The organism is Streptomyces sp. NPDC025273 (assembly GCF_040638585.1).
GTDB classification, from domain to species: Bacteria; Actinomycetota; Actinomycetes; order Streptomycetales; family Streptomycetaceae; genus Streptomyces; species Streptomyces cinereorectus.
In genome coordinates this window covers 1-115,343 of the sequence record NZ_JBEZYP010000009.1, presented here as the reverse complement: position 1 = coordinate 115,343, position 115,343 = coordinate 1, and the positions used below count along the sequence as shown (strand labels likewise).

The 115,343-nt window shown below is 71.5% G+C and carries 95 protein-coding genes, 1 pseudogene and 1 riboswitch (1 of these 97 running past the window's edge); of the genes and pseudogenes, 72 read left to right on the top strand and 24 right to left on the bottom strand.

The window, feature by feature from the left end; genetic code table 11:
* On the bottom strand, nucleotides 1–490 hold the 5' portion of the coding sequence (locus AB0F38_RS17025; protein ID WP_361893204.1) for a peptidylprolyl isomerase. 293 nt of this gene lie to the left of the window's left edge; the window shows 490 of its 783 coding nt (coding positions 1–490); its start codon is at nucleotides 488–490; its stop codon lies beyond the left edge, outside the window.
* Nucleotides 491–639: 149 nt separating this feature from the next.
* Between AB0F38_RS17025 and AB0F38_RS17020 the strand changes: the two genes are divergently transcribed.
* The 4 genes from AB0F38_RS17020 (at nucleotide 640) to AB0F38_RS17005 (ending at nucleotide 5,219) form a co-directional block, all read left to right on the top strand.
* On the top strand, nucleotides 640–1,326 hold the full coding sequence (locus tag AB0F38_RS17020; RefSeq protein WP_361893201.1) for an MBL fold metallo-hydrolase: 687 nt from the start codon (nucleotides 640–642) through the stop codon (nucleotides 1,324–1,326).
* A 13-nt stretch (nucleotides 1,327–1,339) separates the two neighbouring features.
* Nucleotides 1,340–2,602 (top strand): histidine--tRNA ligase, encoded by a 1,263-nt coding sequence (hisS, locus tag AB0F38_RS17015; RefSeq protein WP_361893198.1) that lies wholly within the window; start codon nucleotides 1,340–1,342, stop codon nucleotides 2,600–2,602.
* A gap of 550 nt (nucleotides 2,603–3,152) precedes the next feature.
* On the top strand, nucleotides 3,153–3,788 hold the full coding sequence (locus AB0F38_RS17010; RefSeq protein WP_361893195.1) for a vitamin K epoxide reductase family protein: 636 nt from the start codon (nucleotides 3,153–3,155) through the stop codon (nucleotides 3,786–3,788).
* Nucleotides 3,789–3,848: 60 nt separating this feature from the next.
* Nucleotides 3,849–5,219 (top strand): replication-associated recombination protein A, encoded by a 1,371-nt coding sequence (locus tag AB0F38_RS17005; RefSeq protein WP_361893193.1) that lies wholly within the window; start codon nucleotides 3,849–3,851, stop codon nucleotides 5,217–5,219.
* 13 nt (nucleotides 5,220–5,232) lie between these two features.
* Here AB0F38_RS17005 and AB0F38_RS17000 read toward each other — a convergent pair whose 3' ends face one another.
* Nucleotides 5,233–5,943 (bottom strand): DUF2470 domain-containing protein, encoded by a 711-nt coding sequence (locus AB0F38_RS17000; protein ID WP_361893190.1) that lies wholly within the window; start codon nucleotides 5,941–5,943, stop codon nucleotides 5,233–5,235.
* 182 nt (nucleotides 5,944–6,125) lie between these two features.
* Here AB0F38_RS17000 and rpsD point away from each other — a divergent pair, with 182 nt between their 5' ends.
* From rpsD to nusB, 14 genes are all read left to right on the top strand, one after another.
* Nucleotides 6,126–6,740 carry a 30S ribosomal protein S4 gene (gene rpsD, locus AB0F38_RS16995; RefSeq protein WP_018524225.1) on the top strand — a complete coding sequence of 205 codons (615 nt, stop codon included), beginning with the start codon at nucleotides 6,126–6,128 and terminating at the stop codon, nucleotides 6,738–6,740.
* Between the two features lie 355 nt (nucleotides 6,741–7,095).
* Nucleotides 7,096–7,542, top strand: a complete 447-nt coding sequence (locus tag AB0F38_RS16990; RefSeq protein WP_361893187.1) for a DUF948 domain-containing protein — start codon at nucleotides 7,096–7,098, stop codon at nucleotides 7,540–7,542.
* A gap of 7 nt (nucleotides 7,543–7,549) precedes the next feature.
* Nucleotides 7,550–7,894, top strand: coding sequence for a hypothetical protein (locus AB0F38_RS16985; protein ID WP_361893184.1), 345 nt, complete (start codon nucleotides 7,550–7,552; stop codon nucleotides 7,892–7,894).
* A complete protein-coding gene (gene alaS, locus AB0F38_RS16980; RefSeq protein WP_361893182.1) occupies nucleotides 7,894–10,563 on the top strand; it encodes an alanine--tRNA ligase in 2,670 nt (889 codons plus the stop codon). The genes AB0F38_RS16985 and alaS overlap by 1 nt, the downstream gene beginning before the upstream one ends.
* 8 nt (nucleotides 10,564–10,571) lie before the next feature.
* On the top strand, nucleotides 10,572–11,045 hold the full coding sequence (gene ruvX, locus AB0F38_RS16975; RefSeq protein ID WP_361893621.1) for a Holliday junction resolvase RuvX: 474 nt from the start codon (nucleotides 10,572–10,574) through the stop codon (nucleotides 11,043–11,045).
* A 101-nt stretch (nucleotides 11,046–11,146) separates the two neighbouring features.
* Nucleotides 11,147–12,880: an endolytic transglycosylase MltG gene (gene mltG / locus AB0F38_RS16970; RefSeq protein WP_361893180.1), complete on the top strand. Its 1,734-nt coding sequence runs from the start codon at nucleotides 11,147–11,149 to the stop codon at nucleotides 12,878–12,880.
* The gene (locus tag AB0F38_RS16965; protein ID WP_361893177.1) at nucleotides 12,867–13,712 is read left to right on the top strand and encodes a shikimate dehydrogenase; all 846 of its coding nucleotides are present in this window, start codon (nucleotides 12,867–12,869) and stop codon (nucleotides 13,710–13,712) included. Before mltG ends, AB0F38_RS16965 begins: the two co-directional genes overlap by 14 nt.
* Before the next feature lie 1,218 nt (nucleotides 13,713–14,930).
* Nucleotides 14,931–16,115, top strand: coding sequence for a chorismate synthase (gene aroC / locus AB0F38_RS16960; RefSeq protein WP_361893174.1), 1,185 nt, complete (start codon nucleotides 14,931–14,933; stop codon nucleotides 16,113–16,115).
* Entirely contained in the window at nucleotides 16,112–17,758 is a 1,647-nt protein-coding gene (aroB, locus tag AB0F38_RS16955) for a 3-dehydroquinate synthase (protein WP_361893171.1), read from the top strand. Before aroC ends, aroB begins: the two co-directional genes overlap by 4 nt.
* Entirely contained in the window at nucleotides 17,755–18,198 is a 444-nt protein-coding gene (gene aroQ, locus AB0F38_RS16950; protein WP_361893168.1) for a type II 3-dehydroquinate dehydratase, read from the top strand. The genes aroB and aroQ overlap by 4 nt, the downstream gene beginning before the upstream one ends.
* A 115-nt stretch (nucleotides 18,199–18,313) precedes the next feature.
* Complete coding sequence (locus tag AB0F38_RS16945; protein WP_361893165.1) at nucleotides 18,314–19,135, top strand: Pro-rich N-terminal domain-containing protein; 822 nt, start codon at nucleotides 18,314–18,316, stop codon at nucleotides 19,133–19,135.
* A 70-nt stretch (nucleotides 19,136–19,205) separates the two neighbouring features.
* On the top strand, nucleotides 19,206–20,312 hold the full coding sequence (locus tag AB0F38_RS16940) for a M24 family metallopeptidase (RefSeq protein WP_361893162.1): 1,107 nt from the start codon (nucleotides 19,206–19,208) through the stop codon (nucleotides 20,310–20,312).
* A gap of 49 nt (nucleotides 20,313–20,361) precedes the next feature.
* Nucleotides 20,362–20,928: an elongation factor P gene (gene efp / locus AB0F38_RS16935; RefSeq protein WP_031097761.1), complete on the top strand. Its 567-nt coding sequence runs from the start codon at nucleotides 20,362–20,364 to the stop codon at nucleotides 20,926–20,928.
* A 2-nt stretch (nucleotides 20,929–20,930) separates the two neighbouring features.
* Nucleotides 20,931–21,362, top strand: a complete 432-nt coding sequence (nusB, locus tag AB0F38_RS16930) for a transcription antitermination factor NusB (RefSeq protein WP_056787023.1) — start codon at nucleotides 20,931–20,933, stop codon at nucleotides 21,360–21,362.
* 231 nt (nucleotides 21,363–21,593) lie between these two features.
* Here the strand turns inward: nusB and bldD are convergent, their stop codons facing one another.
* Entirely contained in the window at nucleotides 21,594–22,094 is a 501-nt protein-coding gene (gene bldD / locus AB0F38_RS16925) for a transcriptional regulator BldD (RefSeq protein WP_014157378.1), read from the bottom strand.
* 220 nt (nucleotides 22,095–22,314) lie between these two features.
* On the opposite strand from bldD, the gene pyrR reads away from it, so the two are divergent.
* From pyrR to AB0F38_RS16855, 14 genes are all read left to right on the top strand, one after another.
* Nucleotides 22,315–22,899 (top strand): bifunctional pyr operon transcriptional regulator/uracil phosphoribosyltransferase PyrR, encoded by a 585-nt coding sequence (gene pyrR / locus AB0F38_RS16920; protein WP_361893158.1) that lies wholly within the window; start codon nucleotides 22,315–22,317, stop codon nucleotides 22,897–22,899.
* Between the two features lie 92 nt (nucleotides 22,900–22,991).
* Nucleotides 22,992–24,005 (top strand): aspartate carbamoyltransferase catalytic subunit, encoded by a 1,014-nt coding sequence (locus AB0F38_RS16915; RefSeq protein WP_361893155.1) that lies wholly within the window; start codon nucleotides 22,992–22,994, stop codon nucleotides 24,003–24,005.
* Between the two features lie 2 nt (nucleotides 24,006–24,007).
* Nucleotides 24,008–25,294 carry a dihydroorotase gene (locus AB0F38_RS16910; RefSeq protein ID WP_361893152.1) on the top strand — a complete coding sequence of 429 codons (1,287 nt, stop codon included), beginning with the start codon at nucleotides 24,008–24,010 and terminating at the stop codon, nucleotides 25,292–25,294.
* Nucleotides 25,291–25,878 (top strand): hypothetical protein, encoded by a 588-nt coding sequence (locus AB0F38_RS16905; RefSeq protein ID WP_361893149.1) that lies wholly within the window; start codon nucleotides 25,291–25,293, stop codon nucleotides 25,876–25,878. The genes AB0F38_RS16910 and AB0F38_RS16905 overlap by 4 nt, the downstream gene beginning before the upstream one ends.
* On the top strand, nucleotides 25,875–27,017 hold the full coding sequence (gene carA, locus AB0F38_RS16900; RefSeq protein WP_361893146.1) for a glutamine-hydrolyzing carbamoyl-phosphate synthase small subunit: 1,143 nt from the start codon (nucleotides 25,875–25,877) through the stop codon (nucleotides 27,015–27,017). The genes AB0F38_RS16905 and carA overlap by 4 nt, the downstream gene beginning before the upstream one ends.
* Nucleotides 27,010–30,318, top strand: a complete 3,309-nt coding sequence (gene carB, locus AB0F38_RS16895) for a carbamoyl-phosphate synthase large subunit (RefSeq protein ID WP_361893143.1) — start codon at nucleotides 27,010–27,012, stop codon at nucleotides 30,316–30,318. Before carA ends, carB begins: the two co-directional genes overlap by 8 nt.
* Before the next feature lie 55 nt (nucleotides 30,319–30,373).
* Nucleotides 30,374–31,483 (top strand): quinone-dependent dihydroorotate dehydrogenase, encoded by a 1,110-nt coding sequence (locus tag AB0F38_RS16890; protein ID WP_361893140.1) that lies wholly within the window; start codon nucleotides 30,374–30,376, stop codon nucleotides 31,481–31,483.
* On the top strand, nucleotides 31,480–32,319 hold the full coding sequence (gene pyrF, locus AB0F38_RS16885) for an orotidine-5'-phosphate decarboxylase (protein WP_361893137.1): 840 nt from the start codon (nucleotides 31,480–31,482) through the stop codon (nucleotides 32,317–32,319). Before AB0F38_RS16890 ends, pyrF begins: the two co-directional genes overlap by 4 nt.
* A 242-nt stretch (nucleotides 32,320–32,561) precedes the next feature.
* Complete coding sequence (locus AB0F38_RS16880; RefSeq protein WP_018524251.1) at nucleotides 32,562–32,885, top strand: integration host factor; 324 nt, start codon at nucleotides 32,562–32,564, stop codon at nucleotides 32,883–32,885.
* A gap of 38 nt (nucleotides 32,886–32,923) precedes the next feature.
* The gene (gene gmk / locus AB0F38_RS16875; RefSeq protein ID WP_361893134.1) at nucleotides 32,924–33,541 is read left to right on the top strand and encodes a guanylate kinase; all 618 of its coding nucleotides are present in this window, start codon (nucleotides 32,924–32,926) and stop codon (nucleotides 33,539–33,541) included.
* Nucleotides 33,542–33,633: 92 nt separating this feature from the next.
* Nucleotides 33,634–33,906, top strand: a complete 273-nt coding sequence (rpoZ, locus tag AB0F38_RS16870) for a DNA-directed RNA polymerase subunit omega (protein WP_003970369.1) — start codon at nucleotides 33,634–33,636, stop codon at nucleotides 33,904–33,906.
* A 171-nt stretch (nucleotides 33,907–34,077) separates the two neighbouring features.
* Entirely contained in the window at nucleotides 34,078–35,280 is a 1,203-nt protein-coding gene (gene coaBC / locus AB0F38_RS16865; protein WP_361893131.1) for a bifunctional phosphopantothenoylcysteine decarboxylase/phosphopantothenate--cysteine ligase CoaBC, read from the top strand.
* Between the two features lie 241 nt (nucleotides 35,281–35,521).
* Nucleotides 35,522–36,730: a methionine adenosyltransferase gene (gene metK, locus AB0F38_RS16860; protein WP_361893128.1), complete on the top strand. Its 1,209-nt coding sequence runs from the start codon at nucleotides 35,522–35,524 to the stop codon at nucleotides 36,728–36,730.
* A 117-nt stretch (nucleotides 36,731–36,847) separates the two neighbouring features.
* Nucleotides 36,848–38,992 (top strand): primosomal protein N', encoded by a 2,145-nt coding sequence (locus AB0F38_RS16855; RefSeq protein WP_361893125.1) that lies wholly within the window; start codon nucleotides 36,848–36,850, stop codon nucleotides 38,990–38,992.
* Nucleotides 38,993–39,159: 167 nt separating this feature from the next.
* Here AB0F38_RS16855 and AB0F38_RS16850 read toward each other — a convergent pair whose 3' ends face one another.
* Nucleotides 39,160–39,690 carry a hypothetical protein gene (locus tag AB0F38_RS16850; protein WP_361893122.1) on the bottom strand — a complete coding sequence of 177 codons (531 nt, stop codon included), beginning with the start codon at nucleotides 39,688–39,690 and terminating at the stop codon, nucleotides 39,160–39,162.
* A 275-nt stretch (nucleotides 39,691–39,965) separates the two neighbouring features.
* Between AB0F38_RS16850 and fmt the strand changes: the two genes are divergently transcribed.
* Together fmt and AB0F38_RS16840 are read left to right on the top strand one after the other, a co-directional pair.
* Entirely contained in the window at nucleotides 39,966–40,898 is a 933-nt protein-coding gene (gene fmt / locus AB0F38_RS16845) for a methionyl-tRNA formyltransferase (protein ID WP_361893119.1), read from the top strand.
* 89 nt (nucleotides 40,899–40,987) lie between these two features.
* Nucleotides 40,988–42,421: a transcription antitermination factor NusB gene (locus AB0F38_RS16840; RefSeq protein WP_361893116.1), complete on the top strand. Its 1,434-nt coding sequence runs from the start codon at nucleotides 40,988–40,990 to the stop codon at nucleotides 42,419–42,421.
* A gap of 32 nt (nucleotides 42,422–42,453) precedes the next feature.
* Here the strand turns inward: AB0F38_RS16840 and AB0F38_RS16835 are convergent, their stop codons facing one another.
* Nucleotides 42,454–42,729, bottom strand: a complete 276-nt coding sequence (locus tag AB0F38_RS16835) for a hypothetical protein (RefSeq protein WP_361893113.1) — start codon at nucleotides 42,727–42,729, stop codon at nucleotides 42,454–42,456.
* A 227-nt stretch (nucleotides 42,730–42,956) separates the two neighbouring features.
* Between AB0F38_RS16835 and rpe the strand changes: the two genes are divergently transcribed.
* On the top strand, nucleotides 42,957–43,640 hold the full coding sequence (rpe, locus tag AB0F38_RS16830) for a ribulose-phosphate 3-epimerase (protein WP_361893110.1): 684 nt from the start codon (nucleotides 42,957–42,959) through the stop codon (nucleotides 43,638–43,640).
* Nucleotides 43,641–43,779: 139 nt separating this feature from the next.
* Nucleotides 43,780–44,766: a sugar-binding domain-containing protein gene (locus AB0F38_RS16825; protein WP_361893618.1), complete on the top strand. Its 987-nt coding sequence runs from the start codon at nucleotides 43,780–43,782 to the stop codon at nucleotides 44,764–44,766.
* A gap of 57 nt (nucleotides 44,767–44,823) precedes the next feature.
* On the opposite strand, the gene AB0F38_RS16820 is transcribed toward AB0F38_RS16825, so the two are convergent.
* A complete protein-coding gene (locus AB0F38_RS16820) occupies nucleotides 44,824–45,888 on the bottom strand; it encodes a terpene cyclase (RefSeq protein ID WP_361893107.1) in 1,065 nt (354 codons plus the stop codon).
* A gap of 298 nt (nucleotides 45,889–46,186) precedes the next feature.
* Here AB0F38_RS16820 and AB0F38_RS16815 point away from each other — a divergent pair, with 298 nt between their 5' ends.
* From AB0F38_RS16815 to AB0F38_RS16795, 5 genes are all read left to right on the top strand, one after another.
* The gene (locus AB0F38_RS16815; protein WP_361893104.1) at nucleotides 46,187–47,653 is read left to right on the top strand and encodes a GuaB1 family IMP dehydrogenase-related protein; all 1,467 of its coding nucleotides are present in this window, start codon (nucleotides 46,187–46,189) and stop codon (nucleotides 47,651–47,653) included.
* Nucleotides 47,654–47,847: 194 nt separating this feature from the next.
* Nucleotides 47,848–49,308: an aldehyde dehydrogenase family protein gene (locus AB0F38_RS16810; RefSeq protein ID WP_361893101.1), complete on the top strand. Its 1,461-nt coding sequence runs from the start codon at nucleotides 47,848–47,850 to the stop codon at nucleotides 49,306–49,308.
* Between the two features lie 110 nt (nucleotides 49,309–49,418).
* A complete protein-coding gene (locus AB0F38_RS16805; RefSeq protein WP_361893098.1) occupies nucleotides 49,419–49,874 on the top strand; it encodes an Lrp/AsnC family transcriptional regulator in 456 nt (151 codons plus the stop codon).
* 243 nt (nucleotides 49,875–50,117) lie between these two features.
* The gene (locus AB0F38_RS16800) at nucleotides 50,118–50,915 is read left to right on the top strand and encodes a carbon-nitrogen hydrolase family protein (RefSeq protein ID WP_361893096.1); all 798 of its coding nucleotides are present in this window, start codon (nucleotides 50,118–50,120) and stop codon (nucleotides 50,913–50,915) included.
* Nucleotides 50,916–50,962: 47 nt separating this feature from the next.
* Nucleotides 50,963–52,654, top strand: coding sequence for an NAD(P)/FAD-dependent oxidoreductase (locus AB0F38_RS16795; protein WP_361893093.1), 1,692 nt, complete (start codon nucleotides 50,963–50,965; stop codon nucleotides 52,652–52,654).
* 172 nt (nucleotides 52,655–52,826) lie between these two features.
* Here the strand turns inward: AB0F38_RS16795 and AB0F38_RS16790 are convergent, their stop codons facing one another.
* Nucleotides 52,827–54,221, bottom strand: a complete 1,395-nt coding sequence (locus tag AB0F38_RS16790) for a solute carrier family 23 protein (RefSeq protein ID WP_361893090.1) — start codon at nucleotides 54,219–54,221, stop codon at nucleotides 52,827–52,829.
* A gap of 199 nt (nucleotides 54,222–54,420) precedes the next feature.
* Entirely contained in the window at nucleotides 54,421–55,650 is a 1,230-nt protein-coding gene (locus tag AB0F38_RS16785; RefSeq protein WP_361893087.1) for an MFS transporter, read from the bottom strand.
* Nucleotides 55,651–55,791: 141 nt separating this feature from the next.
* Here AB0F38_RS16785 and AB0F38_RS16780 point away from each other — a divergent pair, with 141 nt between their 5' ends.
* The 11 genes from AB0F38_RS16780 (at nucleotide 55,792) to AB0F38_RS16730 (ending at nucleotide 66,081) form a co-directional block, all read left to right on the top strand.
* Entirely contained in the window at nucleotides 55,792–57,027 is a 1,236-nt protein-coding gene (locus AB0F38_RS16780) for an ROK family transcriptional regulator (RefSeq protein WP_361893084.1), read from the top strand.
* A gap of 172 nt (nucleotides 57,028–57,199) precedes the next feature.
* Nucleotides 57,200–57,330: riboswitch (FMN riboswitch) on the top strand.
* Nucleotides 57,331–57,490: 160 nt separating this feature from the next.
* On the top strand, nucleotides 57,491–58,591 hold the full coding sequence (gene ribD / locus AB0F38_RS16775) for a bifunctional diaminohydroxyphosphoribosylaminopyrimidine deaminase/5-amino-6-(5-phosphoribosylamino)uracil reductase RibD (RefSeq protein WP_361893081.1): 1,101 nt from the start codon (nucleotides 57,491–57,493) through the stop codon (nucleotides 58,589–58,591).
* Complete coding sequence (locus tag AB0F38_RS16770; protein WP_361893079.1) at nucleotides 58,592–59,212, top strand: riboflavin synthase; 621 nt, start codon at nucleotides 58,592–58,594, stop codon at nucleotides 59,210–59,212.
* Nucleotides 59,209–59,853, top strand: a complete 645-nt coding sequence (locus AB0F38_RS16765) for a nicotinamide mononucleotide transporter family protein (RefSeq protein ID WP_361893076.1) — start codon at nucleotides 59,209–59,211, stop codon at nucleotides 59,851–59,853. The genes AB0F38_RS16770 and AB0F38_RS16765 overlap by 4 nt, the downstream gene beginning before the upstream one ends.
* Nucleotides 59,850–61,139, top strand: a complete 1,290-nt coding sequence (locus AB0F38_RS16760) for a bifunctional 3,4-dihydroxy-2-butanone-4-phosphate synthase/GTP cyclohydrolase II (RefSeq protein WP_361893073.1) — start codon at nucleotides 59,850–59,852, stop codon at nucleotides 61,137–61,139. Before AB0F38_RS16765 ends, AB0F38_RS16760 begins: the two co-directional genes overlap by 4 nt.
* Before the next feature lie 65 nt (nucleotides 61,140–61,204).
* A complete protein-coding gene (ribH, locus tag AB0F38_RS16755; RefSeq protein WP_361893071.1) occupies nucleotides 61,205–61,690 on the top strand; it encodes a 6,7-dimethyl-8-ribityllumazine synthase in 486 nt (161 codons plus the stop codon).
* 35 nt (nucleotides 61,691–61,725) lie between these two features.
* On the top strand, nucleotides 61,726–61,998 hold the full coding sequence (locus tag AB0F38_RS16750) for a phosphoribosyl-ATP diphosphatase (RefSeq protein ID WP_031097852.1): 273 nt from the start codon (nucleotides 61,726–61,728) through the stop codon (nucleotides 61,996–61,998).
* 53 nt (nucleotides 61,999–62,051) lie between these two features.
* Entirely contained in the window at nucleotides 62,052–62,900 is an 849-nt protein-coding gene (gene hisG / locus AB0F38_RS16745) for an ATP phosphoribosyltransferase (protein ID WP_361893067.1), read from the top strand.
* Between the two features lie 58 nt (nucleotides 62,901–62,958).
* A complete protein-coding gene (locus AB0F38_RS16740) occupies nucleotides 62,959–63,438 on the top strand; it encodes a PH domain-containing protein (protein ID WP_361893064.1) in 480 nt (159 codons plus the stop codon).
* Nucleotides 63,439–63,622: 184 nt separating this feature from the next.
* Complete coding sequence (locus tag AB0F38_RS16735; RefSeq protein WP_361893061.1) at nucleotides 63,623–64,990, top strand: hemolysin family protein; 1,368 nt, start codon at nucleotides 63,623–63,625, stop codon at nucleotides 64,988–64,990.
* Nucleotides 64,987–66,081 (top strand): hemolysin family protein, encoded by a 1,095-nt coding sequence (locus AB0F38_RS16730; protein ID WP_361893058.1) that lies wholly within the window; start codon nucleotides 64,987–64,989, stop codon nucleotides 66,079–66,081. The genes AB0F38_RS16735 and AB0F38_RS16730 overlap by 4 nt, the downstream gene beginning before the upstream one ends.
* A 101-nt stretch (nucleotides 66,082–66,182) precedes the next feature.
* Here the strand turns inward: AB0F38_RS16730 and AB0F38_RS16725 are convergent, their stop codons facing one another.
* Nucleotides 66,183–68,081 (bottom strand): AAA family ATPase, encoded by a 1,899-nt coding sequence (locus AB0F38_RS16725; protein ID WP_361893055.1) that lies wholly within the window; start codon nucleotides 68,079–68,081, stop codon nucleotides 66,183–66,185.
* A 315-nt stretch (nucleotides 68,082–68,396) separates the two neighbouring features.
* Nucleotides 68,397–69,065: a hypothetical protein gene (locus tag AB0F38_RS16720; protein ID WP_361893052.1), complete on the bottom strand. Its 669-nt coding sequence runs from the start codon at nucleotides 69,063–69,065 to the stop codon at nucleotides 68,397–68,399.
* A 183-nt stretch (nucleotides 69,066–69,248) separates the two neighbouring features.
* Here AB0F38_RS16720 and AB0F38_RS16715 point away from each other — a divergent pair, with 183 nt between their 5' ends.
* Nucleotides 69,249–70,613, top strand: coding sequence for a peptidase C39 family protein (locus AB0F38_RS16715; RefSeq protein WP_361893049.1), 1,365 nt, complete (start codon nucleotides 69,249–69,251; stop codon nucleotides 70,611–70,613).
* A gap of 580 nt (nucleotides 70,614–71,193) precedes the next feature.
* Here AB0F38_RS16715 and AB0F38_RS16710 read toward each other — a convergent pair.
* A pseudogene (locus AB0F38_RS16710) lies at nucleotides 71,194–71,625 on the bottom strand (potassium-transporting ATPase subunit C); the annotation flags it as partial.
* A 709-nt stretch (nucleotides 71,626–72,334) separates the two neighbouring features.
* On the opposite strand from AB0F38_RS16710, the gene AB0F38_RS16705 reads away from it, so the two are divergent.
* Complete coding sequence (locus AB0F38_RS16705; protein ID WP_361893046.1) at nucleotides 72,335–73,507, top strand: acyl-CoA dehydrogenase family protein; 1,173 nt, start codon at nucleotides 72,335–72,337, stop codon at nucleotides 73,505–73,507.
* 400 nt (nucleotides 73,508–73,907) lie between these two features.
* Here AB0F38_RS16705 and AB0F38_RS16700 read toward each other — a convergent pair whose 3' ends face one another.
* Entirely contained in the window at nucleotides 73,908–74,291 is a 384-nt protein-coding gene (locus tag AB0F38_RS16700) for a hypothetical protein (protein WP_361893043.1), read from the bottom strand.
* A gap of 203 nt (nucleotides 74,292–74,494) precedes the next feature.
* On the opposite strand from AB0F38_RS16700, the gene AB0F38_RS16695 reads away from it, so the two are divergent.
* The 4 genes from AB0F38_RS16695 to fxsA all read left to right on the top strand — a co-directional run bounded on the left by AB0F38_RS16695 (nucleotide 74,495) and on the right by fxsA (nucleotide 78,622).
* Complete coding sequence (locus AB0F38_RS16695; protein WP_056787292.1) at nucleotides 74,495–74,935, top strand: Lrp/AsnC family transcriptional regulator; 441 nt, start codon at nucleotides 74,495–74,497, stop codon at nucleotides 74,933–74,935.
* Nucleotides 74,936–75,013: 78 nt separating this feature from the next.
* The gene (locus AB0F38_RS16690; RefSeq protein WP_361893039.1) at nucleotides 75,014–76,654 is read left to right on the top strand and encodes an amidohydrolase; all 1,641 of its coding nucleotides are present in this window, start codon (nucleotides 75,014–75,016) and stop codon (nucleotides 76,652–76,654) included.
* 536 nt (nucleotides 76,655–77,190) lie between these two features.
* Nucleotides 77,191–77,973, top strand: coding sequence for a polyprenol monophosphomannose synthase (locus tag AB0F38_RS16685; RefSeq protein ID WP_361893037.1), 783 nt, complete (start codon nucleotides 77,191–77,193; stop codon nucleotides 77,971–77,973).
* Nucleotides 77,974–78,019: 46 nt separating this feature from the next.
* Nucleotides 78,020–78,622, top strand: a complete 603-nt coding sequence (gene fxsA, locus AB0F38_RS16680; RefSeq protein WP_361893034.1) for an FxsA family membrane protein — start codon at nucleotides 78,020–78,022, stop codon at nucleotides 78,620–78,622.
* Between the two features lie 130 nt (nucleotides 78,623–78,752).
* On the opposite strand, the gene AB0F38_RS16675 is transcribed toward fxsA, so the two are convergent.
* The 4 genes from AB0F38_RS16675 to AB0F38_RS16660 all read right to left on the bottom strand — a co-directional run bounded on the left by AB0F38_RS16675 (nucleotide 78,753) and on the right by AB0F38_RS16660 (nucleotide 82,241).
* A complete protein-coding gene (locus AB0F38_RS16675; protein WP_014044757.1) occupies nucleotides 78,753–79,127 on the bottom strand; it encodes an RNA polymerase-binding protein RbpA in 375 nt (124 codons plus the stop codon).
* Between the two features lie 264 nt (nucleotides 79,128–79,391).
* Nucleotides 79,392–80,756 (bottom strand): MFS transporter, encoded by a 1,365-nt coding sequence (locus AB0F38_RS16670; RefSeq protein ID WP_361893031.1) that lies wholly within the window; start codon nucleotides 80,754–80,756, stop codon nucleotides 79,392–79,394.
* A gap of 46 nt (nucleotides 80,757–80,802) precedes the next feature.
* Nucleotides 80,803–81,576 carry a glycerophosphodiester phosphodiesterase family protein gene (locus AB0F38_RS16665; protein ID WP_361893028.1) on the bottom strand — a complete coding sequence of 258 codons (774 nt, stop codon included), beginning with the start codon at nucleotides 81,574–81,576 and terminating at the stop codon, nucleotides 80,803–80,805.
* Complete coding sequence (locus tag AB0F38_RS16660; RefSeq protein ID WP_361893025.1) at nucleotides 81,573–82,241, bottom strand: hypothetical protein; 669 nt, start codon at nucleotides 82,239–82,241, stop codon at nucleotides 81,573–81,575. The genes AB0F38_RS16665 and AB0F38_RS16660 overlap by 4 nt, the downstream gene beginning before the upstream one ends.
* Nucleotides 82,242–82,342: 101 nt before the next feature.
* Between AB0F38_RS16660 and AB0F38_RS16655 the strand changes: the two genes are divergently transcribed.
* Nucleotides 82,343–83,839, top strand: coding sequence for a PLP-dependent aminotransferase family protein (locus AB0F38_RS16655; RefSeq protein WP_361893022.1), 1,497 nt, complete (start codon nucleotides 82,343–82,345; stop codon nucleotides 83,837–83,839).
* Between the two features lie 12 nt (nucleotides 83,840–83,851).
* On the opposite strand, the gene AB0F38_RS16650 is transcribed toward AB0F38_RS16655, so the two are convergent.
* Nucleotides 83,852–85,444 carry a hypothetical protein gene (locus AB0F38_RS16650; RefSeq protein ID WP_361893019.1) on the bottom strand — a complete coding sequence of 531 codons (1,593 nt, stop codon included), beginning with the start codon at nucleotides 85,442–85,444 and terminating at the stop codon, nucleotides 83,852–83,854.
* A gap of 37 nt (nucleotides 85,445–85,481) precedes the next feature.
* Nucleotides 85,482–85,676, bottom strand: coding sequence for a hypothetical protein (locus AB0F38_RS16645; RefSeq protein ID WP_014044751.1), 195 nt, complete (start codon nucleotides 85,674–85,676; stop codon nucleotides 85,482–85,484).
* 315 nt (nucleotides 85,677–85,991) lie between these two features.
* Between AB0F38_RS16645 and AB0F38_RS16640 the strand changes: the two genes are divergently transcribed.
* The 6 genes from AB0F38_RS16640 to AB0F38_RS16615 all read left to right on the top strand — a co-directional run bounded on the left by AB0F38_RS16640 (nucleotide 85,992) and on the right by AB0F38_RS16615 (nucleotide 99,338).
* Nucleotides 85,992–86,384 carry an ankyrin repeat domain-containing protein gene (locus AB0F38_RS16640; protein ID WP_361893015.1) on the top strand — a complete coding sequence of 131 codons (393 nt, stop codon included), beginning with the start codon at nucleotides 85,992–85,994 and terminating at the stop codon, nucleotides 86,382–86,384.
* 237 nt (nucleotides 86,385–86,621) lie between these two features.
* Nucleotides 86,622–88,040, top strand: coding sequence for a HEAT repeat domain-containing protein (locus AB0F38_RS16635; protein WP_361893012.1), 1,419 nt, complete (start codon nucleotides 86,622–86,624; stop codon nucleotides 88,038–88,040).
* Nucleotides 88,041–88,279: 239 nt separating this feature from the next.
* The gene (locus AB0F38_RS16630) at nucleotides 88,280–91,891 is read left to right on the top strand and encodes a hydantoinase B/oxoprolinase family protein (RefSeq protein ID WP_361893010.1); all 3,612 of its coding nucleotides are present in this window, start codon (nucleotides 88,280–88,282) and stop codon (nucleotides 91,889–91,891) included.
* Nucleotides 91,892–91,948: 57 nt separating this feature from the next.
* Nucleotides 91,949–93,475 carry a hypothetical protein gene (locus AB0F38_RS16625; protein WP_361893008.1) on the top strand — a complete coding sequence of 509 codons (1,527 nt, stop codon included), beginning with the start codon at nucleotides 91,949–91,951 and terminating at the stop codon, nucleotides 93,473–93,475.
* Between the two features lie 165 nt (nucleotides 93,476–93,640).
* The gene (locus AB0F38_RS16620) at nucleotides 93,641–94,552 is read left to right on the top strand and encodes a hypothetical protein (RefSeq protein WP_361893006.1); all 912 of its coding nucleotides are present in this window, start codon (nucleotides 93,641–93,643) and stop codon (nucleotides 94,550–94,552) included.
* 76 nt (nucleotides 94,553–94,628) lie between these two features.
* Nucleotides 94,629–99,338 (top strand): hypothetical protein, encoded by a 4,710-nt coding sequence (locus AB0F38_RS16615; protein WP_361893003.1) that lies wholly within the window; start codon nucleotides 94,629–94,631, stop codon nucleotides 99,336–99,338.
* 245 nt (nucleotides 99,339–99,583) lie between these two features.
* On the opposite strand, the gene AB0F38_RS16610 is transcribed toward AB0F38_RS16615, so the two are convergent.
* Nucleotides 99,584–99,979 carry a hypothetical protein gene (locus tag AB0F38_RS16610; RefSeq protein ID WP_361893000.1) on the bottom strand — a complete coding sequence of 132 codons (396 nt, stop codon included), beginning with the start codon at nucleotides 99,977–99,979 and terminating at the stop codon, nucleotides 99,584–99,586.
* A gap of 543 nt (nucleotides 99,980–100,522) precedes the next feature.
* Between AB0F38_RS16610 and AB0F38_RS16605 the strand changes: the two genes are divergently transcribed.
* From AB0F38_RS16605 to AB0F38_RS16590, 4 genes are read left to right on the top strand one after another with little or no spacing between them, the layout of a single operon-like run.
* Nucleotides 100,523–103,345, top strand: a complete 2,823-nt coding sequence (locus AB0F38_RS16605; protein ID WP_361892997.1) for a nitrate- and nitrite sensing domain-containing protein — start codon at nucleotides 100,523–100,525, stop codon at nucleotides 103,343–103,345.
* Nucleotides 103,342–103,785, top strand: a complete 444-nt coding sequence (locus AB0F38_RS16600) for a roadblock/LC7 domain-containing protein (RefSeq protein WP_361892995.1) — start codon at nucleotides 103,342–103,344, stop codon at nucleotides 103,783–103,785. Before AB0F38_RS16605 ends, AB0F38_RS16600 begins: the two co-directional genes overlap by 4 nt.
* A gap of 9 nt (nucleotides 103,786–103,794) precedes the next feature.
* A complete protein-coding gene (locus AB0F38_RS16595; protein WP_361892992.1) occupies nucleotides 103,795–104,232 on the top strand; it encodes a DUF742 domain-containing protein in 438 nt (145 codons plus the stop codon).
* A complete protein-coding gene (locus AB0F38_RS16590; RefSeq protein ID WP_361892989.1) occupies nucleotides 104,213–104,818 on the top strand; it encodes an ATP/GTP-binding protein in 606 nt (201 codons plus the stop codon). The genes AB0F38_RS16595 and AB0F38_RS16590 overlap by 20 nt, the downstream gene beginning before the upstream one ends.
* A 137-nt stretch (nucleotides 104,819–104,955) precedes the next feature.
* Here AB0F38_RS16590 and AB0F38_RS16585 read toward each other — a convergent pair whose 3' ends face one another.
* Nucleotides 104,956–105,306 carry a DUF962 domain-containing protein gene (locus tag AB0F38_RS16585; protein ID WP_361892986.1) on the bottom strand — a complete coding sequence of 117 codons (351 nt, stop codon included), beginning with the start codon at nucleotides 105,304–105,306 and terminating at the stop codon, nucleotides 104,956–104,958.
* Between the two features lie 119 nt (nucleotides 105,307–105,425).
* Entirely contained in the window at nucleotides 105,426–106,232 is an 807-nt protein-coding gene (locus AB0F38_RS16580; RefSeq protein ID WP_361892983.1) for a M15 family metallopeptidase, read from the bottom strand.
* Nucleotides 106,233–106,292: 60 nt separating this feature from the next.
* On the opposite strand from AB0F38_RS16580, the gene AB0F38_RS16575 reads away from it, so the two are divergent.
* Entirely contained in the window at nucleotides 106,293–106,805 is a 513-nt protein-coding gene (locus AB0F38_RS16575) for an NUDIX domain-containing protein (protein ID WP_361892980.1), read from the top strand.
* Here AB0F38_RS16575 and AB0F38_RS16570 read toward each other — a convergent pair.
* The gene (locus AB0F38_RS16570; RefSeq protein WP_361892977.1) at nucleotides 106,796–109,159 is read right to left on the bottom strand and encodes a glycoside hydrolase family 31 protein; all 2,364 of its coding nucleotides are present in this window, start codon (nucleotides 109,157–109,159) and stop codon (nucleotides 106,796–106,798) included. The two genes, AB0F38_RS16575 and AB0F38_RS16570, sit on opposite strands and share 10 nt — an antisense overlap.
* A gap of 218 nt (nucleotides 109,160–109,377) precedes the next feature.
* Between AB0F38_RS16570 and AB0F38_RS16565 the strand changes: the two genes are divergently transcribed.
* A complete protein-coding gene (locus AB0F38_RS16565; protein ID WP_361892974.1) occupies nucleotides 109,378–111,354 on the top strand; it encodes an acetoacetate--CoA ligase in 1,977 nt (658 codons plus the stop codon).
* 76 nt (nucleotides 111,355–111,430) lie between these two features.
* Nucleotides 111,431–112,345 carry a hypothetical protein gene (locus tag AB0F38_RS16560; protein WP_361892972.1) on the top strand — a complete coding sequence of 305 codons (915 nt, stop codon included), beginning with the start codon at nucleotides 111,431–111,433 and terminating at the stop codon, nucleotides 112,343–112,345.
* An 84-nt stretch (nucleotides 112,346–112,429) separates the two neighbouring features.
* Here the strand turns inward: AB0F38_RS16560 and ptsP are convergent, their stop codons facing one another.
* Nucleotides 112,430–114,100 carry a phosphoenolpyruvate--protein phosphotransferase gene (ptsP, locus tag AB0F38_RS16555; protein ID WP_361892969.1) on the bottom strand — a complete coding sequence of 557 codons (1,671 nt, stop codon included), beginning with the start codon at nucleotides 114,098–114,100 and terminating at the stop codon, nucleotides 112,430–112,432.
* Nucleotides 114,101–114,184: 84 nt separating this feature from the next.
* Nucleotides 114,185–114,634: a PTS glucose transporter subunit IIA gene (locus AB0F38_RS16550; RefSeq protein ID WP_361892966.1), complete on the bottom strand. Its 450-nt coding sequence runs from the start codon at nucleotides 114,632–114,634 to the stop codon at nucleotides 114,185–114,187.
* Between the last annotated feature and the right edge of the window lie 709 nt (nucleotides 114,635–115,343).

The window sequence follows — 115,343 nt, the reverse complement described above, 5'->3', positions numbered from 1 at the left end:
GGATCGTGTAGCCGGGACCGCCCGTGCCGTCGCCCTTGGGGTCACCGCACTGCAGGACGAAGATCCCGTCCGTGGTCAGCCGGTGACACTTCGTACCGTCGAAGTACCCCTTGTCCGCGAGGGCCTTGAACGAGTTCGTGGTGTGCGGGGTCTTCGCCGCATCCATCGCGATCGCTATGTCGCCCTGGCTGGTCTTCATCGACATCGAGTACTTCGCCTTTTTGTCGATTTTCATCGCGGGCTCGGGCACCGCGCTTTCGCTCGCCGACGGGGAAGGGCTCGCGCTCGCCGAGGCGTCCGCCTTGCCCTTCGTGTCCTCACCGTCGAGGGAGACGTACGCGCCCGCACCGATGACCGCCACCACGGCCACCGAGGACGCGATGATCACCGTGAGACGCCTGGTCCTCCGGCGCGCCTCCTCCCGACGCTGCTGCTGCCGCTCGAACTTCTCCCGGGCGAGCTGCCGCCGCCGCTGATCGCTGCTGACCACCGGTTGGTCTCCTTGTACGTCGTGTGATCGGGCCTGGGTTGCCCCGTACGGTATATGGGTTAGCTGTGGAATGAGGAGCGCCGGTAGGCTCTGATCTGCCGCGACTGTCTCCGCGGCCCTCCCTCGTCGGACGAACACTAAGGACGATCGTGCTCATTGCCGGGTTCCCCGCCGGGGCCTGGGGGACCAATTGCTACCTGGTCGCCCCCGCCGCAGGCGAGGAGTGCGTGATCATCGACCCCGGCCACCAGGCCGCCCAGGGCGTCGAGGAAACGCTCAAGAAGCATCGGCTCAAGCCCGTCGCCGTCGTGCTCACCCACGGCCACATCGACCACGTCGCCTCGGTCGTCCCCGTATGCGGCGCCCATGACGTCCCTGCCTGGATCCACCCCGAGGACCGGTACATGATGAGCGATCCGGAGAAGTCCCTGGGCCGCTCCATCGGGATGCCGCTCATGGGGGAGCTCACCGTGGGCGAGCCGGACGACGTCAAGGAGCTGACCGACGGAGCCCTGCTGAAGCTGGCGGGCCTGGAGTTCGGCGTCTCGCACGCGCCCGGCCATACCAAGGGGTCGGTGACGTATCGGATGCCCGAGGCCGCGGATGTTCCGCCGGTTCTCTTCTCGGGCGACCTGCTCTTCGCCGGCTCCGTCGGACGCACCGACCTGCCGGGCGGCGACCACACCGAGCTGCTCGAGTCGCTGGCCCGTGTGTGCCTGCCGCTCGACGACTCGACCGTGGTGCTGTCCGGACACGGCCCCCAGACGACCATCGGCCGCGAGCGCGCCTCCAACCCGTATCTGCACGGCATGGACGCGCCCCGCCGAGGAATGTGACGAGAGAAATCCTTTGAGTACCTTCCAGGCCCCCAAGGGCACGTACGACCTGACCCCGCCGCGCTCCGCCAAGTTCCTCGCGGTCCGAGCGGCGATCTCCGCGCCCCTGAAGAACTCCGGCTACGGCTACATCGAGACCCCGGGCTTCGAGGACGTCGCCCTGTTCGCGCGCGGTGTCGGTGAGTCCACCGACATCGTGTCCAAGGAGATGTACGCCTTCGAGACCAAGGGCGGCGACAAGCTCGCGCTGCGCCCCGAGGGCACCGCCTCCGTACTGCGCGCGGCACTGGAGGCCAACCTGCACAAGGCGGGCAACCTCCCGGTCAAGCTCTGGTACTCCGGCTCGTACTACCGCTACGAGCGTCCCCAGGCCGGCCGTTACCGGCACTTCTCGCAGGTCGGCGCGGAGGCCATCGGCACCGAGGACCCGGCGCTGGACGCCGAGCTGATCATCCTGGCCGACCAGGCGTACCGCTCGCTCGGCCTCACACAGTTCCGGATCCTGCTGAACTCGCTGGGCGACAAGGAGTGCCGCCCCGTCTACCGGGAGGCGCTCCAGGCCTTCCTGCGCGACCTCGACCTGGACGAGGAGACCCGCCGTCGCATCGAGATCAACCCGCTCCGGGTGCTCGACGACAAGCGGCCCGACGTCCAGAAGCAGCTCGTCGGGGCGCCCATGCTGCGCGACTATCTCTGCGACGCCTGCAAGGCCTACCACGAGGAGGTCCGGAACCTGCTGACGGCGGCGGGCGTGGTGTACGAGGACGACGAGAAGCTGGTCCGCGGCCTCGACTACTACACGCGCACGACCTTCGAGTTCGTCCACGACGGTCTGGGCTCCCAGTCCGCGGTGGGCGGCGGCGGTCGCTACGACGGGCTGTCCGAGATGATCGGCGGCCCGGCGCTGCCGTCCGTCGGCTGGGCACTCGGCGTGGACCGTACGGTGCTCGCGCTGGAGGCGGAGGGCGTCGAGCTCGACATCCCCGCCACCACCAGCGTGTACGCGGTCCCGCTCGGCGAGGAGGCGCGCCGCGTGCTCTTCGGCCTGGTCACCGAGCTGCGCAGGGTGGGCGTCGCCACCGACTTCGCGTTCGGCGGCCGCGGTCTCAAGGGTGCGATGAAGAGCGCGAACCGCTCCGGCGCCCGCTTCACGATCGTGGCCGGCGAGCGTGACCTCGCCGAGGGCACGGTCCAGCTCAAGGACATGGAGTCCGGCGAGCAGCAGGCGGTCGCACTTGACGAGCTCGTGGCCGTGGTGCGGGCCAGGACGGCCTGATCCCGCAGTCGTTCCGCACGGTGCCCGCCCGGTCCGCCCGGGCGGGCACCGCGCGTTCCACGGCCGCAGTCCGCCCCCGCAGGCCGTGGAACGCGGCCGGCCGAGCGGCTCCCGCCGGCGCGTGAGCGACTCCCGTCAACGCGGCGTCAGTGGCTTCATCCTGTCGGACGACCCCGATACGGGAACGCCACCGGCGGCCCGCGTCGGCGGGGCCTGCCCGGGGACGCGGGCCCTGCCCTCGTCGCGGCCGGGGGCGCGCTGCGGATCTGCGCCGCGGTACTCCTCCGCCGCCTGTCCGGGCCCTGGTGTCCCGATCGCCTCCAGGGGCCGGAGCCGCAGGTCGCGGACCTCCGGCACGGCCGGAACGCCGCATCGCGCGCGCGGGAGGCGGGCTTTTGGCGCGGCTTCCCTCCCGGCTGCGTACGTCCCGCCGAGCCCCGCACTCCGGACCTCGCCTCCGCACACCTTTATGTCCATCGAACGGTTGACCGACCTACCGGTGCGGCAGAATGACCCTGCCCGGCTGGCTACTCAGTGATGGAACGGCGATATGACGACTGCAGCGGTAGATCACCCCACATCCGACCAGGACGAGGACGGCGGGAAGAGGACCATCGGCGGCAGTCGCGCGTTCGCACTGCTGCTGGTGATCACCGGAGCGGCCGGACTGCTCGCCGCCTGGGTGATCACGATCGACAAGTTCAAGCTGCTCGAGGACCCGGGCTTCACCCCGGGCTGCAGCCTGAACCCGGTGGTCGCGTGCGGCAACATCATGAAGAGCGAGCAGGCGTCCGCCTTCGGATTCCCCAACCCGATGCTCGGAATCGCCACCTACTCGGTGGTCATCGGCATCGGCATGGCGCTCCTCGCGGGCGCGCGCTTCCGCAGCTGGTACTGGCTCGGCCTCAACGCGGGCACGCTGTTCGGGGTCGGCTTCTGCACCTGGCTGCAGTACCAGTCGCTGTACAGCATCAACTCGCTCTGCCTGTGGTGCTGCCTGGCCTGGGTCGCCACGATCCTCATGTTCTGCTACGTCACCACGCACAACATCAAGCACCGCATCCTGCCCGCACCCGCCTGGCTGCGGAACGGACTCACCGAATTCCACTGGGTGCCGCCGGTGCTCTGGATCGGCATCATCGGCATGCTGATCCTGACCCGCTGGTGGGACTTCTGGACCAGCTGACCGGTCCCGGACCCCGGCGGTCCGGGCCGCGTTGTCAGTGGGGTGGCATAGGCTTCGAGAGTGGAGCCCGACCTCTTTACCGCAGCAGCCGAAGACCGCCAGGAGAAGGATCCGTCCAGCAGCCCCCTAGCTGTCCGGATGCGTCCTCGCACGCTGGACGAGGTCGTCGGCCAGCAGCATCTGCTGAAGCCGGGATCACCGCTGCGGCGGCTCGTAGGCGAGGGGAGCGGCGGTCCCGCGGGCCCCTCCTCGGTGATCCTCTGGGGTCCGCCCGGCACCGGGAAGACGACCCTGGCGTACGTGGTCAGCAAAGCCACCAACAAGCGCTTCGTCGAGCTCTCCGCGATCACCGCCGGCGTCAAGGAGGTCCGGGCCGTCATCGAGGGCGCGCGCCGTGCCACGGGCGGTTTCGGCAAGGAGACCGTCCTCTTCCTCGACGAGATCCACCGCTTCTCCAAGGCCCAGCAGGACTCCCTGCTCCCCGCCGTCGAGAACCGCTGGGTGACGCTGATCGCGGCCACCACGGAGAATCCGTACTTCTCGATCATCTCCCCCCTGCTGTCCCGCTCCCTCCTGCTCACCCTGGAGCCGCTCACCGACGAGGACCTGCGCGCACTGCTGCGCCGGGCCCTGACCGACGAGCGGGGACTGGGCGGCGCCGTGACCCTGGCCGAGGACGCCCAGGCGCATCTGCTGCGGATCGCGGGCGGCGACGCCCGGCGTGCGCTGACCGCGCTGGAGGCGGCGGCGGGCGCGGCACTGGCCAAGCACGATGCGGAGATCACGCTCACGACGCTCGAGGAGACCGTCGACCGCGCGGCCGTGAAGTACGACCGTGACGGCGACCAGCACTACGACGTGGCGAGCGCCCTGATCAAGTCGATCCGCGGGTCCGACGTGGACGCGGCCCTGCATTACCTGGCCCGGATGATCGAGGCGGGGGAGGACCCGCGCTTCATCGCCCGGCGGCTGATGATCTCGGCGAGCGAGGACATCGGACTCGCCGATCCGACGGCGTTGCCCACCGCAGTGGCGGCTGCCCAGGCCGTGGCGATGATCGGCTTCCCGGAGGCGGCCCTCACCCTCAGCCACGCCACGATCGCGCTGGCGCTCGCACCCAAGTCCAACGCGGCGACGCTGGCGATCTCCGCCGCGCAGGAAGACGTCCGCAGGGGCCTGGCAGGCCCGGTTCCGGCCCATCTGCGCGACGGCCACTACAAGGGCGCCGCCAAGCTGGGCCACGCCCAGGGCTACATCTACCCGCACGACGTGCCGGGCGGAATCGCCGCCCAGGAGTACGCTCCCGACGCCGTCCGCGGCAGGCGCTACTACGAACCCACGCGGTACGGCGCGGAAGCGCGCTACGCGGACGTGGCGGACCGGGTCCGTGAGCGACTCGGCCGCGGCGAACCGGGCGGTACGGCGCCGTAGTGACCGGCTGCGCTCAGCGGGACGCCGCTTCGAAGAGCGTGCGCACGGCACGCCGCAGCTCACCCATGTCGCTTACGGGACAGGGGATTTCGAAGCGGGCGTCGAAGCAGCCGCCGTCGCTCTCCACGAACCGGACCCGCAGGCCGAAGCGGTCGAGCGCGAGCGGGACGGCCGCGGGCCGGTGCGCGCCGCAGGTGCGCTCGGGCCGCTCGGACAGGTCACCGAGCAGGGCCGACAGGGTCCCCATCTCCTCGCTGTGGGCGGTGTGCAGGTGCTGCAGCAACTCCGCCTCATGGGTGACGAGCGGGTCGGCGGCGGCGTCCCGGAAGGCCTCCGGTCCGACCTCCTGCGCTCCCCACAGGTCGTCGACGGACGCCTCCGCGATCTCCAGCCCGAGCAGCATCCGGCCGGGCTCCGCCCGTCCGGGCACGGAAGTGAGCCGGCCGGCCACCCGAGCACGGCTGCGGATCCGGTGCGGAACGGAGACCGGAGCGACATCGGTGATGTGCAGCACAGCGGTCGGCTCGTCGCCCCGGGCGCGGGCCGCGGCCCGTACGACCGGGGAATCGGCGGGGAACCGGAGGAGCAGATCCCCCTCAGGACTCACGCTCAGGGTCTCGGGCATCAGCAGGCCGGGACGGGTGACGACCAGCCCCGGTACGAGCAGCGCGGCGGAGCAGGTACTCTGTACGAGAGTTCGTGTGCGCTCGGCTGCTGACGGCAACCGAGTGTTTTCAAGCCCGCTGGGACGCGGCTGACCACGATCAGATCGGCCTTCCGTCGTAGCAGCACCTTCTGGTGTGCTGCCGCTGTCTGTGCTGTCCGTGACGTGAGTGGTGTTCCCAGGGCGAGACATGCGATCTCCTTGAGTAAGGTAAGCCTAACTACAATGGAGGTCTGGAGAACGTGCCTAACCAGTCGCGTCCCAAGGTCAAGAAGTCGCGTGCCCTCGGCATCGCCCTGACGCCGAAGGCTGTCAAGTACTTCGAAGCTCGTCCGTACCCGCCGGGCGAGCACGGCCGTGGCCGCAAGCAGAACTCGGACTACAAGGTCCGTCTGCTGGAGAAGCAGCGTCTGCGTGCGCAGTACGACATCAGCGAGCGCCAGATGGCGCGTGCCTACGACCGCGCCAAGAAGGCCGAAGGCAAGACGGGCGAGGCGCTGGTCGTCGAGCTCGAGCGCCGTCTCGACGCCCTGGTCCTGCGTTCGGGCATCGCCCGCACCATCTACCAGGCCCGCCAGATGGTCGTCCACGGCCACATCGAGGTCAACGGTGGCAAGGTCGACAAGCCGTCCTTCCGCGTGCGCCCCGACGACGTCGTCCAGGTCCGCGAGCGCAGCCGCTCCAAGGTCCCCTTCCAGGTGGCCCGCGAGGGTGGTTACGACACCGACGGTGAGACCCCGCGCTACCTCCAGGTGAACCTGAAGGCCCTGGCCTTCCGCCTGGACCGTGACCCGAACCGCAAGGAAATTCCGGTCATCTGCGACGAGCAGCTCGTCGTCGAGTACTACGCCCGCTGATCCAGGCGTAGCTGCTGTCCGAGCTCGGGCCCGCCCCTCCGTTGTCCGGAGGCGGCGGGCCTTCGCGTGTCCGTGAGGGTTCCGGCTCGCCGGGTGCGGGGGAGAAGGGGTGCTGGGTGCTCGCGTGGAACACGCAGAGTGCCGGCACATGAGCTTTCCGTACGGTCACCCCCGTACCGGGTACTGCCCGCCCGCCCGTAATGCGGTACGGGGTCCGACGCCCGGCGCGATAGGGTCGAGGGACGAGGATCGGCTGTGGTGGCAGTGCGCACCGGCCGGTCCGAGACAGGCAGAGACCGAGCCCCGGCCGGGGCGAGCGACGAGCAGAGAGCGGTGCACTGTGTCCGGTGGAGAGGTGGCCGGAATCCTGGTGGCCGTCTTCTGGGCGATCCTGGTTTCCTTCCTCGCCGTGGTGCTGGTGAGGCTGGCCCAGACGCTCAGGGCGACCACCGCGCTGGTGGCGGACGTGACCGAGCAGGCCGTGCCGCTGCTCGCCGACGCCTCCGCGACCCTGCGCTCCGCGCAGACCCAGCTCGACAAGGTCGACGCCATCGCGAGTGACGTCCAGGAGGTCACCTCCAACGCCTCCGCGCTCTCGACCACCGTCGCGTCGACGTTCGGCGGGCCGCTGGTGAAGGTCGCGGCGTTCGGCTACGGGGTACGCCAGGCGCTCGGCCGCCGGACCGCCCCCGAACCGGAGCCGGCCCCCCGGACCTCCCGCCGGACCGTGATCGTCGGCCGTACCGTGCCGTCCGCCCGCAAGAAGCGGAACGGCCGAAGCTCCCGCGGACAGAAGGACTGACGCAAGGATGTTCCGCCGTACGTTCTGGTTCACCGCCGGCGCAGCCGCCGGTGTATGGGCCACCACCAAGGTCAACCGCAAGCTCAGGCAGCTGACCCCCGAGAGCCTCGCGGCACAGGCCGCGGACAAGGCGATCGAGGCGGGTCACAAGCTGAAGGACTTCGCCCTCGACGTGCGCGAGGGCATGGTCAGGCGCGAGGCGGAACTGGGCGGGGCCCTGGGCCTCCGGGCACCCGTCGACCCCGAGTTCCCGGTCACCGGACCCCTCGCCGTCGAGGCGGCAAGGACCGGCCGCACCCCCACCTACCGCACGCTCCCCTACACGTCGGACAACCGGAATGAGGACCACTGATGGAGTCGGCTGAGATTCGCCGCCGCTGGCTGAGCTTCTTCGAGGAGCGCGGTCACACCGTCGTGCCTTCGGCGTCGCTCATCGCGGACGACCCGACTCTGCTGCTGGTCCCCGCGGGCATGGTGCCCTTCAAGCCGTACTTCCTCGGCGAGGTCAAGCCGCCTTTCTCGCGGGCCACCAGTGTGCAGAAGTGCGTCCGTACGCCGGACATCGAAGAGGTCGGCAAGACCACCCGGCACGGCACGTTCTTCCAGATGTGCGGGAACTTCTCCTTCGGGGACTACTTCAAGGAAGATGCCATTAAGTACGCCTGGGAGCTGCTCACCAGCTCCGTGGCGGACGGTGGCTACGGCCTGGAGCCCGAGCGTCTGTGGATCACGGTCTACCTCGACGACGACGAGGCCGAGCAGATCTGGCGCGAGAAGATCGGCGTCCCGGCCGAGCGCATCCAGCGCCTGGGGATGGGCCCCAATTTCTGGTCCATGGGCGTACCCGGTCCCTGTGGCCCGTGCTCCGAGATCAACTACGACCGCGGCCCGGAGTTCGGCGTCGAGGGCGGCCCCGCCGTCAACGACGAGCGCTACGTGGAGATCTGGAACCTGGTCTTCATGCAGTACGAGCGGGGCGCCGGCGACGGCAAGGAGGACTTCCCGATCCTCGGGGACCTGCCGTCGAAGAACATCGACACGGGTCTCGGCCTCGAGCGCCTCGCCATGATCCTGCAGGGCGTGCAGAACATGTACGAGACGGACACCCTCCGCGTCGTCATGGACAAGGCCACCGAGCTCACCGGCGTGCGCTACGGCGCCGAGCAGGGCTCCGACGTCTCCCTGCGCGTCGTCGCCGACCACATCCGCACGTCCGTGATGCTCATCGGTGACGGCGTGACGCCCGGTAACGAGGGCCGCGGCTACGTCCTGCGCCGCATCATGCGCCGCGCCATCCGCAACATGCGGCTCATGGGCGCCACGGGTCCGGTGGTCAACGAGCTGGTGGACGTCGTGATCAACACGATGGGCGAGCAGTACCCGGAGCTCGTCACCGACCGCAAGCGCATCGAGACCGTGGCCCTCGCCGAGGAGGCCGCCTTCCTCAAGGCCCTCAAGGGCGGCACGAACATCCTCGAGACCGCCGTCACCGAGACCAAGGAGGCCGGCGGCAAGGTCCTGGCCGGCGACAAGGCGTTCCTGCTCCACGACACCTGGGGCTTCCCGATCGACCTCACCCTGGAGATGGCCGCCGAACAGGGCCTCTCGGTCGACGAAGAGGGCTTCCGCCGGCTGATGCAGGAGCAGCGGGCCAAGGCCAAGGCCGACGCCAAGGCCAAGAAGACCGGTCACGCCGACCTGTCCGCCTACCGCGAGGTCGCCGACAACTCCGGAACCACCGAGTTCACCGGCTACGCCTCCACCGAGGGCGAGTCGACGATCGTCGGCCTTCTGGTCGACGGTGTCCCCTCGCCGGCCGCCACCGAGGGCGACGAGGTCGAGGTCGTCCTGGACCGCACCCCGTTCTACGCCGAGGGCGGCGGCCAGCTCGCCGACCAGGGGCGCATCCGGCTCGACACCGGGGCCGTCATCCAGATCCGGGACGTGCAGCAGCCCGTCCCCGGCGTATCGGTCCACAAGGGCTCGGTCCAGGTCGGCGAGGTGACGGTCGGTGCCTCGGCCTACGCCGCCATCGACAACACCCGACGCCGTGCCATCGCCCGTGCCCACAGCGCCACGCACCTCACGCACCAGGCGCTGCGCGACGCGCTCGGCCCCACGGCCGCCCAGGCCGGTTCGGAGAACTCGCCCGGCCGCTTCCGCTTCGACTTCGGCTCGCCCGCCGCCGTACCCGGCACGGTCCTCACCGACGTCGAGCAGAAGATCAACGAGGTCCTCTCCCGGGAACTCGACGTCCAGGCCGAGGTCATGTCGATCGACGAGGCCAAGAAGCAGGGCGCCATCGCCGAGTTCGGCGAGAAGTACGGCGAGCGGGTCCGGGTGGTCACCATCGGTGACTTCTCCAAGGAGCTGTGCGGGGGCACGCACGTCGGCAACACCTCCCAGCTGGGCCTGGTGAAGCTGCTCGGTGAGTCGTCCATCGGTTCCGGTGTGCGCCGCATCGAGGCCCTGGTCGGCGTGGACGCGTACAACTTCCTCGCCAAGGAGCACACGGTCGTCGCCCAGCTCCAGGAGCTGGTCAAGGGACGCGCCGAGGAGCTCCCGGAGAAGATCGCGGGCATGCTGGGCAAGCTGAAGGACGCCGAGAAGGAGATCGAGAAGTTCCGCGCGGAAAAGGTCCTCCAGGCCGCCGCCGGGCTGGTCGACTCCGCCAAGGACGTACGGGGCGTCGCCCTGGTCACCGGACAGGTGCCGGACGGCACCTCGGCCGACGACCTGCGCAAGCTCGTCCTCGACGTGCGTGGACGCATCCAGGGCGGCCGGCCGGCCGTCGTGGCCCTGTTCACCACGGCCAACGGCCGCCCGCTGACGGTCATCGCCACCAACGAGGCCGCCCGCGAGCGCGGTCTCAAGGCCGGTGACCTGGTCCGCACCGCCGCCAAGACCCTCGGCGGCGGCGGTGGCGGCAAGCCGGACGTCGCCCAGGGCGGCGGCCAGAACCCGGACGCCATCGGCGACGCCGTCGCCGCTGTCGAACGCCTCGTCACCGAGACGGCGTGACGTCGCACATGACGCAGATGCGCCGTGGCCGTCGGCTCGCCGTCGACGTCGGGGACGCCCGCATCGGGGTCGCCTCGTGCGACCCCGACGGGATCCTGGCCACGCCGGTGGAGACCGTGCCGGGACGCGACGTCCCGGCCGCCCACCGGCGGCTCGGGCAGATCGTCGCGGAGTACGAGCCGATCGAGGTCGTCGTCGGCCTTCCCCGCTCCCTGGGCGGCGGTGAGGGCCCGGCGGCGGCAAAGGTGCGCGCCTTCGCACAGGTGCTCGCCCGTGGCATCGCACCGGTTCCCGTACGTCTTCTGGACGAGAGGATGACCACAGTGACGGCCACTCAGGGACTACGCGCTTCGGGCGTGAAGTCCAAGAAGGGCCGGTCTGTCATCGACCAGGCTGCCGCTGTGGTGATCCTCCAGAACGCTCTGGAGTCCGAACGGGCGTCAGGCACCGCCCCGGGCGAGGGCGTCGAAGTGGTTGTCTGATCGCGATACGGTAACGTTCCGCGCGATGCGCCGGTGATTCGAACAGACACCGCACAGCAAAGCGAAGAGACGGAGCGTCGTCTCGCGGCTCAAGGGGATCGATGACTGAGTATGGCCGGGGCCCCGGCTCCGAACCGTGGCATCCCGAGGACCCGTTGTACGGGGACCAGGGATGGGAAGGCCGGCAGGCCGCCCACGGCCAGGGCCAGTACGACGGCCAGCAGCAGCCCTACGCCCAGGACCCGTACGCCCAGCAGGGCTACCAGCAGGACCCGTACCAGCAGCACCAGCAGCAGCAGGACCCGTACCAGCAGCAGCACCCGCAGCAGGATTCGTACCAGCAGCAACAGCACCAGCAGCACCCGTACGGCGCGCCGCAGGATTCGTACGCCCAGCAGCAGCCGCAGTACGACGGCGGCTGGGACACCGGCCAGCACGCGGCGATGCCGTACGGCGGGGCCCCGCAGCCCCCGTACGACAACAACACCGGCGGCTACGGCGAACAGGCCGACTACTACGGCACCCCCGAGGCCTACCCCCCGCCGCAGCCCCCGGGCCGCCGCGAGGAGCCCGCGCGGCAGCAGAGTCCGGACTGGGACCCCGAGGTGCCGCAGGAAGAGACGCATCCCTTCTTCACGGGCGCGGACGAGCCGGACGACAGCCGTGACTCCCGGACCCGTTCCCGCGAGGACGACGCGTACGACGACGACCCAGGCGAGTCCCGCGGCGGCGGCGAGCGCCGCGGCAAGGGCAAGAAGAAGAGCCGCAACGGCTGCGCGTGCCTGGGCGTCGCGGCGGTTCTCGTCGGCGGCCTCGGCGGGGCGGTCTACTTCGGCTACTCGTACTACCAGAGCCAGTTCGGCGCGGCCCCCGACTACGCGGGTGACGGCACGGGCACGGTCGAGGTCGAGATCCCCGAAGGTGCGTTCGGCAACGAGATCGCGAACATCCTCAAGAAGGCCGGCGTCGTGAAATCGGTCGACGCCTTCATTTCCGCGCAGAACGGAAACCCCAAGGGGAAGTCCATTCAGGCCGGCGTCTACATCCTGAAAAAGGAGATGTCCGGTGACAGCGCCGTCGAGCTGATGCTGAGCCCGAAGAGCCAGAACGGCTTCATGGTGACTCCGGGAACACGCAATGCCACGGTGTACGCGGATCTCGACAAGAGGCTGAAGCTCAAGGAAGGCACGACCGAGGACGTCGCCAAGACCCATGCCGGCAGCATGGGCCTCCCCGACTGGGCGGACGAGGGTCCGGTCATAAAGGATCCGCTCGAGGGATTCCTCTATCCCGCCACGTACGCGGTTCCCAAGGACGCGAAACCCGAGGCCGTGCTCAAGAAGATGGTCGCCCGGGCGAACACGGAGTACGAGAAGCTCAACCTCGAAGAGGCCGCCAAGGCGCACAACCTCGACGGACCCTGGCAGGTGGTCACCGTGGCCAGCCTCGTCCAGGCCGAAGGGCTCACGCACGACGACTTCCGCAAGATGGCCGAGGTCGTCTACAACAGGCTCAAGCCGGACAACACGGTCACCAACCGGAAGCTTGAATTCGACTCCGCGTTCAATTACCTGAAGAAGCAGAGCGAAATCAAGATCACGTCGAAGGAAATCCGGAGCAACGACGACCCGTACAACACGTACTACCACGCAGGTCTCACGCCGGGGCCGATCGGTAATCCCGGCGCCGACGCCCTGAAGGCCACGCTCAATCCCACCAGCGACGGGTGGATGTTCTTCATCTCGCTGGACGGCAAGAAGACCGACTTCACGAAGACGGCAGCCGAGCACGAGAAGCTCAACCAGAAGTTCAAGGAGCAGCATGGCCTCGACTGAGGGGCGCCGCCGGGCCGCGGTCCTCGGCTCGCCCATCGCGCACTCCCTGTCCCCGGCCCTGCACCGGGCCGCGTACGCGGAGCTGGGACTCGACACCTGGACGTACGACAGCTTCGACGTGGACGAGCGGGCGCTCCCCGGCTTCGTCGAGGGCCTGGACCCGTCCTGGGCGGGGCTCTCGCTGACCATGCCGCTCAAGCGGGCGGTCATCCCGCTGCTGGACGGCATCAGCGACACGGCGGCCTCGGTCGAGGCGGTCAACACCGTCGTGTTCACCGAGGACGGCCGGCGGGTCGGCGACAACACCGACATCCCCGGCATGGTCGCCGCCCTGCACGAACGCGGCGTGGAGAAGACCGAGACCGCCGCCGTCCTGGGCGCCGGCGCCACGGCGTCCTCCGCACTGGCCGCGCTCTCCGTGATCTGCACCGGCCCGGTGACCGCCTATGTGCGCAGTGCCGCCCGGGCCGACGAGATGCGCGGCTGGGGCGAGAGCCTCGGTGTGGACGTCAGGATCGCGGACTGGGCGGAGGCCACAGAGGCCCTGCACGCCCCCCTGGTGATCGCCACGACACCGGCCGGTACCACCGACGCGTTGGCGGACGCCCTGCCCGCGGCACCCGGCACCCTGTTCGACGTCCTGTACGAGCCGTGGCCGACCGCGCTGGCCTCGCGCTGGTCGTCGGCAGGGGGGACCGTCGTCGGGGGCCTCGACCTTCTCGTCCACCAAGCGGTCCGCCAGGTCGAGCAGATGACCGGTCGGAGCCCGGCCCCGGTCGGGGCCATGAGGATGGCTGGCGAGCAGGCTCTGGCGGCGCGGGAACGCCGGTAGGCCCGGTCGTGGAGGGGCGGTGCGGCCATCCGCCTGGTGGACCGGCGGCAGGTCGGCCATGGTGCGGGCGCCAGAGTGGGTGTGGACCTTGGACTCGTCCTTGCGGTAGGGGGTGTTGCGGGCCAGTGCGCCCACTGGCCGAGGGTGACTCGGCAACCCCGGCGGCGTCGGCCCGGGCTACGGTGAGGTTAGTGACACTCAGGGCGGCGATGTTCGACAGGGACTTGCCCTTGAGGTCGGTGACCTAGCATTTGATTTCAAGTCTGCGCCGCGGGCTACTTTGTTCGAGCGCGGATACTAACGCCGACCAGTCCAATCCTCGTCGATATTGTGGGCAGCAGGCAGACACTGGGACAACGCAAAGCTCCGGTCCCGGGCGTCCTTGGTAGGACGCCTGGCGTTACCGGAGCTTCGCCTCTTCTATCAATCCCTAGCTCATCCCGCCCATGAGAGAAGCACTCACGCGGTGAATGCTGGAGGCCTTGCAGGGAAACTTTCAGCGCGTGTCACGACCAGTCGACACAGGAATTGAGTATTGTACTTCCTTCGGCTCGGGCCACCTGGACTCCGATCAGGAGTATTCCGTCTGAGAGTTGCGCTGTGGTATCCCATTGGCGACCGGCGACGGCTCCGTCGTAAAATGGATGCCACGACCAGAAATAGCGGTCACCGGCAACGTCCTCAGTGATCATGCGAATTCTGACATGATGGCCATCCGAATTTGTGTCAAAGACAGTCAACGAAACATTTATTGTCGCGTGCGTGGAGTTGTGCCCGCTGAATGTGAGTTCTCCACGGGCGCCGGTCGTTGTGCAAGACCTTGTGCCGGACGTGGCTGCGTTGGCTGTTCCCGAGGCTGCGAAAAGCGTAATGAATGCGGCGCATAGGCTCAATGGTATGAGAGACTTTCGCATAACCTATTTCCTGTGTGGCGGCTCTTTTGTTGATTTCCATCATATGTGCTTGCGCATGGAGGCGTGTTTCGGCCAGATGTGGTTTGCCGAGTTGGCCGGTTGGTGGTGGCGTGCAGTTGTCCCGCGAATGATTCATGGTGTCAGTTTGTAGCTTTTACTTCGCGTGGGCCCTGGCGGTGGCCGTCCGTCTGCTGGACCGGCGGCAGGCAGGCCCTCCCGGCCGTGGGAGGATCGGGGGCGGCGGGCCAGGGCCGCGCACCCGGTCGCGCCGATGCAGTTACAGGCGCGAGCATGAGGAGCACCGTTGAGCAGGTTGCGCTGGCTGACCGCCGGAGAGTCGCACGGCCCCGCACTGGTGGCGACGCTGGAGGGTCTTCCCGCCGGTATCCCCGTCACCACGGAGATGGTGGCGGACGCGCTCGCGAGGCGACGACTCGGTTACGGGCGCGGCGCCCGGATGAAGTTCGAGAGGGACGAGGTCACCTTCCTCGGCGGTGTCCGGCACGGTCTGACCATGGGCTCGCCCGTCGCCGTCATGGTCGGCAACACCGAGTGGCCCAAGTGGGAGCAGGTCATGTCGGCCGACCCGGTCGACCCCGACGTGCTGGCCGAGCAGGCCCGTAACGCCCCCCTGACCCGGCCGCGGCCCGGTCACGCCGACCTGGCGGGGATGCAGAAGTACGGCTTCGACGAGGCCCGGCCGGTCCTGGAGCGTGCCAGCGCCCGGGAGACCGCCGCCCGTGTCGCCCTCGGGGCCGTCGCCCGCTCCTACCTCAAGGAGACCGCCGGCATCGAGATCGTCTCGCACGTCGTCGAGCTGGCCGCGGCCAAGGCGCCCTACGGCGTCCACCCCAAGCCCTCCGACGTCGAGCGGCTCGACGCCGACCCGGTCCGCTGCCTGGACGCCGACGCGTCGAAGGCGATGGTCGCGGAGATCGACCAGGCCCACAAGGACGGCGACACCCTCGGCGGCGTCGTCGAGGTGCTCGCCTACGGCGTGCCCGTCGGCCTCGGTTCGCACGTGCACTGGGACCGCAGGCTCGACGCCCGCCTCGCTGCCGCGCTGATGGGCATCCAGGCCATCAAGGGCGTCGAGGTCGGCGACGGCTTCGACCTCGCCCGGGTGCCCGGCTCGAAGGCGCACGACGAGATCGTGGCCACCGCCGACGGGATCAAGCGCACCTCCGGCCGCTCCGGCGGCACCGAGGGCGGGCTGACCACCGGTGAGCTGCTGCGGGTCCGTGCCGCCATGAAACCCATCGCCACGGTGCCCCGCGCGCTCGCCACGATCGACGTCGTGACGGGTGAGGCGGCCAAGGCACACCACCAGCGTTCCGACGTGTGCGCGGTGCCGGCGGCCGGGATCGTCGCCGAGGCGATGGTCGCCCTGGTCCTCGCCGACGCGGTCGCGGAGAAGTTCGGCGGCGACAGCGTCGCCGAGACACGCCGCAACGTGCAGTCGTACCTCTCCCACCTCCAGATCCGGTGAGCGGCCCGCTGATCGTCCTGGTCGGCCCCATGGGGGTCGGCAAGTCGACGGTGGGGGAGATCCTCGCCGGCCGTCTGGGATGCGCCTACCGCGACACCGACGCCGACGTCGTGGCCACCGCGGGCAAGGAGATCCCCGAGATCTTCTTCGACGACGGCGAGGAGCGTTTCCGCGCCCTGGAGCGGCAGGCGGTGCGGGACGCGGTCGCCGGCCACACCGGCGTCCTCGCCCTCGGCGGCGGCGCGGTCCTCGACAAGGAGACCCGCGCCCTGCTCACCGGCCGGCCGGTCGTCTACCTCGCCATGGACGTGGACGAGGCGGTACGGAGGGTCGGGCTGAACACCGCCCGCCCCCTCCTCGCCGTCAACCCGCGGCGGCAGTGGCGCGAGCTCATGGACGCCCGGCGCCCCCTCTACGAAGAGGTGGCGTCCGTCACCGTCGCCACCGACGAACGCACCCCCGAAGAGGTCGCCCAGGCGGTCCTCGACGCATTGGAACTGCCGGAGCGCACGGGCGAGCCCGTACCGGCCGGCCGGGAGAACACAGACATGAGCGAGCAGGGCACCAGGACCATCCAGATCGCCGGCACGGCGGGCACCGACCCGTACGAGGTGCTCGTCGGCCGCCAGCTCCTCGGCGAGCTGCCGAACCTCATCGGCGACCGGGCCAAGCGGGTCGCCGTCCTGCACCCCGAGGCGCTCGCCGAGACCGGTGAGGCGGTCCGCGAGGACCTCGCGGCCCAGGGCTACGAGGCCATCGCGATCCAGCTGCCGAACGCGGAGGAGGCCAAGACCGTCGAGGTCGCCGCGTACTGCTGGAAGGCGCTGGGCCAGACCGGCTTCACCCGCACCGACGTCATCGTCGGCGTCGGCGGCGGCGCCACCACCGACGTGGCGGGCTTCGTCGCCGCATCCTGGCTGCGCGGGGTGCGCTGGATCGCCGTGCCGACGACCGTGCTCGCGATGGTCGACGCGGCCGTCGGCGGCAAGACCGGCATCAACACCGCCGAGGGCAAGAACCTCGTCGGCGCTTTCCACCCGCCGGCCGGAGTGCTCTGCGACCTGGCCGCGCTCGACTCGCTGCCGGTCAACGACTACGTCTCGGGCATGGCCGAGATCATCAAGGCCGGGTTCATCGCCGACCCGGTCATCCTCGACCTCGTCGAGGCCGACCCGCAGGGTGCCCGTACGCCGGCGGGACCGCACACCGCGGAGCTGATCGAGCGTTCCATCCGGGTCAAGGCCGAGGTCGTCTCCAGCGACCTCAAGGAGTCCGGCCTCCGGGAGATCCTCAACTACGGGCACACCCTCGCCCACGCCATCGAGAAGAACGAGCGCTACAAGTGGCGCCACGGCGCGGCCGTCTCGATCGGCATGGTCTTCGCCGCCGAGCTGGGCCGGCTCGCCGGACGCCTGGACGACGCCACGGCCGACCGGCACCGCGCAGTCCTGGAGTCCGTCGGACTGCCGCTCACCTACCGCGGCGACCAGTGGCCCAAGCTGCTGGAGAACATGAAGGTCGACAAGAAGTCCCGCGGCGACCTGCTGCGCTTCATCGTCCTGGACGGCATCGGGAAGCCCACCGTGCTGGAGGGCCCCGACCCCGCCGTGCTGCTCGCCGCGTACGGGGAGGTCTCCGCGTGACGACCCGCAGGGTCTTCGTCCTCAACGGCCCGAACCTCGGACGGCTCGGCTCACGCGAGCCCGACGTGTACGGGGCGACGTCCTACGCCGGACTCGTCGAGACCTGCCGGACCCTGGGCAAGGAGCTCGGCTTCGACGTCGACGTCCGCGAGACCAACGACGAGGGCGAGCTGATCCGCTGGCTCCACGAGGCCGCCGACGGTGCGATTCCGGTCGTTCTCAACCCGGGTGCCTTCACGCACTACTCGTACGGCATGCGCGACGCGGCAGCCCAGCGCACCGCACCGCTGATCGAGGTGCACATCTCGAATCCGTACGCGCGGGAGGAATTCCGCCACACCTCCGTGGTCGCCCCGGTGGCCACCGGGACCGTGGCCGGATTCGGCATCGGCTCCTACCGCCTCGCGCTGCGGGCCCTGGCCGACGAGCTGGAGCGCTGACGGACCGACAGCGGGCACTTCGTACCTCCCCCGGGCGTTCACCGCATGGCGGCCGGGGAAGGTACGGTTGCCGTCGACCAGCGCCAGTTGCCTGTACGAGACGGAGTGGCACCGGATGCAGCACGCAGTGGGGGCCCCGCTGCCGCCGCCCCAGGGTCCCGGGAACGGACCGTGGGCGCACCAGGCCCAGCACCCAGGCCACCCCGGTCCGCCGGGACCGCCGCCACCGATACCTCCCGCGCCCCAGGGGCAGGGCTGGGCCGGCCCCGTGTCCCAGCACGCCCCCGCTCCGCCCTCACGGGAGACCACCGGGCACGTACAGCTCCCACCGGGCGGTCCCGTCCCCCTGCCCGCGCCGCCCGCCGAGCCCGGGACCGGCACCGCGACCCTCGCCGTGCTCCTGATCGGTCCCGCCGGGGCCGGCAAGACCACGGTCGCCAAGCTCTGGGCGGGCCGCCGCCGCGTCCCCACCGCGCACGTCTCGCTCGACGACGTCCGCGAGTGGGTCTGCTCCGGCTTCGCCGACCCGCAGGCCGGATGGAACGACCACTCCGAGGCCCAGTACCGCCTGGCCCGCCGCACCTGCGGTTTCGCCGCCCGCAATTTCCTGGCCAACGGCATCTCCTGCATCCTCGACGACGCGGTCTTCCCGGACAGGCCCGTCGTCGGCCTCGGCGGCTGGAAGCGCCACGTGGGCCCCGGACTGCTGCCCGTCGTCCTCCTGCCCGGACTGGAGATCGTCCTGGAGCGCAACGCGGCCCGCAGCGGCAACCGCCGTCTCTCCGACGAGGAAGTCGCCCGGATCCACGGGCGGATGGCCGGCTGGTACGGCTCCGGCCTGCCGATCATCGACAACTCCACGTACGACGTCGAGACGACGGCCCGGGTCCTCGACGACGTCCTGGCCCGCTCCATAGCCAGCCCCCCGGCCTGGTAGCGCAGCATCGCGGTCCCCGGTCGGCTGCGCTGACCGGGCGGGCAGCCGCGGGCGCTCGTAGGCTCGGAACATGTCAGAGGTGTACGCCGTCCGACGCGGGCTGCTGCGCGACCGGTACGCCGCCGCCGGATCCGCGGCCGCCCTGGTCTCCCGCCCCGCCAACGTCCGCTATCTCGCGGGCGCGGCCCCGCCAGGAGCCGTGCTGCTGCTCGGACCCGACGAGGACGTCCTGCTCTGCCCCCGCCCCCCGGCCGGTGATCCCGCGCAGGGGCGCCCCGACGAACAGCTGCGGCTGACCGTGCTGCCCGCGCCGGACGGCGACCCGGTCGTCGCCGCCGCAGGCCTGGTCCGCTCCCTGGACGCGGACTCACTCGCCGTCGAGGAACACGATCTGACCGTCGCCCGCCACCGCGCCATGGCCTCCGTCGCCCCCCACCTGCGCCTGGCCGACCTCGGTCTCACGGTGGAGCAGTTGCGCCTCGTCAAGGACGAGGAGGAGATCGCCTGCCTGCGGATCGCCGCCGAGATCACCGACCAGGCCCTCGGGGAGCTCCTGGAATCGATCCTGGTGGGCCGCACCGAACGGCATCTCGCCCTGGAGCTGGAGCGCCGCCTGGTGGACCACGGGGCGGACGGCCCGGCCTTCCCCACCTCCGTGGGGACGGGGCCCAATTCGGGACAAGGCCGTCACCGGCCCTCGGACCGGAGGGTCGAGGAAGGTGATTTCCTCTCCGTCTGCCTCGGCGCGAACTATCGCGGATACCGGTGCGAGATCGGGCGGACCTTCGTCATCGGGACCGCTCCGGCGGACTGGCAGATCGAGCTGTACGACCTTGTTTTCGCCGCTCAGCGGGCCGGCCGGGAGGCGCTCGTCCCCGGGACCGCCTACCGCGACGTGGACCGCGCGGCCCGTCATCTGCTGGACTCGGCGGGGCACACGGACGGCCTCCAGGCCTGCACCGGGCACGGGGTCGGGCTCGAAATCGACGAGGACCCGCAGCTGGCACCTACAGCCATGGGTAAACTGGACGCTTGCGTGCCGGTCACCGTCGAACCCGGGGTCCACCTCCCGGGCCGGGGCGGTGTCCGGATCGATGACACGCTCGTCGTACGCCCCGAGGCGGACGGCGGACCCGAGCTACTCACCATTACGACCAAGGAGCTGCTCGCGCTCTAGCGCGCATCCTTTGTCGTCCACCAGCTTCAGTCCAGGAGATTCCGCAACCGTGGCTTCCACGAACGACCTCAAGAACGGCCTGGTGCTCAAGCTCGACGGAGGCCAGCTCTGGTCCGTCGTCGAGTTCCAGCACGTCAAGCCCGGCAAGGGCCCCGCCTTCGTGCGCACCAAGCTCAAGAACGTGCTCTCCGGCAAGGTCGTCGACAAGACGTTCAACGCCGGTGTGAAGGTCGAAACGGCCACCATCGACCGCCGGGACATGCAGTTCTCGTACATGGACGGCGAGTACTTCGTCTTCATGGACATGAACACGTACGACCAGCTCATGGTCGACCGCAAGGCTGTCGGCGACGCTGCCAACTTCCTGATCGAGGGCTTCACCGCCTCCGTGGCCCAACACGAGGGCGAGGTGCTCTACGTCGAGCTGCCCGCCGCGGTCGAGCTGACCATCCAGCACACCGACCCCGGTGTCCAGGGCGACCGCTCCACCGGCGGCAGCAAGCCCGCCACGCTGGAGACCGGTTACGAGATCGGCGTGCCGCTCTTCATCACCACCGGCGAGAAGATCAAGGTCGACACCCGTACGGGCGACTACCTCGGCCGGGTGAACAGCTAACCGTGGCTGCCCGGAACAAGGCCCGCAAGCGCGCCTTCCAGATCCTCTTCGAGGCCGACCAGCGCGGTGAGTCCGTGCAGACGGTCCTCGCGGACTGGGTCCGGCTCTCGCGGACCGACGACCGTCAGCCGCCGGTCGGCGAATTCACGATGGAGCTCGTCGAGGGGTACGCGCAGTACGCGGACCGCATCGACGACCTCATCGTCACCTACGCGGTGGACTGGGAGATCGACCGGATGCCGGTCGTCGACCGGAGCATCCTGCGGCTCGGTGCGTACGAGCTGATCTGGATGGACTCGACCCCGGACGCCGTGGTGATCGACGAGGCGGTCCAGCTCGCCAAGGAGTTCTCCACGGACGACTCCCCGTCCTTCGTGAACGGCCTGCTGGCCCGGTTCAAGGATCTCAAGCCGAACCTCCGCCGGGAGCAGTGATCCGGCGTTTTTCAGCCGAACGAAGGCTCACGGTCGATGCGACCGTGGGCCTTCGGCGTCCACCCGTGATCCGGGACGGACCCGCACCGCCGTGCTGAGGCCGAGCGGGTGACGGGGCCGGGCCGGCAGGTCGCGGCTCCCGGTGGCGGTCGGGGGGCGGGCAAGGAAAACGCCGGGCTAGGCGGGGCTCAGGCCCCGCCTACCCGGCGGTACGTTTCTGCGTGGGGCGGCTCAGCCCTCGTCGTGGGCCACCGCGCGACGCGCGTCGGCGTCCAGCACGCCCCAGCTGATCAACTGCTCCGTGAGCACGGACGGCGACTGGTCGTAGATCACGGCCAGCGTGCGCAGGTCGTCCTGGCGGATCGACAGCACCTTGCCGTTGTAGTCGCCGCGCTGGCTCTGGATCGTCGCCGCGTAACGCTGCAGGGGTCCGGCCTTCTCCGGCGGGACATGAGCGAGGCGCTCCAGGTCCAGGACGAGCTTCGGCGGCGGCTCGGCGGCCCCGCCGGGCGTCGTGCCGGGCAGGAGCTCCTGCACCGGGACGCCGTAGAAGTCCGCCAGCTCGGCAAGCCGCTGCACGGTCACGGCACGGTCGCCGCGCTCGTACGAACCGACCACGACGGCCTTCCAGCGGCCCTGGGACTTCTCCTCCACGCCGTGGAGGGAAAGGCCCTGCTGGGTGCGGATGGCGCGGAGCTTGGCCCCGAGCTGTTTTGCGTATTCGCTGGACATAAGGCTCCCCGGACGCTGGAACATTCTGCGGCTCCGCCGCGTGGCTGGTAACTCACTGTGAGGTTACGCAGCGTTACTTGGATGCGTCAAGCTGAAAGGTCCGGACTCACACCTCCCAGGGGTGCGACCGGGGCCCGTGCAAGCCCTGGTAACGTGGATGACGCAAATCCGACGTCCTTTAACGTCCGTCCAGTGAGGCGGAGAAGGAGGTCCGTTTCTTATGGACGCACAGCACGACCACACCGGCAATGCGGCACGCCCCGTTCTCGAGGCTCCCGACATCGCCCGGGTTCTGACCCGGATCGCCCACGAGATCGTCGAACGCGCCAAGGGTGCCGACGACGTGGTGCTGCTCGGCATTCCGACGCGAGGGGTCTACCTCGCCCGCCGGCTGGCCGGGAAACTCGAAGAGATCACCGGCCGAAAGACGCCGGTCGGATCGCTCGACATCACGATGTACCGCGACGACCTGAGGATGCGCCCCGCGCGCGCCCTGGCCCGTACCGAGATCCCCGGGGAGGGCATCGAGGGCGGACTCGTCGTCCTCGTCGACGACGTGCTCTTCTCCGGCCGCACGATCCGCGCCGCCCTCGACGCGCTCGGCGACATCGGCCGGCCCCGCGCCGTACAGCTCGCGGTCCTCGTCGACCGCGGTCACCGCGAACTCCCGATCCGGGCCGACTACGTCGGCAAGAACCTCCCCACGTCGCTGCGGGAGACGGTCAGGGTGCAGCTCGCCGAGGAGGACGGCCGCGACGCCGTCCTGCTCGGTCTCCGGCAGAGCGTCCCGGCAGGCGAGCGGTAGCTGCTTTCCCGTCCCGTACGCCACGTCGGCCGTACGGCCGCTTCTGCACGCCCACCTGCCTGATCCCTCCACCATCCACGGAGACTCCCCAGATGCTGTGCCTTCCCGGGGGAAACCCCCGGACCCCCCGACACCTCATCTCGGCCGCGGACCTCACCCGCGACGACGCCGTCCTGATCCTCGACACCGCCGAGGAGATGGCCCGGGTCGCGGACCGGCCGATCAAGAAGCTGCCCACCCTGCGCGGCCGCACCGTCGTCAACCTCTTCTTCGAGGACTCGACGCGTACCCGCATCTCCTTCGAGGCCGCCGCCAAGCGTCTCTCCGCCGACGTCATCAACTTCTCCGCGAAGGGCTCCTCCGTCTCCAAGGGCGAGTCCCTCAAGGACACCGCCATGACGCTGGAGGCGATGGGCGCCGACGCCGTCGTCATCCGCCACGGGGCCTCCGGCGCCCCCTACCGCCTCGCCACGTCCGGCTGGATCGACGGCGCCGTCGTCAACGCCGGTGACGGCACGCACGAGCACCCCACCCAGGCCCTGCTGGACGCGTTCACGATGCGCCGACGGCTGGTCGGGGCCGACGCCGGGATCGGCAAGGACCTCGAAGGCCGCCGGATCACGATCGTCGGCGACATCCTGCACAGCCGGGTGGCCCGCTCCAACGTCCACTTGCTCACCACGCTCGGGGCGCACGTCACCCTCGTGGCCCCGCCCACCCTGGTGCCCGTCGGGGTCGAGCGGTGGCCCTGCGACGTCAGCTACAGCCTCGACGAGGTGCTGCCGAAGTCCGACGCGGTGATGATGCTCCGTGTGCAGCGCGAACGCATGAACGCCGCGTACTTCCCGACCGAGCGCGAGTACTCCCGCCGCTACGGCCTGGACGGCCTGCGCATGGCGCGGATGCCCGAGCACGCCATCGTCATGCACCCCGGACCGATGGTGCGCGGCATGGAGATCACCGCCGAGGTCGCCGACTCGGACCGGTGCACCGCCGTCGAGCAGGTCGCGAACGGGGTCTCCACCCGCATGGCCGTCCTGTACCTGCTGCTGGGCGGCTCCGAGACCGCCCTGCCGTCCGCCGCACGCACCGAGGAGAACAAGTAATCATGAGCAAGATCCTTATTCGCGGCGCGAAGGTCCTCGGCGGCGAGCCGCAGGACGTCCTCATCGACGGCGAGACCGTGGCGCGGGTCGGCACCGGCATCGAGGCCGGCGACGCCACCGTGATCGAGGCGGCCGGCCAGATCCTGCTGCCCGGCCTCGTCGACCTGCACACCCATCTGCGCGAGCCCGGCCGCGAGGACTCCGAGACCGTCCTCACCGGCACCAGGGCCGCGGCGTCCGGCGGCTTCACCGCCGTGCACGCCATGGCCAACACCTTCCCGGTCGCCGACACCGCGGGCGTCGTCGAGCAGGTCTGGCGGCTCGGCAAGGAGTCCGGCTACTGCGACGTGCAGCCCGTCGGCGCCGTCACCGTCGGCCTCGAGGGCAAGCAGCTCGCCGAGCTCGGCGCGATGCACGACTCCGCCGCCAAAGTGAGGGTCTTCTCCGACGACGGCAAGTGCGTCGACGACGCCGTGATCATGCGGCGTGCCCTGGAGTACGTGAAGGCCTTCGACGGCGTGGTGGCCCAGCACGCCCAGGAGCCCCGCCTCACCGAGGGCGCCCAGATGAACGAGGGCGTCGTCTCGGCCGAGCTCGGACTCGGCGGCTGGCCCGCCGTCGCCGAGGAGTCGATCATCGCCCGCGATGTCCTGCTCGCCGCGCACGTCGACTCCCGGGTGCACATCTGCCACCTGTCGACGGCCGGCTCCGTGGAGATCGTCCGCTGGGCCAAGTCCAAGGGCTGGAACGTCACCGCCGAGGTCACCCCGCACCACCTGCTCCTCACCGACGAGCTCGTCCGGTCCTACGACCCCGTCTACAAGGTGAACCCGCCGCTGCGCACCGAGGCCGACGTCATGGCCCTGCGCGAGGCGCTCGCCGACGGCACGATCGACTGCGTCGCCACCGACCACGCCCCGCACCCGCACGAGGACAAGGACTGCGAGTGGGCCGCCGCCGCCATGGGCATGGTGGGCCTGGAGACCGCGCTCTCCGTGGTCCAGCAGACGATGGTGGACACCGGACTCATCGACTGGGCGGGCGTTGCCGACCGCATGTCGTTCCGGCCCGCGGCCATCGGCCGGCTCGAGGGACACGGCCGCCCCGTCTCGGCGGGTGAGCCCGCCAACCTCACCCTGGTCGATCCGTCATACCGTGGAGCCGTGGACCCCGCGGGCTTCGCCTCCCGCAGCCGCAACACTCCCTACGAGGGTCGCGAGCTGCCGGGCCGAGTGACCCACACCTTCCTGCGGGGCCGTGCCACGGTCGTCGACGGGAAGCTCGCGTGACAACACTCAACCCCAGTTATCAGCTGTACCAGCTGGCCGCCGAGCAGAAGTCGGCCGAAGTGACGGACTGGTCCGCCCGCATCAGCTGGGTCCTCGGACTGCTCGTCCTCATCGCCTTCGTCTACTGGCTGATGCGCCAGGGATGGAAGTGGCGGGCGAGCCTCCAGTCCGGTCTGCCCGAGCTCGCGACCACCCCGGAAGGGTTCGCGGACGGGGCGGAGCCGCTGAGGCTGACCGGCCGCTACCACGCGTCGACGACGGCGGGGCAGTGGCTCGACCGGATCGTCGCCCACGGCCTCGGCACCCGCAGCCGGGTCGAGCTGACCCTCACCGAGCAGGGCCTGGACGTCGTACGCCCGGGCGCGGCCGACTTCTTCGTCCCGGCCGCCGCACTCCGCGAGGCCCGGCTCGACAAGGCGCTCGCGGGCAAGGTCCTGCCCGAGGGCGGCCTCCTGGTCATCACCTGGGCGCACGGCGACCAGCTGATCGACTCCGGATTCCGCTCCGACCACGCGGCCGAGCACCAGGCCTGGGTCGACGCCGTCAACCACCTCACCAGCACTACGGAAGGCACCGCACGATGACGATCTCCACCCGGGGGGCCGACAAGGCTCCCGCCGTACTCGTCCTGGAGGACGGCCGCTCCTTCCGCGGCCGCGCCTACGGGGCCGTGGGGGAGACCTTCGGCGAGGCGGTGTTCTCCACCGGCATGACCGGCTACCAGGAGACGCTGACCGATCCCTCCTACCACCGCCAGGTCGTCGTGATGACCGCCCCGCACGTCGGCAACACCGGGGTGAACGACGAGGACCCCGAGTCGAAGCAGATCTGGGTCGCCGGCTACGTCGTGCGCGACCCCGCCCGCACCCCCTCCAACTGGCGCTCCCGCCGCTCACTGGACGAGGAGCTCGTCAGCCAGGGCGTCGTCGGGATCAGCGGCATCGACACCCGTGCCCTGACCCGCCACCTGCGGGAGCGTGGCGCCATGCGCGTGGGCATCTTCTCCGGCAACGCGATCGCCGACGAGGGCATACTGCTCGCCAAGGTGCGGCAGGCACCCGAGATGAGCGGCGCCGACCTCTCCGCCGAGGTCGCCACCAAGGAGGCGTACGTCGTCCCCGCGGTCGGCACCAAGAAGTTCACCGTCGCCGCCGTCGACCTCGGCATCAAGGGGATGACCCCGCACCGCATGGCCGAGCGCGGCATCGAGGTCCACGTCCTGCCGGCCACCGCCACCCTCGACGAGGTCTACGCGGTGAAGCCCGACGGAGTGTTCTTCTCCAACGGCCCCGGCGACCCGTCCACCGCCGGCCACCCCGTCGCCCTCATGCGGGGCGTGCTGGAGCGGAGGACCCCCCTCTTCGGCATCTGCTTCGGCAACCAGATCCTGGGCCGCGCCCTCGGCTTCGGCACCTACAAGCTGAAGTACGGCCACCGCGGCATCAACCAGCCCGTGCAGGACCGCACCACCGGCAAGGTCGAGGTCACCGCGCACAACCACGGCTTCGCCGTCGACGCGCCCCTCGACAAGGTCTCCGACACGGAGTTCGGCCGCGCCGAGGTGTCCCACGTCTGCCTGAACGACCAGGTCGTCGAAGGCCTCCAGCTCCTGGACCGGCCGGCCTTCAGCGTCCAGTACCACCCCGAAGCAGCCGCCGGCCCGCACGACGCCGCGTACCTCTTCGACCGCTTCGTATCCCTGATGGAGGACCAGCGTGCCTAAGCGCTCCGATATCCAGTCCGTCCTGGTCATCGGCTCCGGTCCGATCGTCATCGGCCAGGCCGCCGAGTTCGACTACTCCGGCACCCAGGCCTGCCGCGTCCTCAAGGCCGAGGGCCTGCGCGTCATCCTGGTGAACTCCAACCCGGCGACGATCATGACCGACCCGGAGATCGCCGACGCCACGTACGTCGAGCCGATCACCCCCGAGTTCGTCGAGAAGATCATCGCCAAGGAGCGCCCCGACGCGCTCCTGCCGACGCTGGGCGGTCAGACCGCGCTCAACACGGCGATCTCCATGCACGAGAACGGTGTCCTGGAGAAGTACGGCGTCGAGCTCATCGGGGCCAACGTCGAGGCCATCAACAAGGGCGAGGACCGCGACCTCTTCAAGGGTGTCGTGGAGGCCGTCAAGGCGAAGATCGGCTACGGCGAGTCCGCCCGCTCCGTCATCTGCCACTCCATGGACGACATCATCAAGGGCGTCGACACCCTGGGCGGCTACCCCGTCGTCGTCCGCCCCTCCTTCACCATGGGCGGCGCCGGCTCCGGCTTCGCCCACGACGAGGAGGAGCTGCGCCGGATCGCCGGACAGGGCCTCACCCTCTCGCCGACCACCGAGGTGCTCCTGGAGGAGTCCATCCTGGGCTGGAAGGAGTACGAGCTGGAGCTGATGCGCGACAAGAACGACAACGTCGTGGTGGTCTGCTCCATCGAGAACTTCGACCCGATGGGCGTCCACACCGGCGACTCGATCACCGTCGCCCCGGCGATGACGCTCACCGACCGCGAATACCAGCGGCTGCGCGACATCGGCATCGCGATCATCCGCGAGGTCGGCGTCGACACCGGCGGCTGCAACATCCAGTTCGCCATCGACCCCGCCGACGGCCGGATCATCGTCATCGAGATGAACCCGCGCGTCTCCCGCTCCTCGGCGCTCGCGTCGAAGGCCACCGGCTTCCCGATCGCCAAGATCGCCGCCAAGCTCGCCGTCGGCTACACGCTCGACGAGATCCCCAACGACATCACCGAGAAGACGCCGGCCTCCTTCGAGCCGACCCTCGACTACGTCGTGGTCAAGGCCCCGCGCTTCGCCTTCGAGAAGTTCCCCTCCGCCGACTCCACCCTCACCACCACCATGAAGTCGGTGGGTGAGGCCATGGCGATCGGCCGCAACTTCACCGAGGCGCTCCAGAAGGCCCTGCGCTCCCTGGAGAAGAAGGGCTCGCAGTTCGCCTTCACCGGCGAACCCGGCGACAAGGCCGAGCTGCTCGCGGAGGCGGTCCGCCCGACCGACGGCCGCATCAACACCGTCATGCAGGCGATCCGGGCCGGCGCCACCCAGGAAGAGGTCTTCGACGCCACGAAGATCGACCCCTGGTTCGTCGACCAGCTCTTCCTGATCAAGGAGATCGCCGACGAGCTGGCCGCCGCGGAGCGCCTCGGCACCGAACTGCTCGCCGAGGCCAAGCGGCACGGCTTCTCCGACGCCCAGATCGGCGAGATCCGCGGCCTGCGCGAGGACGTCGTGCGCGAGGTCCGGCACGCCCTCGGCATCCGCCCGGTCTACAAGACGGTCGACACCTGCGCCGCGGAGTTCGCCGCGAACACGCCGTACTTCTACTCCTCCTACGACGAGGAGAGCGAGGTCGCGCCCCGCACCAGGCCCGCGGTGATCATCCTGGGCTCCGGTCCGAACCGCATCGGCCAGGGCATCGAGTTCGACTACTCCTGCGTCCACGCCTCCTTCGCGCTGAGCGACGCGGGCTACGAGACCGTGATGGTCAACTGCAACCCGGAGACCGTCTCCACGGACTACGACACCTCCGACCGGCTCTACTTCGAGCCGCTCACGCTCGAGGACGTCCTGGAGATCGTGCACGCGGAGACGCTCGCCGGCCCGATCGCCGGAGTCATCGTCCAGCTCGGCGGCCAGACCCCGCTCGGCCTGTCGCAGGCGCTCAAGGACAACGGCGTGCCAATCGTGGGGACCTCCCCGGAGGCCATCCACGCCGCCGAGGACCGCGGCGCCTTCGGCCGGGTCCTCGCCGAGGCCGGACTGCCGGCCCCGAAGCACGGCACCGCCACCACCTTCGCCGAGGCCAAGGCCATCGCCGACGAGATCGGCTACCCCGTGCTCGTACGTCCGTCGTACGTGCTCGGCGGCCGCGGCATGGAGATCGTGTACGACGAGGCCCGCCTCTCCTCGTACATCGCCGAGTCCACCGAGATCAGCCCCACCCGGCCGGTCCTGGTCGACCGCTTCCTCGACGACGCGATCGAGATCGACGTCGACGCGCTCTACGACGGCACCGAGCTCTACCTCGGCGGCGTCATGGAGCACATCGAGGAGGCCGGCATCCACTCCGGCGACTCCGCCTGCGCCCTGCCCCCGATCACCCTCGGCGGCCACGACATCAAGCGGCTCCGGGCCTCCACCGAGGGCATCGCCAAGGGCGTCGGGGTCCGCGGCCTCATCAACATCCAGTTCGCGCTCTCCGGCGACATCCTCTACGTCCTCGAAGCGAACCCGCGCGCCTCGCGGACCGTCCCCTTCACCTCGAAGGCCACCGCGGTCCCGCTGGCGAAGGCAGCCGCCCGCATCTCGCTGGGCGCGACCGTCGCCGAGCTGCGCGAGGAGGGTCTGCTGCCGAAGCACGGCGACGGCGGCACCCTGCCGCTCGACGCGCCGATCTCCGTCAAGGAGGCCGTCATGCCGTGGTCGCGCTTCCGCGACATCCACGGCCGCGGCGTGGACACGGTCCTCGGCCCGGAGATGCGCTCCACCGGTGAGGTCATGGGCATCGACTCGGCCTTCGGCACGGCGTACGCCAAGTCGCAGGCCGGCGCGTACGGCCCGCTGCCCACCAAGGGCCGCGCCTTCATCTCCGTCGCCAACCGCGACAAGCGCTCGATGATCTTCCCGGCCCGGGAGCTCGTCGCCCACGGCTTCGAGCTGATGGCCACCTCCGGTACCGCCGAGGTCCTCAAGCGCAACGGCATCAACGCCACCGTCGTGCGCAAGCAGTCCGAGGGCGAGGGCCCGAACGGCGAGAAGACCATCGTCCAGCTGATCCACGACGGCGAGGTCGACCTCATCGTCAACACCCCGTACGGGACGGGCGGGCGGCTCGACGGCTACGAGATCCGCACCGCGGCCGTCGCCCGGTCGGTGCCCTGCCTCACCACGGTCCAGGCGCTCGCCGCCGCCGTCCAGGGCATCGACGCGCTCAACCACGGCGACGTCGGCGTGCGTTCCCTCCAGGAACACGCGGAACATCTGACCGCGGCCCGCGACTAGAAGCCCAGCAGGGGGACACCGGAAACGGTGTCCCCCTCTTCATGAGGACAGTGTGATGTACAAACTCTTCTTCCAGCTGGTCTTCAAGCGGATGGACCCGGAGCAGGCCCACCACCTGGCCTTCCGCTGGATCCGCCTCGCGGCCCGCGTCCCCGTGCTGCGCACGTTCGTCGCCGCCGCGCTGGCCCCCCGCCACCAGGAGCTGCGCACCGAGGCGCTCGGCCTGCGGATGCACGGCCCGTTCGGGCTCGCCGCCGGCTTCGACAAGAACGCCGTCGCGATCGACGGCATGTCGATGCTCGGCTTCGACCACATCGAGATCGGCACGGTCACCGGCGAGCCGCAGCCCGGCAACCCCAAGAAGCGGCTGTTCCGCCTCGTCGCGGACCGGGCGCTGATCAACCGCATGGGCTTCAACAACGAGGGCTCCGCGGCCGTGGCGGAGCGCCTCGCCGCCCGAACCCCGGTCTTCCGGACGACCGTGGGTGTCAACATCGGCAAGACCAAGGCCGTCCCCGAGGCCGAGGCCGTGGGGGACTACGTCAAGTCCACCGAGCGGCTCGCCGCCCACGCCGACTACCTCGTCGTGAACGTCTCCTCGCCGAACACGCCCGGTCTGCGCAACCTCCAGGCCACCGAGGCGCTCCGTCCGCTGCTCACCGCGGTGCGCGAGGCCGCGGACCGCACCGTCACGGACCGGCGCGTCCCGCTGCTCGTCAAGATCGCTCCCGACCTCGCGGACGACGACGTCGACGCGGTCGCCGACCTCGCGGTCGAGCTCGGTCTGGACGGCATCATCGCCACCAACACCACGATCGCCCGCGAGGGCCTCGGCCTGAAGTCCGCGGCCCCGCTGGTCGAGGAGACCGGCGGGCTCTCCGGCGCACCCCTCAAGGAGCGCTCCCTGGAGGTCCTGAGCCGCCTGTACGCCCGTGTGGGGACCCGGATGACCCTGGTCGGTGTCGGAGGCATCGAGAACGCCGAGGACGCCTGGCAGCGCATCCTCGCCGGTGCCACGCTCGTCCAGGGCTACAGCGCCTTCATCTACGAGGGCCCGTGCTACGCCCGCGCGATCCACAAGGGCCTGGCCGCCCGCCTGGCGGCCTCCCCGTACGCCACCCTCGCCGAAGCCGTCGGCGCCGAGACACGGAAGGTCATGCGATGACCCTCGAACCCTTCGGCGCACGCCTGCGCCACGCCATGGACACCCGCGGACCGCTCTGCGTGGGCATCGACCCGCACGCCTCGCTGCTCACCTCCTGGGGCCTGAACGACGACATCACGGGCCTGGAGCGCTTCACCCGCACGGTCGTCGAGGCACTGGCGGACCGGGTCGCCGTACTCAAACCGCAGTCCGCGTTCTTCGAGCGGTTCGGCTCGCGCGGCATCGCCGTCCTGGAGAAGGCCGTCGAAGAGGCGCGCGCCGCCGGGGCGCTCGTCCTCATGGACGCCAAGCGCGGGGACATCGGCTCCACGATGGCGGCCTACGCCGCCACGTACCTGGACAAGGACTCGCCGCTGTACTCCGACGCGGTCACCGTCTCGCCGTACCTCGGCTTCGGCTCGCTGCGGCCGGCGCTCGACGCGGCCGCGGTCTCCGGCTCGGGCGTCTTCGTGCTCGCCCTCACCTCCAACCCGGAGGGCGCGGAGGTCCAGCGTGCCACCGCCGCGGACGGCCGGTCGCTGGCCCAGGTGATGCTCGACCACATGGCCGCGGAGAACGCGGGGGCCACTCCGCTCGGCTCCGTCGGGGCGGTCGTCGGCGCCACGCTCGGGGACGCGGGCGCGAACCTGGCGATCAACGGTCCGCTGCTCGCTCCCGGGATCGGCGCCCAGGGCGCCACGCCCGCGGATCTTCCCGGTGTGTTCGGCGCCTCGGCCGGCAACGTGGTGCCGAGCGTGAGCCGGGGCGTGCTGCGCCACGGACCGGACGCGTCAGGGCTGCGCGAAGCCGCCGGACGGTTCGCGGACGAGGTCCGCGCGGCCGTCTCGGACGGCTGACGATGCCACGTAACAACGCGTTGACGTAATCCTGACCAAAAATCCGGGTTGTTATGACTGAAATGTCCTGGTCGGCTGAGGCTGACCAGGACTTTTCGTCTGTTCTCGCTGACTCGGGCGGCCTTGGCCGCTAGTCTCCGTCGAGAGCCAACGAGCAGGTTGTTCGTTGCTCACCAGGTGTGGGGCCATCAGGTCCCTCACCGGTCCGTATCCGACAGATCGACATCCGAGGTGACGTAGGCGTGGCTCTTCCGCCCCTTACCCCTGAACAGCGCGCAGCCGCGCTCGAAAAGGCCGCCGCGGCTCGCCGGGAGCGGGCCGAGGTCAAGAATCGACTCAAGCACTCCGGCGCCTCCCTCCACGAGGTCATCAAGTCGGGACAGGAGAACGACGTCATCGGCAAGATGAAGGTCTCCGCCCTACTGGAGTCCCTGCCGGGCGTGGGCAAGGTCCGCGCCAAGCAGATCATGGAGCGGCTCGGCATTTCCGAGAGCCGCCGGGTCCGGGGTCTCGGCTCCAACCAGATCGCATCCCTGGAGCGTGAGTTCGGCGGCAGCGCCGCCTGACGTTCTCAGGCACTCCTGAGAACCTGGATAATCGCTCCATGGCTGCAACATCCCGGGGGACGTCCCCCGTACCCCCGGACGTACGTCCGCGGCTGACCGTGCTCTCCGGCCCCTCAGGGGTCGGCAAGAGCACGGTCGTCGCTCATATGCGCAAGGTTCACCCGGAGGTCTGGCTCTCGGTATCGGCGACGACGCGCAGGCCTCGCCCCGGCGAACGCAACGGAGTCCACTACTTCTTCGTGGACAACGAGGAGTTCGACAAACTGATCGCCAACGGCGAGCTGCTCGAGTGGGCCGAGTTCGCGGGCAACCGCTACGGCACCCCGCGCCGGGCCGTGCTGGACCGCCTGGAGGCGGGCGAGCCGGTGCTGCTGGAGATCGATCTGCAGGGCGCCCGGCTGGTCCGCGAGTCCATGCCCGAGGCGCAGCTCGTCTTCCTGGCGCCGCCGAGCTGGGACGAGCTGGTGCGCCGGCTCACCGGCCGCGGTACGGAGGCGCCCGATGTGATCGAGCGCCGGCTCACGGCGGCGAAGGTCGAACTGGCCGCCGAGGCGGAGTTCGATACGACGCTCGTCAACACCTCCGTCGAGGACGTGGCGCGTGAGCTGCTAACGTTGATGCTGCAGGCTTCCGGCCTCCGTGGCACCGACGACTGACCTCGCCGGACTCGCGGACGCAGAGCATCACCACTGCGGAACCAGCACGATCAAAGATCTCTTTGATCTCTATCCCCTTCGGAAGGCAGAGAGTGTCCTCTTCCATCACCACGCCCGAGGGCATCATCAACCCGCCGATTGATGAGCTCCTCGAGGCCACCGACTCGAAGTACAGCCTTGTCATCTACGCGGCCAAGCGCGCGCGCCAGATCAACGCGTACTACTCGCAGCTCGGTGAAGGCCTCCTCGAGTACGTCGGTCCGCTCGTCGACACCCACGTGCACGAGAAGCCGCTCTCGATCGCACTCCGCGAGATCAACGCGGGCCTGCTGACCTCCGAGGCCATCGAGGGCCCCGCGCAGTAGCAGGAGATGCACCTTCACCACAGGCCCGGCGGTCGGTATCCGCCGGGCCTGCGGTGTGTCCGGGCCCGGGCCCGCCGGGGGCCGCCGGGTGCCGTGAGGCAGCATGGAGCGCGTACGCAAGAGGGCTGCGCACCGGTGGAGTGCGCAGAGTGACGAGTGCGGGGAGACGCAGTGGACAAGCCGAAGGTCGTCCTGGGGGTCAGCGGGGGCATCGCCGCCTACAAGGCGTGCGAGCTGCTGCGCCGGCTGACGGAGTCCGGCCACGACGTACGGGTCGTCCCGACGGAGGCCTCGCTGCACTTCGTGGGCGCCGCCACCTGGTCGGCGCTCTCCGGACACCCCGTCTCGACCGAGGTCTGGGACAGCGTGCACGAGGTCCCGCACGTCCGGATCGGCCAGGCGGCCGACCTCGTCGTGGTCGCACCCGCCACCGCCGACATGCTCGCCAAGGCGGCCCACGGCCTCGCCGACGACCTCCTCACCAACACGCTCCTCACCGCCCGCTGTCCGGTCGTCTTCGCCCCGGCGATGCACACGGAGATGTGGGAGCACCCGGCCACCCAGGAGAACGTCGCCACCCTGCGCCGCCGCGGCGCGGTCGTCGTCGAGCCCGCCGTCGGCCGGCTCACCGGCGTCGACACGGGCAAGGGCCGGCTGCCGGATCCGGGGGAGATCTTCGAGGTCTGCCGCCGCGTCCTGGCCCGCGGCGCCGTGGCCCCCGACCTCACCGGGCGCCATGTGGTGATCAGCGCGGGCGGCACCCGGGAGCCCCTGGACCCCGTCCGTTACCTGGGCAACCGCTCCTCCGGCAAGCAGGGGTACGCGCTGGCGCGCACCGCCGTCGCCCGTGGCGCCCGGGTGACCCTGATCGAGGCGAACACCGGACTTCCCGATCCCGCGGGTGCCGACGTGCTGCGCGCCGGAACGGCCGTACAACTGCGCGAGGCCGTGCTGAAGGCGGCGGCCGACGCCGATGTGGTGGTGATGGCCGCGGCGGTCGCCGACTTCCGTCCCGCCGACTACGCCACGGGCAAGATCAAGAAGAGGGACGGCCAGGAACCCGCCCCCCTCGCTCTGGTCCGCAATCCAGACATCCTGGCCGAGGTCGCCGAGGACCGGGCGCGCCCGGGACAGATCGTCGTCGGATTCGCCGCCGAGACCGACGACCTGCTGGCCAACGGCCGCGAGAAGCTCCGCCGCAAGGGCTGTGACCTTCTCGTCGTCAACGAGGTCGGAGAGCGCAAGACCTTCGGCTCCGAGGAGAACGAGGCCGTGGTGCTCGGGGCCGACGGCAGCGAGACGGCTGTGCCGTACGGGCCGAAAGAGGCGCTTGCCGACACGGTCTGGGACCTGGTGGCGGTCCGGTTCCGCTAGATTGCGTAAGCGCCGCTCCGGCGGGAAGAAACCTCAGGATGTCCGGTCACCGCTCGTCCCGGAAGGAGGGATTGTCGTACCGCCGTCAACAGTGCCGCCGGTCACACAGCCTCCAAGGGGCGAGACGCGTGACCTATTCGCCGGAAGCGACCGATAAACTGGTCGACGGAACGTGCCGGGCGCAGCTCCCGGGCGGTCCACCCATGATCAGCCAGCAGCCGCTGCAACCCCAGGGAGCGATGTGTCCCGCCGTCTCTTCACCTCGGAGTCCGTCACCGAGGGCCACCCCGACAAGATCGCTGACCAGATCAGCGACACGATTCTCGACGCGCTCCTGCGTGAGGACCCTTCCTCACGCGTCGCCGTCGAGACCTTGATCACCACTGGACTGGTGCACGTCGCGGGTGAGGTCACGACCAAGGCCTACGCCGACATCCCCAACCTCGTGCGCAACAAGGTGCTGGAGATCGGCTACGACTCCTCCAAGAAGGGCTTCGACGGAGCCTCCTGCGGCGTGTCGGTGTCCATCGGGTCGCAGTCCCCGGACATCGCCCAGGGTGTCGACACCGCGTACGAGCAGCGGGTCGAGGGTGACGAGGACGAGCTCGACAAGCAGGGCGCCGGCGACCAGGGCCTGATGTTCGGCTACGCCTGCGACGAGACGCCCGAGCTGATGCCGCTCCCGATCCACGTGGCGCACCGGCTCTCGCGCCGCCTGTCCGAGGTCCGCAAGAACGGGACCATCCCGTACCTGCGCCCCGACGGCAAGACCCAGGTCACCATCGAGTACGACGGCGACAAGGCCGTCCGTCTCGACACGGTCGTCGTCTCCTCGCAGCACGCGTCCGACATCGACCTGGACTCGCTGCTCGCACCCGACATCCGCGAGTTCGTCGTCGAGCACGTCCTGGGGCAGCTCATCGAGGACGGCATCAAGCTGGACACCGAGGGCTACCGCCTCCTGGTGAATCCGACCGGCCGATTCGAGATCGGCGGCCCGATGGGTGACGCCGGGCTGACCGGCCGCAAGATCATCATCGACACCTACGGCGGCATGGCCCGTCACGGCGGCGGCGCCTTCTCCGGCAAGGACCCGTCGAAGGTCGACCGCTCGGCCGCCTACGCGATGCGCTGGGTCGCCAAGAACGTCGTCGCGGCCGGCCTCGCCGCCCGCTGCGAGGTCCAGGTCGCCTACGCGATCGGCAAGGCCGAGCCGGTGGGCCTGTTCGTCGAGACGTTCGGCACCGCCGCGGTCGACACCGAGAAGATCGAGCACGCCATCGGCGAGGTCTTCGACCTCCGCCCGGCCGCGATCATCCGCGACCTCGACCTGCTCCGTCCGATCTACGCCCAGACCGCGGCGTACGGCCACTTCGGCCGGGAGCTCCCCGACTTCACCTGGGAGCGCACCGACCGTGTGGACGCGCTGCGCAGGGCCGCGGGTCTCTAGGGACGCCGTCGTCAGCCCGTAGGCCGGGGCCCGGATGCCGCACGCGGTGTCCGGGCCCCGGCTTCTGTGCTGCCGGGGCCGCGGCCCCTGTCAGTGCGGTCTGGTAGGAATTTGGCTGTGAGCAGCGACAACGAGCGGTCCGACGAGCCCGACGCCGGGGTTCCGGAGCAGCTTGCGCTCATCCGGGAGACGGTGCGCCGGGCCAAGGTGCCGCGGGCCAAGCCCCGGACCTGGCGGGGCGCCACGCTCGCCGGGGAGCTGCCGGTCGCCCGCGTCCTGGTGAACAAGGGCGCACTCCACCTCGATCAGTACTTCGACTACGCCGTCCCCGAGGAGCTCGACGCCGAGGCGCAGCCGGGTGTGCGGGTGCGGGTGCGGTTCGGGGCCGGCGGGCGGCAGGTCCGCGGCGGCCGGCGCGAGGGCGGCGGCCTCATCGACGGATTCCTCATCGAACGGCGCGCCGAGTCGGACTACCAAGGGGCCCTGGCGGCCCTCGCCTACGTCGTCTCGCCCGAGCCGGTGCTCGGGCCCGAGCTGCTGGCGCTCTCCCGGGCCGTCGCCGACCGCTACGCGGGCAGCCTCGCCGATGTGCTGCAGCTCGCCGTGCCGCCCAGGAACGGCAGGGCGGAGACCAGGCCCTCGCCCGCGCCCCTGCCGCCGCCTGACGCCCCGTCCCCCGGGACCTGGGAGCGGTACACCCAGGGACCGGCGTTCCTGCGCGCGCTGACCGAGGGCGGCGCTCCCAGAGCCGTATGGACCGCGCTGCCGGGGCCGCACTGGCCCGAGGAGATCGCCCGGGCCGTCGCCGCGACCCTGTCCTCGGGCCGCGGAGCGCTCGTCGTCGTACCGGACGGGCGGACCGCCGGGAGGGTGGACGCCGCGCTCACCGAGGTGCTGGGCCAGGGACGCCACGCACTGCTGACGGCCGACTCCGGGCCCGAGAAGCGCTACCGGGAGTGGCTGGCCGTCCGGCGCGGTTCCGTGCGCGCGGTCGTCGGGACCAGGGCCGCGATGTTCGCGCCCGTCACCGACCTCGGGCTGGTGGCCGTCTGGGACGACGGGGACTCCAGCCACAGCGACGACAACGCCCCCTTCCCGCACGTCCGGGAGGTGCTGGAGCTGCGGGCGACGCACGGCCGGTGCGCGTTCCTGCTCGGCGGCACGAACTGCACGGTGGAGGCCGCCCAGCTCGTCGAGAGCGGCTGGGCGCTGCCCCTGCGCGCGGACCGCGAGCAGCTGCGGATCGCCGCGCCCCTCGTGCGCACCGTCGGCGACGGGGAGCTCGCGCGGGACGGCGCGGCGCGCTCGGCGCGGCTGCCCAGCCTGGCCTGGCAGACCGTACGCGACGGGCTGCGCAGCGGTCCGGTTCTCGTCCAGGTGCCCCGCCGCGGCTACGCGCCCAGGCTGGCCTGCGAGCGCTGCCGCGAGCCCGCGCGCTGCCGGCACTGCGCCGGGTCGCTCCAGGCCCCGGACCAGCAGGATCTCAACTGCGCCTGGTGCGGACGCGCCGAGACCTCCTGGAGCTGTGCCGCCTGCGGAGGGCGGCGGCTGCGGGCGCAGATCGTCGGCGCCCGCCGGACCGCCGAGGAGCTGGGCCGCGCGTTTCCCGCCGTTCCGGTGCGGACGTCCGGCCGGGACCACATGCTGGATTCCGTGCCCGGTCAGCCCGCCCTCGTCGTCAGCACCCCCGGGGCCGAGCCCGTGGCCGAGGGCGGCTACGCGGCCGCGCTGCTGCTGGACGGCTGGGCGATGGTCGGCAGGCCCGACCTGCGGGCGGGCGAGGAGGCACTGCGCCGCTGGACGGCCGCCGCCGCACTCGTGCGGGGCCGGCCGGAGGGCGGCACGGTGGTGATCATGGCCGAGCCGGCCCTGCGCCCCGTCCAGGCCCTGGTCCGCTGGGACCCGGTCGGCCACGCCCGCCGCGAGCTCGCGGAACGGGCCGAGCTCGGCTTCCCGCCCGTTTCCCGGATGGCCTCGGTGACCGGCCCGCCGGAGGCGATCGCCGCATACCTCGCCGCCACCGAGCTGCCGCCCGAGGCTGAGGTCCTCGGCCCGGTCCCGCTGCCGGGGGCGGCTCCCGGCAGACCCCGCAGACAGGGGGACGCCCCGCCCGGCGAGACCTGGGAACGGGCGCTGGTCAGGGTGCCGCCGGGACGCGGGGCGGCGCTCGCCGCCGCCCTGAAGGCGGCGCAGGCCGCGCGGACGGCCCGGGGGAGCGGCGATCCGGTCCGGATCAGGATCGATCCGCCGGACATCGGCTGAGCGGAGGAAGGGTGCCGGCGGCCGGACACCGCCCTCGGCCACCGACCGGGTCCGTCCGGTGCCGGCTCTCCGCCGCCGCGGTCGCCGGGCCCGGGCGGGACGTGGCCCGACGGCTGCGCGTACGGCGGGCACACCCGGTCGCAACCGCCGGTCCGGCCGGTCGTGCGTCAGCCGTTGCGCGGGCCCGGGAAGGCTCCCGGGCGCAGCTCCTCGCGCGGTGAGGGACGGTCGGCCGACGGCTGCGGCGGCATGGAGCGGGCCGCGGGCACGACGGGCGCGGGGGAGGATCCGGAGGGCGCGGGCAGCGGACGGGCCACGGTCTCGGCGACCTCGGCCGCCGGCTGCGGGGTGTTGCGGCGGGTGCCGTAACGGCGGTGCACCGCCTGCTTGGTGACCCCGAGTGCCGAACCCACCGCGTCCCAGGAGAAGCCCAGCGAGCGGTCGAAGTCCACCGCCGCCGTGACCAGCGTCTCGACGCTGTCGCGCAGTTCCTGGGCGAGCCGGACCGTAGGGGCCGGGGCCCTGCCGTAGACGACGAAGCCCGCGGACGGGCCGGAGCGGCGCGGACGGTAGACGTTGCCCAGCTGCGCAGTGAGGGTGCGCAGCGCGTCCACCTGCCGCCGGACCCGCTCGATGTCCCGCACCAACAGGTGCAGACTGGCACGCGCTTGGGCGTCGTGGGTTGCGTGGTCGGCCATGAACAAGCCTCTCGAACCGGCGTTGAAGTTGAAAGGGATCGGACCGCGCTGGGGGCGGCCCACTTCGGTCAATCTCACTTGACCAACGCCTCACCCGTCGATGTGGTCACGCTGTAGGGGCGTATGTGTATGTGCGCAGGGCGCACATGCGTGCGTACGCCCCAGGCGGCGCGGGCCGCGGCGGGCGGACCACCGCGGTCCCGCGGCACCGCCTAGACTGGTGTGCTGCTCGCCACGCCACCGTACGTTCCGGCCCGAGAGGCAGTCCGCCACCCATGAAGCTCGTCTTCGCAGGCACCCCCGAGGTCGCCGTCCCCGCCCTGGACGCCCTGATCGCCTCCGGCCGCCACGAGGTGGCCGCCGTCGTCACCCGTCCCGACGCGCCCGCAGGGCGGGGACGACGGCTGGTCGCCAGCCCGGTGGCCGAGCGTGCCGAGGAGGCGGGGATCGAGGTCCTCAAGCCGGTCAAGCCCCGGGACGAGGACTTCCTGGCCCGGCTGAGGGAGATCGCGCCGGACTGCTGCCCCGTCGTCGCGTACGGCGCGCTGCTGCCCGGGGCCGCGCTCGCCGTCCCCGCCCGCGGCTGGGTCAACCTGCACTTCTCGCTGCTCCCCGCCTGGCGCGGCGCCGCACCCGTGCAGCACGCGGTGATGGCCGGGGACGAGGTCACCGGCGCGTCGACCTTCCTGATCGAGGAGGGGCTGGACTCCGGACCGGTCTACGGCGTCCTGACCGAGGAGGTCCGGCCCACCGACACGAGCGGAGATCTGCTCACCCGGCTGGCCTTCGCCGGCGCCGGGCTGCTCTCCGCGACCATGGACGGAATCGAGGACGGCACCCTGCACGCCGTCCCACAGCCCGCCGAGGGCGTCACCCTGGCACCCAAGATCACCGTCGAGGACGCCCAGGTGCGGTGGTCCGCGCCCGCGCTGCGGGTCGACCGCCTGGTGCGCGGCTGCACCCCCGCCCCCGGCGCATGGACCCTGTTCCGCGGGGAACGCCTCAAGCTGGTGCAGGCCGTGCCCGTCCTGGACCGTGCCGATCTGGCACCGGGTGAGCTCGCCGTCGGCAAGAACAACGTCCACGTGGGAACGGGCTCGCACGCCGTGGAGCTCCTCTGGGTCCAGCCCCAGGGCAAGAAGCCGATGAAGGCCGCCGACTGGGCCCGCGGCGTCCGCATCGTCCACGGGGAGCTGCTGGGCCTCTGAGCCGCCCCGGGCGGTCCGGAGCCGGAGCGGGGGCGGGCGACGTAGGCTGGTCCGGTTCGCCCCCTCACCCTCAGCGGAGCACCTTTCACGTGAACGACCAGCAGCGTCGCCGTCCCGCCAAGCCGCACCGCCGTCCCCAGAAGGACCCCGTCCGGTTCCTCGCCTTCGAGGCGCTCAGGGCCGTCGACGAACGCGACGCGTACGCCAACCTCGTCCTGCCCCCGCTGCTGAAGAAGGCGCGCGCCAAGGGCGACTTCGACGGCAGGGACGCGGCGCTGGCGACCGAGCTGGTCTACGGGACCCTGCGACGGCAGGGTACGTACGACGCGATCGTCGCCGCCTGCATCGACCGGCCGCTGCGCGAGGTCGATCCGCCGGTGCTCGACGTCCTCGACATGGGCGTCCACCAGCTGCTCGGCACCCGCATCCCGACCCACGCGGCCGTCTCCGCCAGCGTGGAGCTGGCCCGGGTCGTGCTGGGCGAGGGGCGCGCCAAATTCGTCAACGCGGTGCTGCGCAAGGTGACGGCGCACGACCTCGACGGCTGGGTGGAGCGCGTCGCCCCGTCGTACGACGAGGACGCCGAGGAGCATCTGTCCATCGTGCACTCGCACCCCCGGTGGATCGTCTCCGCCCTCTGGGATGCCCTGGGCGGTGGCCGCGCGGGGATCGAGGACCTGCTGGAGGCCGACAACGAAAGGCCCGAGGTGACGCTGGTCGCCCGCCCCGGCCGCTGCACCACCGAGGAGCTGCTGGACGCACTGGGGGAGGAGAGCGGTCTTCCCGGCCGGTGGTCCCCGTATGCCGTGCGGATGGCCGAGGGCGGCGAGCCCGGTGCCCTGGCCGCCGTGCGGGACGGCAGCGCCGGCGTGCAGGACGAGGGCAGCCAGCTCGTCGCGACCGCCCTGGCCCTGGCACCCGTCGAAGGTGAGGACACCCGGTGGCTGGACGGCTGCGCGGGCCCGGGCGGCAAGGCCGCCCTGCTGGCCGCGCTCGCCGCCGGTCGCGGCGCGACCCTGCTCGCCGCCGAGAAGCAGCCGCACCGCGCCCGGCTCGTCGAGCGTGCGCTGGCCGGCAACCCCGGCCCCTACCAGGTGATCACCGCCGACGGCACCCGGCCGCCCTGGCAGCCCGGCTCCTTCGACCGGGTCCTGATGGACGTACCGTGCTCGGGCCTCGGCGCGCTGCGCCGGCGCCCGGAGTCCCGCTGGCGGCGTCGCGCGGAGGACCTGGAGAGCTTCGCCCCCCTGCAACGCGGCCTGCTCCGCGAGGCGTTGAAGGCCGTACGGATCGGCGGGGTCGTCGGCTACGCGACCTGCTCGCCGCATCTGGCCGAGACCCGCGTCGTCGTCGAGGACGTGCTCAAGGGGCGTGGCGGGGCACCGGTCGAGGCGGAGTGGGTCGACGCCCGTCCGCTGCTGCCCGGGGTGCCCGCGCTGGGCGACGGGCCCGACGTCCAGCTGTGGCCCCACCTGCACGGCACGGACGCGATGTATCTGGCCCTGCTGCGCCGCACGGGCTGACCGCCCGGCGCCGTAGCCCCGCGGGCCGTCCGTCAGCGCGGACGGTCACCCTGCGGTACGGGGCCGCGGCCGTGCTCCGCGCGGTGCCGCGTCGCCCGGTCGTCCCGTAACGCGACCGCACCCGCGCGCCAGGTGAAGCGCGCCTGCCACCCGGGCACATGCTCCTGCCGGGCCGGGCCGGGCCGCGGCGTGCCCGTCAGCACCCCGGGCCACCAGCCCGGCCGGGACGCCGGCGCCCGCACCTTCGCGAGCCGGAGCGGGCTGATGCCCAGGTGCTCGACCGGGGTGCGGCCCTGGTGGCCGCGCACCCGTCAACGGTGCCGGAAGTCTCCCGACGAGCGCGTCCCGGACGGCCGAGGGCGGCCGCAGCCACGGGGCGGAGGCGAACTGCCCGGAGGGCGGGCATCCCGGGCCAGGACCGAGCGACGGATTCGTGGGGCGAAATGGTCGGGATTGTGCGAACCGTAATGATCCCGTGAGGCTTTGGGGCGCACCGGGGCCAGGAAGTGGCGCCGGGCATGGCAGGCTTGGGTGCATGGCCCAGATCAACCCCAGCATCCTGTCCGCCGACTTCGCGCGTCTCGCCGAGGAGGCGAAGGCCGTCGATGGCGCGGACTGGCTCCATGTCGACGTGATGGACAACCACTTCGTCCCGAACCTGACGCTCGGCGTGCCCATCGTGGAGGCGCTGAGCAAGGCCACGGACACCCCGCTGGACTGCCACCTGATGATCGAGGACGCGGACCGCTGGGCGCCGCAGTACGTCGAGGCCGGGGCCGGCTCCGTCACCTTCCACGCGGAGGCCGCGGCGGCGCCCGTACGGCTCGCACGCGAGATCAGGGCCAAGGGTGCGCGCGCCTCGATGGCGCTCAAGCCCGCGACGCCCATCGAGCCGTACGAGGACCTGCTCCCCGAGCTCGACATGCTGCTGATCATGACGGTGGAGCCGGGCTTCGGCGGCCAGGCGTTCCTCGACATCATGCTGCCCAAGATCCGCCGTACCCGTGAGCTGATCTCCAAGCACGGGCTGGAGCTGTGGCTCCAGGTGGACGGCGGGGTCTCGGCCACCACCATCGAGCGGTGCGCCGAGGCCGGCGCGGACGTCTTCGTCGCCGGATCGGCGGTGTACGGGGCCGAGGACCCCGCCGAGGCGGTGCGGGCGCTGCGCGCGCGGGCGGACGCGGTCACCGCCGCTGCCCCCTGGGCCTGCGGCCACTGAACGAAGGTCGGATGAACGCGGCCCGACGGGCCGGATCAAGGATCGCCGTATCTGACAGGATGGTCGGCGTACGGAGCGCGTGAACAGCAGTGAGGAGATCGCGGTGTCTGGCATCTCGGCGGGTCGGTCAGCCATGCGGATGGGACCCGCGGAGCTGGTGCAGGCGGCGGCCATGGCCCGCCGGTTCTACCTCGAGGGAAAGTCGAAGATCCAGATCGCCGAGGAGTTCGGCGTGAGCCGCTTCAAGGTGGCCCGGGTCCTGGAGACGGCCCTCGAACGTGATCTCGTACGGATCGAGATCCGGGTTCCGGCGGAACTGGACGCGGAGCGCTCGGACGCGCTCCGGGCCCGCTACGGCCTGCGGAACGCGGTCGTGGTCGAATCACCGGCGGAGGAGCAGGACGACGCCGCCGATCCGGAGAACCTCGGTGAGGTGGCGGCCGACCTGCTCGGCGAGCTGGTGAACGAGGGCGATGTGCTGGGCCTGGCCTGGGGCCGGTCCACCATCCACATGGCTGCGGCGCTCGACCGGCTGCCGCCCTGCACGGTCGTGCAGCTGACGGGGGTCTACGACGCGGGGACGGCCGAACGCGGCTCGGTCGAGGCGGTCCGCCGCGCGGCCCAGGTGTCGGGCGGTGAGGCGCACCCGATCTACGCCCCGATGCTGCTGCCCGATCCGGCTACGGCGGCGGCGCTGCGGCACCAGACGGGCATCGCCCGCGCCTTCGAGTACTTCGACAAGGTGACCGTCGCCGCGGTTTCCATCGGTTCCTGGGAACCGGGCATCTCCACCGTGCACGACATGCTCTCGGACGAGGAGCGGGCGCACTACGCGTCGCTCGGCGTCGCGGCCGAGATGTCCGCGCACCTCTTCGACTCCGACGGCCGCCGGGTCGGCCGGGACCTGGGCGAGCGGTGCATCACCGTGGAGGCGGACCGGCTGCGCCGGATCCCCGAGGTGGTGGCCATCGCGGGCGGACAGCGCAAGGCGGCGGCGATCGGTGCCGTGCTGCGCTCCGGTCTCGTCACCAGCCTCGTCACGGACACGGCGGCGGCCGACTACCTGCTGACGGAGTCCGCCGCCGGACAGCGCCCGGCGCTGGAGCGGGCCGATCCCGACGACTGACCGGGAGCGGACACGACGGAGGCCGGGCACCGCACCGGTGCCCGGCCTCCGTCGTGTTCAGCCCCGGCGCGCCCCGGCCGGCCCCCGCCCCAGGACCACCCGGTCGGCGGCCACGCCGAGGACCGTCTCCTCCAGGTACTCCCCGGGCCGGGCGTACTGACCGACGTCCGCCGCCTTGTAGCGGGGCGTCTGACGCGACCAGTCCAGATTGCCGCGCATCCAGCTCCGCATCCCGTCGAGATAGGGAGTGAGCATGCCGGACAGCTGCGGATACATGCCGAGCAGCTCCCTCTCGGCCTTGAGGAACCGCTCGGTCTCGGCGGCGATCTCGGCGCAGACGTGGTCGAGCGCCTGCTGCTCCCCGTAGCCGCGGTGGTGGCGGACCAGATGCACGAGGTTGTGTATCTCGCCGAGTACCTGCTCCTTCTCGAAGGAGTAGACGTCGTTGGCCCAGCACACCACGTTGCAGGAGGCTTCCAGAGCCGTGATGAACCGCGGGTCGTTGTGGACCGACTCGGGTGCCTCGATGCCCGCCACGATCTCGATCAGGTCCATGCACACATGGATGGCCCCGGTGTGCCGGCGTTTGGCGATGTACGCCTCCTCGGACGGCACGGCGCCGTCGGCCCGGTTGCCCGCCTCCCAGGTGGTGGCCGTCGTCAGATACGTCATGAGGTGCCATGCGAAACGCGTGCGCCAGTGCGGGGCGGCCCGCGGAACCGTACGTTCCCACAGGTCGGCCAGTGCGACGACGGCGGTGGGGAGCTCCTCGCCCGGCAGCGGGCCGGGAGCCGTTCCCTCCACGACGGAGCGCATCCGCGCCACCACGTGCCGTATTCGCTCCGGACTGCGGCCCAGGTGTCCGTCGTCCAGCTGATCGTCGACGAGGAAGAGCCAGACGAACCAGTCGGCGACCAGGTCGAGGTGTTCGGCGTCCGCCGTCGGATAGACCATCCCGACGAACGCGCCGAAGTCGGCCTGCTCGAAGCGGCGCCTGGCGGACTGGCGGTGTACCAGGCCGGTCTGTCGTGTCCAGGTGGTGAGGTGCTCGCGGGTGTGCCCCACATGCGGATTGCTCCGCTGCGGGAACGGGCAGTAGATGTCCGGCAGTTCGCTCTCCACAGGCGGATCCCGGGTCCTCTCCGGTCAAACGTGTGACGGGTGTTCCTGGCGCTCATGAGCAGCGCGGTGGCTATCACGGCGACCTGCAAATTTTCAAGCTACCTGACACTTCGTCACCCGGTCCAGGGATCGTGATCACCCATGGGTTGAATCCCTGTTCGGGTAGGGTCCCTGGGTAAGGCAGGTTCCACTTGCCCGGGCCCCGAGCGCCTCCCTGGAGGAACGAACGAATGCCGGGGTCCATTGCTGTGTCTTCGTGGAAACGACCTGCACCGTTTCGTATGAAAACATGAGTGATATGCGTTTTCTTGAGCCCGGCACCGGTCGTCATACGGCCGCCCCCTCGGTCCCCTACGACCTCACGTACGACGATGTCTTCATGGTCCCCGGCCGTTCCGCGGTCGGCTCCCGGCAGGCCGTGGACCTGTCCTCGCCCGACGGCAGCGGCACCACCATCCCGCTCGTCGTCGCGAACATGACCGCGATCGCGGGCCGCCGGATGGCTGAAACCGTCGCCCGGCGCGGCGGCCTGGTCGTCATTCCGCAGGACATCCCGATCGAGGTCGTCACCGAGGTCATCGGCTGGGTCAAGACGCGCCACCTCGTGCTCGACACACCGATCGTGCTGGCCCCGGGCCAGACCGTCGCCGATGCCCTGTCCCTGCTGCACAAGCGGGCCCACGGGGCGGGCGTCGTCGTCGACGCGGAGTACCGGCCCGTCGGCGTCGTCACCGAGCACGACCTGACGGGCGTGGACCGCTTCACCCAGCTGTCCGAGGTCATGTCGAAGGACCTGGTCCTGCTCGACGCGGACATCGACCCGCGCGACGCGTTCAACAAGCTCGACGGCGCCAACCGCAAGCTGGCCCCCGCGGTCGACGCGGACGGACGGCTCGTCGGCATCCTCACCCGGAAGGCCGCGCTGCGCGCGACGCTCTACACCCCCGCGACGGACTCCGCCGGCAAGCTGCGCGTCGCCGCGGCCGTCGGCATCAACGGCGACGTCGCCGGCAAGGCCGAGCAGCTCATCGCGGCGGGTGCCGACACCCTTGTCGTGGACACCGCGCACGGTCACCAGGAATCCATGCTCAGCGCGGTCGCCGCGGTCCGGGCGCTCGACGCGGGGGTGCCGGTCGTCGCGGGCAACGTCGTGGCGGCCGAGGGCGTGCGCGACCTGATCGAGGCGGGCGCCGACATCGTCAAGGTCGGTGTCGGTCCCGGCGCGATGTGTACCACCCGGATGATGACCGGCGTCGGCAGGCCGCAGTTCTCCGCCGTCCTGGAGTGCGCCGCCGAGGCGAGGAAGCACGGCAAGCACGTCTGGGCCGACGGTGGCGTCCGGCACCCGCGCGATGTCGCCATGGCGCTCGCCGCCGGTGCGTCGAACGTGATGATCGGATCCTGGTTCGCCGGTACGTACGAGTCGCCCGGCGACCTCCAGCAGTCCGCCGACGGCCGCTCGTACAAGGAGTCCTTCGGGATGGCCTCGGCGCGCGCGGTGAAGAACCGCACCTCGGAGGAGTCCGCCTACGACCGGGCCCGCAAGGGGCTGTTCGAGGAGGGCATCTCCACGTCGCGGATGTTCCTGGACCCGGCCCGCCCCGGGGTCGAGGACCTGGTCGACTCGATCATCGCCGGTGTCCGCTCCTCCTGCACGTACGCGGGCGCGGCCTCGCTCGAGGAGTTCGCCGAGAAGGCGGTCGTGGGTGTCCAGAGCGCCGCCGGCTACGCGGAGGGCAAGCCGCTGCACGCCAGCTGGAACTGACCCCGCGGTCCTCGCGTCCTCGGTGCCCCTTCCGGGTGTGCGTTCCGGGAGGGGCCCGCGCGTGCCGGCAGAAGGATGACCGTGTGCGTCCGTTTGCAGTTAGCTGTCGAGCGTTTCGATCGACTTCAACTCGGTTCCATTGTAAGTAATATGAATCGCAATCAGCTGCCTGCCTCTCTGCGGTAAGGGATCTCATGTCCTCCTTCTTCACCGATCTGGCCCATCAGTACATCGACGGCGAGTGGAGGCCGGGAAAGGGATCCTGGGACATCATCGACTTCAACCCGTACAACGGTGAGAAGCTCGCGTCGATCACCGTCGCCACGGCCGACGAGGTGGACCAGGCCTACCGGGCGGCGGAGTCCGCCCAGCGGGCATGGGCCGACACCAACCCGTACACGCGCCGAGCCGTCCTGGAGAAGGCGCTGCGGATCGTCGAGGAGCGCGAGGCCGAGATCGGCGACGCGATCGTCGCGGAGCTCGGCGGCACCCGGCTGAAGGCCGCCTTCGAACTGCACCTGGCCAAGGAATTCCTGCGCGAGGCGGTCCAGCTCGCCCTGCGGCCCGCCGGTCAGATCCTCCCGTCGCCCACCGAGGGCAAGGAGAACCGCGTCTACCGGGTGCCGGTCGGCGTCGTGGGCGTCATCAGCCCCTTCAACTTCCCCTTCCTGCTGTCCCTCAAGTCGGTCGCGCCCGCGCTGGCCCTCGGCAACGCCGTGGTCCTCAAGCCGCACCAGAACACCCCGGTCTGCGGTGGCACGCTGCTGGCCAAGGTGTTCGAGGACGCCGGGCTGCCCGCCGGGCTGCTGAACGTCGTGGTCACCGACATCGCCGAGATCGGCGACGCGCTGCTGGAGCACCCCATCCCGCAGCTCATCTCCTTCACCGGTTCGGACAAGGTGGGCCGCCACGTCGCGACCGTGTGTGCGGCGCACCTCAAGCAGACCGTGCTCGAACTCGGCGGCAACAGCGCGCTGATCGTCCTCGACGACGCGGACGTGGACTACGCCGTCGACGCGGCCGTCTTCAGCCGCTACGTCCATCAGGGCCAGGTCTGCATGGCCGCCAACCGGATCCTGGTCGACCGCGCGGTCGAGAAGGAGTTCACCGAGAAGTTCGTCGCCAAGGTCGCCTCCCTGCGGGTCGGCGACCCCGCCGACCCCTCGACCCAGATCGGCCCGCTGATCAACTCCTCGCAGGCGGAAGCGGTGTCCCGGCTCGTCGACCAGACCGTCGAGGACGGCGCCACGGCACTGCTGCACGGCCGCGCCGAGGGCAACGTGGTCAGTCCGTCCGTGCTGACCGGGATCGCCTCCGATTCCCCCGTCCTGCACCAGGAGATCTTCGGCCCCGTGGCGCTGCTGGTGCCCTTCGACGGAGAGGACGAGGCGGTCCGGATCGCCAACGACACCCCGTACGGGCTGAGCGGCGCGGTCCACACCGGCGACATCGAACGCGGTGTGCGGGTGGGGCGGCGGATCCACACCGGCATGATCCACATCAACGACGGCACGGTCCACGACGAGCCCATCGTCCCGTTCGGCGGGGAGAAGAGCTCGGGCTTCGGGCGGCTGAACGGCGAGGCGACCGTGGAGGCCTTCACCACCCAGAAGTGGATCTCGGTGCAGCACGGCCGCTCGCAGTTCCCCTTCTGACCTGCCGCGCCCTCTGCGGTGAGCGCGCCCCCCGGGGCGTCATGGTCTACTTCGGGGGCGGCCCGCGCCGCCCCCGAATCCGTCCGTCGCAGAGAAGTGATCCACCTGACGTGCGCCTGAACGACCTCGACGAACGCATCGTCCACGCCCTTGCCGAAGACGCCCGCCGCTCCTACGCCGACATCGGCGCGCTCATCGGCCTCTCCGCACCCGCGGTGAAACGCCGGGTGGACCGGCTGCGCGCCGAGGGCGCCATCACGGGCTTCACCGTGCGGGTCGACCCGGCGGCGCTCGGCTGGGCGACCGAGGGCTTCATCGAGATCTACTGCAGCCGCAACACCGCCCCCGAAGCGATCAGGAAGGGCCTCGCCCGCTACCCCGAGGTCGTATCCGCCTCCACGGTGACGGGCGACGCCGACGCGCTCGTCCAGGTCTTCGCCGCCGACATGCGGCACTTCGAGCAGGTGCTCGAACGGATCGCGGGCGAGCCGTATGTCGAGCGGACCAAGTCGGTGCTCGTCCTGTCCCCGCTGCTGCGCCGGTACTCGTCCGGCGCACCGGGCTGACAGCGCGGGACACCCGTCCCGCCCCGGTGTCACGGCGCCTCGCACGACGGTGCGCGTCTCCGGCCCGAGACCGAAATCACCCTCCTGACCTGCAAGGACGCGCTGCGCAACAAATCGCCGCCCCGACGGCCTCGTGCGCAACGGATCGACGGTGCACGCGCAACACTCGTGCCTTGTCGGGCCCGGCGGACGCCCCGTACCGTCAATACGTCCCCGCCCCGCCCGCCCCGCCCGAGGTCAGCCATGCCGCCGTTGCGTACCGCCCTGCTCCAGAGCTCCGGACGCCCCGGCTCCCCGGACGAGAACATCAAGGTGCTCGACGAGGCCGCCGGACGGGCCGCTGCCGCGGGTGCCCGGCTGCTGGTCTGCCCGGAGCTGTTCCTCACCGGATACGCCATCGGTGAGGCCGTCACCGAGCTCGCCGAACCCGCGGACGGCCCCGGCGCGCAGGCCGTCGCCGACCTCTGCCTACGGCACGGCATCGCCGTCCACTACGGCTACCCGGAGCGCGCGGGCGAGGCGGTCTTCAACGCCGCCCAGCTCATCGGCCCCGACGGGACGACGCTCGCCGGTTACCGCAAGACCCACCTCTTCGGCTGCTTCGAGCAGCAGTGGTTCACCCCCGGCGAGCAGGCCGTGGTGCAGACCGAACTGGACGGCGTCCGGATCGGCCTGCTGATCTGCTACGACGTGGAGTTCCCGGAGAACGTCCGGGCGCACGCCCTGGCCGGGACCGACCTCCTGCTGGTGCCGACCGCGCTGATGCACCCCTTCCCGTTCGTCGCCGAATCCCTCGTGCCGGTCCGCGCGTTCGAGAGCCAGATGTACATCGCCTACGTCAACAGGACTGGTGTGGAAGGCGAGTTCGCGTTCACCGGACTGAGCTGCCTGGCCGGACCCGACGGCACCGTCCGGGCGCGCGCCGGACGCGGCGAGGAACTCGTCATGGGCGAGGTGGACCCGGCGTTCCTGAACGAATCGCGCGCCGCCAACCCGTATCTCACCGACCGGCGCCCCGGTCTGTACGGCTCCCTCGTCTGAGCCCTCCGCCCCTTCTTCCGCGCTTTCCTCCAAGGAGTCCGCAGCCCATGACGTCCACGGTGCCCAACGCCGTCCAGCACACCGACGCGCATCCGCCGATCACCATGTTCGGGCCGGACTTCCCCTACGCCTACGACGACTTCCTCGCCCACCCCGCGGGCATCGGGCAGATACCCGCCACCGAGCACGGATCCGAGGTCGCCGTCATCGGCGGCGGGCTCTCCGGGATCATCACCGCGTACGAACTCATGAAGATGGGCCTGAAGCCCGTCGTCTACGAGGCGGACCGCATCGGCGGCCGGCTGCGCACCGTCGGCTTCGAGGGCTGCGACCCCTCGCTGACCGCGGAGATGGGCGCCATGCGCTTCCCGCCCTCGTCCACGGCGCTCCAGCACTACATCGACCTGGTGGGCCTGGAGACCAAGCCGTTCCCCAACCCGCTCTCCCCGGCCGCCCCTTCCACCGTCGTCGACCTCAAGGGCGAGTCCCACTACGCGACGTCCATCGACGACCTGCCGCAGGTGTACCGCGATGTCATGGACGCCTGGAACGCCTGTCTGGAGGAGGGCGCCGACTTCTCCGACATGAACCGTGCCATGCGCGAGCGCGACGTACCGCGCATCCGGGAGATCTGGGCGAAGCTCGTCGAGAAGCTCGACAACCAGACCTTCTACGGCTTCCTCTGCGCCTCCGACTCCTTCAAGTCCTTCCGGCACCGCGAGATCTTCGGCCAGGTCGGTTTCGGCACCGGCGGCTGGGACACCGACTTCCCGAACTCCATCCTGGAGATTCTCCGGGTCGTGTACACCGAGGCCGACGACCACCACCGCGGCATCGTCGGCGGAAGCCAGCAGCTGCCGCTGCGCCTGTGGGACCGCGAACCGCAGAAGATCGTCCACTGGCCCCTCGGTACGTCGCTGGCCTCGCTGCACGACGGGCGGCCCCGCTCCGCCGTGACCCGGCTCGACCGCACCACGGGAAACCGGATCACGGTCACCGACGCCACCGGGGACATCCGCACCTACCGCGCCGCCGTCTTCACCGGGCAGTCCTGGCTGCTGCTCTCCAAGATCGCCTGCGACGACGCGCTCTTCCCCATCGACCACTGGACCGCGATGGAGCGCACCCACTACATGGAGTCGTCCAAGCTGTTCGTGCCGGTCGACCGGCCGTTCTGGCTGGACAAGGACGCGACGACCGGACGCGACACGATGTCGATGACGCTCACGGACCGGATGACCCGGGGCACGTACCTCCTGGACGACGGCCCGGACCGGCCCGCCGTCATCTGCCTCTCCTACACCTGGTGCGACGACAGCCTGAAGTGGCTGCCGCTCTCCCCGAACGAGCGCATGGACGTTATGCTCAAGTCGCTCGGCGAGATCTATCCCCACGTCGACATCCGCAAGCACGTCATCGGCAACCCGGTCACCGTCTCCTGGGAGAACGAGCCCTATTTCATGGGCGCGTTCAAGGCCAACCTGCCCGGCCACTACCGCTACCAGCGGCGCCTGTTCACCCACTTCATGCAGGACCGCCTGCCCGCCGACAAGCGGGGCCTGTTCCTCGCCGGGGACGACATCTCGTGGACGGCCGGCTGGGCCGAAGGCGCCGTGCAGACCGCGCTCAACGCCGTGTGGGGCGTGATGAGCCAGTTCGGCGGCAGCACGGATCCGACCAACCCCGGCCCCGGTGACGTCTTCGACGAGATCGCCCCGGTCGAACTCCCGGAGGACTGAGCGGGCAGGCGCGGGCTCCCGGGGCCGCTGCTCCGGGGCCGCCGTTCCCGGGACCGACGCGTACCTCCGGGTGAAACTGCCCGGGGGGTCCGACGGCCGGACCGGGCAGGGCCGGTCCGGCCGCCCCGGACGACGCCTACGCGTCGGCCACCGGCTGAGGAACGGCCCCAGGTCAGGACTTCCCGGCCGGCGGCGCCTCGTCGTACGCCGACGTGCCCGAGTCCAGGAGGGGCTCCTGGGTCTTGAGGTGCGCCGGGGCGAACGCCCGCAGCGCGTGGTAGCCGGTGATCACGACGAGGGTGCCGAGCGCGATACCACCCAGCTCGAAGTTGTCGGTGACCTTCAGGCTGACCCCGCCGACGCCGATGATGATGCCCGCCGCGGCCGGTACGAGGTTGAGCGGGTTGCGCAGATCGACCTTCGCGTTCAGCCAGATCTGGGCGCCCAGCAGGCCGATCATGCCGTACAGGATGACGGTGATCCCGCCGAGCACACCGCCGGGGATCGCCGCGACGACCGCGCCGAACTTGGGGCAGAGACCGAAGAGCAGCGCGAAGCAGGCTGCGGCCCAGTACGCGGCGGTGGAGTAGACCCGGGTCGCCGCCATCACACCGATGTTCTCGGAGTACGTGGTGTTGGGCGGCCCGCCCACCGCGGTGGACAGCATGGACGCGGCGCCGTCGGCCGCGATGGCGGTGCCCAGCTTGTCGTCGAGCGATTCCCCGGTCATCTCGCCGACGGCCTTGACGTGCCCGGCGTTCTCGGCGATCAGGGCGATGACAACCGGGAGTGCCACCAGGATCGCCGACCACTCGAAGGCCGGGGCGTGGAAGGACGGCAGCCCGATCCAGTCGGCGTCCGCCACGGCGGACAGGTCGAGCCGCCAGTGGTCGACGGCCTCGGCGTCGCCGGCCGGGGAGTGGATCTTCCCGAGGACCAGGTCGAGCACCCAGGACAGGACGTACCCGAAGACCAGTCCGAGGAAGATCGCGATCCGGGAGAAGAAGCCCCGCAGGCATACCACGGCCAGCCCGGTGAACAGCATCACCAGCAGGGCCGTCCACTGATCCTGGGGCCAGTACGTCGACGCGGTGACCGGCGCCAGGTTGAAACCGATCAGCATGACGACGGCTCCGGTGACCACGGGAGGCATCGCCGCGTGGATGATCCGCGCGCCGAACCGCTGCACGAGCAGGCCCACGAGGAACAGCACGGCGCCGACCACCAGCACCGCGCCGGTGATCGTGGCGCTGCTGCCGCCACTGGCCCGGATCGTTGCGGCGACCCCCACGAAGGAGAGCGAGCACCCGAGATAGCTGGGCACCCGGCCGCGCGTCGCCAGCAGGAAGATGGCGGTCGCGACGCCGGACATCATGATCGCGAGGTTCGGGTCCAGGCCCATCAGCACCGGCGCGACGAAGGACGCACCGAACATCGCCACCACGTGCTGGGCGCCGAGCCCGAACGTACGGGGCCACGAGAGCCGTTCGTCGGGGCGCACGACAGCCCCCGGTGCGGGGGTCTTCCCGTCGCCGTGCAAGGTCCAGCGCACGCCGAGGCCGCCCATGGTCGCTCCCTGTTCTGTGTGCGGTGTGCCCACGGGGGTGTCCGGATAGGTCCACCCGCGTGTGTCCACCCGCGTGTCCAACCGCGGAAAAAGTCAGCGCCATGTTAGTGCCGCCCGGCCGTGGCCTCGCGTGCGGCCCCGCGACGGCCTGCCCGGCCCCTTCCTGCGGCTGTCGTACCGCCCTCCTCTCCGGCAGGTGTCAGCTCCCTGTCGGGCTGCCGGTGCGAGCCGGCGCGGGCATGCTCCCCTCCGCGACCTTGCGGTCGCCCGCCCGCAGCACCCCGGCGCCCAGCACCAGCCCGAACGCCAGCACCGTCACCAGGCCGAACGAAGCGAGCAGCGAGGTCGCCTCGGCCAGGGAGCCGACGGCGGACGGGGCGATGAGCCCGGAGGTGTACGTGATGGTGGCGACGCCCGCGATGGCACGGCTCGGGTCGTCCCCGCTGCGCCCGGCCGCGGCGAACGCCAGCGGCACGACGACCGCGACCCCCGTCCCGAGCAGCCCGAAGCCGCAGAGCGCCGTCGCCGGGCCGGGCGCCAGGACCACCAGCAGCCCGCCGGCGGTGGCCAGGACGCCACCGACCCGCACGGTCCGCACGGCGCCGAAGCGGTCGACGACCCTGTCGCCGGCGATCCTGGCGATAGCCATCATCAGGGCGAACGCCGTGGTGGACGCCGCGGCGAGCCCGGCGGAACTGCCCATGACATCCCTGAGATAGACAGCCGACCAGTCCATGCTGGCCCCCTCGGCGAACACCGCGCAGAAGCCCACCGCGCCGATGGCCAGCGCCGACCTGGGCGGCAGGGTGAAGCGCGGCGGCGGCTCGGAGTCCGGTTCGCTGCGCAGGTCCAGTACGCCCCCGCAGACGATCAGGCCGAGCACGGTGAGCACGAGCGCGGCCACCGTGTGGTGCAGCCGGGCGTCCGCCCCGACGTGGGCGGCGACGGTGCCGGCCGCCGAACCGGTCAGGGCGCCCACGCTCCACATGCCGTGGAGTCCGGACATGATCGACTTGTTGAGCCGGTTCTCCACCTCGACGCCCAGCGCGTTCATCGCCACGTCCGACATCCCCGCCGCCGCCCCGTACACGAAGAGCGCCGCGCAGAGCGTCAGCAGATTCGGTGCCAGCGCCGGCAGGACCAGCGCCAGCGTCCACAGGGCGAGCAGACCGCGCAGAGCCGTACGGGCGCCGAACCGGTGGCTGACCCGGCCGGCCAGCGGCATGGCCAGCGAGGCGCCGATGGCGGGGAAGGCGAGGGCGAGACCGAGCTGGCCCGCGCTCACCGAGGCATGGTCCTGGATCCAGGGGACCCGGGTCGCGAAGCTGCCGGTGACGGCGCCGTGCACGGCGAAGACCGCGGCGACGGCATGGCGCGCCCGCCGGACCTGTTCCGTGCCGAAGTCCGTGACCGTGGGTTTCGTCGTCATACGCCGTGCCCTCCCCTGGCAGTGGCGGTCGGCCGGTGTCTCCGGCGACCGTGTTCCCGGTGCGCGCAGTAAACTATCAGGAACCCTGCCTGATAAATAGCGCAGGAAGGCGGTTCCCCAGTGATCTGGAAGGATCCCGGCATGCCCGCATCCCCGAGCACCGCCCGGGTCATCAACGACCGGCTCGCCCTGCGACTGCTCCAGCAGGACGGCCCGCTGACGGCCACCCAGCTGAAATCCCTGACCGGTCTGTCGCGCCCCACGGTCGCCGACCTGGTGGACCGGCTCCAGGAGGCCGGACTGGTCCGGGTCGTCGGCGAGAGCGGTTCGGACCGGCGCGGCCCCAACGCGCGGCTGTACGGGATCGTCGCCGACCGGGCGCACCTGGCCGCCCTCGACGTACGTACCGACGGCGTCGCCGTGGTCGTCGCCGACCTCCTCGGCGTCACGCTCGCCGAGGCCACCCTGCCGATCGGTGGCGACACGGGGACGCGGCCGGCCGTCGAGCAGGCCGTCGCGCTCCTGGAGCGCACCGCCCGCGGCGCGGGCACGGCCCCCCTGCACAGCGTCGGCATCGGCGCTCCGGGCCTGATCGATCCGGTCTCCGGCGAACTCCGCGACACCACCGGACTCCCGGCCTGGCACCGAGGGCTGGTCAAGGAGCTTCAGCAGCGGCTGCCCGCCACCGTGCTCGTCGAGAACGAGACCAATCTGGCCGCCGTCGCCGAACACCGCGTCGGGGCCGCCCGCGACCGCGACACCTTCGTCCTGCTCTGGCTCGGGCACGGCATCGGCGCCGCCGTGATGCTGGACGGGAGGCTGCGCCGCGGTGCCTCGGGAGGAGCGGGAGAGATCGGCTTCCTGCCGGTGCCCGGAACCGCGGGAGTGCCCTCCGCGCTCAACTGCGACGGCGGGTTCCACTCACTGGTGGGCTCCGCCGCCGTCTGTGAACTGGCCGCCGGACACGGCATCAAGGCGCACGGACCCGCGGGGGAGGGGGGACAGGAGCAGGACCCCGCCGCCGCGTTCGCCGTCCGGGCCGCGCTCGCCGACGAAGGGCCGGACGGCGAGGCGTTCCTCGCGGCCCTCGCCGACCGCCTGGCGCTCGGCGCCGCCGCCGTCGTCGCGGTGCTCGACCCCGGCTGCCTCGTCCTGGCCGGCGAGGTCGGCCGCGCAGGTGGTGAGGCACTCGCCGCCCTGGTCGAGGAGCGGCTCGCCCGCATGTCACCGCTGCGTACGGAGGTCAGGGCCGGGACTCTGGGCGGCGGCGCCGTCCTGCGCGGCGCGCTGCTCGCCGCCCGCGAGGCCGCACAGGACGCGCTGTTCGCACCGGGCGGAGCCGGGGGGCGTGCGGAGAGCGGCAGATCCCCGGCGTGACCGGCGGACGCGGGATCACCGTCGGGCCGAAGGGCCGCGCCACCGGTGCCCCGTGACTCACCGGTGGAGTGGGGCCGTCCCCGCCCCGGGCCGCCGACGCTGTGAGCGGAGCCACAGAAGACGTCCGTTCGGCCCAAGTGCGGTCGTGGCACAATGTGTCCTGTACCAGTAGCAGCGCACTCCGGGGTCGGTGCAATTCCGAACCGGCGGTTATAGTCCGCGACCCGTCCGCATCCAGCGGCCGGTTGACCAGGTGGGATTCCTGGACCGACGGTTAAAGTCCGGATGGGAGGCAGTGCGCGGCGGGCCGTCACAGGTACGCCGCCGTCGGCGGATGCGTTCCGGGATCTCCCGGGACGGTCGCATCCGTGTCCTCGGTCGCGGCGTTCCCCTGTTGCGTTCCGCTTCATCTGTCGTCATCGACAGGCCCCGGAGTCCGTGCCCGAAGAGGCAGGAGGACCCGGTGGCCACCGCAGCCGACATGGACGCCATGCGGCGGGCGATCACGCTCGCCGCCCGCGGACTCGGCGCCACCAGCCCCAATCCGGTCGTCGGATGCGTCATCCTCGATGCCGCCGGACAGCAGGCCGGTGAGGGCTTCCACCAGCGCGCCGGAGGGCCGCACGCCGAGATCCACGCCCTGCGCGCGGCCGGTGAACGGGCCCGTGGCGGCACCGCCTACGTCACCCTCGAACCCTGTGACCACACGGGGCGCACCGGCCCGTGCGCCCAGGCGCTCCTGTCCGCCGGCGTCCGCCGCGTCGTGTACGCCGTCGGCGATCCGAACCCGCAGGCCACCGGTGGTGCGGACACTCTGCGTGCCGGAGGTGTCCAGGTGGAGCAGGGCCTCCTCGTCGACGAGGCGGAGGCGGGCAACACGGCCTGGCTCACCTCGGTACGGCTGGGCCGCCCGTACGTCCTGTGGAAGTACGCGGCCACCCTCGACGGCCGTATCGCCGCCGCCGACGCCACCAGCCGCTGGATCACCTCGCCCGAGTCCCGTGCCGACGTCCACCGGCTGCGGGCCGAGGCCGACGCCGTCGTGGTCGGCTCCGGCACGGCCCGCAGCGACGACCCCCAGCTGGGCGTACGCGGCATCGAGGGCGCCACCCAGCCGCTGCGGGTGGTCGTCGACACCGGCGCCACCGCGGTCCGCCCCGGAGCCCGGGTCCTCGACGGAACGGCGCCCACCCTGATCGCGGTCGCCGAGGACGCCGACGGCGCGCACCTCCCCGAGGACACCGTGCTGCGCCTGCCACGCGCCGCCACCGGCCCCGGCCTGGACGTCGCGGCCCTGCTCGCCGCCCTGTACGGGCGCGGCGTCCGCTCCGTACTCCTCGAAGGCGGTCCGGTCCTGGCCGGCTCCTTCGTCGCCGCGGGAGCAGTCGACACCGTCGTCGGCTATCTCGCTCCGGTCCTCCTCGGCGCGGGCCCGGCAGCCCTCGCCGACGCCGGAATCTCCACCATCTCCCAGGCGTTGCGCCTCGATGTGACCGAGACCGTCCGTATCGGCCCCGATCTGCGCATCACCGCCGTCCCCGTCCCTGCTCGGAAGGGAAACTGAGTGTTCACCGGAATTGTCGAAGAACTGGGTGAGGTCACCGCCGTCGAGAAGCTCGACGACGCCTCCCGCTTCCGACTGCGTGGCCCCGTTGTCACCGAGGGCGCCCGACACGGCGACTCCATCGCCGTCAACGGTGTCTGCCTCACCGTCGTGGACCTCGGCGAACACGAGTTCACCGCCGATGTGATGGCCGAGACGCTGAGCCGCTCCAGCCTCGGCGCCCTGGCGACCGGCTCCCGGGTCAACCTGGAGCGCCCCATGGCGCTCGGCGGCCGGCTCGGCGGGCACATCGTCCAGGGTCACGTCGACGGCACGGGCCGCATCATCGAGCGCACGGTCTCCGAGAACTGGGAGATCGTGAAGATCTCCCTGCCCGCCGAGCTGACCCGCTACGTGGTCGAGAAGGGCTCGATCACGGTCGACGGGGTGAGCCTGACCGTCGTCGACGCGGGTCGCGACTACTTCACCATCAGCCTCATCCCCACCACCCTCGCGCTGACCACGCTCGGCATCAAGGAGCCCGGCGACCCGGTCAACCTCGAGGTGGACGTCATCGCGAAGTACGTCGAGCGACTGCTCGGCGCGACGGCCGCGCAGGATTCCGGGGAGCCGGTCGCGTGAACGCCCTGGACTGGCTGAACTCGGAGGCGTTCACCGCCTTCGGGCAGCACATCATCTGGTCGGACATGCTCGGCAACACGATCGGTCTGATCGCCCTGTCCCTCGGCTGGCTCCGCTCGGTCTGGACCTGGCCCGCCCAGCTCCTGTCCGGCGTCGTCCTGGTCGCGGCGAACGTCTCCGTGCAGCAGGCGGGCAGCGTCGGGAAGCAGCTGATCGTCATCGCCGTCGCCGTCTGGGGATGGCAGCAGTGGACGCGCGGCAGGCAGCAGGCCCAGGACGGCTCCATCGCGGTGCGCTTCGCCACCTGGCGCGAGCGGGCGTACCTGCTGGGCGGCGCCGTCGTCGGCACCCTGGCGGTCGGCGGCCTCTTCACCGCCTTCCCCTCGCTCTCCTGGAGCCCGTGGGCGGACGCGTACATCTTCGCCGGCACGCTCGTCGCGATGCTGGCCCAGGCCCGCGGCATGGTCGAGTTCTGGTTCGCGTGGCTGCTCGTCGACCTCGTCGGCGTACCGCTCAACTTCCACAGCGGCCTCGCCTTCTCCGGTCTCGTCTACGTCGTCTACGGCGCCCTCGTCCTGTGGGGCATGCGCGACTGGTGGCTGCGTACGCGGACACCCGCTCTGGAAGGAGCCACGGCATGACTGCCCAGCCCACCTGGCTGCACGACCGTGCGGTCGAAGACCTGTCCCTGGACCCCGTCGAGCAGGCGATCCGCGACATCGCCGCCGGACGGCCCGTCGTGGTCGTCGACGACGAGGACCGGGAGAACGAGGGCGACCTCGTCATCGCCGCCGAGCTGGCGACCCCCGAGATCATCGCGTTCATGATGAGCGAGTGCCGCGGCCTGATCTGCGCACCCATGGAGAACGACGAGCTGGAACGCCTCGAACTCCCGCAGATGGTCACGCACAACACCGAGTCGATGAAGACCGCCTTCACCGTCTCCGTGGACGCCTCCGCCGCACACGGGGTGAGCACCGGAATCTCCGCCGCGGACCGGGCCACCACGCTCCGGATGCTGGCGGGCGGCCGGGCGGGCCCCGGCGACTTCGTCCGGCCCGGACACGTCTTCCCGCTCCGCGCCCGGTCCGGCGGCGTCCTCGTCCGTAACGGCCACACCGAGGCGGCCGTCGACCTGGCCCGGCTCGCCGGACTGCGCCCCGCGGGTGCCATCGTCGAGATCGCGGGCGAGGACGGGGTGATGCTCCGGCTGCCCGAGCTCGTGCCGTTCGCCCGCAAGCACGGCCTGACGATCATCTCCATCGAGGACCTGGTCGCCTACCGGCGCAGCTCCGAGCCGACCGTCCGCCGCGAGGCAGAGGTCCGGCTGCCCACCTCGTTCGGCGAGTTCACCGCCTACGGCTACCGCTCCACCGTCGACGGCGTCGAGCACGTCGCGCTCGTCCACGGCGACATCGGCGACGGCCAGGACGTCCTGGCCCGGGTCCACTCCGAGTGCCTGACCGGCGACATCTTCCAGTCCCAGCGCTGCGACTGCGGCCCTCAGTTGCACGCCTCCATGGAACGCATCACCACCGAGGGCCGCGGCGTCGTCGTCTATCTGCGCGGTCACGAGGGCCGCGGCATCGGACTGCTGTCGAAGCTGCGCGCCTACGAGCTCCAGGAGCGAGGCGCCGACACGCTCGACGCCAACCTCGAACTCGGCCTGCCGGCCGACGCGCGGGACTACGCGGCGGGCGCGCAGATCCTCCAGGACCTCGGCGTACGCAGCGTGCGGCTCATGACCAACAACCCGGACAAGACCGCCGCGCTCGTACGGCACGGGCTCGGGATCACCGGGCGCGAACCCATGCCCGTACAGGCCGGGGAGCACAACCTGCGGTACCTGCGCACCAAGCGGGACCGCATGGGGCACGACCTGCCCTGGCTCGACGCCACCGCCGCGTCGACCTGCGTCAACCAGTGAGCACCGCGGGCGGCCCGCACGGACCGCCCGCGCGGACCGGCACGAACCCACGAAGTAGGAGAGACATGAGCGGCAAGGGCGCACCCGAACTTTCCGTACGCAACTGCGGTGACCTGCGGGTGGCGGTGATCGCCGCCCAGTGGCACGAGAAGGTCATGGACGGGCTCGTCGACGGGGCCCTGCGTGCCCTGCACGACCTCGGCATCGACGAGCCGACGCTGCTCCGGGTGCCCGGCAGCTTCGAGCTCCCGGTGGTCGCCAAGGTCCTCGCCGGACGCGGCTACGACGCGATCGTCGCCCTCGGAGTGATCATCCGCGGCGGCACCCCCCACTTCGAGTACGTGTCCCAGGGCGTCACCATCGGCCTCACCCAGGTCACCGTCGACACCGGAGTACCCGTCGGCTTCGGCGTCCTCACCTGCGACACGGAGGAGCAGGCGCTGGACCGGGCCGGACTCGAGGGTTCCAACGAGGACAAGGGGCACGAAGCGGTCACCGCCGCCGTCGCCACCGCGGCCACGCTGCGCACCGTCAGCGAACCCTGGCGCTGAGAGGGGGTCCGGGACCCCGTATTCTAAGGACCATCATGGCGAACAAAACCTTCGAAGAGCTCTTCGCCGAGCTGCAGCTCAAGGCCGCCGACGGCGACCCCTCCACCTCCCGGACCGCCGAACTGGTGGACAAGGGCGTGCACGCGATCGGCAAGAAGGTCGTCGAGGAGGCCGCGGAGGTCTGGATGGCCGCCGAATACGAGGGCAAGGAAGCCGCCGCCGAGGAGATCTCGCAGCTGCTGTACCACGTCCAGGTGATGATGGTCGCCCGCGGAATCTCCCTCGACGACGTCTACGCCCACCTCTGAGCACGGCCCCGCACGTTCCCGGAACTCCCTCCGCACAAAGGAAACCTGACCTCATGCTGCGCATCGCCGTCCCCAACAAGGGTGCAATCTCCGGGCCTGCGATGGCGATGCTCCATGAGGCGGGCTACCGGCAGCGCAAGGAGTCCAAGGAGCTCGTGCTCGTCGATCCGACGAACGAGGTCGAGTTCTTCTACCTGCGGCCGCGCGACATCGCGATCTACGTCAGCTCCGGCCGCCTGGACATCGGCATCACCGGCCGGGACCTGCTGCTGGACTCCGGTGCCGAGGCCGAGGAGATCCTCCAGCTCGGCTTCGCCCGCTCCACCTTCCGCTACGCCACCAAGCCCGGCACGGCCTCCGGCCCGCAGGACTTCGACGGCATGACGATCGCCACCTCCTACGAGGGCATCGTCGCCAAGCACCTCGCCGACATCGGCGTCAACGCCTCCGTCGTCCACCTCGACGGTGCCGTCGAGACCGCCATCGAGCTGGGCGTCGCCGAGGTCATCGCGGACGTCGTCGAGACCGGCACCAGCATGCGCAACGCGGGCCTCGAAGTCATCGGCGATCCGATCATGACGTCGGAAGCCGTCGTGATCCGCCGCAAGGGCGCCCCCGGCGACGAGCCCAAGGTGCAGCAGTTCCTGCGCCGTCTGCAGGGCGTCCTGGTGGCACGCAGCTACGTGATGATGGACTACGACTGCCGCGTCGAGCACCTGGAGCGCGCCGTGGCCCTCACCCCGGGCCTGGAGTCGCCCACCATCTCCCCGCTGCACCACGAGGGCTGGGTCGCCGTCCGCTCCATGGTGGCCGCCAGGGAAGCCCAGCGGATCATGGACGATCTGTACGAGCTCGGGGCCCGCGCCATCCTCACGACGGCCATCCACGCCTGCCGCCTCTGACGCCGGATCCGTAGCAGCCGTACCCGAGAACGCCCAAGGACAAGGACGACAGCCCATCATGTCCGCCCCCGCGCCCAGGCCGACCGGCCTCCCCGCCCTTCCGGCCACCTTCCGGCCCACCCGCACCCGGGTGGTCCTGCTGGCCGTGGGAGCGATGATGTTCGCCGTCATCACCGCGATCGCGGTGATCCTGGAGAACCTGAGCCCGGGGGAGCGGACCAGCTTCGTCTTCGTCGCGCTGCTCTTCTTCGGCGTCCTCGCCCTGCTCAGCAGGCCCAGGATCGTCGCCGACGGGGCCGGCATCACCGTGGTCAACATCACCCGAACCCGTCGGCTTGCCTGGGCGGAGATCGTGCGCGTCAACCTGCGGGCCGGTGACCCGTGGGTCTTCCTCGACCTCAGCGACGGCACGAGCCACCCCGCCCTCGGCATCCAGCCCGGGATCGCCAGGGAACAGGCCATCCGTGATGCCCGTACATTGCGCGCACTCGTCGAGTTCCACGGCAGTGGAGTGGACGAGGCCGCGCAGAACGGCTGAGCCCTCTGCCCCGCGACGCCCCTTCTTGATTACTCTGTAGGGCGGAGGCGCCACGCGCGCCCCGCCCCGCACGAGAGGTCCACGAGGCCCGCGGGGCATTCCTGCGACCCAAGGAGTGACTCCCTCCAGCAATGGACGGATCGTCCGGTAGTACCTGCGCCGCCCTCTCCCCGGAGGCGGCGGCATGACCACCCCCCTGTTGCTGCTCAGCGCGGCATTCCTTCTCATCCTCGCCAACGGATTCTTCGTGGCGGCCGAGTTCGGGCTCGTCACGGTGGAACGGCCGGACGCCGAACGCGCCGCCGCCGAAGGTGACCGCCGGGCCCGCACCGTCGTCGCGGCCCTGCGCGAACTCTCCTTCCAGCTCTCGGGCACCCAGCTCGGCATCACCATCACCTCGCTGGTCGTCGGCATGCTCGCCGAACCGGCACTCGCCCAGCTGCTGGCCGGACCGCTCACCGCCACCGGACTGCCCGAAGGGGTCGTCCCCGGGGTGAGCGTCGTGATCGGGATGCTGCTCGCCTCCGCCGTCCAGATGGTGATCGGCGAGCTCGTACCGAAGAACTGGGCGGTCTCCCGGCCGCTCCAGGTCGCCCGCTTCGTCGCCGGACCCCAGCACCGCTTCTCCACCCTCCTGCGGCCGGTGATCACCGCACTGAACGCCTTCGCCAACCGGCTGGTGCGGCTGCTGGGCGTCGAACCCACCGACGAACTGGCCTCCGCCCGGACCCCGGGCGAGCTGGTATCGCTCGCCCGGCACTCCGCCGAGGCCGGCACCCTCGAACAGGACACCGCGGACCTCTTCGTACGGACCCTGTCCCTGGCCGGACTGAGCGCGCAGCACGTCATGACCCCGCGGGTGAAGGTCAGTGCGCTGCAGTCGTCGGCGACCGCGGCGGACGTCCTCAACCTCACCAGGGCCACCGGCCTCTCCCGCTTTCCCGTCTACCGGGACCGCATCGACGAGGTCGTCGGCATGGTCTACCTCAAGGACGCCCTCGCCGTCCCCGCGCGGGACCGGATGCGCACCCCGGCGGGACGGATCGCCGTCCCGCCGCTCCTGGTGCCCGAGAGCCTGCCCGTCGAGCAGTTGCTCCGACAGCTTCGCAACGACCAGCCGATCGCCGTCGTGGTCGACGAGTACGGCGGCACCGCCGGTGTCGTCACCCTCGAGGACATCATCGAGGAGCTCGTCGGCGAGGTGCGCGACGAGCACGACGCGGTGGGCGCCGACCGTCCCGAGCTGACCTCCGTCGTCGCCGACGACGGGCGGCCCGGCTGGGACGTGGAAGGCAGCTGCCGGGTCCTGACCCTGCTCCGGATAGGCCTTGACGTGCCCGAAGGGCCGTACGAGACCGTGGCAGGCCTGGTCGCCGACCTGCTGGGACGCATCCCCGCCCCCGGTGACCGGGCCGAACTGCCCGGCTGGCGGATCTCCGTCCGCCAGGTCGGCCACTACCGCGCCGAACAGGTCCGCTTCGTCCGGCTGACGGACCTGCCGGGACCGACGGTGGAGCAGGCCGCGCGGGGCCTGCTGGAGGCCGTGCGATGAGTCTCGTACACCTGCTCTTCGCCGGGGTGCTCGTGCTGGCGAACGGCTTCTTCGTCGGCGCCGAATTCGCGCTCGTCTCCGTACGGCGCAGTCAGATCGAACCCCTCGCCGCGAGCGGATCGAACCGGGCCAGGCAGGTCCTCCACGGCCTGGAGAACCTGCCGCAGATGATGGCCGCCGCACAGTTCGGCATCACCGTCTGCTCGCTCACCCTCGGCGCGGTCGCCGAACCGACCGTGGCCCGCCTCCTGGAGCCGGTCTTCCACGCCGTGCACGTGCCCGAGGGGCTCATCCACCCGCTCGGCTTCGCCCTGGCGCTCGCCTCCGTGGTCGTCCTCCATCTCGTCATCGGCGAAATGGTCCCGAAGAACCTGGCGATGGCGGCCCCCGAGAAGACCGCGCTGTGGCTCAGCCCCGGCCTGGTCGGCTTCGCCCGGCTCTGCCGGCCGGTCACCTCGGCGCTCGGCACCTGTGCGCGGCTGGTCCTGCGGCTCTTCAAGGTCGAGCCGAAGGACGAGGTCGAGGCCGTCTTCACCAGCGAACAGCTCAACCGCCTGGTGGAGGACTCCGGACAGGCCGGTCTCCTGGAGCCGGAGGCGCGGGAGCGGCTGGGGGACGCACTGGAACTGGGCAGCCGGCCCGTCACCGACGTGCTGCTCGACCGGTCGTCCCTGGTGACGGTGGACCCGTCCGTCACCCCGCGCATGATCGAGGAGCTGACCGTGCGGACCGGCTACTCCCGCTTCCCCGTCTGCGCGGAGGGCGGTGGTCCGTTCATGGGCTATCTGCACGTCAAGGACGTCCTGGAGCTGGAGGACGGCGAACGGGCCGTCCCGCAGCAGATCTGGCGTCCGATGGCGACCGTACGGGCGGAACTCCCGCTGGACGACGCCCTGACCGTGATGCGCCGCGCGGCGACGCATCTGGCCCAGGTCGCCGATGCCTCGGGCAAGGTGCTCGGCCTGGTCGCCATGGAGGACGTCCTGGAGATGCTCGTCGGCGAGGTCCGTGACCCGGCCCACCGCGTTTCGGTACCCCGCCGCACGGTGGAGGTGCCGAAGGTCATGGCACCCATGGGGCTGACCCGGTGACCCGCCTCAGGACGGGATGATCCAGCGCCGGGCGGGCACGGGAGAGCCCGCCCGGCGGCTGAGGACAGCACCCCCCGCCGCCCGGCGGGAACCCCGCACCGTCACAGTGCCCCCGGCTCCTGCGTCCCCCGGTCCGCCGGCCCCCGCCCCGACAGCACTTCTCCGTACGCCTGCATCAGGTCCGGCAGCCGCAGGGTGGCCAGATCGTCCCGGGTCGGATCGGCCGTGTATCCGGAGAGCCGCAGATCACGGTAGGCGCAGCTCTTCTCGTACAGCGTGCGGATGAAGCGTCCGTTGCCCAGCTCGTCGATCCAGCTCTGGTCGACCACGTGCCCGCTGATGCTGCGCAGCTCGTCCAGGGACTCCTCGTCCCACACGTCGCCGTTCTCGGCGGCCAGCACCCCACCGATCGCGGTCAGCTCCAGCGGGCGGTAGCTGGGGAAGTCGACCCGGGTGGTGAAGCGGGAGGAGAGCCCCGGATTGGTGGAGAGCAGCCGGTCCATGCCCTCCGGGTACCCGGCGAGGATGACGACGAGGTGGTCCCTGTTGTCCTCGGCCCGCTTGAGGAGGACCTGGAGGGCCTCGTCCCCGTACGCGTCGCCCTTGCTGTAGGCGGTGTTGGACAGGCTGTACGCCTCGTCGACGAAGAGCACCCCGCCGAGCGCCGAATCGATCAGCTCGTTGGCCTTGACCGCGGTCTGGCCGAGGAACTCGCCGACCAGGTCGGAGCGCTGGGCCTCCACGAGGTGGTCGCCACCGAGCAGCCCCAGCGCGTAGAAGACCCGGCCGAGGATGCGGGCGACCGTGGTCTTGCCCGTGCCGGAAGGGCCGGAGAAGACGAAATGACGCTTCGGCGGCTGCACCGGCAGCCCCTGCTCGGCCCGCAGCCGTGCCATGTTCAGCTGCGCGGACAGGGCCTTGACCTGGCGTTTCACAGGCTCGAGCCCGACCATGCGCTCCAGCTGGGCCAGAGCCTCGGCGAGCAGGTCGGGGTCGCTCGGCCCTGCCGGGAACGGCGCGGACACCGACGGGGCCGGTTTCTTCCGCACCCCGTTGGCACGGGGCGGCGGCACCACGGCACCCGGCGCGACCGCGTCCCTGCCGGGCCAGGGCTCGCGGCCGTCCACCAGGTCCGTGTCCAGCAGCGAGTCCCCGTCCGCCCGGGCCTCCGTGCCCGTGCCGTCCGAACCGAAGCCCGCCAGGGACACCACGGCCAGATCGGCCGCCTCGTCGTACCCGTCGCCCTCGGAGATCGCCGCGAGCCGTGCCGACGTGTCCATGAAGGCCGGGTCGACGCGGTGCACCGCCCGGTACAGCGGCAGTGCCGCCGCGCTGCGGCCGGTTCCCTCGTGGGCCCGCGCCAGCCAGTAGCGCAGCTCCTTGCGCTGCGGCTGCTCACTGCGGCATCGCATCAGGGAGGCGGACAGCAGCGGCTCGGCCTGCCCGTACATCTCCAGGCGCACCCGGGCCATGCCGCCGAAGAGCCCCGCCTCGATGCCGAGCAGCGGATCGTCGACGAGCTGCTCCGTGGTGCGGACGAGCTGTTCCCAGTCCTTGACCAGGTAGGCGCGGCAGGCGTGCAGAAAGCGCACCTGCGGATCGGCGTCGATCGGCGGAAGACCCGCCAGCGCCCGGTCCAGCTCCGGCACATGGCGGCCGTCCAGCCAGTGCGAGGCGTGCGCCAGGAGCAGGTCGCGCGGGCTCTCCAGCACCGGCTGCACCCACCAGCCCAGCCAGTACCAGGAGTTGAGCGTGCGGCGATGGCGGGTCCGCTGCTCGCCGAAGCGGTCCCGGTGGCGGTACATGCGCAGGAGCGCCGTGGTGGTGTCGATCCGCAGCGCATGGAGGCCGAGCCAGCCGTCCGCCATGCCCGGATCGAAGCGCACCGCGGTTCTGAATTCCTCCTCGGCCTGTGGGTACGCGCCCATGGTGTAGGCGTCCACGCCACGCAGCCAGGCAAGGTCGGCCGGGGCTTGCGCGCCCTGCATGCCGATGTCCATCAGCTCCCCCACAAACCGTGCCCCCAGAATGTCCCGCCCGCACAGCATGCCCATCGGAGCGCGTTGAATCACTGTTCGGAGAAAGGGAATTGACCGCACCGGCCTGCATCGTACCCACGCACGGAGTACGCGGTTAAGGGCGTTACCGGCGCCTCGGGGCGGTGACCGAGGGTGAGCGCAGCCCGCTTCGCGGCGGTGGGGGAGGGGGGCGCGGGGCAGGGCGAAGCCCCCGGTCACGGGGGAACAACCGGGGGCTTCGCGTCTGGGGGCTCCGAAAAGCCGCACATCGAACGTAGGACCACCGCGGCCCCTCGGTCAAGACGGGCCGCGGGGGTTCCGGACCGATTTCGGACGGCCCGGCAGGACTCCTTCAGCCTCACCGTGGGTGAGGAAGCCACTCGTTCCCGCTGTCGTGTGAGGCCCTTCCAACCACACATATCCCTCAGGAACCTGCCGTATCACAGCGTCCGCGAACGGATATGAGGGATCGTCGGCGAAATGCCGCAGCTCCGCGGCGGTCCACCCGTCCCAGAACTCCGTGAGCCCGGGCCCGTCGCGGTGCCTGCCCCGCTCCCAGGACCTCGCTCGGTCCAGCTCCAGCCACAGCAGCCCCGCGAGGAACGGCCGCACCGAGGCGCGGCCCGCTCCCACTCCCTCGACCAGCATCACGGGGGCGGGATCCAGCGTCCGCTCCCGGCCGAAGCGCCGCGCCGTCCAGTCGTACGGGGCGTAGCGTGCGGGCTCTCCGCGTGACAGCGGATCCAGAACCTGGGCCCGCAGCCGGTCCGTCCAGGCGAAGAGCTCCCCGTGGGTGGCCAGGTCGTCCAGATGCAGCACGGGGGCGTCGCCGAGTGCCGCGGCCAGCCGGCCCGCGAAGGTGCTCTTGCCGGACCCCGCATGGCCGTCGACCGCGATCAGCCGTACCGGCCCGCAGGACGGGGGCAGGGAGCGCAGACGGCGGGCACGGTCCGCCAGGTCGTTCATGCCCCCACCCTACGAGACCCGGGGGGCGGGCCTGGGCAGCCGCTGGTCACGTCAGTGGACCAGACCAATATTGGTCCGACGGCACGGGCCGAATCGCTGGCCGGATCCGGCCGGGACCCGCGATAGTTGGCGCACCGACCGGCATCCGCAGCCCCAATCCGCTCACGACCGGGGGTCTCGCCCATGACCAGACCGACTTCACGCAGGACCGTACTCACCGCCGCGCTCGCGGCAGCGGCCGGGGCGGGCACGGCGGCCTCCGCCGCCCCCGCGACAGCCGCCCCCGCCTCCCCCTCCGCCCCGTCCCCGGCGGCGGCCTCGCTCGTGGACAACCACTTCTGGAGTACGTACACCGACTGGCGCTGCGGTTCTGCCGTGGGGACCCGCGCCGTCGCCGGTTCGCGGCCCGGCCTGGTGCTCGCCGCCCCCGCCGGGACCACCGACCACACCGACCCGCACACCGGCACGACCACCAGCTGGGAGTACGCCACCTGGACCTCACCGGTCCACCGCTGCACCGTCCCGGCCACCGAGGTCATCGCCTCCTGGAACGCCCGGACCCCGGCGGGCACCTGGATCCAGATCGAACTGCGGGGCAGCTACGCCGACGGCACGGACACCCCCTGGTACGTGATGGGCCGCTGGGCGTCGGGGGATGCCGACATCCGCCGGACCTCCGTCGACGACCAGACCGACGGCAGGAGCACCGTCTGGACCGACACCCTCTCGGTGGACGACGCGGCGAGCGGCCTGCGGCTGGTCTCCTACCGGCTGCGGCTCACCCTCCACCGGACCCCGGGCAGCCGCCTCACGCCCACGGTCCACCGCGTCGGCGCGATGGCCTCGGACGTCCCGGACCGCTTCACCGTCCCGGCCGGCACCCCCGCGCTCGCCCGTGAGCTGGCGGTGCCCCGCTACTCCCAGAACGTGCACGTGGGCGAGTACCCCGAGTACGACAACGGGGGCGAGGCCTGGTGCAGCCCCACGTCCTCGCAGATGATCATCGAGTACTGGGGGCGCGGGCCCACCCCGGAGGACCTCGCCTGGGTCAAGCCGGGCATCGCCGACCCGCAGGTCTGCCACGCGGCCCGCCACACCTTCGACTACCAGTACGAGGGCTGTGGCAACTGGCCCTTCAACGCCGCCTACGCCGCGACGTACAAGGACATGAGCGCGGTCGTCACCCGGCTCGGATCGCTGGCGGACCTGGAGAAGCTGGTCGGCGCGGGCATCCCGGTCATCACGTCCCAGTCCTTCCGCGAGGAGGAACTGACCGGGGCGGGCTACGGGACCTCCGGCCATCTGATGACCGTCATCGGCTTCACCGCCGACGGCGACGTGATCGCCAACGACCCGGCGTCGCCGGACAACGACGCCGTGCGCCGCGTCTACCGCCGGCGAGAGTGGGAGAACATCTGGCTCAGGACCAAGCGCTACGACGCGAACGGCAAGGTCAGAAGCGGTACCGGCGGTGTCTGCTACGTGTACTGGCCGGCCCTGCCGACGGCGGGCCAGCGCCGCGTGCTGAGCTCGTTCGGCCTGGTGTGACCGTGTGAGGCCCCTGTGGCCGCCTCGACGACCTGACGCACAGCTCCTGGCTGTCCGGGCGCGGAGGCGGCCGTACGGGTCCACCGGGCCGGCCGTTCGCCTGCCTCCGGGTGCCCCGGTCGTCCTCGCGACTGTGTGCTGTTCCCGGATCTACGTGTCGCGTATCCGGGAAACCACGGACGCGCGGCATCGCACCGGCTGGAAGGGTGGTGGTCATGCCGTCACGGCCTGCGGCACAGGGGGCGGCAGGGGTGGCGGGGAAGACAGCGTGATGGGCGCGGGGGCGGCCGTGGCGGGAGGGGCGGTGAGCCTCACCGTCGCCGGACGGCTGATCCGCTTGTTCCCCGGGCCGCCCCTGCCGGCCGCGGTGGGCGTCGGGCCGGCGGACGCGTCACGGCGCGGATCGCCACGGCCCTGTTCGGCCGAGGCGGCGACCCGCCGCTCCCGGCCGGCCCCCGTTCCTGACACCTGGTCCGCCGTCCGGTCCCGCCCCGGGCGCCGGGCGCCCGGCCGGTTCCGGCCCGCGGGCGCGCCGGAGCCGACGGGGAATCGGCACCCCGCCGGCTCCGGACCTGCGAGGTCAGCCCCTGGACAGCTCCTTCAGACCGATGTTGAGCAGGAGTACGTTGACGCGTGGCTCGCCCATGAAGCCGAGCATCCGGCCCTCGGTGTTCTCCGTCACCAACCGGTCGACCTGCCGGACGTCGAGGCGGTTCCTCTCGGCCACCCGGTGCACCTGGAGCCGCGCGTACTCGGGAGAGATGTGCGGGTCGAGTCCGGAGCCGGAGGAGGTGACGGCGTCCGCCGGTACGTCCGAGGTCTCGGGCCGGTAGCCCTTCGCCGTGTTGTCCGCTACGACGGCCTTCCTGGCCTCCGTCACCCACCGGATGAGCTCCGCGTCGTCCCCGGCCCGGTTGGTGGCGCCGGAGAGGATCAGGGCGTACTGCAGGTTGACGCTGTTGGAGCCCAGGCCGTTGGAGGGTCTCGGCTGGAACCACCTGAGGTCCGGCCGGGCCCTGACGGACCGCTGACGGCCGGCACAGCCGGGCCGGGGAGTCGTCCTCGACACGCAACGAGAGGGGCGGGGTGCCCGCCCGGCACCCCGCCCCCTGCCCGCCCTGCCGTGCGTGTACCCCGTCGGCGTCGGTTGATGGCCTTTGATCAGCTCGCCGTCGGCCGGGCCACGCCGGGCTCCCGGAAATGGTGCCTCCCAGGCCCTGCAGGTTCCTGTGATCCACCTTCGTGGCGATGGTGTACGGGGTCTCGTCGCTCCGCCGGCCGGTGCCGCGATGGGTGACGCCCGGCCGGCCACGGTGCCCGTCACCGGGCAGCTCCTCCTCAGGAGCTCGTAGTCCTCGATGCCCGCCTCGTACGCGCCCGGAGCCGCCCAGGTCGCCGCGCCGACCGGTTCCGACTGCGTGACACCGCTCCAGCCGCGGCCGTAGACCGATGCCGAGCGGACCGCAGAAGGTCTGGACCGGTTGCTCCATGGTGCGGACCGTTTTCCATGACCATCGGGCCCCTGCCCCCGGTGACGCGGGCGCTCCGATCGGGCATACTCGACCCGCCACAGCCGCTGGCCAGCGCCTCTCGTGATCCGAGAAGGCAGGATCGGCTGGGGAGTCATAGATTTCCGGGCATCGCCCGGGACCACCCGGCGGCGCCGTTCACACCCCGCGCGTGCGACCGCCGCAACGCCCGACAGGGAGGAGAGCGCCGTCATGTCCGACCGTGCCCCGCAGCCGGTTGAACGCCGCCTGCCCACCGAGGAGTCCCGGCAGCTCATCGAGCTCGTCCGCGACATGGTGTCGAAGGAAATCACTCCCCGGGCGGCCGAGGAGGAGGAATCCGGCCATTTCCCGCGCGCGGTCTTCAGCCTGCTCTCCGAATCCGGACTGCTCGGACTGCCGTACGACTCGGCGCACGGGGGCGGGGACCAGCCGTACGAGGTCTACCTCCAGGTCCTCGAAGAGCTTGCCGCCGCCCGGCTCACCGTCGGCCTCGGCGTCAGCGTCCACTCGCTGGCCTGCCACGCGCTCGCCGGATACGGCACCGAGGAGCAACAGGCCGCCCACCTCCCGGCGATGCTCGCGGGCGGTCTGCTGGGTGCCTACTGCCTCTCCGAGCCGTCCTCGGGCTCCGATGCCGCCTCGCTGCGCACGAAGGCGGTGCGGGACGGCGACGACTGGGTCCTCACCGGCACCAAGGCCTGGATCACGCACGGCGGGATCGCCGACTTCTACACCGTCCTGGCGCGCACGGGGGTGGAGGGCCCCCGCGGCATCACCGCGTTCCTCGTCCCCGGCGACATCGACGGGCTCAACGCTGCCGTCCCCGAGAAGAAGATGGGCATGAAGGGCTCGCCCACGGCCCAGCTGCACTTCGACGGCGTGCGGATCCCAGACGCCCGTCGCATCGGCGACGAGGGGCAGGGCTTCGCCATCGCCCTGTCCGCGCTCGACTCGGGCCGGCTGGGCATCGCCGCCTGCGCCATCGGCGTCGCCCAGGCAGCCCTGGACGAGGCCGTCGGATACGCCACCGGGCGGCGCCAGTTCGGCCGGCCCATCGCGGACTTCCAGGGGCTGCGCTTCATGCTCGCCGACATGGCCACCCGGATCGAGGCCGGACGGGCCCTCTACCTGGAAGCGGCACGGCTCCGCGACGCGGGCCTGCCGTTCTCGCGGCAGGCGGCGATGGCGAAGCTGTTCTGCACGGACACGGCCATGCAGGTCACCACCGACGCGGTCCAGGTGCTCGGGGGCTACGGCTACACCCTCGACTTCCCCGTCGAGCGGCTCATGCGCGAGGCCAAGGTGCTGCAGATCGTCGAAGGCACCAACCAGATCCAGCGCATGGTCATCGCCCGCCACCTCGCGGGCCCCGAGACGCGCTGACCCGGACGGGCAGGTCCGACCACACGGGTGTCGTCATGATCCGGTTCCACTCCTGGTCATGGCGGCCCGGCAGGGTCCGGCCCGTACTCTCCCATTGGCGCAGCAGCGCACGGTAGACGGGCGGATCGGTGCTGTGCGGCACGGACTGCCGCGGGGCCTCCCGGGACGGCGGGCCGGGCTGCGGAACCGATTCCCGGGACGTCGGAGGGGCGAGGCGGCGGACCGGGCCGGCCGTTGAATGCGGCATGGTCATACAGGACCAACGCCCGGGCAGGGTTCCGGGTCACTGTCCGGCCGATTCGCGCGCCCGTTCCTCGGGTGCCGCGTCCACCGGCCGGCCGGTGGGACTGCCCGCACCACCGCGGCGGGGCCGTTGTGGTGCAGCAGGGACGTGCGTACGTCAGGCGGCGCGTACCCGCAGGGGGCGCGAGCCCGGACCGCCGGCGTGCGAGAAGGGCTGCATCCGCCAGTCGAGCCCCTGAGGGAGCGTCAGCAGCAGGGCCGTCTCCTGCTCCTGGACCTCGAGCGTCTCGTCGGCCGGACGCGCCTCGGAGGCGTCGCGGCTCGTACCGGCACACACGGTGAGGACGAACGGATTCCACGGAGTGGGGCACCGCGCGTGCTCCGGCAGGACGTCCTCGTCCGCCAGTAGCGCGATCGGCTGCGCACAGTCCGGGCAGATCACCCGGTACATCTCGAATGTGTCGTACGCGTCGGGAGCGAGGTCCTCGTCGAGATCGACGGGCTCCGGTTCGGTGCGTCCGGTGAGCTTCAGGCTCTGCATGGGATATTCCCCCCTCGGGTGGGCCGGCCAGGCGCCACGGCCTCGGCCACAGCAAGCACTTCCCGTCGGAAGCCGGCCGTAACCGCGAGGTCGGTCGCTACCGCCGCGTAAACCTGTGGCATTCGTCACATGCCCCCCGAACGTGCCGTTCCGGAGGCTCCACGACTGTGCCTGGAGGGACCCGGGGCCATAGGTTGATCCGCATGGAGGAGCTGGACCGTCAGATTGTGGAGTTGCTCGTCAAGGACGGGCGGATGAGCTACACCGACCTGGGCAAGGCCACGGGCCTGTCCACGTCGGCCGTTCATCAGCGCGTCCGCCGGCTGGAACAGCGGGGGGTGATCCGCGGCTATGCGGCGGTCGTCGACCCCGAGGCCGTCGGCCTGCCCCTCACCGCGTTCATCTCGGTGAAACCCTTCGACCCGAGCGCACCCGACGACATCGCCGAACGGCTCGCGGACGTCCCGGAGCTGGAGGCCTGCCACAGCGTCGCCGGCGACGAGAACTACATCCTGAAGGTGCGGGTCTCCAGCCCTCTCGAACTGGAGCACCTGCTCACCCGGATCCGTTCGCTGGCCGGCGTCTCCACCCGTACGACCGTCGTCCTCTCCACCCCGTACGAGGCCCGCCCCCCGCGCATCTGAGGCGCGCGCACGGCGTGTCCGTCGCGTATCGGAGGGGGCGCGGGCGGAACCGGGCCGGGCAGGCGCGAGACTGGTCCCATGACCGAGAGCACCGCCCCCCAGAGCGAACACCGCACCGTGCTGCTGCGCGGTGGAGACGTCCACAGCCCCGCCGATCCGTTCGCCACCGCGATGATCGTCGAACGCGGCCATGTCGCCTGGGTGGGATCGGAAGGGGCGGCCGACGCCTTCGCGAGCGGTGTCGACGAGGTGATCGACCTGGAAGGGTCCCTGGTCACCCCGGCGTTCACCGACTCCCACGTCCACACCACATCGACCGGACTCGCCCTCGCGGGGCTGGACCTCTCCGCCGCCCGTACGCTCACCGAGGCACTCGGCCTGGTGCGTGCGTACGCGCACACCCACTCCGGGGAGCGGGTGGTCCTCGGCCACGGCTGGGACGCGACCCGATGGCCCGAGCGGCGGCCCCCCTCGCGCGCCGAGCTCGACGAGGCGGCCGGTGGCCGGCCCGTCTATCTGCCCCGGGTGGACGTCCACTCCGCCGTCGTGACGACGGCGCTGCTGGACCTGGTCCCGGGCGTCACGGCGCTGACCGGCTACCACCCCGACGCACCGCTGACCGGCGCGGCCCATCACGCGGTGCGCTCGGCGGCCCATGGCGCCGTCACACCCGGGCAGCGTGCAGAGGCCCAGCGTGCCGCCCTGGCACACGCGGCATCGCTCGGCATCGGCACCGTGCACGAGTGCGCCGGTCCGGAGATCTCGGACGAGGAGGACTTCACCGGCCTGCTGGAGCTCGCCTCCCGGGAGCCGGGCCCCCGGGTCTTCGGATACTGGGCGGAGCGGATCGAGGACGAGAAGGGTGCCCGGCGCATCCGTGAGCTCGGTGCCACCGGTGCGGCCGGAGACCTCTTCGTCGACGGCTCCCTGGGGTCGCACACCGCGTTCCTGCACGAGCCGTACGCCGACGCCCCGCACACCGGTACCGCCCACCTGGACGCGGCACAGATCGCCGCACACGTGACGGCCTGCACCGAGGCCGGACTGCAGGCCGGATTCCACGCCATCGGGGACGCGGCCGTCTCCGCGGTCGTGGCCGGCGTCCGGGCCGCCTCCGAGAACCTCGGGCTCGCCCGCGTCCGCGCCGCGAGGCACCGGGTGGAGCACGCCGAGATGCTCACCCCCGAGACCATCGCCGCCTTCGCCGAACTGGGGCTCACCGCCTCCGTCCAGCCCGCGTTCGACGCGGCCTGGGGCGGCCGGGAAGGCATGTACGCCGGCCGGCTGGGTGCGGAGCGGGCCGCCACGCTCAATCCGTACGCGGCCCTGCTGCGTGCCGGAGTGCCCCTCGCCTTCGGCTCGGACAGCCCGGTGACCCCGCTGGACCCGTGGGGCACCGTGCGGGCCGCGGCCTTCCACCGGACCCCGGAGCACCGCATCTCCGTACGGGCCGGGTTCACCGCCCACACACGGGGTGGCTGGCGGTCCGTCGGCCGCGACGACGCGGGCGTCCTCGTGCCCGGCGCCCCCGCCGACTACGCCGTCTGGCGTACCGGCGAACTGGTGGTCCAGGCGCCCGACGACCGGGTCGCCCGCTGGTCGACCGACCCCCGTTCCGGTACCCCTGGCCTGCCCGATCTCACCCCCGGAGCGCCGCTCCCGGTCTGCCTCCGCACCGTGGTATTCGGACAAACTGTCTACGCGAGGCCGAACGAGTGACGTCGGGACCCGCCGTACCGCCGATCGAAGGCGCCGAAACTCTGCCGCCGCCTGTACGTCCTCAGTACTGACCAGGCGTTTTAGGAGAAAACCGCAGGTCGATCGGCTGTTGACAGAAAGCGCCCACGGGCCGGTAGGTTCGGCCGGGTCCACCACTGGACGTCCGACCGGTCAAACCTCCACGCAGTCGTCGAACGCCGCTGGGTCATGGGGCGGTGTGCCGCACCGGCGCACCACCCCTGACAGCCAGGTTCAGCGCCCGCGCCTCGGGGCGAGGGTAGGTTTCGTCCGGACGGCAGGTGCGACCCGGGTGGGGCCCGGAGGTTCAGTAGACAACGGCTTTCGGTCGACCCGCAGCCAGCGGGTCCCAGGTCGGCCCGAAGGACGCCGGGCCCCGATCCGCAGTTCTGTCCGCAGTTCCACGCTTCTGTCCGGCCCGGCCGGACGCGTGACGCGCCCCCTCGTGACCGCGTCGGAACCCGGCAACGGCACGCTGGATATGGTGTGCACCTGCGTACGGACTTTAAGGGGCAGTAGTGAACGACGGCGGTCAGAGGCAGTTCGGCCCGCTCGGCAGAGTCTTGGTGATCATTCCGACCTACAACGAGGCCGAGAACGTCAAGCTGATCGTCGCCCGGGTGCGCACCGCCGTTCCGGAAGCGGACATCCTGGTCGCCGACGACAACAGCCCCGACGGCACGGGCAAGGTCGCCGACGAGCTCGCGGCCGCCGACAGCCAGGTGCACGTCCTGCACCGCAAGGGCAAGGAAGGGCTCGGCGCCGCCTACCTCGCCGGGTTCCGGTGGGGGGCCGAGCACGACTACGGCGTCCTGGTCGAGATGGACGCGGACGGATCGCACCAGCCCGAGGAACTGCCGCGCCTCCTCACCGCGTTGAAGGGCGCCGACCTGGTGCTCGGCTCGCGCTGGGTGCCCGGCGGCCGGGTCGTCAACTGGCCCAGGCACCGAGAGATGATCTCCCGCGGCGGCAGCCTCTACTCCCGGATGCTCCTCGGCCTGTCGGTGCGGGACGTCACCGGCGGATACCGGGCCTTCCGCACCCACACCCTGCAGGGCCTCGGCCTCGAAGAGGTCGCCTCGCAGGGCTACTGCTTCCAGGTGGACCTGGCGCGCCGGGCCGTGGAAGCGGGATACCACGTCGTCGAGGTGCCGATCACCTTCATGGAGCGGGAGATCGGCGACTCCAAGATGAGCCGCGACATCCTCGTCGAGGCGCTGTGGCGGGTCACCGGGTGGGGCATCTCCAGCCGGGCCTCCAAGGTTCTGGGACGCAAGCCCTCCGGGCCCGGGGCGTCATGATCACCCCCTTACGCCGCTTGCACGCCCGTACAGGCACACTGGGGGCATGACGACCGGCACACCGCCTCCGAACCGTCCACGGCGCTCACGCGCCCGTACCTTCCTGCCGCTGGGCCTCGCCGCCTGGCTGGTGCTGGAGATCTGGCTGCTGACCGTGGTGGCCGACGCGGCGAGCGGGTTCACCGTGTTGCTGATCCTGATCGCCGGCGCCCTGCTCGGAGCCGTGGTGATCAAGAGGGCGGGGCGGCGGGCCTTCCGCAGCCTCACCGAGACCCTGCAGCGGATGCCGGGCGGGCCCGGCGAGCCCGCCGGCCCGCCGGCCGCCTCGTCGGGCGGTCGCGGTAACGGCTTCCTGATGCTGGGCGGCCTGTTCCTGATGATTCCCGGCATGATCTCCGACGTCGCCGGGCTGCTGCTCCTGCTGCCTCCGGTCCGGTCGGTGCTGAGCCGGTACGCGGAACGTTCCCTGGAGCGCCGCGTCATGCGCGCCGGCGCGCCTGGCGGTCTCTCCGACGCCTTCCAGCAGGCGCGTATCCACCGGCCGGACGGGAAAGTGGTCCAGGGTGAGGTCATCCGGGAGGACGGCACACGGCAGCACCCCCGCCCCGACGACGGCCCTGGAGCCCATCGGCCGCCGCTGGCCCCCTGAGCCTCTGAACGCCCGGGGCGCCCGGCCCCGGTGGCCGGGCGGCACCCGTAGCCGTACGGAAAGAGCCGCGGGCCGTGACACACGTTCTGTGTCACGGCCCGCGGCTCTTGATCTGTGCGGTGGTACGCGGTCAGGCAGACTTCCTGCTGTCCCGCGGGTGCACGGCGATGTTCATGGCTCCGGAGCGCAGAACCGCCAGCCTCTCGGCCAGCACCTCCTCCAGCTCCTCGCGGGTGCGCCGCTCCATGAGCATGTCCCAGTGCGTACGCGCAGGCTTGCCCTTCTTCTCCTCGGGGCCATCCCCGTCCACCAGGAGTGCCGTGGCGCCGCACGCCTTGCACTCCCACTCCGGCGGAATTTCCGCCTCTACCGAGAACGGCATCTCAAATCGATGTCCGTTCGGGCATGCGTACTCCACCGCCTGGCGCGGGGCCAGATCGATGCCGCGGTCCGTCTCGTAGCTGGTAACCACGAGTCGCGTGCCGCGGAGAGCTCGCTCACTCATGAATCGTGCCTCCCGGGCTTGTCGCCCACAGGACAGGTGTCGCTGTCGTCGTCATCCGGTCAACGTCCGGTCGGCGATAAAGATTCCCGTTGCCGGTCATGCGTCGCCCGTCGTGCCGCTGCTGTATCAGGGTTCAGTACCCATCGGTGCCCGGTTTGTCACCTCTGGGAGAAGTTGTCACCCAACGGTTCGACTTCTTCCACTCGCAGTAACGGTCCGCCGGGCAGGCCAAAGACGTACACTACCGGCCTTTTACTTCAACGTCTAAATCCGGTCCGGCACGGGGTTGCCCGCGGCGGCCACCGCGGCCCGCACGGGGACCCGCGCCAGCAGCAGCGAACCGAGCGCGAAGAAGATCACCAGGGACAGGATCGCATCCCGGTAGCTGCCGGTCAGCTGGTAGCCGAGACCGAAGACCAGGGGCCCCAGCCAGCTGAGTCCCCGGTCGCTCATCTCGTACGCCGAGAAGTACTCCGCCTCCTTGCCGCGGGGCACCAGGTGCGAGAAGAGCGAGCGCGAGAGCGCCTGGCTGCCGCCCAGCACCAGACCGATCGCGGCCGCGAGCGTGTAGAAGAACACGGGCTCGTCGGCGGGCAGCAGGTAGGCGGCGGCGAGGATCAGCGTCCAGACGGCCAGCGAGGCGAGAATCGTACGTTTCGCACCGTACAGCCGGGCGAGCCGCCCCATCCCGAGCGCGCCCGCCACCGCGAGCACCTGGACCAGCAGGACCGCGGTGATCAGCGTGGTCTGGTCGAGTCCGAGTTCCTCGGAGCCGTACAGCGAGGCCTGTGAGATCACCGTCTGGATGCCGTCGTTGTAGACGAGATAGGCGAGCAGGAACGAGAGCGTGAGCGGGTGGCGGCGCATGTCGCGCAACGTCGCCATCAGCTGCCGCCAGCCGGAGCCGACCGCTCCCTCACCTTCCGGCGGCATCCGCCGGTCGCGCAGCCGCCGCAGCGGCACGAGCGTGAAGGCACCCCACCACACACCGGCCGAGGCGAGACAGATCCGGACCGCGTCGGACTCGGAGAGGCCGAAGGAGTCGTGGCCCGTGTACAGGACCAGGTTCAGGACGAGGACGAGCGCCCCGGAGGTGTACCCGAAGGCCCAGCCCCGGGAGGAGACCGCGTCGCGTTCCTCCGGTGCGGCGATCTGCGGCAGATACGCGTTGTACAGGACCATCGACACGGAGATCGACGCGTTCGCCACGATCAGCAGGAAGGCACCCAGCAGATAGCGCTGGCCGTCCAGGAAGAACATGCAGGCCGTCGCAGTGGCCCCCACATAGGCGGCCGCCGCGAGCAGTGGCTTCTTGCGGCCCGTGCGGTCCGCCGCGGCGCCCACGAGCGGCATCACGATCACGGCCACCAGGACCGACGCCGAGACGGCGTAGGCGAAGAGGGAGCCCGCCCGCACCGGTATGCCCAGGGGGTGGACGAAACCCTCCGCGTCGGCGGCGGCCTTGGCTATCGACGTCAGATAGGGGCCGAGGAAGACCGTGAGGACACTGGTCGAGTAGACCGAGCAGGCGAAGTCGTAGAAGTACCAGCCGCGTTGCTCACGCCGGCGGTCGGCATCCCCCGGGGGCCGTTGCGCCTGGTCGGCCGTTCCTGCGGTACCGGTGTTCACGCCGAGTCCCCTCGTTCGTCCCGTGCCGACGCGGCAGGGACCGGCGTCAGGCCCACGCCCCCCGCTCGCTCAGCACCGTGCGCAGCGTCTCGATGTGATCGGTCATGATGCCATCCACTCCGAGGTCCAGGAGCGCAGCCATCCGGTCCGGTTCGTTGACCGTCCAGACATGGACCTGCAGGCCGTGCGCGTGCGCCGCGCGGACGAAGCGCCGGTCGACCACCCGGATGCCGTTCTGGCTCTCGGGGACCTGCGCGCACACCGCTCCGGCGCGAAGCGCGGCCGGGATGCCGTACGAGCGCAGCCGCAGGCCCAGCACCCCGCGCACTCCGTAGGAGGTGGCCAGGCGCGGGCCTGCGAGGCGGTGTGCCCTGGCCACCCGCGCCTCGGAGAACGACCCCACGCACACCCGGTCCCAGGCGCCGGTCCTTCGGATCAGCCCGATGAGCGGGACGAGGGCGGACTCCGCCTTGATGTCCACGTTCCAGCGGGCGTCGGGGAACTCCTCCAGCAACTCCTCGAAGAGCGGCAGCGGTTCACTGCCGGCCACCCTCGCCCGGCTCACCTCGCGCCAGGGAAGCTCGGCTATCCGGCCCCCGGAGTCCGTCACCCGGTCCAGGGTGGCGTCGTGGAACGCGACCAGGCGGCCGTCCGCGGTGGTGTGCACATCGGTCTCGAAGTACCGGTAGCCCGCGCCGGCCGCCCGCCGGAAGGCGGCTGCCGTGTTCTCCATCCCCTCCGACGCCCCGCCGCGGTGGGCGAACGGGATCGTCGAGGGATGGTCCAGATAGGGGTGGCGTCCGGAAGTCGATGTGGTCACCGCGGAAGTATCGCCCCTCCCGATGTCCGGCCGGCAACGTCCGGGGTGCCGGCCTCCGGCGCGGGGAGGGCGAAGACGCGCAGGAAGAACTGGGCGAGCGGTCCGATCGCCAGGGCGTACAGCACGGTGCCCGCCCCGAGCGAACCGCCCAGCAGGAAGCCGGTCGCCACCACGGCCACCTCGATCGCCGTGCGCACCAGCCTGATCGAACGCCCGGTCAGCCGGTGCAGGCCGGTCATCAGCCCGTCGCGCGGCCCGGGGCCGAAGCGCGCCGAGATGTACAGCCCCGTCGCGACGCCGTTGAGCACGATGCCCGCGGCCATCACCCCGATCCGCGCCCCGAGCCCGTGCACATCCGGTACGAGGGCGAGCGTGCCGTCCATCGCGACGCCGACGGCGAAGACGTTGGAGACGGTGCCGAGCCCGGGGCGCTGCCTGATCGGGATCCACAGGAGCAGGACGACCGCCCCGACGATGATCGAGACGACGCCGATGGAGATGCCGGTCCGCTCGGCGAGACCCTGGTGCAGCACACCCCATGGTTCGAGTCCGAGCCCGGCACGGACCAGGAGCGCCGAGCTCGCCCCGTACAGGGCCAGACCCGCGTACAGATGGGTCAGCCGCCGGGGGAGACGGGCCGCGCTCCGGGCGGTGGTGTCGGACAAGTGGTGCCCCCTGTGTGGTCGTGGTGGACTGCTGCGTGTCACTCTGTGGCAGGGGATTGGCCACCAACTATGGCCAATCCGAGGAAGGTGGACTGATTTCCATGGCGCAGTGGACTTCGACCGTCAGTGCGGCGCAGCTCGCCCGGCAGCTCCGGGCGCAACAGCGCCCCGTGGCGCCGGGCAGCCGCAAGCCGCCCGCCTACCGCGCCCTCGCCGACGGCGTGCGGCTGCTGGTCCTGGAGGGCCGGGTCCCGGTCGCCGCCCGGCTCCCCGCCGAACGGGAACTCGCGCTCTCCCTCTCGCTCAGCCGTACCACCGTCGCCGCGGCCTACGAGGCACTGCGCGCGGAGGGCTTCCTGGAGTCGCGGCGCGGGGCCGGCAGCTGGACCGCCGTACCGGCGGGCAATCCGCTGCCCGCCCGCGGCCTCGAACCCCTGCCCCCGGAATCGCTCGGCTCGATGATCGACCTCGGCTGCGCCTCGCTGCCGGCCCCGGAGCCGTGGCTGACCAGGGCCGTGCAGGGCGCGCTGGAGGAGCTGCCGCCGTACGCGCACACCCACGGCGACTACCCGGCCGGCCTGCCCGCGCTGCGGCAGATGATCGCCGACCGCTACACCGAACGCGGCATCTCCACGATGCCGGAACAGATCATGGTCACGACCGGCGCGATGGGCGCCATCGACGCGATCTGCCACCTCTTCGCCGGGCGCGGCGAGCGCATCGCCGTGGAGTCCCCGAGCTACGCCAACATCCTCCAGCTGATGCGGGAGGCCGGGGCCAGGCTGGTGCCCGTCGCGATGGAAGAGGGTCTGGGCGGCTGGGACATGAACCGGTGGCGGCAGGTGCTGCGGGACGCCGCGCCCCGGCTGGCCTACGTCGTCGCGGACTTCCACAACCCCACGGGGGCGCTGGCCGACGAGCAGCAGCGCCGCGCCCTGGTCGAGGCCGCACGCTCCGCGGGGACCGTCCTGGTGGTCGACGAGACCATGAACGAGCTCTACCTGGACGCCGATGTCGAGATGCCCCGCCGGGTCTGCGCCTTCGACCCGGCGGGCAGCACCGTCCTGACCGTGGGATCCGCGAGCAAGGCATTCTGGGCCGGCATGCGGATCGGCTGGGTACGGGCGGCACCGGACGTCATCCGCAGCCTGGTCGCTGCCCGCGCGTACGCGGACATGGGCACGCCCGTCCTGGAACAGCTCGCCATCAACTGGCTGATGCGCACCGGCGGCTGGGAGCGGGCGGTGGCGGTCCGGCGCGATCAGGCCCGGGAGAACAGGGACGACCTGGTGCGCGCGGTGCGCCGGGAGCTCCCCGACTGGGAGTTCGAGGTGCCGCGCGGCGGTCTCACCCTCTGGGTGCGCACGGGCGGGCTCTCCGGCTCGCGGCTGGCCGTGGCGGGCGAGCGGGTGGGCGTACGGGTCCCGTCGGGGCCCCGCTTCGGGGTCGACGGCGCCTTCGAGGGCTATGTGCGGCTGCCGTTCACCGTGGGCGGCCCGGTGGCGGAGGAGGCCGCACTGCGGCTCGCCGCTGCCGCGGAGCTGGTCGGTTCGGGTGCCGGAGCGGGGGCCGAGGCGCCACGGACGTTCGTGGCCTGAGCCCCCCCGTTCTCATCCCTCGGCCACGGCCGGTGCGGCGACCAGGGACTCCACGCGCACCGGCTCGGTGACCTCCGCCCCCACCGGGGCGGCCGGGGCCGGTCCGCCGGGCAGCAGGTCGAGGACCGCCCGCCGGTGCGCCTCGCTGGTGGCGTCGTCGTACGGGTCCGGGGTGGCCGGCACCTGGAGGCGCAGGACCGGTGCGCCGCCGAGGCGGGCGTAGCCCCGCCCCGGGGGCATGTCCGGTGTCGGCGTGGTGTGCGGCGTGGTGCCCAGGACCGACTCGACCTCGTCGCCGGTGGCCGGGCCGAGGACGGCGCGGGCCCGGGTGTGCGTCCGCACGGTCTCCGTGAGGGCGTCCAGGCTGTCGAACTGGTCCGCGACGACGACCGTGACGCCGGCGGCGCGGCCGTGCCGCAGCGGCACCTGGAGCAGTTCCTGCGGATCGGGCCTGCCGTCCGCCGCCGCCAGGTGCCCGAGCGCGCTCGGGCGGTCCAGCAGGATCCAGAGGGGGCGCTTGATGTCCTCGGGGTCGGGGTGGCCGGCCTGGCGGGCCCGGTTGGCGGCGATGAGCCTCCGCTCGGTCTCGTGCGCGGCCCATTCGAGCGTCGCGAGGGCTCCGGCCAGACCGCACTCCACGGCGAGCACCCCGTCGCGCCCGGTCAGGAAGCCGTACTCCCCGGTGCCGGCGCCCTCGACGACGAGGATGTCGCCGTGCTGGAGCGCCTGGAGGGCGAGGGAACGCATCAGGGTCGTGGTGCCGCTGCCGGGATGCCCGACGGCCAGCAGGTGCGGCTCCGTCGAACGGGAGCCCGTGCGCCAGATGACCGGAGAGGCGTCGCGCGTCGCGTCGCCGTCCCGCACCGGAACGGTGCGCGGCACCGCGGCGGCGTCCGTGAAGCCCAGCACGGTCTCCCCGGGGGCGGTGACGAAGCGCTGGGCGCCGATCGTGGTGGGGAGGGCGTCGAGGACGGTCATGAGCAGGTGGTTGCTCTCCTCGTCCCATGCGAAGTGGTACTCCCGGCCCCGGCCCGACTTGGCGTGGAGCACCTGCTCGATCCGGGCCCGGCAGGAGGCCTCGCCGTCCGTGAAGTACGCCGGGTAGCGCACCTGGAGCCGGGTGAGGCGGCCGTTGGCGTCGAACGCGTACGACTCCCCGAAGGCCTCCTCCCAGTCGCCGCCGTGGGAGAACAGCGGACCGGGGTCGTCGGCCGTGGAGAAGTGCGGCACCAGCGCCTCGTAGAGCGCCCGGAGCCGCGCCGTCTCCGCCTCGTCGGGGCCGGTCTTCGCGGGTGTCCGCTCCCGGCCCCTCCATGCGGCGGCGCCCATCAGCGCGATCAGGGCCAGCAGGGGCCCGTACGGGATGAGCGCCACCACCAGTACGCAGGCCGCGACGAGGAACAGCACGTGCCCGCGCCGGTCCTTGGGTGTCGCGGCCCACCTCTGCCGCCCCGCTCCGGCCAGCAGCCGCAGGCCACGGGTGACCGTGATCAGCGGATGGAGGACGTCGGTGGCGCTGTCGGCGGCCGTGCGCGCGATCTCGCGACTGCGGGTGATCGATGCGCCGCCGCTGGTCAGAATGCGGGGAAGTGGTCGCCGGGCCACGTCGGTCTCCTGTAGGGGTGGGAGCGGTTGCGGAGCGTCAGAACTTGATTCCGCCCAGCATGCTGGCGAGGCTGGCCCCGCCGGCTGTGATGCTCGGCGCGATGGCGGTGCCGGCCAGATAGAAGCCGAACAGGGCGCAGATGAGGGCGTGGGACGCCTTGAGCCCGTCCTTCTTGAAGAACAGGAAGACGATGATGCCGAGCAGTACCACGCCCGAGATGGAGAGGATCATGAGCGGTTCTCCTGGTCGAAGGGGACAGTCACCATGAGTACTTCCAGGATCACAAGATGTATCTATACGATAAAAGGTGCAATTGGGTGAAGTGCGTTGCTTTTCACTCGACCGGCGGGTGAAAAGTGGTCGGCGGGGCCGAGGGAGCGGGGAACCGGTACCGACCGAGGCTCTCGTCCGGAGATCTTTCGCCGCTTCCGGGCAGGCTCATCCCGGCTCCGGAGCAGTACCCTGTCGATTCACTCGTACGGCCCCGCGCCGTACCCCCCACCAGGTCGGCAACGGCGACAACGGCTATGGAAGGCGGTCCGTCCGATGAGCGAGGTCCCTGATCCCGAGGTGGTCGAGCTGGCGACCAAGGTCTTCGGCCTGGCCCGCCGGGGCGAGGCCGACGCGCTCGCCGCCTACGTGGACGCGGGTGTCCCGGCGAACCTCACCAACGACCGGGGCGACTCGCTGCTGATGCTCGCCGCGTACCACGGGCACGCCTCCGCCGTCACGGCCCTCGCGGGCCGCGGCGCCGACCCGGACCGGGCCAACGACCGGGGCCAGACCCCGCTCGCCGGAGCCGTCTTCAAGGGCGAGCGCGAGGTGATCGACGCACTGCTCGCCGCGGGCGCCGATCCGGCCGCCGGAACACCGTCCGCGGTGGACACCGCCCGCATGTTCGGCAAGGACGACCTGCTGGAACTCTTCGGTGCGCGCTGACACACCGCCCCGGCCGCCGGCTGACCGGTGCGCCGTAAATGTGGTCGCGTCGGCGAAATGGCTGGGTCATCATGACGTCGCGGGTCCGCTCAGGACCACCGACGAGAGGCAGAGGAAGATGAGCACCAGGCAGAAGACGGCGGTCGGCCGATCATGTTGCTGCGCGGCCTAGTGCCCACCGGCACTCGGAACAGCACAGTCCCGGTTGCGTCGACAGCTTGATGTGAGGCTTTCCCCATGTTCGATCCGTTCATAGCGCCGAGCGGCACCCTGCTCGGCCTGTTGCAGAGGGGCCGCGGCGACGGCACGCTCCACGCACTCGCCGCCCCGCGCCCCGAGGCCCTCGCGGCTCTCAACCACTGCGTCCTGAGCGATCCGCGTCACGACTGGCAGGTCGAGAACCGCTCCCTCTACTACGCACGCCTGTACCTCGACCTCGACGGGGGCACGGAAGAGATCGAGCGGCACCTCTGGGATCCCGAGGACCACCTCGACACCGACGACTCACGCACGGGCCTGGCCCTCGCGGTCCTCGGCCACCTCGCCTCGTACGGACGCGACGACGCCCTCGCACTGCTGCGCAGGTACGCCGCCACCGGGGCCAATTGGGCCTGGGCGCTCGACGAGCTGGCCCTGCGCGACGACGACGCGGGACTGCGCTTGCTCGCCGAGCCCGTGCTCGGCCGGTTCCCCGCAGGCCCGGAAGGCACCGCCGAGCTCGCCGCCGCCGTGCGGGACGCCTTCGAACCGCGGCCCTGGCGGCTGTGGGCCGACGACCCCCGCGAGACGGTCGGCGCCCGGATCCGGGCGGCGCAGGAGCAGGGCTCCTTCGACCGGTGGCAGCGGCAGATGCGGCCCGGCGGCCCGCGCCCCGGCTGGAGCGTCCAGGCCGTCTTCGACTGGGCCGAGCAGGGACTGGGACGCGGCAGCGCCCTTCACGTACCCGCGGCCCGCTGCCTCGCCGCCGTCGCGGGGGCCGAGGACCGTCCCGCGATCGTCGAGGCCGCCCGCAGCGGCCCCGAGGGCGCGCGCTGCGCCGCCCTGCACTACCTCGCCGAGGCCCGGGACCCGGCCGTACTCGATCTGATCGAACAGGCCGCCGCGGGACCGTCCCCCACCGTCGCCGAAGTGGCCGTGGCCGCCTTCGAGCGCATGTGCGGGGACGAGGCCGTGGACCGGGCCCGGGGCTGGGCCCACCGGCCCGACGCGCTCGGTGCGTCGGCAGCAGGCGTGCTCGCCTGCCGCGGTGCCGCCCAGGACGCCCCCCTCGTCCTCGCCGCCCTGCGCGAGGCCGTCCGCGGAGACGGCCCCGACGCCCCACGCCTGTGGACCCTCGTCGACGGCGCGGGCCGCCTCGGCATCGCCTGCGCCGCGCCCGTCCTGCGCCACGTCTACCGGGAGACGTCCTCCTCGCACCTGCGGGGACGGGCCGCCCGGGCGCTGGCCGCCACCGATCCGTCCTTCGCCACCGGCTTCGCCGTCGAATGCCTGTGGGACTGCGAGGAGACCACCCGGGAGCTGGCGGCGCGGCACGCGGAGACCGGGGACATCCGGGTCGCCGAACGCCTGCGACGGCTCGCCGCCGACCCGGCCGAGGAGGTCGAGGTGCAGACGGCGGTGCGCAGCAGGATCGGGCCCGACGCGCCCGCCGCCTGACCCGGCACCCTCGCCGGCCGGCCCACTGCGCCCGCTGCCGGCCTCCGGCGCGCGGGCGCACGCAACCTGGGATGCCGCGCGCCGTGGCGCGCGGCCCACACGCTCACGGGACGTTCCCCGGGCGGAAAGATCCAGGTCGGCAGAGTCACTCCCGGCGGGGCGACCACACGGATATGCCCGGACGACCCCTCCCGCACGCCCTTTCTGCGAGGGTTCCTCCCTCACGCCAGAATGGAGGGATGACCGGACGCTGGGAGTTCTGGATCGACCGCGGCGGCACCTTCACGGACGTGGTGGGACGTGACCCCGGCGGCCACCTGGTCACCCGCAAACTCCTCTCGCACGACCCGGACCGCTACCGCGACGCAGCCGTCGCGGGCATCCGGCTGCTGCTCGGCCTCGGCCCCCACGACGCGGTCCCCGCCGACCGGGTCGCGGCCGTCAAGATGGGCACCACCGTCGCCACCAACGCCCTCCTGGAGCGGCGGGGCGAGCCGACCGTCCTCGTCATCACCGAAGGCTTCCGGGACGCCCTGCGGATCGCGTACCAGAACCGGCCGCGCCTCTTCGACCGCCGCATCCTGCTCCCCGAGGCCGTCTACGACCGGGTGATCGAGGTCCCGGAACGGAGCGACGCGCAGGGCAGGACCGTGAAGCCGCTCGACCGCACCGCCGTCACCGAGCGGCTCGGCCGGGTCAGGAGGGAGGGGATCCGCAGCGCCGCGATCGTCCTCATGCACGGCTACCGCCACCCCGCCCACGAGAGGGCCGTCGCGGAGGCGGCCCGGGCAGCGGGCTTCACCCAGATCAGCTGCTCGCACGAGGTCAGCCCGCTGATCAAGCTCGTACCGCGCGGGGACACCACGGTCGTCGACGCCTACCTCTCGCCGATCCTGCGGCGGTACGTCGAGGAGGTGGCCGCCGAACTGAGCGGCATCCGCCTGATGTTCATGCAGTCCAACGGCGGACTCCGCGAGGCCGCGCACTTCCGCGGCAAGGACGCGGTGCTCTCCGGACCCGCCGGGGGCGTCGTGGGCATGGTGCGCACGTCCGGACAGGCGGGCCACGACCGGGTCATCGGCTTCGACATGGGCGGCACCTCCACCGACGTGTCCCACTACGCGGGCGAGTTCGAGCGGGAGCTCGGCACCCAGGTGGCAGGCGTGCGGATGCGCGCACCCATGATGAGCATCCACACCGTCGCCGCGGGCGGCGGATCGGTCCTGCACTTCGACGGCCGCCGCTACCGGGTGGGACCCGACTCGGCGGGCGCCGACCCCGGGCCCGCCTGCTACCGCCGGGGCGGGCCGCTCACCGTCACCGACGCCAACGTGATGCTGGGCCGGATCCGCCCCGCCCACTTCCCGGCCGTCTTCGGGCCCGACGGCGACCTGCCGCTCGACGAGCACATCGTCCGCGAGCGCTTCCAGGAGCTGGCCGACGAGGTGGCAGCCGCCACGGGACAGCGCCGCACCGCGGCGGAAGTCGCCGCCGGCTTCCTGGAGATCGCCGTGCTGAACATGGCGAACGCCGTCAAGAAGATCTCCGTCCAGCGCGGCCACGACATCACCCGCTACGCGCTCACGAGCTTCGGTGGAGCGGGCGGCCAGCACGCCTGCGCCGTCGCCGACGCCCTGGCCATCGACACCGTCCTCGTACCGCCGCTCGCCGGGGTCCTCTCCGCGTACGGCATCGGTCTCGCCGATGCCACCGCGATGCGCGAGCAGTCCGTCGAGGCCGAACTGCACGAGGAGACCAGGATCCGGGTGGGCGACCTCTGCGACGCCCTGGCGGAGCGCACCCGTGCCGAACTCCGCGCCGACGGGATCCCCGACACGGCCATCACCACCCGGGCGCGGATCCTCCTGCGCTACGCGGGCACGGACGCGAGCCTGCCCGTCGGTCCCGGCGCGGTCGCCGCCATGGCCGACGCGTTCACGGGCGCCCACCGGGCCCGCTACGGATTCACCATGGACAAGCCCCTCGTCGTCGAGGCGGTCACCGTCGAGGCGACCGGGACGGCCGGAACGCACGTCCCCCAACGGGCCGGCGAGGCCTCCGGCGAGGGCGCGCCGCCACGGCCCCTCGGAACCGTCCGGACGTTCACCGGGGGCGGGTGGCGGGACACCGGCCTGTACCGGCGCGGGGAGCTGCGCCCGGCGGACACCGTGACCGGCCCGGCCGTCGTCGCGGAGGACGACGCCACCACCCTCGTCGACCCGGGCTGGCAGGCCACCGCGGGGCCCGCCGGCCACCTCATACTGCACCGGGTGAGCCCGCGGCCCGCACGGACCGCCGTCGGCACCCGGGTCGACCCCGTCATGCTGGAGGTGTTCAACAACCTCTTCATGTCGATCGCCGAACAGATGGGCGTACGTCTGGAGAGCACCGCCCACTCCGTCAACATCAAGGAGCGGCTGGACTTCTCCTGTGCGCTGTTCGACGCGGACGGCAACCTCGTGGCCAACGCCCCGCACATCCCCGTGCACCTCGGGTCGATGGGGGAGTCCATCAAGGAGGTGCTGCGGCGCAACGCGCACTCCCTGCGTCCCGGCGACGTCTACGCCGTCAACGACCCGTACCACGGCGGTACGCACCTGCCCGACGTCACGGTCGTGACACCCGTGTTCGACGAACCGGAGGACGGGAAGGAGCCCCGGCTGCGCTTCCTGGTGGCATCACGCGGTCACCACGCCGAGATCGGCGGGATCACCCCCGGGTCCATGCCCGCCTTCAGCCGAACGATCCACGAGGAGGGCGTGCTGTTCGACAACTGGCTGCTGGTGCGCGGCGGGCGGCTCCGCGAGGCCGGGACCCGGGAACTGCTCACCACGGCCGCGTACCCCTCGCGGGACCCCGACACCAACCTGGCCGACCTGCGCGCCCAGATCGCGGCCAACGAGAAGGGCATCGCGGAACTGCGGCGCATGACCGCCCAGTTCGGCCAGGACGTCGTCGAGGCGTACATGGGCCACGTCCAGGACAACGCGGAGGAGTCCGTACGGCGGATCGTGGCCGTGCTCGACGACGGCACCTGCCGCTACGAGACCGACAACGGCGCGGTCATCGAGGTGGCGGTGACCGTGGACCGCGGGGCCCGGAGCGCCGTCCTCGACTTCACCGGCACCTCACCGCAGCAGTCCGGTAACTTCAACGCCCCGAAGTCCGTGGTCATGGCAGCCGTCCTGTACGTCTTCAGGACCCTCGTCGCCGAGGACATCCCGCTCAACAGCGGCTGCCTCAAGCCCCTGGAGGTACGCGTCCCGGAAGGATCGATGCTGGCACCCGTCCACCCGGCGGCCACCGTCGCGGGCAACGTGGAGACCTCACAGGCCGTCACCGGCGCCCTCTACGCGGCGCTGCGCGTCCAGGCCGAGGGATCGGGCACGATGAACAACCTCACGTTCGGCAACGACCGCGTCCAGTACTACGAGACGGTCGCGAGCGGTTCCGGCGCCGGCGACGGATTCGACGGAGCCGACGCCGTCCAGACCCACATGACCAACTCCCGGCTCACCGACCCCGAGATCCTGGAATGGCGCTACCCGGTGCTGCTGGAGAGCTTCGGGGTGCGCGCGGGCAGCGGTGGCACGGGCCGGTGGCACGGCGGCTGCGGGGCCGAGCGCAGGATCCGCTTCCTCGAACCCCTCACTCTCGCCCTGCTCTCGGGACACCGCCGCGTGGCGCCGTACGGCATGGCGGGGGGCGGACCGGGGGCGCTGGGCGGCCAGCACATCGAGCGGGCCGACGGGACCGTCACCCCCCTGAACGGCTGCGACACCGCCGCCCTGTACACCGGGGACGTGCTGGTGCTGCGCACCCCGGGCGGGGGCGGCTACGGGGCCCCGTAGGCGGTCGCTTCTGCGCCGTTTCGACCGTTGTCGGTGCGAGGACCTAATCTGTGCAGCGTGACTTCGCCTGCCGACACCGAGACTGCTGCGCCCCAGCTCAGCGCGGGACCGCGGCCCGCCCTGGGCCCCGCCGCCGACGAGGGGCTCTCGCGTCGGCTGCGCGCGCTCGCGTGCACCGCCCCGCTGCACGACCTCGACGTCCGCAAGGCGAATCTGGCCGGCGAGTACACGGTCTACGCGATGGCCGAGGTCGCCCTCGCCGCGATCGACCTGGTCACGCTGAACATGGACTTCGACACCGGCGCCGACCACGACCAGATAGTGGCCAGACTCCTTCCGCGGGTCGGCGCGCAGGCACCGCGCCGCCCCGTCACCGAGCACGAGCGGGTCGCCCGCTGGGTGCTGGAGAACCTGATCAACGTCGGCAGTGTGGACCGTGGTTTCCGCGCGGTCTACGGCACCTTCGGCCCCGACGGCGTATACGTCCGCAGGGACTACGACTTCAAGCTCGTCGAGGAGGTCCCCGGCCACGACGGCACGGTCTACCTCCGCGCCACCGACGAAGCGGTCAACGTCCTCGTCGGCGCGCTCGACACGGACGTCACGAGCGCGCAGATCGCGGCCGAGGTGAAGCTGGAGGTCCTCATCAGCCGAGGCCGCCTCGCCGACGCGCAGCTCGCCGCCGAACAGGCCCGCTACCGCACCGTGCAGTACGCGGAGACGCTCCGCAGGACGCTGGAGGCGACCCGGCGCAATGTCCGCGCCGTCGACTGGCTCAACGCCGTACCGGACATGATCACCGAGGCGCTGGACCACGTCGCCGACCGCTACCGCCACGAGAACGCGATCCTCACCAACATTCGCAAGGCCAGGGACGAGGCGGAGGACCCCGAGCACAAGCGGCGCGCCGCCGAGCTCGTCGACATCGTGAAGGACTGCATCCGCCGCCACACCCAGCTCCAGTCCAGGCTGCTGGAGGCCGGACCCCTCTTCCGCGCCGAACAGGACCGGCAGGCGTTCGCCGCGCCCACCGCACGGGTGGGCCTCGACCTGTACGGACAGCTCGTCGTTCCCGTGCTGCCGCTCCCCGTCGAGGAGGCCACCCGGGTCACCGACGCCTTCTTCGCGCACGGCACCGGATTGCGCACCCCCGTCTCGGTCCGTGTCGGCGACCTCGTCGACATGCTGCTGACGCCGCCGGTGGAGCGGGAGCACCTCGGTGCGGAGATGCCCGAACCCGACCTCATCGCCACCCCGGACGACAGCAGATTCAGCGAGGAGCAGCTCGCGAGCGCCATGGAGCTCCTCGACCTGGAGCACGACGCGCCCCGCCGGCTCTCCGGACTCCTCGCCGAGGCCAGGCTCCGCGACACCGAGCTGCCCTACCTCGTCGCCCTGCTCGCGGTCCACGCGGCGAGCCCGCCGGTCGGCACCGCCTACCGGCAGGGCGAGCGCAGGCTGCTGTTCGCGGTCGATGACGGAACCCCGCTGGAGGACCCCGAATTCGGCGGGGCCGACCTGATCGTGGGCATGGCCCTGCTGGACGCCGTGGGCATGGCCGAGGACCGGAAGGACGCGTCGTGAGTGTCCCCGGGCAGCGGGACGTGTCATGACCAGCCGCGGACCGGACCGCGAAGCACACCCCCTGATCGTCCCCGGTCGCGACGGACACTCCATGAGCGTTCCCGGACCGGCCGACCGTCCCCGGACGCACCGAGAGCGCAGCACCCCCACCGAGGAGCCACCGAGTTGAGCGAGCAGCACGCCGAGCACACCGACGCGTGGGGCGATCCGTCCCCCACCCACGCGGCCGACACCGCGCCGCCGGCCGCTCCCGCCGCTGTCACCCCCGCCGACGCGGCCGACGCGGCCCGGCTGGTCTCCTTCGGACTGCAGCCCAAGCTGCTGCCCGCACGCGACGCGGAGTACGCGGAACTGCTCCGCCGTTACCGGGAGGAGCCCGCCTTCGCCCGGCTCGCCGATGCCGTCGCCACCGGGCTCGGACTCATCGTCCTGGAGGTCTCCACCCGCGCCGGCATGGCCGTGACCGCGGGCGAGGACTCGGTCTTCGCCGTACGCATGGGCGACTACGCCCGGCGCGCCTCGTCCGACGCCGCAGACCGCTTCCTGCACGGCCTTGCCCACCTCGCCGTCGCGGCCATGGCCTTCCCCCGCCCCGAGGACCTCGCCGACGACGCCTACATCGGCCGCATCACGGTCAACGGGGTCGACGCCTTCGTGCGCCAGGCCTGCCACCGCCTGGAGGAGCGCGCCGAGGAACAGGGCGACAACACCGATCCGGCCACCGACGCCCCGGGACTGGAATCCGGCTGGCGGATCTACGCCAGGCGCAGCGCCACCGGAGCGACCAAGGACGCCCGCCGGCTCGCCGGATCCACCACCGGCATCATCGGCAAGGCTGTCGCCTTCCTCACCGAATCCGGCTTCCTCCAACGGACCGGGGACGACGCGGGCGGCACCTACCGCACCACCGCCCGCTACCAGCTCCAGGTGCGCGACATGGCGGGCAGCGCCGCCATGGCCGAGCTGCTGGAGCTCGGCGTCGTCCCGGTCACGGACGGCTCGGCCACCCTGCTGCCCCCGCCCGACCCCGACAGCCTGGAGCTGGCCGCCGACGCGGGCCTGCCCTTCCACTCCTGACCCCGCCGGGCCCACGCCCGGCCGACCACCCGCTTCGTTGCCCCTCCCGCTGCCTGAACGACGAGAGTCCGCCGCCATGTACGAGTTGTCCCGGGTCCGCCTCTACTCCATCGGGCCTGCCGGTGCGCGCTACGCCGACACCGTGCTCGACCTGCGGGGGGTCGGGGAGCCCGTACCCAGCCCCGCGCCGGCCCAGGCGGAGTTCTTCGAGGACGAACCGGTCGGCCCGCCACGCCGCCCGGCGCCCGCGGGCGTGCTCTTCCTGGAGAACGGCGGCGGCAAGTCCGTCCTGCTCAAGCTGATCTTCTCGGTGATGCTGCCGGGGCACCGCAACACACTGGGCGGTGCCAGCTCCGGCGTGCTGCGCAAGTTCCTGCTCGCCGACGACTGCGGACACGTCGCCCTGGAGTGGCAGCACACGATCACCGGTGAGTGCGTGGTCGTCGGCAAGGTCAGCGAATGGCGTGGCCGCCAGGTCTCCAACGACCCCCGCAAGTTCGCCGAGGCCTGGTACTCCTTCCGCCCCGGTCCCGGACTGGGCCTCGACAGTCTTCCGGTCGCCGAGGCAACCTCGGTGGGCCGCCCGGCGGAAGGCGTCTCGGGTGCCCGGGGCAGGCGCCGCACCATGAAGGGCTTCCGCGACGCCCTCATGGACGCGGGCAAGTTCTACCAGCACCTCGACGTGCACTGGGAAGAGATCCACGACCGGTGGAACGAGCACCTCGGTGACCTCGGCCTCGACCCGGAACTCTTCCGCTACCAGCGGGAGATGAACGCCGACGAGGGCGAGGCGGCCGGCCTCTTCGCGGTCAAGAAGGACTCCGACTTCACCGACCTGCTGCTGCGGGCCGTCACGGACACCCGTGACACCGACGGCCTGGCCGACCTCGTCAGCGGCTTCGGCAACAAGCTGGGCCGTCGCGCCGAGCTCACCGCCGAGCGCGACTTCACCGCCGGATCCGTCGATCTGCTGGGCCGGATCGTCGAGGCCACCGCCACCAGGTCCCGCAGCCGTGACGTCCACGCCGGTGCCGAGCGCCGTACCCGCACCCTCGCCCGCCGGCTCTCCGCCCGCGCCGCCGAGGAACGCGGCCGCACCGCCGAGCTGGCCCAGCAGGTCACGGCCACGGCCCACACCGTCACGGAAGCGGACGCGGCACGCGGCCGGTGTGCGCTGATCGCCGCGGAGCTGGCCTACCGGCACGCCTCACTGGCCCTGACCGCCGCGGAGAAGGGCGCGGCGGCCCAGCGCCGCGAACTGGGCGACGCCCGGACCCTGCACGCCGCCTGGCAGGCCGCCGAAGCGGTCCTGCGCCACCGCGCCGCCGCCGACCGCTCCGCCCGTGTCGCCGTGGCGATCCGGGAGGCCGAGCGCGACGCCGCCCCCGCCCTCGCCGCGCGCGCGACGGCCGCCGCCGACCTCGTACGCGCCCTGCACACCGCCGCCGAGGCCGGCGAGCGCGTGGCGGACGAGGAGGAGGAGCGTTCCGCCACCCTCCAGTCCACCGGTGAGACGGCCCACCGCGACGCCACCACCGCGGCCACCGAGGCACAGCGCGCCCGCAGCGAAGCAGGCCATCTGCGCCAGCGCCTCGCCGAGGTCGAGCAGGAGACCGCCGAAGCCGTACGGGCGGGCTGGCTCGACGACACCGCGCCGGACGCCGACCCGGCCCGCGCCGCCCTTGCCGCGAACGACGCCGAGCAGGCCGCGGTCGCCGCCTGGGACACCGCGCGGGAGGCCGCCCGCGCCACCGCCGACCACGCGAGGGAAGCCGCGGCGGCGGAGAGCCGTGCCGAGCTCGCCGCGGCCCGCGCCGCCGACGCCGCTCAGGCCGCCGAGCAGTCCTACGAGGCCGAGCGCAGGGCCGCCGAGTCGATCGCCGCCGACCGCCGGCTCGCGGACCTGCTGGGTCTCCCGACCGCATCCGGCGCAGGCGTCCCGCGCCCCCGCCGGGCAGCCGCCGGGACGGGCGACAGCACTCACGAGGCCGCGTCCGGCGACGCGCAGTCCTTCTCCGCCGAGGAGTTCGACAGCAGCGCCGACGAGTTGCGTGAGCTCCTCGACCAGGGCATCGCCTCCGCCGAACGCAGGCTCTTCGACCTGCGCACCGCCGCAGCCGACGACGCGCGCATCCTCGGGGCGCTCGGCGACGGAGGACTGCTGCCGCCCGGCCCCGACGTCCTCGCCACCGTCGAGTACCTCGGTGAACACGGGATCCCGGCCCTGCCCGGCTGGCGCTACCTCGCCCAGGCCGTCGACCCCGCCGACCACGCCGCCGTGCTCGTCGCACGTCCGGAGCTCGTCGACGGTGTCGTCATCACGGACCCGGACGCCCACACCCGCGCCCGGGAGGTCCTCGGCAGCGCCGCCCTGCTGCCCCGCTCGGCCGTGGCCGTCGGCACCACCGCCGCGCTCCTCGCGCCCGTCCCGGCTCCCGGCGGGGACGGCGAGGGCGCGGACCAGGTCTTCCTCGTCCCGCCGAACCCGGCGATGCACGACGAACACGCCGCCGACGAGGAACGGCAGGCTCTCAGGGCCCGCGCCGCCGCGCGCGACGAGGACATCAGGACGCTCGCGGCCCGGCTCACCGGCGACCGCTCCCTCGTGGCCCGCATCGGCTCCTGGCGCGCCGACTGCCCGCCCGGCATGCTCACCGAGCTCGGCGAAGCAGCCCGCGCCTCCCGTGCCGCCGCCGAAACGGCCGAGTCCGCGCTCGCCGAGGCCCGCACGGTCCGCGCCGAGGCGGAGGAAGCCGCCGCCGACGCCGCACGCGTCCGGGACGAGCGGCAGGAGGCCGCCCAGCGCGCCCGCCGGGCGGCGGACGCCCTCGCCGGTCTCGCCCACCGGCTCAGGGACCGGGCGGCCTGGCAGGCCCGGCTGCGTGAACTGACCGACGAGGCGGCCGAATCCGAGGCACGGGCGACGGTCTGCCTGGAGCGGGCCCGCGCGGCGGACGAGGACCGCCGGGTCGCCCAGCGGGCCGCCGACGACGCCCACCGCACCGCCCGGGCCCTGCGTGCCGAACGCGCCGAGATCGCAGGCGCCCCGGAAACGCTCCCGGACCCGTCCGCCGACACCCTCCGCACCTCCCTCCCCGCCCTGCGCGAGGCCTACCGCGCCGCGTCCCAGCTGTACGAGAAGGTGGGCGTCGGCGCCGACCTGCGCGCCGAGCAGGCCCGGGCCGAGAGCGACGAGAGCGCCGCCCTGGCGGAGCTCGACCGCCTCACCAACAAGGTCCGTACGCGCGCCGCCCAGCTCCTCGAAGGCACCGACGGTTCGGACGGGCCTTCCCGGCAGGCGGCGGCAGCCCGCGCCGAGTCCCTCGTCCAGCTCCTGGAAACCCGCGCGTCCACGGCCAGTGAGCAGCTCGGCCGGCTGCGCGGCGAGGCTGAGCGCCTCGCGCCCGCCGACGACGAACCCCACCACACCGAGCTCCCCGCGGAGCTGGCCCCGGCCGACGCCGAGCAGGCCCAGACCCTGCTCCGCACGGCGGCGGCCGAACTGGCCTCCGCCACCGCGGCCCTGGACACCGCCCGTACCGCGCACGCAGATCTGCTGCGCGCACACCGGTCCGCCGAGGAGTCGGTGAGCGGCTTCGAGGAAACCGCCGCGCTGCTGCGCGACCTGCTCAGGGATATCGGGGCGGACGAGGAGACCGAGGCCCCCGACCCGTACCCCGGCACCCTCGACGAGGCCAGGCAGTCCGCCGCCGAGGCCCGGCGCTCACTGCGCGGCTGCGCCGTCGACCTGTCGTCGGCCGAGAGCTCCGTACGGGAAGCGAGCGACGTGCTCGTACGGCACGCCAACTCCACCCGCTACGAACAGGTCCGCACCCCGGCCCGGCAGCAGATCCGCGAACTCCCGGCCGCCGCCCTGCCCGACCACGCCGAGAAGTGGGCCGCGGCGTTCGCCCCCCGGCTCCGGGTGCTCACCGACGAGCTGGCCCAACTGGAGCGCAACCGCGACTCCATCGTCGACCGGCTCCGGGGTCTCGTGGAGTCCGCCCTCGCCACCCTTCGCTCCGCTCAGCGGCTCTCCCAGCTCCCCGGAGGACTCGGGGAGTGGTCCGGCCAGGAATTCCTCCGGATCCGCTTCGAGGAGCCCGATCAGGCCACCCTCACCGAGCGGCTCGGCGAGGTCGTCGACGAGGCCACGCACGCGGCTCTCAAGAAGAACTCCGACCTGCGCCGGGACGGCATGTCCCTGCTGTTGCGCGGCGTGCGGGCGGCACTGCAGCCCAAGGGCATCGCCGTGGAGATCCTCAAGCCGGACGCCGTGCTCCGCGCGGAGCGCGTCCCGGTCGGGCAGATGGGCGACGTCTTCTCCGGCGGCCAGCTGCTCACCGCCGCGATCGCGCTGTACTGCACGATGGCGGCCCTGCGCAGCAACGACCGAGGCCGCGACCGGCACCGCCACGCCGGCACGCTCTTCCTCGACAACCCCATCGGCCGTGCCAACGCCACGTACCTGCTGGAACTCCAGCGCGCGGTCTCCGACGCGCTGGGAGTCCAGCTGCTCTACACGACCGGGCTGTTCGACACGACGGCGCTCGCCGAATTCCCGTTGGTCATCCGCCTCCGCAACGACGCGGACCTGCGGGCCGGACTGAAGTACATCAGCGTGGAGGAGCACCTGAGGCCGGGACTCCCGCAGCAGGACCCGGAAGGCGAGACCGTCCACGGCGAGATCACGGCGACCCGCATGTTCAAGCGGAGCGGGCAGGCGCCCGACGCCGCGGCCGGGCTGCCGGTCCCGGAGACGCGCGGGGAGACGACCCTTCGTTGAGGGCCGTCCCGCAATTCCAGGCGGGCGCACGACGACAGCCACGGCACCTCGCCGCGTTGTCGGAGCGTCCGAATGCATCCAGTACGCGGACGCCTCCGCCTTGCGATGCACCGCTTGTGGCGCCGTGCGCTGATCCACTGGCACGTGACGGGAGACCCCTTGAGGGCCGGTGACCGGGTCACCGGACCCGCCCGGCCGACGGCCGGGCGAGTCCGGTTCGCGCGAAGACCCCGGGGCGCAGGTGATCAGGCCCGGGAGAGCCGGCCTGCGTCCCGGCGCCGTATCCGGGTGGCCTCGCGCGCCTGCGCCCTGGCCGCCCGGCGCGCCGAGCGCCGCTCGCGTCGTATCCGGCGCGCCGTACTGCTCGGCACCGAGACCACGCCGTTCCGCTGGTTCCACACCTGCCGGGTTACCCACACATCCAGCACGGACCACGTGGCGACCACCGTGCTGGCCACACCGCTGAGCACCATCGGGAAGGCGAGCCACGATCCCGCGAGCGTGCACAGAAAAGCCACCACGGCCTGAATGACCGTCAGTGACATGATCATGACGGCGCGTACGGCTGCCGCCCGCACCGGATCCGGCATTCTTCGCCGCACCGCGGGCTCCTCCACCCACAGCTGCCGAGGGATCTTCACTCCACCCGTCGGCGCCGTCGTCGCGGCTGCCGCCGCCGACGCCGTGCCCCGACGTTCATCCGTTTCCAAGAACCTTCAACTCCCCACCACTGTCCGCCTCACGGGTGGCTGCCCGGTTTGCTCCCGTTCTACGCGGGCGGAGTCAGTCACTCTGCCGCGCGCCCCCGTCATGATTTCTGCCCCCTACATCTGGACGAATGCAGACGCCCGAAGATTCCCGCCGAACGTCCTCAACCAGCCCTGGAAGGTCACGTAACGGAGAATTCCAGCCAACTGCTCCGGGTGGGGATGCGGCACGCTGCCGGGCCCGCTCTGTCGCTTTCGTGAATTTCTTCTCAGGGAATACCAGGACAACCCGTGATCAACTCGGGGAAGGGCGGCCGAAAATCGTCCGGACGCGCCTTCGAGTTGTCCGTAAGTCAGTAGTAGGCTCGCGCCGTTTGTTGACGGAACACCGACGGACCTTCGGTGGGCCAACGCCGGAACACCGGACCAACACCGACACAACCACCCCCGTGGTGCGGGGTCGAGCTGGGGGAGGCCATGCGCTTTCGCGGGAAGTCCATCCGCAGGAAGATCGTGGCGTTGCTCCTGGTGCCGCTCGTCTCTCTCACCGGACTGTGGGTCTTCGCCACCTACGTCACCGGCCGTGAAGCCAGTCAGCTGCTGGACGCGAGCGCCATCATGGACACGGTCGGCCACCCGCTCGAGGACACCGTCCGCGCCGTACAGGCCGAACGCCGTCAGACACTCGTCTTCCTCGCCGACCCCCGGGCCTCCGACGCCCTGCCCATCCTGCGCCGTCAGCGCGCGGTCACCGACGGGGTCGTGGCCGACGTCCGGCGGAGCGCGCTGCGCGAGGACGTCCGCGAGGCGCTGCGCGCGGACTCGCAGACGCAGCTCGACTCCATCCTCGGCGAGATCGACGGGCTGGACGCCCTGCGCGACTCCGTGGAGAAGCGCACCATCGACCGGACCCGTGCGCTCGACTTCTACAACGGGCTCGTCGACCCCTGCTACCGCTTCCTGAACGGTCTCCACACGATGGAGAACGTGTCGATGGACAAACAGGTACGGGCACTGGTCGGCATTTCCCGCGCCCGCGAAATGCTCTCCCGCGAGGACGCGCTGATCGCCTCCGGGCTCATCGCGGGCCGGCTCGGCGCCCCCGAACTGCGCGTCGCCTCCGACCTCGTCGCCCGCCGCAAGCTCCTGTACGAGGTCAACCTGGAGCTCCTGCCGGCATCCGAGCGCACGCGGATGGAGCAGTACTGGAACAGCCCCGACACCGAGGCGCTGCGCACGACCGAGCAGAAGCTCATCGCCGCCGGGCCGTTCAGGAAGCCGGGTGCCGTCGACGCGGCACGCTGGCAGGAAGTGGCCCCACCGGTCCTGGAGCGTCTGGCCAACGACAGCACCGAGATGTCCAACCGCTTCCAGGACCGTGCCGAGCCCGCCGGATACCGGGTCCTGATCCAGGCCGGAGTCGCCGGCGTCCTCGGTTTCGTCGCCCTGCTCGTGTCGGTCTTCGTCTCCGTCCGGGTGGGGCGCGAGCTCGTGAGGGACCTCTCCCGGCTGCGCAAGGACGCCCACGAGGTGTCGGGTGTGAGGCTGCCCAGCGTGATGCGGCGGCTGGCAGCCGGGGAACAGGTCGACGTCGAGACGGAGGCCCCGCACCTCCAGTACGAACGGGACGAGATCGGCCAGGTCGGCCAGGCGCTCAACACCCTCCAGCGGGCAGCCGTGGAGGCCGCGGTCAAGCAGGCGGACATGCGCCGCGGCGTCTCCGATGTCTTCGTCAACCTCGCCCGCCGCAACCAGGTGCTCCTACACCGTCAGCTCACGCTCCTGGACACCATGGAGCGCCGCACCGAGAACAGCGACGAACTCGCCGACCTCTTCCGGCTGGACCACCTCACCACGCGCATGCGCCGCCACGCGGAGGGCCTCGTGATCCTCTCCGGGGCGGCTCCGTCCCGGCAGTGGCGCAAGCCCATCCAGCTGATGGACGTGGTACGGGCGGCGGTCGCCGAGGTGGAGGACTACGAACGCATCGAGGTCCGCCGGCTGCCCCGGATCGGTGTGGGCGGCCCCGCCGTGGCCGACCTCACCCATCTGATCGCCGAACTGCTGGAGAACGCCACGGTGTTCTCGCCCCCGCACACGGCCGTCCAGGTGCACGGCGAACGCGTGGCCAACGGTTTCACGCTCGAAATCCACGACCGCGGGCTCGGCATGGCACCGGAGATCCTCCTGGACGCCAACCTGCGGCTCGCCGAGACGCCCGACTTCGAGCTGTCCGACACCGACCGGCTCGGCCTCTTCGTGGTCAGCCGGCTCGCCCAGCGGCAGAACGTCCGGGTGTCGCTGCAGACATCGCCGTACGGAGGGACGACCGCCGTCGTCTTCATCCCGGCGCAGTTGCTCACCGACGCCCCCGACACGCACGGCACCGGTTTCCGCCTCGACCGCCGGGCCGAGAAGGCGATCGGCGGCGGCCGGCCCGGCGGCGACAAGGCCCGCAGAGACGGCCTCGCGGACACCGCGGGCAGGTCATCCGCGCTCTCCCCGGTGCCGACCGGCCTCACCGACCCCTCCGTCCTGAACGGACCGGTCGAACTCGAAGGCCCCGTAGGACCCCTCGGATTCACCGAGGACCCGGCGCTCGACCGGGACCTCGATCCGGCGCTCGGCCCGGTCCTCGACGGGGTGTCCGACCTGGAGGACACCGAGAGCGAGCGCGGCGGCATCTTCCGGGCCCGTGCCCTGCGCCGGGACGCCGGCCACGAACAGCACCAGCAGGCCCACGACCCGTCCGAAGGACGCACTGCGGACGTCCGCCCGATGCGCCCCGCAGGTCCGGTCCCGCTTCCCCGGCGCAAGCCGCCGACACTGGTCACCGACCGGGGCCGCCGGGTCGGCGAGGCGGGCGGCTCCCATCCCGCGCCCCCCGAGGACTTCCCCGCAGGCCCCGCATCCGGCCCCGGTGAGGACTCCGGCCCCGTTCCGGCGGCCCCGCGCGCTGACGCCTTCCCCGCGTCCCGGGCCGCCGGGGCCCCGGCGCCCTTCCCCTCGCGCCGCTCGTCCACCGCCCGGCCGTCCGCGCCGGACACCGTGGGCGGACTGCCGCGCAGGGTCCGGCAGGCCAGCCTCGCCCCACAGCTCCGGGAGGACTCCGCAGGGCGGACTCCCGGCCACGTTTCCGCAGACACCGCCGATGACCTCGAACGGGATGCGGACGACGTACGCAATCGCATGGCTTCGCTTCAACGCGGCTGGCAGCGCGGCCGTCGGCAGAACGCCGAGGACGTGACCGGCCCCGGCGAGACAGCACCAGGAACCACTCCGGGAGGGGACGGTCGATGACCGCACCGAACGCCGCAGCACGTAACGCCTCACGCCAGGGCTCCGGCGAACTCGACTGGCTTCTCGACGAACTGGTCGAGCGCGTCGCGAGCATCCACAAGGCCTTGGTGCTCTCCAGCGACGGCCTAGCCACCGGCACGTCCCAGGACCTGACCCGTGAGGACAGCGAGCACCTGGCGGCCGTGGCCTCCGGCTTCCACAGCCTCGCCAAGGGCGTGGGCCGTCACTTCGACGCGGGCCGGGTACGGCAGACCGTCGTCGAGCTCGACGAGGCCTTCCTCTTCGTCACGGCGGCCGGAGACGGCAGCTGTCTCGCCGTCCTGGCCGACTCCGACTCGGACGTCGGGCAGGTGGCGTACGAGATGACCCTCATGGTCAAGCGGGTGGGCGTCCACCTGGCCAACGCCCCCCGGACGACCGGTACGCCCGCCGGAGGGTGAGGGGATGGCATGAGCGCCGACTCCGTCCGGGACACCACCCCCGGATCACCGCCCGCTCCCGCCGATGCGGGTTCCTCGCGCTGGTACGACGCCGAAGCGGGCCCCGTGGTCCGTCCCTACGCGATGACCCGGGGACGCACGAGCAGTGCGTCCCGCCACCGACTCGACCTGATCGCGATCGTCGTCCCCGAACCCGCGGCCGACGATCCCGGCCGGGACCAGACTCTCTCCCCGGAGCACGTGGAGATCGTCGAACTGTGCAGCGACATGCCCCAGTCCATCGCCGAGCTCGCCTCAGGACTGGACCTCCCCGTCGGGGTGGTCCGCGTGCTGGTCGGTGACCTCGTCGAGGACGAACTGGTGCACGTCACCCGTCCCGTTCCGCCGGCCGAGCTGCCGGACGTGAACATTCTTCGCGAGGTGATCAATGGCCTTCGGGCGCTCTAGCCGCAGGAAGCGGCCCGTTGAGCCCGTTACCCTCAAAATCCTGGTGGCGGGCGGCTTCGGCGTGGGCAAGACGACCCTGGTGGGGGCGGTCAGCGAGATCAGACCGCTGCGCACCGAGGAGAGACTGAGCGAGGCGGGCCGTCCCGTGGACGACCTCGCCGGGGTCGAGGGCAAGAACACCACCACGGTGGCGATGGATTTCGGGCGGATCACCCTGCGCGAGGATCTGGTGCTCTACCTGTTCGGGACACCCGGGCAGGACCGTTTCTGGTTCCTCTGGGACGAGCTGGCCCAGGGTGCCCTGGGAGCGGTCGTCCTCGCGGACACCCGGAGGCTGGAGGACTGCTTCGCGGCGGTCGACTACTTCGAGCGCCGCGGGATCCCGTTCACCGTCGCCGTCAACCTCTTCGAGGGAGCCGAACAGTTCCCCACCGAGACCGTGCAGGCGGCGCTCGACCTCGGCCCCGAGGTGCCGGTACTGCTCTGCGACGCGCGCGACCGCTCGTCCGTACGGGATGTGCTGGTCGCGGTCGTCGAGCACGCCCTGGCGCGTGCCGACCGGAGCCGGGAGCCCGCCAGGACCTGAGGGCGGGAGACAGCACCGAACGTGGCCCGTACCCCCGCCGACCGGGGTACGGGCCACGTTTCGGTGCGGACGGGCAACGGCCGCGGGAGGAGTCCTCACCCGTCGTGACGGAGGTCAAGCCTGCGTGCGGCCCAGGGTCACCGGGGGTTCCGGGCGAGCCACTCGGCCGCGGTCCGGGCCAGCTCCCTGTCCCGTCCGGCGAGCATCATCCGGATCATCCGCACATCGCCGCGCAGCGACCACGCGGGGTGCCCGAACGTCGCCGGGTTGTTCTTCTCGATGAGGAAGTGCGCCGGCCACGCGGTCCCGTACCCGATCAGCGGCAGCGCCGCGGCGTACCGCTTCCGGCCGCGCGCCAGCCCGTACGCGGTGACCGCGAGGCCCGTCAGCGTTCCGGTCAGATGGACCCATCTGGTCGCCGCCCTGGAGTGCATGGCGACGTAGTAGGGCCAGAACTCTTCGTACGAATCGAACGTCTGCTGAGACATAGAGGCACCGTAATGGCTGGATCGGCAACCGGACACGGCAGTTCCGCGTCCGATAATAAGAACGGGCGGCCGGAGCCCACGGGGGTGGTCCCGGTCGCCCGTTCACCGCGCGGCGACGGTCAGTGTCCGGCGACCGAACGCCGGGCCACCGGGAAGTCGAAGTAGGTGTCCGGGAAGAGTTCGGGCTTGTAGGTGAAGTGCCACCACTCCTCGGGCAGATTCACGAAACCGAGGCCGGTGAGCGTCTCCTTGAGGAACTGCCGGTTGGCCCGCTGCACCCCCTGCACCCGCGGGTCGTCCGTGTGCGACAGGGTGTCGAAACAGTCGTAACCCGTCCCCATGTCCACCGAATTGTCCGGGAAGCGCTGGTCCTTGGGGGCGTAGCAGGGCACCAGCTCCTCACCCGGTACGTACGGCCTGGTGGGCAGGGCCGGCAGCTTCACCAGCGTCAGGTCGACCGTGCTGCCCCGGCTGTGACCGGACTTCTCCGCGATGTAACCGTCCTCGAACAGACGCGTCTTGTCGACGAGCGGATAGAACTCGTCCTTCATGGCCTGGTCGTCGAGATCCTTCGCCCACCGCACGAAGTGGTCCACCGCCCGCTGCGGCCGGTAGCAGTCGTAGACCTTGAGCGAGTATCCCCGGCGCAGGAGACCCCGCTGCGCCGTACGCAGCGCGAGGGCCGCGGGACGCGTCAGTATGCAGACGGGCTGCCGGTATCCGTCCACCGCCTCCCCCATGAAGGTGTGCGCGGTGGTGTACCGCATCTCCGTGATGATCGTCGGATCGACCGCACGCAGGTCGACGAACTGCGGGGGAGCCTTGGGTTCGGGCTCGGCCCGCGCCGCCGGGGAGGCGGCGGTCACGGCGAGCAGAGCGGCGGCAGCGGCGGCCAGGGCGCGGAGCGCGAGAGCAATTCCTGTCATGGGCACATCGTCTATCAGCTCCGGGGCCACAGGAGAAGACCGATCGGATACAGTCCGCCCGTGAAGGACTCCCATTGCGGCAACTGCGGAGCCCCGTACTCCGCCGGCCCGTCCGCACCCACCGCCTGGCCACGCACCTGCGCCTCCTGTGGGCACACCGCCTACCGCAACCCGCTGCCGGTCGCCGTCGCCCTGCTGCCCGTCACCGGCCGGGCCGGCACCGGACTCGTCGTCATCACCCGCACCATCCCCCCGAGGACGGGCGGCATCGCACTCCCCGGCGGTTACGTCGACCACACCGAGGACTGGCGCCACGCGGTCGTCCGGGAACTGCGCGAGGAAACCGGCATCAGGGCCGAGGAGACCGACGTACGCCTGGCCGACGCCCTGAGCTCCCCGGACGGCCACCTCCTCCTCTTCGGCCTGCTCCCGCCCCGCCCCGCCGGAGACCTCCCGCCCTCCGCACCCACGGACGAGACCTCGGGGTACGACGTACTGCGCACCCCCGGCGAGCTGGCCTTCCCCCTGCACACACAGGCCGTACGCTCCTGGTTCGCCGGCCGCTACCGCTGACCCGGCAGCCCCCGCACCCGTACCGGATACGTCACCCGGTCCTCCTCACCGTCCCGCTCCACCACCACACGCCCGTCCGCGACCCGCGACGTGTACCGCTCGACCTCCGCCGGCGCCCACCCGTCGCCCGCGTCCCGTACGACGAGCCCGCCCCCGCTGCGGCCCTCCGCCGGAGCCCATACCTCCAGTTCGAGATTCCCGTCCGCGCCCCGCACCGGAATCACCGCACCCGCCCGCGCCAGCACCGGAATCCGGGACAGCGGCGCATCGACCAGCGCCTGCCCCGGCCCCTCGTACGCCTTCCCGGTCGCCGTGTCGTACCACCGGCCCCGCGGCAGCCGTACCGCCCTGCGGTCCGCCCCGTGCTCCATCACCGGAGCCACGAGCAGCGAGTCGCCCAGCAGGAACGCGTCCTCGCACTCCCGCAGCGCCCGGTCCGCGGACGCGCCCCACCACATCGGCCGGACATACGGCGCACCCGTCAGCCGGGCCAGCTGCGCCAGCGTCACGAAGTACGGACGCAGCCGCTCCCGCTCCTCCATCGCCTCCCTCGCGTGCGCGAGCACCTCGGGCCCGAACTCCCACGGCTCCCGCCGCCCCGCGTCGAGGGCCGCGTGGGTACGGAACAACGGCAGATACGCCCCCAGCTGGAACCAGCGCAGATAGAGCTCGGGCGACGGGTACCCGTCGAAGCCGCCCACATCCGGACCCGAGTACGGAACCCCGCAGAGCCCGAGACCCAGCACCAGCGCGAGCGAAGCCCGCAGCCCGGGCCACCCCGTGGCCACGTCACCGGACCAGGTGCCCCCGTACCGCTGCATCCCCGCCCAGCCGGAACGGGAGAACAGGAACGGCCGCTCCTCGGGCCGAAGCCCGCGCAGCCCCTCGTACCCCGCCCGCGCCATCGCGAGCCCGTACACGTTGTGGGCCTCACGATGATCACCGCCACGGCCCTCCAGCGCGTGCCGGGCCGAACGCGGCAGCGAGGGGTCCCCGAACGCCGAGAACGCCACGGGCTCGTTCATGTCGTGCCACACCCCGGAGAACCCCTGGTCCAGCCGCTCCTCGTACAGCGTCCCCCACCACTGCCGCACCTGCGGATCGGTGAAGTCCGGATAGACGCACTCACCCGGCCACACCTCACCGACCACCTGACGGCCCCACGGATCCCGTACGAACGCCCCGGCGGCGCCGACCTCGCAGCCACTGTCGAACACCGCGTTGCCCACCGACGCCTTCACCGCCGGATCGACGATCGACACCAGCCGCACCCCGTCCTCGCGCAACTCCTTCGCCAGCCCGGGCAGATCGGGAAACCGCTCACGGTCCACGGTGAACACCTGATGCGCGTCGTAGTGGTCGATGTCCAGGTGCAGCGCCGACAGCGGCAGCCCCCGCTCCCGGTACCCCGCCACGACCCGCCGCACCTCCTCCTCACTGCCGAAGCCCCACCGGGCGTGCTGCGGACCCAGCGCCCACGACGGCGGCAGCGCGGGCGCACCGCTCAGCGCCGTCCAGCCCTGCAGCACCCTCGCCGGTGTACCCGCGACCACCCAGCAGCGGAGCGGACCGCCCTCCATCCGCACCTCGCAGGTACCCGGCCGGTCATGGCCGGACCCCGCACCCTCCTCGCCCTCCCGGAGCGTCACCCGGCCCGACCACGTGTTGTCGTGGAACGCCAGATGGGTCCCCGCGTCCGACACCACCAGCTGCACCGGCATCGTCAGGTACAGCGGATCGTCCCCGGGACCGAAACGACCGCCCGGATCCGTGTTCCACAGCCGGTACGTGCCCCCGCGCAGCCGCGGTCCGCCGGCCCGCCCGCCCAGTCCGAAGAAACGCGCGTCGGCCGGCACCTCGGACCGCTGCACCCACCGCGCGGCACCCCCGTCCACCCGCTCCCACCAGCGCGGCGGCAGCTCCCGACGCAGCAACACCCCGCCCGGCGTACGCAGCTCCACCGCCCCGTGCCGCGACACCACCACCGTCAGCCGCTCCGACACCACCTGCCAGCCGCCGTTCTTGCCGGGCTCCAGCCCCGCCCGCGGATCCGGCTCCGGCGCGGCCCCCGGCACCGCGTACGAGGGCAGCGGCTCCGCACCGTCCCAGGACCAGAACACCGCACCACCGACGGACACACGGATGCGCAACTCCGAACGGGCGAACTTCACGACACCCCCGCCCGGCCCGGGCTCGGCACTCACCAGCAGCCCGGGCACCCGCGCCCGCTCCGCACCGCGCGGCGCCAGCGCCCGCGCGTCCGTACGCCGTCGCCGCCACGCCGAGCGCACCGTGCGCATCCCCTGCACCGAACCGATCATCTTCACCGAACGCACCAGGTCACGACCATCCATGCAGGCCACCCTGCCACCCGTCCGGCGGCCAGAGGGCTCCGTTCAGCTTCCGTTCACCTGTGGCCGGACCACACAGCCGGACACCCAACCATGGCCGGCCGGCCCTGGTGCGAAGGACGATCACATGGCATCGTCCGTGAATGCCGCTCACGCGCACACCCCAGCACGTGCGCGCGACGCACGCATACCCCGCGTACCCGAAAGGCCAGGGAGCCTCCATGACCTCAGCAGCCGGCGAAGCCCCCCTCTGGCAGCCCGCCCCCGAACGCATCGAGGCCGCAGCCGTCACCCGCTTCCAGCGCTGGGCGGCCGAACGGTACGGAGCACCCGCCGACGGCGGATATCCGGCACTGCACCGCTGGTCCGTCGACGAGCTGGACACCTTCTGGCAGGCCGTCGCCGACTGGTTCGACGTACGCTTCTCCACCCCGTACGAGACCGTCATCGGTGACCGCACCATGCCCGGCGCCCAGTGGTTCCCCGGTGCCACCCTCAACTACGCCGAACACGCCCTGCGCACCGCGGAGGACCCCCTGCGCGCCGAGGCCCCGGCCCTGCTGCACGTCGACGAGACCCACACCCAGATCCCCATCGGCTGGTCCGAACTCCGCCGCCAGGTCGGCTCGCTGGCCGCCGAACTGCGCGCGCTCGGCGTCGCCCCCGGCGACCGGGTCAGCGGCTACCTCCCCAACATCCCGCAGGCGGTCGTCGCCTTCCTCGCCACCGCGGCGGTCGGGGGAGTCTGGACCTCCTGCGCCCCGGACTTCGGCGCCCGCAGCGTCCTCGACCGCTTCCAGCAGGTCGAACCCGTCGTCCTGTTCACCGTCGACGGATACCGCTACGGCGGCAAGGAGCACGACCGCACCGACACGGTGGCCGAGCTCCGCCGCGAACTCCCCACCCTGCGCGCGGTCGTCCACATCCCGCTCCTCGGTACGGACGCGCCCGAGGGCACCCTCGCGTGGTCCGCACTCACCGCCGCGGACACCGAGCCCGTGTTCGAGCAGGTGCCCTTCGACCACCCGCTCTGGGTCCTCTACTCCTCCGGCACCACCGGACTCCCGAAGGCGATCGTCCAGTCCCAGGGCGGCATCCTCCTGGAACACTTCAAGCAGATCGGTCTGCACTGCGACCTCGGCCCCGAGGACCGCTTCTTCTGGTACACCTCCACCGGCTGGATGATGTGGAACTTCCTCGTCTCCGGCCTGCTCACCGGCAGCACGGTCGTGCTCTACGACGGCAGCCCCGGCTACCCGGACGTCAGCGCCCAGTGGCGGGTCGCCGAACAGACCGGGGCGACCCTCTTCGGCACCTCGGCGGCCTACGTCATGGCCTGCCGGAAGGCCGGTATCCACCCGGGCCGCGACCACGACCTCAGCCGCGTCCAGTGCGTCGCCACCACGGGATCGCCCCTCCCGCCCGACGGCTTCCGCTGGCTCCACGACGAAGTCGCCGAGGACCTCTGGATCGCCTCCGTCAGCGGTGGCACGGACGTCTGCAGCTGCTTCGCCGGCGCGGTCCCGACCCTGCCGGTCCACATCGGTGAACTGCAGGCCCCCTGCCTCGGCACGGACCTCCAGGCATGGGACCCCGCGGGCAGACCCCTGACCGGCGAGGTGGGCGAGCTCGTCGTCACCAGCCCCCTGCCCTCCATGCCGATCCGCTTCTGGAACGACCCCGACGGCAGCCGCTACCACGACAGCTACTTCGACACGTACCCCGGCGTCTGGCGCCACGGGGACTGGATCACCCTCACCGGCCACGGCTCGGTCATCATCCACGGCCGCTCCGACTCCACCCTCAACAGGCAGGGGGTGCGCATGGGATCCGCCGACATCTACGAAGCGGTCGAGCGGCTCCCCGAGATCCGGGAGTCCCTCGTCATCGGCATCGAGGAGCCGGACGGCGGCTACTGGATGCCGCTCTTCGTCCACCTCGCCGAAGGAGCCGTGCTCGACGACGGCCTCCGCGACAGCATCAAGCGGACCATCCGCGAGAACCTCTCCCCACGTCATGTCCCGGACGAGGTCATCGAGGTGCCCGGCATTCCCCACACCCTCACCGGAAAGCGCATCGAGGTTCCGGTCAAGCGCCTCCTCCAGGGGACCGCCCTGGCCAAGGCGGTCAACCCGGGCTCCGTCGACAACCTCGAACTCCTCCCCTTCTACGAGGACCTCGCCCGCAAGCGCCACTGATCCGGTCGCAGAGGCCCGTTGTCAGTCCCCCTGATTACTCTGAGTGAGCATTGTTCGACAGGGCACAGGGGGACTCATGGCGTACATCCGGCAGACGAAGCGCACCCAGCACCGTTCCGGGACAACCATGCGACGCGCACTGCGCCGCGAAGCACCCAGCACCGTCGGCCTCCTGGTCGACGCCGAGGACTTCGCGGCGATGCGTCACTACCGGAGCTTCGTCTTCGACGACCACTCCGTCTATCTCCAGCAGGTCGAAGGGCTGCTCAGAACGCTCGCCGCGCAAGGAGTGCACACCACGGTCGCCCTCTTCGACCCCGAGGACTACGCGGAGTTCTGCACCGAATCCGGACTCGACCCGCACGAGCGGGCCAGCCGCAGCCGGTTCGTCGCCGACATCGCGTCGGCGGGCGCCACCGTCGCATACACCGGCCAGCCCCTCGACACCCTCATCCCGCTTCTCGTCTCACGAGCCGTCCGGCGCACGACCTGGGAGTACGCCACGATGCTCCTGGCCGACCTCGGAGAATGCGCCGAATGCGGGCAGGACATCGGCCGCGCCGCCTTCGACCGGGCCTCCCACCTGCTGGCGCGCCTGCTGGAGACAGCGGGACCGGGCACGCACCACGTGGTCTGCAGCACCCCCACGGAGAACGAACAGCTCGTCGCCGTCCTCCACACCGCACGGGACGACGAAGGCCCCGCCCGACTGTCCTCGTCGGAAGGAGCGGAGTTCGTCACCGTGCTCGCCGTGGGCGTCGCACTCGAGAGCCGGGGAGGGGTCGTCCTGCGCACCACGGATCCGGACGGCCCGGACCGCGTGCACGGCTGGCGCCTGGTGCGGGGCGGGCTCGTCCCGCTGACCGCGGGCGAGGTCTTCAGCGCGTACTGCACCGACGCGGACACGGGCGAACCCGTCTCCCCGGAGTCAGGCGTCGAGTACCGCGCGGGCTTCGACATCGGTGCGGAGGAGCCGGAGACCCACCACTGACAGAGCGAAGGGGTTCCCGCCGGCCCGAACCGGCGGGAACCCCTTCATCCCTTCATCACGCCCGACTGCGCGCGCCCGAAGGCGTCACTCGCCCGACAGCACCGCCTGCGCGGCCACCCGTGCCTCGTCGGCGGAGTCCGCCGCACGCGCGGCGGAGGCCGCACGTTCGCACTGCGCGAGCGTGTGCTTCGCCAACGTCGCGCGCACGTAGGGAATCGACGCGGCACCCATCGACAGGGAGGTGACACCCAGACCGGTCAGCACACACGCGAGCAGCGGGTCCGCGGCAGCCTCACCGCAGACACCGCAGCTCTTCCCCTCGGCCCTCGCGGCCTCGGCCGACAGCGCGACGAGATCCAGCAGCGCCGGCTGCCACGGGTCCTGCAGCCTGGACACGGCACCCACCTGACGGTCGGCGGCGAAGGTGTACTGCGCGAGGTCGTTGGTACCCAGCGACAGGAACTCCACCTCCTGCAGGATCGAGCGCGCCCTCAGCGCGGCGGACGGAATCTCCACCATCGCACCGAACTTGGCCTGCAGCCCGGCCTCGCGGCAGGCGTCCGCGAACGCCCTGGCGTCGGCACGGTCGGCCACCATCGGGGCCATGACTTCGAGGTAGACGGGCAGTCCCTCGACCGCCTTGGACAGAGCCGTCAGCTGAGTCCGCAGCACATCGGGGTGGTCCAGCAGGCTGCGCAGCCCACGGACACCGAGGGCGGGATTCGGCTCGTCCGCCGGAGTCAGGAAGTCCAGCGGCTTGTCCGCGCCCGCGTCGAGCACCCGGACTACCACACGGCCCTCGGGGAACGCCTCGAGCACCGCTCGGTATGCCGCGACCTGCTTTTCCTCGGACGGCGCCTGCTTGCTGTCGTCCAGGAACAGGAACTCCGTGCGGAACAGCCCGACACCCTCGGCGCCGGCCTCCAGAGCCGCGGGTACGTCGGCGGGGCCGCCGACGTTGGCGAGCAGCGGAACCTTGTGTCCGTCGGACGTGGCACCGGGTCCGGTCGTGGCCGACAGCGCCGCCTTGCGGGCCGCTGCGGCGCTCTCCATCTCCGCTCGCTTCTCCTCGCTCGGCTCGACGAAGATCTCACCGGTGCTGCCGTCCACCGCGACGACGGTGCCCTCGGCGATCTCACCTGCCCCCGGAAGGGCGACGACAGCAGGCACGCCGAGCGCGCGGGCCAGAATCGCACTGTGGCTGGTCGGCCCGCCTTCCTCGGTGACGAACCCGAGCACCAGCGCCGGGTCGAGCAGCGCCGTGTCGGCCGGAGCCAGGTCGCGCGCGATCAGTACGTACGGCTCGTCGCTGTCCGGCACACCAGGCATCGGAACACCGAGCAGCCGCGCCACGATCCGGTTGCGCACGTCGTCGAGGTCGGCGACGCGCCCCGCCAGGTACTCCCCGGCATTGGCCAGCAGCGCCCGGTACGAGGCGAACGCGTCGTACACCGCGCGCTCCGCGGTGCTGCCGACAGCGATACGGCGGTCCACATCGGCCATGAGCTCGGGGTCCTGCGCCATCATGGCCTGGGCCTCGAGGACGTGCTGGGCCTCGCCCCCTGCCAGGTTGCCGCGTGCAATCAGGTCGGCCGCGACAGCTTCCACGGCCTGGCGGGCACGCCCCTGTTCGCGTCCTGCCTCCTCCGCGGGAATCTGTTTGGCGGGCGGCTCCAGCACCGCCGTGCCCATGTGCCGAACTTCGCCGATCGCCACTCCGTGGCTCACGCCGACGCCTCGCAGCGTTGTCTCCATGTGACCCGTCTCCGATTGTGCGGCGGCCGTGCCACCGCGGTGAATACCCAACTGGCTGATGCCTCGACTACTGCGCCGAGGGTGTCACTGCCAGCCGAACAGCACGTCGCCGACCTTCACGTCGCCGTCGTCGCGCATGTCGGAGAGGGAGTCGGCGGTGGCTTCGAGTGCCACGACCGGACAGACGGCCGACTTGCCGGCCGCCTCGACAGCGGCCGGGTTCCAGCGGACGATGCCCTGACCGCGGGTCACCGTGTCCCCCTTGTTCACGAGAAGCTCGAAGCCCTCGCCGTTGAGCTGCACGGTGTCGATCCCGAGGTGGGTGAGCACCCCGTGTCCCTGGTCGTCCACGATGACGAATGCGTGCGGGTGCAGGGAGACGATGATGCCGTCGACCGGCGAGACGGCCTCGGACGGCTCGCGCACGGGGTCGATGGCGGTACCGGGACCCACCATCGCGCCGGAGAACACCGGGTCGGGAACTGCGGTGAGCCCGATGGCGCGGCCGGCAACAGGGGACGTCACTGTGGTCATGGGAGCCTCCCAGGGGTGGAGATTCGTATGTCGCCGCCGCGGCTGATGAAAGGACGGCGTACTGATCAGCAGCGTAAGTCATACGAAGTCACGGTTCCGCCCGAGAGCTACCGGTTGACGGACCTAGCGGCGCGCCGGAAACGATTTGCCTCGTCTCACCGTGACCTGTACTGTCGTACTCCTGCCTGGCCCCAAAGCGACTATGAGTCGGGGGTCGGCGGCGACTCCCAAGCCTGGACTGTAACTCTGATCGGCGCCCCTGCATGTCTGCAGGACGTGGTCAAAGGAATAGGGAAAGGCCTGATAGAGTCGGGCTCGCCGGAAAGGGAAACGCGAAAGCGAAGAACTGGAAAGCACAGCAAAAATTCTCCTGCTTAGCAGGGGCCCGCTTCGACCGGGAATCGGACACGAAAGAGTCTGATAGAGTCGGAAACGCAAGAACGAAGGGAAGCGCCCGGAGGGCCCCGGTGAAACGGGACCGAAGGAAGCGTCCGTTCCTTGAGAACTCAACAGCGTGCCAAAAGTCAACGCCAGATATGTTGATACCCCGGCCTGCTTCGGCAGGTTGGTGGTTCCTTTGAAAAGTCCTACCGGTCCTTCGGGTCGGGTAGGCAAAACACAGCGAGGACGCTGTGAACAACCGGTCTTATTCCGACCTGGTTGTTCCGCTCTCGTGTTGTGTGTTCCCGATTACGGGAAAACATTCACG

Bases quoted from the DNA above. Each gene is read 5' to 3' on its own strand.
- AB0F38_RS16815 (WP_361893104.1), top strand. From the start codon at position 46,187: ATGCGTTTTCTTGAGCCCGGCACCGGTCGTCATACGGCCGCCCCCTCG.
- bldD (WP_014157378.1), bottom strand. From the start codon at position 22,094: ATGTCCAGCGAATACGCAAAACAGCTCGGGGCCAAGCTCCGCGCCATC.
- AB0F38_RS16720 (WP_361893052.1), bottom strand. From the start codon at position 69,065: ATGAACGACCTGGCGGACCGTGCCCGCCGTCTGCGCTCCCTGCCCCCG.
- AB0F38_RS16850 (WP_361893122.1), bottom strand. From the start codon at position 39,690: ATGGCCGACCACGCAACCCACGACGCCCAAGCGCGTGCCAGTCTGCAC.
- AB0F38_RS16780 (WP_361893084.1), top strand. From the start codon at position 55,792: ATGCCCGCATCCCCGAGCACCGCCCGGGTCATCAACGACCGGCTCGCC.
- AB0F38_RS16735 (WP_361893061.1), top strand. From the start codon at position 63,623: ATGACCACCCCCCTGTTGCTGCTCAGCGCGGCATTCCTTCTCATCCTC.
- AB0F38_RS16750 (WP_031097852.1), top strand. From the start codon at position 61,726: ATGGCGAACAAAACCTTCGAAGAGCTCTTCGCCGAGCTGCAGCTCAAG.
- AB0F38_RS16690 (WP_361893039.1), top strand. From the start codon at position 75,014: ATGACCGAGAGCACCGCCCCCCAGAGCGAACACCGCACCGTGCTGCTG.
- AB0F38_RS16570 (WP_361892977.1), bottom strand. From the start codon at position 109,159: ATGGATGGTCGTGACCTGGTGCGTTCGGTGAAGATGATCGGTTCGGTG.
- fmt (WP_361893119.1), top strand. From the start codon at position 39,966: ATGAAGCTCGTCTTCGCAGGCACCCCCGAGGTCGCCGTCCCCGCCCTG.
- AB0F38_RS16605 (WP_361892997.1), top strand. From the start codon at position 100,523: ATGCGCTTTCGCGGGAAGTCCATCCGCAGGAAGATCGTGGCGTTGCTC.
- fxsA (WP_361893034.1), top strand. From the start codon at position 78,020: ATGACGACCGGCACACCGCCTCCGAACCGTCCACGGCGCTCACGCGCC.
- alaS (WP_361893182.1), top strand. From the start codon at position 7,894: ATGGAGTCGGCTGAGATTCGCCGCCGCTGGCTGAGCTTCTTCGAGGAG.
- AB0F38_RS16560 (WP_361892972.1), top strand. From the start codon at position 111,431: ATGGCGTACATCCGGCAGACGAAGCGCACCCAGCACCGTTCCGGGACA.
- AB0F38_RS16790 (WP_361893090.1), bottom strand. From the start codon at position 54,221: ATGGGCGGCCTCGGCGTGCGCTGGACCTTGCACGGCGACGGGAAGACC.
- AB0F38_RS16595 (WP_361892992.1), top strand. From the start codon at position 103,795: ATGAGCGCCGACTCCGTCCGGGACACCACCCCCGGATCACCGCCCGCT.
- AB0F38_RS16825 (WP_361893618.1), top strand. From the start codon at position 43,780: ATGGGACCCGCGGAGCTGGTGCAGGCGGCGGCCATGGCCCGCCGGTTC.
- ruvX (WP_361893621.1), top strand. From the start codon at position 10,572: ATGACGCAGATGCGCCGTGGCCGTCGGCTCGCCGTCGACGTCGGGGAC.
- mltG (WP_361893180.1), top strand. From the start codon at position 11,147: ATGACTGAGTATGGCCGGGGCCCCGGCTCCGAACCGTGGCATCCCGAG.
- ptsP (WP_361892969.1), bottom strand. From the start codon at position 114,100: ATGGAGACAACGCTGCGAGGCGTCGGCGTGAGCCACGGAGTGGCGATC.
- AB0F38_RS16910 (WP_361893152.1), top strand. From the start codon at position 24,008: ATGAGCAAGATCCTTATTCGCGGCGCGAAGGTCCTCGGCGGCGAGCCG.
- AB0F38_RS16715 (WP_361893049.1), top strand. From the start codon at position 69,249: ATGACCAGACCGACTTCACGCAGGACCGTACTCACCGCCGCGCTCGCG.
- AB0F38_RS16730 (WP_361893058.1), top strand. From the start codon at position 64,987: ATGAGTCTCGTACACCTGCTCTTCGCCGGGGTGCTCGTGCTGGCGAAC.
- AB0F38_RS16600 (WP_361892995.1), top strand. From the start codon at position 103,342: ATGACCGCACCGAACGCCGCAGCACGTAACGCCTCACGCCAGGGCTCC.
- AB0F38_RS16585 (WP_361892986.1), bottom strand. From the start codon at position 105,306: ATGTCTCAGCAGACGTTCGATTCGTACGAAGAGTTCTGGCCCTACTAC.
- AB0F38_RS16795 (WP_361893093.1), top strand. From the start codon at position 50,963: ATGACGTCCACGGTGCCCAACGCCGTCCAGCACACCGACGCGCATCCG.
- AB0F38_RS16705 (WP_361893046.1), top strand. From the start codon at position 72,335: ATGTCCGACCGTGCCCCGCAGCCGGTTGAACGCCGCCTGCCCACCGAG.
- AB0F38_RS16550 (WP_361892966.1), bottom strand. From the start codon at position 114,634: ATGACCACAGTGACGTCCCCTGTTGCCGGCCGCGCCATCGGGCTCACC.
- AB0F38_RS16640 (WP_361893015.1), top strand. From the start codon at position 85,992: ATGAGCGAGGTCCCTGATCCCGAGGTGGTCGAGCTGGCGACCAAGGTC.
- hisG (WP_361893067.1), top strand. From the start codon at position 62,052: ATGCTGCGCATCGCCGTCCCCAACAAGGGTGCAATCTCCGGGCCTGCG.
- gmk (WP_361893134.1), top strand. From the start codon at position 32,924: ATGGCTGCAACATCCCGGGGGACGTCCCCCGTACCCCCGGACGTACGT.
- AB0F38_RS16700 (WP_361893043.1), bottom strand. From the start codon at position 74,291: ATGCAGAGCCTGAAGCTCACCGGACGCACCGAACCGGAGCCCGTCGAT.
- AB0F38_RS16635 (WP_361893012.1), top strand. From the start codon at position 86,622: ATGTTCGATCCGTTCATAGCGCCGAGCGGCACCCTGCTCGGCCTGTTG.
- AB0F38_RS16945 (WP_361893165.1), top strand. From the start codon at position 18,314: ATGCAGCACGCAGTGGGGGCCCCGCTGCCGCCGCCCCAGGGTCCCGGG.
- AB0F38_RS16760 (WP_361893073.1), top strand. From the start codon at position 59,850: ATGACTGCCCAGCCCACCTGGCTGCACGACCGTGCGGTCGAAGACCTG.
- AB0F38_RS16915 (WP_361893155.1), top strand. From the start codon at position 22,992: ATGCTGTGCCTTCCCGGGGGAAACCCCCGGACCCCCCGACACCTCATC.
- AB0F38_RS16810 (WP_361893101.1), top strand. From the start codon at position 47,848: ATGTCCTCCTTCTTCACCGATCTGGCCCATCAGTACATCGACGGCGAG.
- AB0F38_RS16695 (WP_056787292.1), top strand. From the start codon at position 74,495: ATGGAGGAGCTGGACCGTCAGATTGTGGAGTTGCTCGTCAAGGACGGG.
- AB0F38_RS16565 (WP_361892974.1), top strand. From the start codon at position 109,378: ATGACCTCAGCAGCCGGCGAAGCCCCCCTCTGGCAGCCCGCCCCCGAA.
- AB0F38_RS16800 (WP_361893096.1), top strand. From the start codon at position 50,118: ATGCCGCCGTTGCGTACCGCCCTGCTCCAGAGCTCCGGACGCCCCGGC.
- rpe (WP_361893110.1), top strand. From the start codon at position 42,957: ATGGCCCAGATCAACCCCAGCATCCTGTCCGCCGACTTCGCGCGTCTC.
- AB0F38_RS16740 (WP_361893064.1), top strand. From the start codon at position 62,959: ATGTCCGCCCCCGCGCCCAGGCCGACCGGCCTCCCCGCCCTTCCGGCC.
- AB0F38_RS16725 (WP_361893055.1), bottom strand. From the start codon at position 68,081: ATGGACATCGGCATGCAGGGCGCGCAAGCCCCGGCCGACCTTGCCTGG.
- pyrR (WP_361893158.1), top strand. From the start codon at position 22,315: ATGGACGCACAGCACGACCACACCGGCAATGCGGCACGCCCCGTTCTC.
- AB0F38_RS16655 (WP_361893022.1), top strand. From the start codon at position 82,343: ATGGCGCAGTGGACTTCGACCGTCAGTGCGGCGCAGCTCGCCCGGCAG.
- AB0F38_RS16890 (WP_361893140.1), top strand. From the start codon at position 30,374: ATGTACAAACTCTTCTTCCAGCTGGTCTTCAAGCGGATGGACCCGGAG.
- carA (WP_361893146.1), top strand. From the start codon at position 25,875: ATGACGATCTCCACCCGGGGGGCCGACAAGGCTCCCGCCGTACTCGTC.
- AB0F38_RS16645 (WP_014044751.1), bottom strand. From the start codon at position 85,676: ATGATCCTCTCCATCTCGGGCGTGGTACTGCTCGGCATCATCGTCTTC.
- AB0F38_RS16630 (WP_361893010.1), top strand. From the start codon at position 88,280: ATGACCGGACGCTGGGAGTTCTGGATCGACCGCGGCGGCACCTTCACG.
- pyrF (WP_361893137.1), top strand. From the start codon at position 31,480: ATGACCCTCGAACCCTTCGGCGCACGCCTGCGCCACGCCATGGACACC.
- AB0F38_RS16785 (WP_361893087.1), bottom strand. From the start codon at position 55,650: ATGACGACGAAACCCACGGTCACGGACTTCGGCACGGAACAGGTCCGG.
- AB0F38_RS16590 (WP_361892989.1), top strand. From the start codon at position 104,213: ATGGCCTTCGGGCGCTCTAGCCGCAGGAAGCGGCCCGTTGAGCCCGTT.
- AB0F38_RS16675 (WP_014044757.1), bottom strand. From the start codon at position 79,127: ATGAGTGAGCGAGCTCTCCGCGGCACGCGACTCGTGGTTACCAGCTAC.
- AB0F38_RS16985 (WP_361893184.1), top strand. From the start codon at position 7,550: ATGTTCCGCCGTACGTTCTGGTTCACCGCCGGCGCAGCCGCCGGTGTA.
- AB0F38_RS16940 (WP_361893162.1), top strand. From the start codon at position 19,206: ATGTCAGAGGTGTACGCCGTCCGACGCGGGCTGCTGCGCGACCGGTAC.
- ribH (WP_361893071.1), top strand. From the start codon at position 61,205: ATGAGCGGCAAGGGCGCACCCGAACTTTCCGTACGCAACTGCGGTGAC.
- AB0F38_RS16580 (WP_361892983.1), bottom strand. From the start codon at position 106,232: ATGACAGGAATTGCTCTCGCGCTCCGCGCCCTGGCCGCCGCTGCCGCC.
- AB0F38_RS16615 (WP_361893003.1), top strand. From the start codon at position 94,629: ATGTACGAGTTGTCCCGGGTCCGCCTCTACTCCATCGGGCCTGCCGGT.
- AB0F38_RS17010 (WP_361893195.1), top strand. From the start codon at position 3,153: ATGACGACTGCAGCGGTAGATCACCCCACATCCGACCAGGACGAGGAC.
- AB0F38_RS16965 (WP_361893177.1), top strand. From the start codon at position 12,867: ATGGCCTCGACTGAGGGGCGCCGCCGGGCCGCGGTCCTCGGCTCGCCC.